Origin of the sequence: Thalassoglobus sp. JC818 (assembly GCF_040717535.1) — a bacterium.
GTDB lineage: Bacteria > Planctomycetota > Planctomycetia > Planctomycetales > Planctomycetaceae > Thalassoglobus.
The window spans coordinates 1-115,343 of sequence record NZ_JBFEFI010000006.1 but is presented as its reverse complement, the minus strand read 5'-3'; the positions used below and the strand labels follow the sequence as shown (position 1 = coordinate 115,343).

Below are 115,343 nucleotides of genomic sequence, written 5' to 3'. Positions count from 1 at the left end.
CGAGCTTCGATTTCAGGTGCAGGGGGAACGTCATCTTCCGGTGGCGGCTGCGTCGATCGTCGCGAAGTACTTTCGCGAACTGGCAATGATGCAGTTCAACGAATACTGGAAGAGACACGTTCCGGAGATTCGTCCCACCAAAGGATACCCGATGGATGCCCGTCGATTTTTGAAGGACATCCAACCGGTTCTGGCGGGACTGAATGTGAATCTCGATGACTTGTGGCGTCGCCGCTAGAGCAAGTTGATCTTACCTGTGCACTCGCTTGCGCTCTTTCACACGATAAAAGGCTGTGCTTACTCGAGCGCACCAAATGAAGACATGCTCTAATACTGCAGACTACCTCCGCTTCTGGCTCTCGTACTCAGCGATTGGCTTGGTTCCTTCTTCTGTCAGAAGCGGATCATTCGTTTCTTTCCGCCAGTTCATGAGCGCATCCTGCATCCGAGTGAGTTGCGATTGATATTCAGGCAACTCGGCGAGGTTTCGGAATTCCCAGGGGTCAGCCTCCAAGTCGTAGAGTTCAAACTCGGTGGGGGCGGCGTAGGTTTCGAAACCTTGCTTCACTTCAGAAGGGACCGATTCTTGCTTGCTGAATCGAGCAGCTTTGTCACCATCGATTCCTTGCGAAGGACTTCTGGAGTCCCAGAGAAGATTGTGAATCAACTTGAACCGCTGGTCGCGGATGGCTCTTCGCGGGAAAAATGGAGTTGATCCGTGATAGTGGAATTCGGCAGCGAGGAATGAACGCCACGATGGATCGTTTCCAGTCAGAACAGGTCGAAGCGATTTGCCTTGGATATTCTCGGGCTGATCGACGGAAGTTGCATCGAGGATCGTCGGCAGAATATCAACAGTGCTGACGAACGAAGACGATCGCGGAATTTGCTGCATTTGTGGCCAAGAAACGAGGAACGGAACGCGTAAGCCAGCTTCGTAGCAAGTCGTTTTGCCTCGATCGAACGGAGGGCCGTGGTCTCCGACAAAGATGACGAGTGTTTCACCGCTCTTTCCGGAGTCTTCGAGCTTTTGCATCAGTAGTCCGATGCCGTCATCGAGCCGGAGGACTGTGTTGTAATAACCGGTGACCCGTTTCATCTGTTCGGGAGTGTCGATCTGTTGAAACGGAAAAGGTGGAACTTCTCCAACTTTCTTAGGAGTCTTGGGATGTCCGTTCAACTGGTCCGGAAAATACCGCTCATTGCTTTGCCGACTTGAACGTGCAACATGAGGGTCGGTGTAATTCACCATCAGAAAAAACGGTCCATCTTCATTCATGAACGGTGCCACGGTATCAGCGATCTTTTCAACGTCGCGGCCATCGACTCGGTATCGCTCATCAAATGGGAATGATGATTCAGGACCGACGTGCAGTTTCCCGATAATCCCGGTGCGATAGCCGGCATTCTTCAGTAGAACGGGAATCGTCTGTTTCTGAACGTAATCGTGAAGTTGAAAACCAACATCTGCATTGAGGAGGCCATATTGCCCATTCGTATGCGGATACATTCCCGAGAACATGCTGCTGCGCGACGGGCTGCAGGATGCTTGGGTGACGTAAGCTGTCTCGAACAGAGTTCCAGATTCAGCGAGTCGATCGAGGTGGGGCGTTTGAATTGCAGTCTCGCCGTAGCAGCCGAGTTGCAGGCCGAGATCGTCAGCTGTGATCAGCAGCACGTTTGGACGTTCTTCGGCATTTGCATTTTGTAACTGCGATGAACACGCGAGGACAAATCCCGCGATAAGCAGCAGGATCGACTGTGACGACAGCTTCCCGCTTTGTAAGGAAATCAAAGACAACAGCATGTGATGCGCTCTCTGTGTTGATGAGAATTGGCGGAGGGATGTTGTTCGCGTTTCAGCGGTCGGACTGAGTGAGCGATGAAGACACGTTAATCACTCAGTCGACGAACGAAGCGAACGAATTCCATTCTGCGCAGACGCTGACGGATTCACAAGGACTGATGAGTGTTGAAAGTCGCCACGAGAGGACAATGGTCAAAAGCGTCCGATGCTAAGGCAGCGGAATTCCACCGGGAAGAGCCATGTCGTCCGGCTCGTCTTCCCAGAAATCATCTTCGTCGTCGTACTCATCTTCGTCCATTTCGATGCCAAGAACGGAGTCGACGCGACGTACCAGCATGGGGGTAAAGAATTCGATTTCTGAGGCGAAGTCACGTGTGATTCCGCTGTTGATCGAGAAGTCCCCGTAGAACTGGCTTCCACTGCTGCTCAAGCTGATGGAGTCCAGCACATCTTCCATTTTATAAACGAAAGAGCGAGCCTGAACGGTTAGCACAAAGGCCATATTCTCAAGGTCTTGTTTGTGTGCTTCAAGTGCTTCTTTCGCGAGTCTGATCCCCTCTTCACCTTCTTCGACAGCCTCCTGCGCACTCGCAGCGTCTCCGAAATCGACGGTGAATTTCGCGGTGATATCACTTCTAAAGTTAAACACAAGCAGCGTGTTGAGGACGGATTCGGAATCAATCGAGATGTCCTCGGAGAGAAACTGGCTTGGATCGGCTCCAAAGTTGGCATCTGGTGAGATCGATCCCATGATGAGATGACCATACGAGGGCAGGAATGCGAACTGTCCAGCCACAGCACAGACACCATTGGCATCGATTGATTTTTCAATCATTTGTCGTTGACCGACCACCAGAGTCTGCTCATCAGCAACCATTCGGGAGAAGCCATCTGCATGATCGAAGATGGTCTTGCCGGCGTAAGTTGACGGAGTCACTTCGCCTTTCATTGTTGAGGGATCGATCGGTGCTTTGGTGCGGACCAGCACAATCGGAGTCGTCTCCGTTGCTGACGTTCCCACGACGATCGAATCGATTTGATCGATCTCAACTCCTGAAAGCGTTCGCAAACGCGTTTCGAGCGTCCGCCAGAATTCACTGCTTCGTACCGGTCGCAGAACAGCCGACTTCCAGACGTCGTCGACCTGCAACTCAACATAGCTTTCCATGTCGCTCGGAAGCCAGGCGAACCGTGCTTCGTCGACGGCTCCCAGCGACGTGGCTGCCAGATACAAAGCCCCTCCGATCAGGCTGATCATCAGCAACCCACCCGCAAAGATGGCGACGATGACGCCGACGGGGAGTTTGTCGGAGTCTCTCTTTTTCCCTTTTCCCTTTTTGGATTTCTTGCCAGATGACTTCTTGCTGGCAGATTTCGATTTACTCGATTTCACTGAGTGAATCGGTGTTCCGTAGTCTTCCCACTCATCATCGAAGCCTTCATCGGAACTGTCATCGAAGAATCCACCGTCGTCCCATTCTTCATCGTCAGCCGTCGAAGAACTGAGCTTCGCAACGAAGACTTCCCGACACTTGGGGCACCGCACCTTTGATCCGAGTCTCGACTCGTCCTTAAGGTTGAGCGATGCTCCACACTGTGAGCATGTGACAGTGAATGACTTTGCCATAGTAGCGGGACCCTGTGGGTAGGGAGTCTTTTCAACCGTTGTCGGAAGTTTTGGCGAGAAGTCCCATCTGCGTGAGTTTGTGACGACACTCATCTCGCTCACGCGAACGGCTCAACTCTTTCCACGTTGGATGCTGACACTCCAGAAAGACCGCGAGGTCATAGGGAGCGGTCAATTCGTTGGCTGCAGCGTATTCGTTGAGTCGTTGAATGACTTCGACATCCAACCCGGTCAGGAACATCGCGTTCTGGCGGTAGTCCTGGAATGCTTCCCAAGCGATGGGGAACAATGGTTGGACAATCTCTTCGCCGATGGTTGTTGCGTACTGTCGGATCTCCAGTTGAGCGTGGGAATCCATTCGCAGAGCGAGAAAATGCAACAGGTTGTGAAGGTCGACCTTCCAGTAGGCTTCCGTATAAGTCGACAGGGGAAGGTCCTTGCGGGCCTGTTCCCGAGCGATGCCAGCGTCGATGCGCTCTTGATAGAGCTTGCGGGCGGCTTCCTGAAATTCTGCTTCGGAGGCAGTCAGTTCGGCTCCGGGCTTTTCGTCGAGAAAGCCTGCGCTGCCTTGCCGGTTAACAGTCGCTTGGGTTCTCCATTCGTCGGGGGCAGTTGTTTGAGCCGAGTCGATGGCGACGGAGTATCGCGTGCTGTACTCGTTGACATTGGCTGTGCGGTGACGGATCCATTGTCGCCAGCAATCCATTGGCGAGCGGACAAGCAGTTTGACTTCCGCCATCTCAAATGGAGTGGTGTGTCGGTGACGCAGCAGGTAGCGGATCAATGTTCGATCGTCGGAGACTTTCCGTGTGCCGGCGCCGTAGCTGACGCGGGCCGCCTGGACGATGGAACCGTCGTCGCCCATGCAGTCGACGAGGCAGACGAAGCCATCATTGAGAACTGGAAACTTTTCCCATCGAAGACGATCAATTTCAGAAGCGTTTGCAGACATGGAATTCCTTGTGGCTGCATCACGCAGCAGGTCGATTCTTGTTCAAAACCGGATTATGAGTTGCACGAAGTCTGCTTTCAATCTCTGCTTCTTCGCGATTCTGATGCTTTGGGAATCTTCATCGATCGATCACACTTGAACTCTGCCAGTGCAGTAGTCATTGTCTGAGGTCCAAAATCCCGTCCCTCCAGCAGAATTTACGCCGTGTCTGATTCCGAATGGACCCCGACAACAGTCGCCGAATTGAGTCGATTCATTGGCGAAAACGCACGTGCTGAGAAGTCGCCCATCATTCCTGTGGGAGGAAGAACCGCACTCGGCATTGGAGGACGTGTTCCGACGGAATCTCAATACCTGTCGACGGTTGAGTTGAATCAGATTCTGGACTACCCCGCCCGAGACATGACGATCACCGTCGAGGCGGGAATCCGGATGGAAGCTCTGCAGGAGGTGCTGCGGGAGCAAAATCAAACTCTGCCGATCGAAACCGCCCATGCTTCGCGAGCTACGCTCGGAGGTGCCATCGCCTCAAATGCATCCGGTCCCTCTCGGTTTGGAAACGGAACCTTTCGGGACTATGTAATTGGAATTTCGGCCGTCGACGGTCAGGGACGTCTGTTTTCGGCAGGTGGAAGAGTCGTCAAGAATGTGGCTGGGTATGACCTGTGCAAGCTTCTGGTCGGATCACTCGGAACGCTCGCTGTCATCACCAGCGTGACACTCAAGCTTCGCCCACTTCCGGAGCAGAAGCGAGTTGTCATTGGAGCATTTGCGCCAGGCACCATCGAGCCTGTTCTCGCGCAGCTCAACAAGTCAGCGACCCGTCCGACAGTTTTAGACGTCCTGAATTCAAAGTGTGCCTGGCAGGTTCAGAGAGAGTTTCCTCGTGAATTACCCGATGGAGCTTCTCTCGTCTGGCTGGGCTACGAAGGAGCTGAGTCCGAAATCAATTGGCAAATCGAAACGGTTCGAGACGAATTAGGCAACTTCTCACCACTGGAATTGATTGTTCCGGAGGAAAGCGAGGTCGACAAAATGTGGACCGCGCTCGTGGAATTCCAGACGACATCGGATGACCCCGCGACGTTTCAGGCTCGATTACTTCCGAGTCGGTGTGAAGCATTTCTGGATCTCTGCACGAAGCACGATGTGGCAGCTCAAGTGCATGCTGGAGATGGTGTCGTGATCGGTCATTTGTCCGATGAACATTCAAATCTCGAAGCGGCCAGTAAAGTGGTGTCGACTCTGCGGCGTTTTGCCGAAGACTCAAGTGGCGCGTTGACAATTTTGTCATGCGATCCAGACTGGAAGCAAGAACTGTCGATTTTCGGTCGCCTTCCAGCGAGTTGGAAATTGATGGAAGAAATCAAGAAGAAACTCGATCCCGATTCGGTCTTCAGTCCGGGACGGCTGTTCGATCACGCATAAAGAACCGAGTAAGTGCCAAGTGCTTTCATGTTGGCGGTTGGCGGAAGGTCCATCATTTCCAGGTCCGATAAACTCCAAATCATTTGAAGAGTGCGAAAGCAGATAAGAGAAGAACGATGACGACTCCCCCAAAAACAATGCGATGGAACGGTGGACCTGATGGCTGGTTGACAATGATCGACCAAACGCTGTTGCCGACCGAATTCAAGGAAATCAACTGCAAGACCGTCGAAGAAGTGTGGGAAGCAATCAAAATGCTTCGCGTGCGTGGCGCTCCTGCGATTGGATGCGCCGCTGCTTATGGTGTCGTTATCGGTCTGCAACAGAACATCGATGCATCGGCTAGCCGCGACGAATTCGATCGTCGGCTGAAAGAAGTCACTGCTTATCTCGCCACGAGTCGACCGACGGCTGTCAACTTGTTCTGGGCACTCGATCGGATGCAGGATGTCGGCCTCGCAAACTCTTCACTCTCCTCGCAGGAACTTCATCAGAGATTGCTCGCAGAGGCGAAGGCGATCGAAGAGGAAGATCGGGCGATGTGTGCTGCGATTGGTCAGCATGGGGCGAAGTTGATTGAGAAGGGAACGAGCATTCTGACTCACTGCAATGCTGGTGGACTGGCGACTGCAGGTGATGGGACCGCTTTGGCTGTGATGTTCGCAGCAGCTGCGCAAGGCAAAGAGATTCAGGTTTACGCCGACGAAACGCGACCGCTGCTACAAGGGGCGCGACTGACAACCTGGGAACTTCAGCAACGAGATATTCCGGTGACGCTCATCTGCGATTCCATGGCTGGCCAGGTCATGAAAGAGAAGCGAGTTCAAGCGGTCATTACCGGAGCAGACCGCATCGCGGCCAACGGCGACGCCTGCAACAAAATCGGAACGTATTCCGTGGCACTTCTAGCGAAGGCCCACAACATTCCATTCTATGTTGCTGCTCCTTCAAGCACTTTCGATTTGTCTCTGGCGACCGGGGATGAGATTCCAATCGAAGAGCGACAACCTGAAGAAATCACAAACGGAATGGGGAAGCAGACAGCTCCCGAATCAACCCGTGTTTACAATCCAGCGTTCGATGTGACGCCTGCAGAACTGATCTCCGCAATCATTACCGAACACGGAATCATCCAACCGGTCACTACGGAGCAGGTGCGATCGCAAATCGGAAAGACGAATCGCTGAATTGACTCGCCCGGCATTGACGTGAACAATTGATCGGAGCGCTCTTCGTCTTTCTCCGCTCGAATGTTGAAGAACTGTTCGAGGATTCTGGGTTTGGTGTGCAGGATCTCGCACGACCAAGCACAGCCTCTTATCTTGTGAAACAACGCAAGCGAGTGCACAGGAAAGAGCAACTTGCTCTAGTGTGATAGTTTGAGGAGAATCTCTTGATCGACTGGCAAAGCATCATCTCAATCGCGATTGTTTCACTCGCAGTGTTGATCCTGTGCCGGGAGGTGTATCAGTTCTTCACGAGCCATTCAGGCGGCGGGTGTTTTGGGTGCTCGAAATGTCCCAGTTCCACCGCCGCTGAAAGTCCCAACGATCTTGTGCAACTCGATCTCGATCCCGGCAGGGGACGGAGCCATTCCGAAGAGACGAAAAAAGTTTCTTTGTGATTGCGGGCTTTTGTCGTGTATCACATCCTTGAAGAGCGGAATTCAGCGTAGAGCATCTTCAGATTTGGACTGCTCTGTCTCGCACGAGCAAACGCAGCCTTTTTACTGAATCTAACAGCACAGGTGAGTGCACGGAAAAGAGCAACTTTTTCTAGTCGACGATGTGAGCTTCCAGCAGAAGATATGTAAATCGCTGATGGTCGCCATCCGAAAGTTGTTCGCTCGCTGAGATGAGTTTGACCTGGCCCGATCTGATGCTGCAGCTCGTCGAAAGTGTCAGAGAGACCGTGCGTGGGCTCTGCAATTCTTCAACATCTTCGTTTCGTTCGAGCCGGGTCTGCTCGAATTCGAGTTGGAAGTTGATTTGATCTTCAAAAACTCTGGGAATGAAGGAGACGATCGTCCCGACATCTTCGATGGTGTAGACCTTTTGAGCCCCTCCGGGTGTCATCGTCATTCCACTGCCGACGCGTTCTTTGGCTCCAATCTGGACCACTGATCGAAGTCCTTCGACGGACGTCGTCCGCACTCGGGTCAAGTGTTTCAGTTCATTCGAATTGGTCGCGTTTTGAATGACTGCGAGAAGGCCGTTCCGATCGAGTTTTTCATCGGTCAGTAGGGAATTCTGATCTGTCGTTTCGAAGAGTGTAAATTCGGCCGTGATCAGTCGCCGGGGCTCCTCCCCCCAACCAGGAGCGGAACAGAGCAAGAGAAAAAACAAGCAGTAGCAAGCACGAAGGGGCTGTTTGTATTCCCGCATCAATTCATTCCTCGTACGCGATCAAGGTTTTGTTCGATGTTGTTTCCGTCGTCAAACGATCAACTGAGTGATCCACCGAATGCATTCAGCATGCCGAATGAGAGGCATCTTGCAAGTCTCTGCATCTCTGCCAGGACGTTATGAATCCAACTGACCGAGAAGCCAGTTAGAGCGTTTTCTGGTTTTGTATGCGCGATCTCGCACGAGCAAGCACAGCCTTTTAACTTATGAAAGTGTGCAAGCGAGTGCATAGGAAAGAGCAACTTGCTTTAGTCGATTTGAGTTTTCTCACCCGCTCCGAACTCCATTCGCGAGAGACCCGCTGGCGTGTACCACGAGGTTGTGATCATGGAGAGTCCCGCAGAGACATCTTCCAGATAGCGAGTGGTCGGTGTCAATTGGGAAAGGGTTCGTAGTAACTGGCTGGTCTCCACTTGTCTCGTGCTGTCGCGAGTCACTCGATAGACACCCAGATGCGGATCAGTCTCGTCACGGTCTTCGTTCTGAGTGACATTCGATTCGACATCGAGGAAAAGGAGATGCGCCCCCTTGAGTTGTCCCATCCAGTCGACAAACAATTCGCTCGAGATGAGACTGTCGAGTTCGCTGCGAATCTGTTCGGGGTCTCCTTTTCCAATCAGCTGGCTGCGGCCTCCTGTCGCGAGAACAAAGCGATTTTCGTCGAGAAAACGGTATTCCTGACCTGCATAGAAAATGAGAACCACGTCATTCGTCACGGACTGGTCCATTCCAATTCGTCCACGCCCCTGGTCGATTTCTGCACTGATCAGCGAGAATAATCCGTTGAGAGTGGAGACTTGCAGTGCTCTTCCCGTCAACGGGTATTCACGGACAACAGAAAACGAAGGGGAGGAACACTCACCATCCAGACAAGTGATCGACAGCGATTCCCGCATCCGCGAGATCAGTCGTTCGCTGTCTTCCAGAGTTGGTGTTTCCTCTTCGGTTGTCAGCATCACGACATGGAGCGACTGCTCAGTGATGGGATTGGCACAGTCAATCGTCAACTCGCGCGTCGAGTTCTGATCAGAAGGGCCGCCCAGAAGTTCGAGTCGCAACGCATTCGAGTTTCTGTTGAGTGTGATCGGAGCGCTGAACGTCCAGAGTGATTCGTTATCTTCCGACTGCACCAATGGAGCGATTTCCTGAAGGAAGTCATTCAACCAGACGCGGACGAGCATCGGGCTGTCCATCGGAGAATCCAACTCGACGTGACCATGGATCTGAGTCGTTGGTTTGTCGAGGGAAACAGACTCCTTGACGGGAGCCGAAACTGCCAGATCACCAACGGAGTCGATGCGGATCAATGTCGGACGCGGAATGCGGGTGACAACGAGTCGGATCGGTTCAGATTGCTGTCCGTCCTGATCAATGGCTGCGAGACGAATTTCATTCACACTATCGAGCAGCGGAATCGTCGCCTGATATTCTTTCTTCTCGGCATCGTAGCTCACCGTTCCGTCGATTTGATAAATGTCGTTGACGGCAATGACATCGTTGACTTCGGATTCAGTTTGAACTCGAAATCGAACGACGACCTCAGATTCCGAAGTTTGCGTTTCCGTTTCCGGAGAAAGAACTGTGACAACTGGTGGCGGGACTTGTTCCGGTGGAGTGACGACGATTTCTTTCCATGGAGTTCGCGATCGACCATCTTCATTCAGCAGACTGAGTTCGATTGAGTTGGACGAATCCGGAATCAGTGAGACTCCGCGGACTTCCGCTGCCCAGGTGTCTCGGTCGATGTTCATCAAGGAGACATCCATTCCGCGAATCAAAACGCCATTCACCAGGACCTGAACTCCACTTTCCCGAACAGGGAGTTCTTCGGGAGTCTGGAACATCGCTTTCAATGACCGCAGAAACGGTTCGGTTTCGTTCTCGGTCAGGATCACTTCTGAAATCTTGGGTGGACGTCGATAGTCGATGACAACTGGATCCGATTCCTGACTTCCCCCCCATTCGTTTTCAATCACAAGCGACAAGCGTTGCGATCCTGGGTTGAGTGGGATCGTCAAGCGCGTTCGATCTCCGTCGATAGCGACGTTGGTCGGTTGTACGGTTTCTCCGTTGAGTGTGACTCGATACGTTTCCGCATGCGTTTTCTCGGTAGTTGAAGCTTCGGGGCGAAACGTAACGGAGACTGCTTGAGAGTGGTCATCGGAATTCAAAACGAGACGTCCAGTTGGGGCGTCCTGTTCTTCCGAGATGTCGAATTGTCCATCCAGTGGGACGCCTTGAACAGCTTCAATGACGGGAACACTTGGGATGGGAGTGTAGTTGACCACCAGAATTGAGCGACCGGTGAGTCCGGTCGTGGTTGTTCCTTCGATGACGATTTCATTCTCGCCGGGAGTGAGTTGAACCTTTTGTTCAAACTTGGCGGAGCGCGAAACACCCGCTTCGAACTCACCCGTCTTCGTTTCCGATTTTGGCGTTCGCAGGATGACAGAGTTGAGTTCGGTGTCAGCGTTCACTTCTCCAGAGAGGGTGATTTCCGAGGACTGGACTGAAATGGATCCAACTCGTGGACCAAGATCAATGACGCTTTGATCGGTCAACAGTTCCTTGAGTGTGACTGAAGGAGGGATTGTCGAAACAGGCTTCTTGAACTCGATGATGGTGGCGACAGTTGCTCGATCGGCTGATGGCTGGCTGTCTTGGGGATCTTCGTTAGTGGCCACGATTTCAATTCGGTTCAATCCTTCCTCAAGAGTGATGGGGATTGTGTGCAGGCCCTGGTCGAACGGCTTATTGACGACGGTTTGTTGTGAGCCGAGCCCATCAATTCGAGTGATTGTGACCTGAGATTGCCCTGCCTGATTCGTTTGAAGATTGAACATCAGATCGACTTCAGGTTGGTCGGTCGTTTCTGGAGTCGGGGCGAGAACGAGAACCGGAGCAGGGACCTGATAGCGGACAGGGATCGAGTCTTTGAAGACTCGTGGTGAATACTCTCGTGAGATCACATTCGCGTTGAGATTCGCGATGCCACTCATCCAGCCTTCGGTTGGAAACTGAATTGTCCATTCGCGAACACCTGATTGCACGATGGTCCCCGGAAGCTTTGTTCCACTTGAGAACTCAAGCTGAGCATTCACGGAGCCGATGGCTTCAACTGGAAACGGACTGCGAACTCTAAGAATCGCTGTGACATTTTTGTCGCGAATCAGCCAGATCCCCTTTTCATTGGGGGGAACCGTGTTTCCCTCGGACGTTCGGAGTTCGAGAGAAAGCTGGGCTGGGGGAGGCGGTTGACGCTGAGGAATTTGTTCATTCTCAAAGAGGGCGCGAATCAATCCCGGACGATGAAAGCGTTCTCGGTATTCGGAGATTTCCGCGAACCGGGCGACGCTGTCCGCGTCGCTGGTGTTGAAGTGCCAACCGAGGAACGTTTCTGCTTCTCTTCGACTACTTTCGAAAACTCCCACAGGATGCCAACCGATCCAGTCGAGTTTGTTCGGATTCGTCTGGCTGGGAACAATCAACAGCGAGAAGAGCGGTTTCTTTTCTTTGATCGCATCCCCGACTTCGACGGGGCTTTGCTGTCGATCGGTAATGAGTTCGAAGCTCATGCCCGGCGGAAACAGATGCACGAGTTCGTAGAATTCATCTACTGAGTCGAGGCTGACACGTTCTCCGGAGACTTCAACGGCTTCGACTCGCTCTCCGACTTCGAAGTTGGCGAATGGCTTCTGAAAGACGATATCACCGTCTTGCGAATGGACCGACAGAATTTGATTTCCGTTTCGAATCAGTCCATGGTCGCTGGGCGAGACTTCGCCGAGTTGGAAGACGTGAATCGCCCCTGAGTCCGTTCCGACCGCAAGCAATCGCTGATCGCCGAGAACGTCAATCGAGACGATGCGTCCCTCAACGCCTCGCATGCGGCGGCGTAGTTCTCCAGTCTCCAGGTCGTACAAGTCGAATCTCGGTTCTGCACCTTCCAGCCACGCGACGAGCGCCACTTGATCGGTAGTCGCGGTAGTCAGAATACGAACTGGTCGATCATTGAATCGGCAGAGTGAGAGGTCTTTCGTCTGGCCGCCGGTGCGTAACGTCAATTTGTCGCTTGTCAGTGATTCAGGAGTCAGTTCGGTGCGAGATTGGGCAGAAGCTGAGTATCGCTGCCAGTTGTTCTGGTCGTTTGTGATTTTCCCGGTTGTCAGCTCAAAGACGATCGGCCCACGGCTTGTGTCTGAAATTCGCAAACCGACATCGTCTCCGCGACGAACAAATTCAGCGGACTGAAATCGCACCTGCGAAGCTGCAAGAAGTTGGAAGGGCTGCGAGAGTTCGCCTTGCGAACTCATCTGCATGACTGAAATCCGTTGACCGGTTGAGTCGACGACTGCGACGTCACCATCCGACGAAGCTGTCAGAATGGGATTCTTCGGATGGCCTCTCCAGACTGGAACATTTTGCAGAGACGGGGATCGACTGGTTTTAGCGACGACGCTGTATTGAGGATTGTCAGTTCCGAATTGCCCGGCGAGTGCGACTGTCGCTTGCAATGATCCCGGAATGTGATCGATGGCATAGGCCAAAGTGCGATTGGGAAGATTGACTTGCGGCTGAAACTGAATGGAGGCCACGGCGTTACCAGCTGTCGGGACTGTGATTGATCCAATGCTGCACTGACCAGTGCGACGATTGACTGCGGAGATTTCCAGCTTGCCTGTCAGAGATCTTCCTCCAGCGAGGGCAATCCAGTCCTGATTGTTAGTCAGTCGAGCCCAGCGGTTGGTCGCGGGTGTCCAGACAAACAGGCCCGCTTCGTTGTCGAAGGGGAAACAGATGCCGATTTGCAGCGGTTGCGATACGTTACTCTCTTGTGAGACAAACAACTGAGGGACAGCGTTCTGTGATGGAGGTTGGATTCCTAACTGTTGACGAATGCTCGGGATTTGCAGTGTTTCGAAAATGGACTGTTGGCTGGCAACATCCCAAACGCGAATCTCCGGTCCAAACTCCTCACCAAAGTTTGTTCCCAACTCAACATCTGCCAGCGAAACGAGAGTCGGTGCGGAGCTTGTTCCATTCGAAGCATTTCCAGAAGGAACAAACTCCAGGGCGGTGACAGTGCCAGCGTGACCTTCGAGTCGAACGGCATCGCGAGTTTGAGTGTTGAAAACGTAGATCACTCCTTCGGCGAGACGTTGGGATGACGAGAGAGCACTTCCCGGCCAGATAAACCCTTCGTCTTTCACACCGGATGTGTCCAACCGTGCTCCGCGCCCGCCCATCGCGATCCACAATCCGTCATCAGAAATCGCGACAGCACTTAATGCTCCGTCGAGTCCGCCGTGAATCGGGACGCGATAACTCTCTGACGGGGAGTACTCAAACTTTTGGTTGACCTTCTTCCAGACGTGAACTTGCTTGTCCCAACTGGCAGCGTAAAGCCGCTCTCCATCTGGGGAGAACGCGATGTCCGAGACTTGATCGATCGGCCCGTTGAGAGTGGTCCGCAGAATGGGTTTGTCGTCTCCAACGGCCACATCCGCGATTGGAAAAACGTTCCCAATGCTGATGAAACAGAGCCAGAGACAGGCTGGAACGAGACGATTGGCGGGAAAATGGAGAGACGATGACATAGCGACTCCAGCGGCTGGATGATGAACGTCGGAGTTGGCAAGCCCTTACTGATCGCATTGCCACTAATTCGGCTCGAACACAACACGGAAGCTCAGATTCCGGTTGGCTTCGCGGGCCGGGTAGGAAGTGAAAATTCGGGAAGAGCCAATCGCCGTTCCTTCATAACTCCGATAGGTCAGCGGGCCGACTTCAGGATCGGCTCCGGCTGCCTTCAATGGTTGGCTCGAACGATCTTTGGCTGGGTCGAACTCTTTTCCGAGAATGCTCAGAGAAGATGTCCACTCGAAGCCGAGGGGAGCGATCGTTTGCATTTGAAATGGATTCTCTTTGGCGACGAGGTCGTCAGCCTGGACGGAGGTGAAGTATCCCATGGATGCCCACCACTCATCCCAGTTGGCCATGCGAAATCGTCCCCGATCCTTCAGGGCATACTTCTCGTTCAGCCAGTTCACAAACGCGAGGCAATCGAGATAGCTGACCGAGTGTTGCGGATCGCTTCCCGTGTGCGGAACTTCTCCTTGCTCGCCGCTGGATTCTGAATTCGCGTCGGAGGTCTCAGCGAGAAACATCGCATAGAGATCTCCGGTAACACATTTCGTCGCCATGTAATACGGGTATCGAGGCCCCTTGCGATGCAGGTCTTCCGGGTTGATCAACTTCAATGAAATGGACCCATCCGGAGTGGAGATCATCGCGGGATAAACATTCTTGCTCGCTCCGCCCGTGCTGGAGTAGACACGCTTCAATCCGCCCGAGCTGACAAGTGGAGACGAATCCCACAAGCTTTGAGGTGGTGTGATCGTCACCGGGATTTGAACTCGATGGTCTTCTTCATCGATCAATGCAACGAGCGAAATGGAATCGGTCGTCTGTTCAGTTCCGTACGCTTCGAGGCTTGTCCGAACGAGCATTCGCAGATCGCCCGGGGAGTTGCCATCGACTGGTTTCAGTTCCATGCCCTCAGGCAGAGATTCAATCGCCAGCGTCATTTCTGAACTCGCCGGACGTGAGAATAACTTGCTTCGCGCGATGAGATGAATTTCCGATTCGCCGCCAGCCTCGACTTCGATCGTTTGCGGAACGGCGTGGACTTCAATTTGTTGCGACAGCCACCACATCCCTCCAGCCACGAAGCCCATGACGACAGCGAGGTTCATGAGCCACAGCCCCCAGCGGCGACGTGCCGGCGGCGGATCGTAGTCGACCGGAAGTCCGGTAATGGAGTTGTCGAGGTTTAAGGCACTTCGAAACTTGTGCCGGACTTCGCGAATTGTAGTCGGACGTTTCGCTGGATCTTTCTCAAGGCACGAGTGAACAAGTTGATCGAGTGCAGCTGGAACTTTTCGCTTGTCTCCAACTGCTTCGGTCAGACGAGGAGGATCGACCTGAACAATCGCATTCAGCAGATCGAAGAGTTGAGGATAGTCTCGATTTGAAAACGGGACATGACCTGTCATCAATTGATAAATCAGGACCCCGAAGGTGAACACGTCTGAAGTCTGTGCAGGTTCAGCGCCTCGGATTTGTTCCGGTGACATATATTCCGGCGTTCCACCGCCGTTCATCGTCACGTTCTTCACGGAGTCCGACGCGTCGATTTTTGAAGCGATTCCAAAATCAAGGATTTTGAATCGCGACACCGGTTCCCCTTGATCATCGCGGTCGCCGCAATCGACGAGCATGATGTTCTTGGGTTTCAGATCGCGGTGGACCAGATTGAGGGTGTGTGCTGTTTCGAGTGCTCGACCGACCTGGTCGACACACTTGGCGACCATCTCGTCGGGCAGGTGATAGCGGTGTTCGATCAGAAGTTCGTCGAGAGTCTTTCCGTCGAGGAACTCCATCACGATGTAGGGAATACCGCGATCGAATCCGTAGTCGTAAACGTCAACGATGAAGTCGCTCTTCAGCTGCCCCATCATCTTGGCTTCACGCACGAAATATTTTTGTGTGGCAGGGTCGAGCGCGAGTTTGATCGCGACAGCCTTTCCGGGAAACTGCTTGTCAGTTCCCTTAAAGACAGCTCCAAATCCGCCTTCGGCAATGTGTTCTCTGAGGGTGTATCGCTCTTTGATCACTCGACCGCGAAGCAACGTCACGTCAGACAGGGCTGCAAAATCGACTTCTGCCGATCGTGAGTTGTCGAGATCTTGGGTGAGATCCGGACGATGCGTCGAGTCACCTTTTGCGGGTGGTTCGGCGGTCCGATATTCGTTCGGATCGAAGTCATCCGGATTGAATGTTTGATTCACCATCGTGTGATCTTTATCACGTGACCCATTTTCGCACCGATGCGAAGAGTCGACTCGTCAATTCTGGAGCATCGTTTTATTGGCCTTCGCGGACAAATCCGATGAACTACAGCGAAACGAATCATCAAATGGTTCAAGCAAATGCACAAAATCGAGCAACTTGCTCCTGTTCGATGTTTCGCTCGGAACGTCATCCGCGGAGCCATTGGCGCATAACTCCTTTACAGTATAGCGCGATTTGGTGTCAGAATGTATCCGGTCTTCTTCTCAGTTTTTGAATCCGTCCATATGTTCACCAGTTTCAAGGGCAATTTCAGGTCAATTCACTGTATGAAGCCAATTGGGCTGCGCGTCGTGATGGTTCTGTAAAAGAGGAAAAATAGGCGAAGCCTGATCGTTCTCCGAAATGGACTGATGCTAGCAGTGCAAAACCGGATTTCCAGAACGAACCGGTCTAAAGAGATCGTTCGATTTGCCGCATCATTCCGATTCGATGAGTGGAACACTCTGATCGGAGTGGGTCGCATCGACGAATCAGATTAGGGCACAGGATACCGCCCACCTTTCAGCCAGGAGCTCAACCGTCATGGAATTTGCACAAGCCAAAAACCTATTTAAAGTGATGGCAGTCACTCTCTGCATGCCATCGCTGGTGCTTGCAGGAGGAGACCAATGCATCGATTGTGCTCCAATGAATCCGTACGCCTCTCCGTACTCACCTTCTGATCCGGTGGCCAGCGCGCCTCAGTCGCTCGACTTTTCGTCGCCATTTTCCGGTGGACTCGGTGCCAGCAGCGACGTTGCTGTGCTTCCTGGTTACATCGAGTCACCAATCCCAATGAATCACTTCCGATTCCGATTCGATGGGCTCTTCGACAACGAAACTCCTGACCGCGCTGAGTTCTTCTACGCTCAGTACCGAGGACTCAACGCCGACGCACCCGGCCCTCTCAGCTTCGGTGACATCGATGCTCAAGATTACTCGCTCTATCTTGAATTGGCTCCAAGCGACGTCTTCTCTGTCTTCTTCGAATTGCCATATCGTTCTGTTCAGCCACAGGGCGGAGTCGGCAACATTCAAGGTGGACCAATCGGCGACATCGATAACAGCGACTCATCCGGACTTGGCGACATCAACTTCGGTTTCAAATATGCTCTGATTCGTAACTGCGAATCAGTCTTCACCTTCCAGATGCGTGTCTACACTCCAACTGGAGACGCTGGCGAAGGACTCGGAACAGACCACGTGACACTCGAGCCAGGTCTGCTCTATCAGCGATCGCTGACTGATCGTCTGACTCTGTTCGCCGAAGTCAAAGACTGGATTCCAATTGATGGATCAAGCTTCCAGGGACGAGACTTCTCCGGCAACGTCCTTCGATATGGTGTCGGTACCGGTTACACCTGCTACGACTGCGATGGAATTACAATCACTCCACTTGTCGAATTCGTAGGATGGACCGTGTTCGATGGTCTCGTCTCCGAAGCACGAGGAAACGACATCGCTGTCAACAATGCTGATACCACCATCGTCAACGCCAAAGCTGGTATTCGGCTCAACATCGAACGCGGCAACGGATCAGCTCACTCGATCTACGCCGGTTTCGGTCAGGCACTGACGAATGAAGCCTGGTACGACAGCATCGTCCGCGTCGACTGGGGAATCATCTTCTAGAGCAAGTTGCTCTTTCCTGTGCACTCGCATGTGCTGTTTCATCAAGTCGAAGGCTGTGATTGCTCGTGCGAGAGAGTGCAAACCAAATCAGAAGATGCTCTAACAATGCCCGAAGTCTGACTTTCAGAGGATCAAATCGCTGAGACGAAATTCGGATGTTGCTCGTCGATCAGAATGTAGCGACCAATCTCGAGCCCGGGGAAATTCTCCGGGCTCTTTTCTTTTGATCCGGGAGAAATGTCAATCTGGGTACGAGGTGATGATGGACTCACCTGCTTCTTCGCAGCGATGCAAACTCTCACTAGGAAATAAAGACGCGCTGGTTCGTTCAAGGCATCGCGTCGCTGAGGGCAAGTGGTCCTAAACTGACGACTCCGTTTCACTGACCGGGTGAACTCCGGGATCAGCGACGTAGTAGGAGAAGTGGTAAATCGGAATCGCGAGGAACACGAGTCGACTCAGGCTGATGCTGATGAATGAGCATCCGATGGCAATCAAGCTGAACACCGGCGGGACGAGAAGCCGCTTCGTCATTCGGTTAACGGTTTCCTGAGGGATCTTGGGTTGAATGAGCTGTCGATTCTTGGAGGCGTAGAGCCAGATCCATAAAAGCGAGAGGCTGCACAACATATTTGCGAACCCATAAAATGCCATCGCCAGTTCGTCGTTTCGATACGCTGCCTGCAGCCCAGTCGGAAACGGAAGGAAGGACAGGCACAGCAAAAACACGCCGTTCAGCGCAATGAACATTCGCGTCGTGTGCGTGAGAAAGTGAAAGATCATGAACTGCTCGAGCCAGTATGTTCCGATCAGAACAAAGCTCACCACAAACCCGATCATGGGATCGATCGAGTTGTAGAGATAATCGGTCAGCTTGCTTTCGGGGACCTTGTGCGGAGAGGGGACCTGAATTCCCAAGACCAGAATCGTAATTGCGATCGCGATCACTCCGTCACTCAATGCCCCAAGGCGGTCGAGCTTAAAGTTCGCAGAATTCTTGGGCTGCTGAGTGGACATAGGTGGCCTGACTGCATGACGGATTCGGCACTGTGAAAGCCTGCTCTTCAGTTATGAGTTGAACGTGTTCCCACGCTGAGACTCACAGAGAAACTGAAGCGAGCAGTTTAAATCAGCGCGCCGACAAGTCCACTCTGCCCATGAGTCTCATCATCCGAGATTGATGAAGAGACTCTCTAGCATTCTCCAATTTGAATTGCACTGCCTCGCGCGAGCAAACTCAGCTTGAAATGAGTGAGACCGCGCAGGCGAGTGCACTGGAAAGATCAACTTGCTCTAGTTGGCCCCGCAGCACTTCTTGTATTTCTTGCCGCTGCCGCATGGGCACGGGTCGTTACGGCCGACTTTCTCATCGAAGTTACGGATCGTTTCAACAGCTTTGGTCTGTTGCCCCGGTTCCGTTTGGGCGCCTTCTTCAGCAGGGGCCTGCGAATACTCGGTGGCTGCCGACTGAGCTTGTGCATGATGAGCAGAAGCGTTCGCCCACAGCGAGTCGAGGAACTGAGCGGAACTCTCTGACTCGAGACGGAAGATCGCCGAAGTCACTTGCTCAGCGATTCGTTCCCACATTTGCTCAAACGCTTTCATTCCCTCGCGTTTGTATTCGACCTTCGGGTCCTTTTGAGCATATCCCACGAGGCCAATTCCGCTGCGGAGATGGTCCATGTAGTAGAGGTGCTCTTTCCAGGCGTGGTCGAGCATTTCGAGAATCAGAACACGTTCTGCTTGACCCAATTCCGGTCGGAAGCGTTGGTCGACTTTTTGCAGACAAAGGTTGCGTCCTTTGACCGGTTCCAACTCAACGACTTCGTTTTCAGCAATCCGGATCTCCATCCGTTCGCGAAGGTAGTCGAGCAACCGTGTGAGATCCCGAGCTTCCTCTTCTTCACCTTCTGGCCGCAGCGTGAAAACGTCGTCCAGCAGAACGTACAACTCTTCGCGCTCTTTGGCTGTCGGGAAGAAGTCCCGGCTGCGATCGATCAGGATTTCTGCGACCTGTTGACGTTCCTTTTCCTTGAGATCGTCTTCGCTGAGATTGGTCTCGAAGCGGCTGTTGGCCCATTGGATCAGTCCTTCGCGATCGCTGTTCTGCCCTGCGATGTAGCGGTTCATTCCCACCAGCACGGGGAACCGAATCTCTTTTTCCCGGTATCTGTCGAGAACGCGATCCTGCACCAGATCGACAACGGTTTGAGGATCTTCGTGTTTCGTGAATTCATCGGCAGGCATTTCGACACCAAAGTGATGCCGCAGCCATCCTGACAATTGTTTCGCTCCGAAGTCGTCTGCGAGGATCGTCTCCAGCGGGCTGAAGTCCCAACGCTCGATCGCTTCGGTCGCTCGTTGATTCAAGTAGCGGAAGACCTGATCTCGATTGAGTTCGTCGTCGGGCATTCCGTCTTTGGCGAGCTTGCGGAGTTCGCGATCGTTGGTGTTCAAGCCGAAGTGACGATTGACCCACGTCGCGAGTGTTCGCCAGTTCCAGTCGCGATGATCTCCATCTTCGGGAAGATTCTCCGCGAGTTGGTCCTCGATGAGCACTTCTGCCTGTCGGGCTCCTTCGTCTTTCATGAAGTCGACCATCTGGTCGAAATCCATGCCGCTCAAGTCTTCAGGATCGACAGCCAGACCCAGATTCTGTGTCGCGAATGCAGATGCGGTTTCCCAACGGTATTCTCGTGAGAGGAACTGCATCGCCCATTTTTCGATCTGCTTGTTGAGCATCTCGACGATGAGACCCCGGCAGTTCACGCCATCGAGAATGTCCTGGCGGTATCCGTAAACTTCCTTACGCTGGTGGTCCATGACTTCGTCATATTCCAGCAGACTTTTACGGGCTTCGAAGTGCCGTTCTTCGACACGCTTCTGAGCTTTCTGAATCTGATTCGAGACCATGGGGTGCTCGATGGCTTCGCCTTCTTCCATTCCGAGCCATGTCAGCATCCCTTTGACTTTGTCCCCAGCGAAAATTCGCATCAGGTCGTCTTCGAGAGACAGGAAGAAGCGGCTGGAACCGGGATCTCCCTGACGTCCTGCTCGACCGCGAAGCTGCAAGTCGATTCGTCGTGAGTCGTGCCGTTCAGTTCCGATCACGTGCAATCCGCCGACTTCAGCCACCTTTCGGCCGTCGACTTTCATGCCTTCTTCTTCAGCGATCTTGTCAGAGAGGGCATCCCATTCTTCTTTCGGGATATCCAGTCGCGAAGCGTATTTGTTCTTGAGAGTTTCCCAAGCCATGTGCTCTGGGTTTCCGCCGAGGATGATGTCTGTTCCTCGACCAGCCATATTCGTTGCGATGGTGACACCGCCGAGACGTCCCGCCTGAGCCACGATTTCAGCTTCGCGTTCGTGATTCTTCGCGTTCAGGACATCGTGTTTGACGCCGCGCTTGCCGAGCATCGAGCTTAGGCGTTCACTCTTCTCGATCGAAACCGTACCCACGAGAACCGGACGACCGGACTTGTGGATTTCGACCACTTCGTCAACGACAGCGTTCCATTTTTCTCGCTCGGTGCGATACACCTGATCGTTGTAGTTGATGCGTTGCATCGGTCGGTTCGTCGGAACAGCAACCACGTCCAGACCGTAGATCTTGTAGAATTCGTTCGCTTCCGTCATCGCTGTACCGGTCATTCCGCACAGCTTCGAGTACAGCTTGAAGTAGTTCTGAAGCGTAATCGTGGCGAGCGTCTGGCTGACTTCCTTAATTCGAACGCCTTCTTTCGCCTCGACAGCTTGATGCAGTCCATCACTCCACTGCCGACCGGGCATTTTTCGTCCGGTGTGTTCGTCGACGATGACAACTTCGCCATTTTCAACGACGTAGTTCACATCACGCTTGTAGAGGTAATGAGCTTTGAGCGAGTTGTCGATCAGATGCGGCCATTCCATATTGCCGGCGGAATAGAAGCTTTCGACGCCAGCAAGTTCTTCCGCTTTGCGAACACCCTCATCAGTGAGATGGCAGGTGTGTTCCTTTTCTTTGACTTCGAAGTGAACGTCGCGGGTCAACTGACGAGAGATACGATCCGCTTTCGGATACTTCGTGATATCGTCGTAAGCCGGTCCAGAGATAATGAGCGGAGTTCGTGCTTCGTCGATGAGAATATTGTCGATTTCGTCGACGACGGCGTAGTCGAGCGGGCCTTGCACCTGAAGCTCGCGCGTAGGCTTCATATTGTCACGGAGGTAGTCGAAGCCGAATTCGTTGTTCGTTCCGTAGCAGATGTCCGCTGCGTACTGCTTTTGGCGTTCGTTGGGCCGCATCTGAGACTGAATCGCTCCGAGATTCAGACCGAGAGCCATATGCAACGGCCCCATCCACTCCATATCGCGTTTCGCCAGATAATCGTTAACCGTCACGATGTGAACATGGCCAGAGAGTGCATTCAGAAAAGCGGGAAGTGAGGAGACGAGGGTTTTTCCTTCCCCCGTGGTCATCTCGGCGATTTTACCCTGATGGAGAATGTAACCCCCGACCATCTGCACGTCGTAATGACGCATCTGCATGTTCCGGCGACCGGACTCACGAACGGAGGCGAAAGCTTCCGGAAGGATGTCATCGAGAGTTTTGCCGTCGGCGAGTTTCGCACGTAGCTGGGACGCGGTCTCTTTGAGTTCGCTGTCCGACTTGGCTTTCATTTCTGGTTCGAGAGAGTTGATGCGATCCAGGACGGTTCCGGGAATGACGGTTGATGTTCCGTCTTTCTCGCGAGCAAACCCGATTCGGCGGATTTCACGCTCGTTCGAAGAACCAAAGAATCTGCGAATAATGCTCTCAACGAAGGCGGTAACTGTGTTAAAGAAATCGCCCAGACGATCAAAGAAGTCCATGTCTTCTTTCCGTGGTGTACATCTCAAGCAGAATGATCAGGCGTCCGCAGAACGAACATCTGCATTCTGGATTATTGTTTGCAATGAGGAGCAAGAGTCCTGAGGTGAATACTCCAGATGCGAAGTGCGAAAACCATTTGTTGTCGCTCCCTCGAACTGGCAGTCGCCGCAATTGTGGCCACGAAGTTCACCAAAACCATTGTTTTGAGATTGATGATTCGAAGCAAATGCAGATTTCTTACGCCGAATTTAGGCTTCTGTGGCCACCTCGCCACAACTTGCCGACAGATCACAGTTTATTTGGGCTGTCTAATGCGGTCAATACGCCCCTAAAGCCGGAATTTAGGGAAATCAAGCCGAGTTCGCCGGGATTCAGGCGAATGCTTTCCATTTCCTCGACGGTTCTTTGCAATTAGGGCGGCGATGCTGTGTCCAGAATGGACAGAAATCGAGATAATTGCTCACGGAGTGGGCTGAGTGATCGCTGTCATCCAGACTTTTTGATCTGGAGATGGAGGAAAGTCCGGACTCCGCAGGACATGGTGGTGGGTAACGCCCACCGTCCGTGAGGATAGGGAAAGTGCAACAGAGAGCAGACCGCCGATGGCTGTCGCCGAAACTTTCTTCGCTGAGGGAAACACTCCCTTCGCTGGAGGAGATTCACGACAGCACAGGTAAGGGTGAAACGGTGCGGTAAGAGCGCACCGCGGGATCGGTGACGATTCTGGCACGGTAAACCCCACCAGGAGCAAGACCAAGCAGGGCGAAGTTCAGCGAGGAAACTCGTTGAACCCGAGGTTGTCCGCCTCGGTTTACGTCCGGGTCGGTTGCGCCGAGGTGATGAGCAATCATCATCCCAGAGAAATGATCACTCACGACAGAATCCGGCTTACAGGCCCACTCCACTTTTTCTTTCACCAGTTGCCCAACGGCTTCGCCCGAGTTGCGAAAGCCGTCGAAATCACCTTTGAACGCGCGAAGAGCGAATCGTCTTTCTTCAGTCAACGAGCGAGATCCGTCCCTACTCATCTGTTGCGATGCTCTCCGGTTCACTCGTCACAGGCTGCGAAGGGTGACTTTTCCCTGCCACAATCGCGCCGAAGATTGCTGCCGGGAGATACAGGATGAGGTCGGCAATCGCGAACCAGACTGGGTGAGAGATCATCATTAGGTTGGTCACGCCCCCGAGTAGTGTGAGGGTTCCGATACAAATCGGTCCGGCGAGCCAGTTCTGTCCAACGATCATTTCGCAGATGTATCCACCCACGAACGCTCCCCCAGCATGGGCAACGAGCACGATCAGGAATGCGGTCATCGGGAGAGTTTCGACGTAGGCTGCGAATGCTTCTGCGTCGTTCAAATCAACTCCAGCAGGAGGGGGAAATAGATACGAAGAGAGGATGACCAGGGCCATGTTCCAGGCGAAGCCCACGATCAGTCCACCGAGAACCCCGACGATCTTTCTTCCCATGCGAACTCTCCTCGGAACAGCAAAACGGATTCTCGAACAGGGCGAGTGTAATTCATCGACGATGGTTAATCCCAGCTAAAGAGAGACTCTTTTCGCTTCAGGTCGTCCTCGCTGCACAATACAGTACGAGACAGCATTCAGCACGAGCCGCTCGCATCGCAACTCTCAAAGCACTTCGGCGAACTGGTTTTCATGAACTCATTCGAGCATTCACGACTTTCTCTGAGGCTGACCTTTCAGGCAATCTCGGATCGACTGAGCTTCACGGACGTTTCTTCGCTCTCCTGCTTTTGGATCTGAAATTAGAAATGGCAGAAGCATCATGACGCAGTATTTGGAACCGGTGCTGACGAAGACGAAGATCGTGGCGACTGTTGGCCCCGCCAGCCAGGATCGCGATCGACTCCACAAGTTGATTCTGTCAGGAGTCGACATCTTCCGCCTGAACTTTGCCCATGGACGCTACGACGTGATGGCTGACGTTGTGAAGTCGATTCGCGAGCTCTCGGCAGAACTCAAACGATCGATCGGGATACTTGGCGACCTCGCAGGCCCGAAACTCCGATTGGGAGAACTTCCGGATGAGGGGCTCGCTCTGCAGGCTGGTGAATTGTGTTATTTCGCACGCGAAATCCCATCCAGCGATCCCAACATCCTCACGACGACTTACCCCGGCATGATCGATGATCTGCAGGTCGGCAATCAAATTCTGATGGCCGACGGAATCGTTTCGGTTCGAGTGGTTGAGAAAGAGCCCGATCGGATTGTTTGCGAGGTCGAACAACCGGGGCGAATTTTCAGTCGACAGGGTGTCAATCTCCCGGGAAGTCAGCTTCAGCTGTCGAGTCTCACTCCGAAAGACCTCGATGATTTGCAGTGGGGGCTGGAAAATCGCCTCGACTTCATCAGCCTCAGCTTTGTTCGTCGAGCAGCTGACGTCGCTGGCTTGCGTGAACGAATCGAAAAATTCAGCCCCGATTTTCGACCATTGATCGTGGCGAAGATTGAGAAACCGGAAGCTGTCGATGACTTGGAAAACATCCTCAGCGAAACCGACGTCGTGATGGTGGCTCGCGGTGATCTCGGAGTGGAAGTCGATATCGTGCGCGTTCCAGCACTTCAAAAGCGGATCATCAAAGAGTGCAATCGACGACGTGTTCCCGTGATCACAGCCACACAAATGCTGGAAAGCATGCAGCAGAATGAATTGCCAACCCGAGCTGAGGCGACCGATGTCGCCAACGCCGTGCTGGATGGAACAGACGCCGTCATGCTTTCAGCCGAGACCGCTGTCGGGAGACATCCCTCCCGAGTTGTGAGCATGATGAGTCGGATCACTCGTGAGATTGAACCGCTTGTTCCGTCGAACAAAGATCTGCCCATGGGACGGTCTTCGCGAAACCCCGCGACGGAATTGACCAAAGCGGTCACGCTCGGGGCGATTCATGCTGCGGAAGAGATTCGTGCGAACCTGATCTTTGTCCTCACTCGCTCGGGGAAGACAGCCTTCGCCATCTCCGAGATTCGCAGCCCCGTTCCAATTGTTGCACTGACAGACGATCCGCAAACAGCCCGCTGGCTTTCAGTCGCTTGGGGTGTGCATACCGTGGTCACTGATATTGGCCATGAGACACCGACCCAAATGCGCGACTTCGCGATCGGATGGGGGATGTCCGAAGGACTTCTACATTCAGGTGACCGAATTGCCATCGTCGGGACGACCGACTGGTCCGATGTCGGGAAAAACCTGATGATGGTTCACGCGGTTCCGTGACGGGCTCGCAAGACCGGTTTTCGCTCGGCGATCTTGTAAGGTTGAGTTGAATTCTTGAAACATTTGCGGTAGTTCAACGTTCAGAATTCTGAAGGTGTGGCATCATCGAGGGTTTGAAGAAGTCGCTGTGCGAACATCGGGAACGTCGTAAGGTGCTATGAAACAAGGTGTTGTGCAGTGCAGGCGAGTTTGCACTCAGCGAGAGGCTGATTGATGTGAAAATGGCACATGATGTGCCGCCATGCAAGATTGGAGTGGTCAACTTACGTGCTGAGATACCACTTCGACCATGTCATCATCCCTTCGGGTTGCCGGATTGCGACCCTCGTTGTATTGCCCCTTGAAAGTGTGTTCATGTCGTCCAGACCCCCGATTGTTACGGAGATTGTGGAGAGATCGGTAAAGGCCATCCAACTCATCGATGAAGACGTTCCAATTGGATGTCATTACTTCTTCGACGAACCGGATCATGAAATCACGCTGTTCATCTCTCCGACCGAAATTGTGGGCGGACCTCGCGACGGCGAGCGGATTGAATCACGATTCTACGTTGACATTCTCGGCTTGCTGGATGTGCTCGACGAAGTCGAATCGTACTCGTGGCAGGCGCATCCGATGGCTGATGACGATCAGCTTTCCGCTCATGTCTCTCTGACCGGAATCTATCGCGGAGAGTCGATTTGGCTGCGGATTCTGGCCCGCACTCCTGAAGACTTTCAGCCAGGATGCGTAGCGAATTCTGACGGTGAAGAGAGCGTCAATATCTGGGAAGCAGAATCGAACTCCGACTAGGGTTCGAATTCGTCTCGATGCGATTTGATCTATTGCGAGACCATTCAAACCAGATTGTTACTTTTTAAAGCGTTGAATAAAAACAAAAAGACTTCGGTGGGCCAGATCAGGCGCTCACCGAAGTCTTGTTTGTTTTCGAGTCGCTCCAATCAGGTCTCGTTGAGAGAATTCTCTGATTGATCGCTCGAGTGGTTCGTGAGTTGAAATTACTCAGTCACACTCTCTTTGTTTTCCGTAGCAGCTGTCGCCGATTCAGTTTTCGTTTCGGTTTGTGGTGCTGCAGCAGCTTGCTTTTGTGGAGCTGGTTTCAGTGGCTTCGCAGAAGCTGGGAATTCAGCACTCATCAGTTTCACAACGTCGTCGGTGATATCAACCGAGTTGTCGTATGAGAAAACGACTGTGTCGTTACGAGTCACGACTGTGTCGAAGCCTTTTTCTTTAGCGATCTTGGCTGCGACGGGTTGAGTCTGCTGGCGAAACTCGCTGATCAGCTGCTGGCGCGATTGTCCGATTCGGACGCGAGCCTGCTGCTGCAATTCGTTGAGTGTCAGCTGTGCTTTGTTGCGAAGGCGAACGAATTGCTGTGCTTCTTCGTTGGTGACTTCCTGTCCGAGGCTCGCACGAACTTTTTCGAGTTGCTGAGTCGCGTTTGCCTGAATCTTTGAGAGAGCTTCCTGCAGTTCGCCCGTTTGAGCTTGCAGGGAATCGGTCATTTCTTTGTCACGTCCGAGTCGCTTGGCGACTTCGTCGAGGTCAACGACAGCAACACCACCGGTTCGGCTGTTCGTGAAGTAGGACCATGTCAGGCCAACGGAGAAAGCTGCGACGATGGCGACAGCAGTGGTGATTGCAGAGCGATTCATGAGGGACTCCTTCCACAAGGTCGAGGGTATTCTCTGTTCCGACCCTTCCGTGATCGGCAGATCTGTTTCGTCTGCTGACTGAAGAGAAGTGAACCATCACTACCTCGATTTCGGGCCAGCGGCGCGGAGACTATGTCATAAGTCAAATTTGAGTAAAGACCACTTTCGGTCGATTTTGCCAGTTCGATTGCAGTCCAGAAAACGCAATCGCACAAGGAATTTCACTTGTCCGCGGCGACTCCGGTTCTCCGTTTCAAAGTACTCTTGAAAAATCATTCCCTCCTGAAATTCGACCATTCGATGGAGTTGAGGCACGACGCGATTCGCTCGTTAGACGCACACTGGAATCGTTAAAAACTCATATTGAGCCCAATGATAAAAATCATCTAAGGTTGCCGTTTCCATTCTTAAAAAGCACTTTCCTCGATCGCAACACCCCATCTATTCCCGCCCCGATGGACTATCGTTTTAAGCCAATCAGTAAGACCTGCGCTGGAACCGGAGAACCGCTGGTTCCGGGAGAAATCTGTTACTCCGCGCTGATCGAAAAAGATGGCAGCTACGATCGTGAAGACTACAGCCAGGCAGGCTGGAACGGACTTCCTGAAGGCGGAATCGGGTTTTGGAAATGCATTGTTCCAGAACCGGAGCAGAAATCCGTTTCCGCGATCGATCCTGAATCACTGCTGCAATACTTCGAACAAATCGTCGATCAAACCAACCCGCAGCAGCAGAAGCTGACATACGTCTTAGCGCTGTCGCTGCTACAACGGCGCCGCTTAAAACTCGACGGCTCCACGGTTCGCGACGACATTGAGTATCTGCAACTTTCCGGAGTGCGTGGAGAAGGTCCTTACGAAGTTCGGGATCAACAGATTCCTGAAGCGGAGCTTACCCAACTCCAGTCGGCTCTGAATGAGCAACTCTCTTCACAATGGAATGCCGCATGATGAGGGAATGCCACATGACGAGTCACAAAGCAGACAACAACAGCTTCTTCGCAATTCGAAGTGCGATCGCGACCTGTTGCATCGTTGTTGTTGCAGTCGGTTGTCATTCCTCCCCTCTCTCGCGATTTTTCCCGCAGGAGTGTGTGCTGGAACAGACCATTTCCAAAGATGAACTCGTCGCACACTTGAATCGAAACATTCAGGGTTCGGATACATCTCCCGGTGTGTCGGGCTGGAAGTCCAGCAATGCTTCGGTCCGCGTCTCCGGAATTCCACTTCCACTGCCAGCTTCAATCGCCGTCAGCGCTCCGCGAAATCTGCGTGTGATTGTCTCGAATCCAGCTGGGGGACAAGAGGTCGACTTCGGATCGAACTCCGATCGATTCTGGGTCTGGACAAAACAGCAAGCGGGCGTCGTGACATGTCGACACGAGGATACTTCCCTGGCTCTGCGACATCTTCAGCTTCCCATCAATGTCGAACCAGAATGGTTGATGGAAGTGCTGGGAGTCATCCCGATCAACGGTGACAACTTCGAGTTGGAACAGCCGAGCGAACGGGAATTGCTCCTCGATCTTGTCTCAGTCTCAACTTCGCCGACCGGACAGCATGTCGAAAGAGTCATCCGTGTGAATACCTGCACCGGAAATATTGAGTCACACATTCTTCGAAAACTCGACGGCACCGTTCTCGCCAAGGCACTCTTGGATGATTATCAGGAGATGTCGAACGGCTCGAAGCTACCGAATCAGGTTCGAATCTCCATTCCCGAAGCGAACATGCAAGTTCGCCTTTCGCTCGGCTCTCCGGAAGTGAACCCAGCGAGTTTTGCGTCGACGACTGCACTCTGGCAGATGCCCAACTTCCAGGGCGGCAAAGTCGCAGACATTGGACAAATGAGTCGACAGGCGATGGGACTGAATGCCGAGCCGGTCATCGACCACGCACAGACCAGTCCCGTTCAATCAGCTCAGGCATTGGGAAGAGCTGGATTCGAAGAGCCCGGCAACATTCCTTACGACTCAAAACGCCGACTGAACGCACCAACTCCGGACATGCAGCAGTTTCAAACTGGCCATCAGGGAGTGTCGCCTGCGGGCGCTGTGGCTGTTCCACAGTCGGACTCAGACGTGCCAGCTTGGGCTCAAGAGCACTCTACTCAGAAAGTGCCTGCGTCTGGAGGATGGCAGCCGTCAGCGTATTCTGAAGGAGCATGGCAATCGTCATCGGTCCGACACCGCCAGGGACAGGAGTGATTGCTCCAGCCACGGAAACTGCTTCGTCAAAGTTGACATCCCCGACGAGCTGATCGCCGACCCGATTGATTCCGACATCGATCACACAAGCTCCCGGCTTGATCATCTCGCCAGTGATAAAATTCGGCCGACCGATCGCTGCGATAAGGATATCTGCCTGCCGGGTGATCTCGGTCAGATCGCGTGTTCGGCTGTGCGTGATTGTGACCGTGGCGTTGGCCAGGTCTCCCTTCTGAACGAGCATCATTCCCATCGGTTTGCCGACAATTTCGCTGCGGCCCACCACGACAGCATGTGCTCCCGAAGTTTGCGTGCCTGACTCTCCAATCAAAACCTGACATCCTGCAGGAGTGCAGGGGAGAAATCGAGGTCGTCCCTGCACCATCAGCCCGACGTTTTCCGGATGAAAGCAGTCGACATCTTTGAGAGGCGTGACCGCGTCCAGCACAGTCGTCTCGTCAATTTGATCAGGCAGCGGCAATTGAACCAAAATGCCGTGAACGTCGCTTTGTTCGTTGAGGGAGTGAACAAGTTCGAGAAGTTCCGATTGCGAAGTCTCCGCTGGCAGGCGGTGCAGAGTGCTTCGAATGCCCGCTTTTTCGCAGGCTCGCTGTTTATTTCGAACGTAAACCGCACTGGCGGGGTCGTCGCCCACGAGGACAGCTGCGAGATGAGGCTGCACCTGTTTCGACTGCTGAAACTCCGCCACTTTTTGGGCCAGTTCCTCTCGCAATCGACTTGCGACTCCTTTTCCGTCAATGATCTGAGCAGACGACATTTTCTCTCGGCAATCTGAGGTGAGTGTTCAACAATCACAGAGTAGCTGTCTGAGAAACCGCTGACAACAATCTCGCTGCGCGTGAAACTCGGTCAATTCGCACCCGGAACGCGACAGCGAATCAGCGATTTGTTACGATTTTTCGAACCGTGACTGCGGTTAAAGACTCGCCAAACCAACTGAAGGTCTCCAACTTTGATCAGTTGTTTGTGCGAAACCCCAATGCTCCTCGAGGTGGGGAGCGGTATCGAAATGCGAACCGCCGAATAGTATTTTCGCTGACTCATTCGAGTGACATGCAGTTTTCGGAAATGTTTCAACTGAATTTGACTTTCGAGGTGAATCGATGCGTCTGCTTTGTCTTTTGACCCTTTTGACACTGACGGTTGGCTGGACAGGAACAGCGACAGCTCAAAATGCTGGGCCGATGCCGACGGTGCTTCAAGGAGAGATTACGGAGATCAAAGAAGAGCGAAAGTCGAAAGTTCTCGTTGTAACGGATCAAAACGGGGAAGCTCATGAGATTCGCGTCACGCCCAAAATTCAGTTCGAAGTACGGGCTCCCGGAGACCACGGCTTCATCCGGGAAGGAGCCTACGTTGGTGCAGATGCTGTACTTTCAAACGGTTCGCTTTACGTGAAGAACGTCAGTGTCCTGCTTCCCCGCAAAGGGCTTCGTCCTCCCCGGGGAATGGTTGTGAAAGCTCCCGCCGAAGCTGGCCAAAGCCAGAATGCATTCAAAATCCTCGGACAGATCAAAGCGACCCAGCCCAATCCCGAATATCCAGAATACACGATGATCGCGTTAAGCGTTCCGGGAAATTACCCAGCGATCAACTTGGAGAGCGACTACCAAGTGACCGTCGTCCAAACAGATCCTGAGTTTGCCGAAGTTGGGATGAAAGGTGAGTTGACGGGGAGAATGAATCGCGGAAAATTCCTCGTGAACGGTCTGACATTCCAAAGAGAGGAACCGTTCAAATCCGAGGAAATCCATGGATCAGATGAGGCTGATGAATAAGCCTTACTACTTCCGTGGATGCCTTCCGGATTCTTCTATTTCGCCGATCGAGAGGTCCATCGGGCAGGCAAGCGAACTCGTCCTGCTGAGGGAATCGTTCAACTTCTGAAATTCGATTAATTCATTTTCAGGATCTTCAAGCGTTTACAAAACAGACTGGGAAGACGCTCCAGCGGCACGTTCGACTCGTCGAAAGAAGTCGTTCTACGCAGTGTACAGGAGAGGGCAAATCGCTCTCAATTTTCAATGACTATGATTCCATCGCAGTACAATTATGACGTTATTGTTATCGGGGCAGGGCATGCTGGGACCGAAGCTGCGCTTGCGAGCGCACGTCTGGGAGCGAAGACAGCACTGCTGACGATGAACTGCGACACGGTCGGACAAATGAGTTGCAACCCCGCCATTGGCGGAGTTGCGAAAGGGCAGATCGTCCGCGAGATCGATGCACTCGGCGGCGAAATGGGCAAGGTCATCGATGCGACCGGAATTCAGTTTCGCATGCTGAATCGCGGAAAAGGAGCGGCCATGTGGTCGCCGCGCGCTCAGGCCGACAAAAAAGCTTATCAGTTCTTGATGAAGCTCCGCGTCGAAGAACAACCCAACCTCTCTCTCCGTCAGGAAATGGTGGAAGGGCTGGAAGTCGACTCCACAAACGGGCCGCGCATTACGGGTGTCCGAGTACGTGGCGGAGCAGTCTATCACGCACCTGCGGTGATCATCACGACCGGGACGTTTTTGCAAGCGATCATGCATACTGGCGAGGCGAAAACTCAAGGCGGTCGTGCTGGTGAAGGGACGACGAAAACAATGTCCGACAGCCTTGTCGGTCTTGGATTCGAACTCGAACGCTTCAAAACCGGTACGCCGGCCCGGCTCAATGGCCGCACGATCGACTTTTCGAAACTCGAAATTCAGGACGGCGATGCCGAGCCGCAACCGTTCTCGTATCTCACAGATCGAATTGAGCAGGAGCAGATTCCCTGCTGGCTGACAGCTACGAATCCGAAAGTCCATGATGCGATTCGTGCCAACCTCGACCGTGCTCCGATGTACAGCGGACAGATCAATTCGACCGGCCCAAGATACTGTCCATCAATCGAAGACAAAGTCGTCCGATTCGCGGACAAGTCTTCGCATCAGATCTTTCTTGAACCGGAAGGTCGACAGACGCTCGAGTATTACTGCAACGGAATCTCGACCAGTCTACCGCGAGATGTTCAGGACCTTATGATCCGGTCGATCGATGGCCTCGAAAACGCAGAAATCATGCGATACGGCTATGCGGTCGAATACGACTTCGCTCCGCCGACACAGCTCACTCGAACTCTCGAAACCAAACGAGTGGCCGGCTTGTACTTTGCCGGACAAATCAATGGGACGACTGGCTACGAAGAGGCAGCCGGGCAAGGTCTGATCGCCGGAGTCAATGCAGCTCTAAAACTGGCAGAGAAGCCCCCGTTCATTCTCGACCGGGCACAAGCTTATCTCGGTGTCTTGATCGACGACTTGGTCACCAAAGGCGTTGACGAACCCTACCGAATGTTCACCTCGCGAGCGGAATATCGGCTGCTGCTGCGTCAGGACAATGCTGATCGCCGTTTGACTCCAATCGGAGAGAAAATCGGTCTCGTCACGAAAGAGCGTTCAGATCAACTGGAGCAGTACGAACGCGAAATCGCCGAAGCTGAGAAAGTCCTGCGATCGGTTCGGCACCAAGGCAATACCCTCGAAGAATGGTTGCGCCGACCAGAAATTGAATGGCAGCAACTCTGCGAGATGTCCTCCGAACTCGCGGAACTTCCAACGAGTCATCGCGCTCGAGAGCAGGTCCAAATCGAAACTAAATACAGCGGTTACATCAAGCGTCAGCAGGAAGAGATTGCGAGACAGAACAAGTCCCAACATATGACGATTCCAACGACGTTCGACTTCGCCGCGATTCCACAGCTTCGCAAAGAGGCTCGCGAGAAATTCGCTCGAATTCAACCGCGTGACGTCGCGCAAGCCGGTCGAATCAGCGGCATTACCCCCGCAGATCTGGCCGTCTTAACTCTGTATCTCAGCGATCCAGGCCGCATGCCCTCGAAGTCCACGAACGCATAACTCTTCGTGCGCTTGTTTGAATCTCAGGAGAATCGAAAGTGAAATCGATCGAAAGTTCTTATCAGATCGTGGACTTTTCAACGCTTCCCGGAACCCCATGCCCCTGCGGAACAGCCCGCAGAGCCTTTGCGGATGTGGAAGACTATCCCGCGACCGTGCACGTGACCGAAATCGCTGATGATGCGCGGGTTCACTACCACAAGCATCACACCGAAACGTACTACATTCTTGAGTGCGGGCCGGATGCGAAGATGCAGCTCAATGACGAGCAGGTTCCGATCCGTCCCGGAATGTGCATTCTCATTCCGCCAGGGACGAGGCATCGCGCGATCGGTCAGATGAAAATCATCAACATGGTGATGCCAAAATTCGATCCCGCAGACGAATTCTTCGACTAACCCGTTAGCACGGGGGCGGTGCACTCGCTTGTACTCTGCTCATTTGATGGACGCTGCGCTTGCTCTTGCGGACGGTTTGAGCAAAATTGCCTCGCGCTGATTCGCTTCACTCGGGGTCGTCTATGCAACCGGTCAGCCACAGGATGAGTGATTCCATTTGAAGTGGAGCTGCGAGCATGCTGCCGCCCTTTAATCCGTAGTCGGTTTCTGTGAGTTTCTGAAGAATCCGCTCAGCGCGCGGACGGCGAATTCGGCGCAGATAGCGCTCGGCCGATTCGATATCTCGAAAGAAAACGCCCGCTTCCTTGAGGGCACTTGAAAGCGTTGCTCCTTGCCGTGACCGTTCGGTCGCTTCGGCGAACTTTCGAAAGACGAAGTTGATTCCGCCCAGAATCTTCTGAGGGGCTTCTCCAGCGTGGAGCAGCTTCGCCAGGCAATTCAGAGCAGTGTCGATCTGGTCATCTCGAATGGCGTTGATCATCGTCCACGTCGTTTCAGCCTTCCAGCCGCCGACAAGTTTTCTGACGTCATCCACGCCGATTTGTGTTCGATCGCCCACGTAAGAGCTGAGCTTTTGCAACTCCTGATCAAGCAATCCTAGCCCGGTCCCCGCCAGTTCTCCCATCAACTGGGCTGCGTCACGACTTAACTGCTTCTCGTATTCCGACTTCGCTCTCCCGACCAGCCAGGAATTGAGACGTCCGCCGGTTAGTTCAGCACACTCGACGACGAGTCCGGACTTCGCGGTTTTTTTCGCCAGCTTTGTGTTTCCCGGCCATTTCGCCACATCAAGAATGAGCTTCGATTTTCCGGGAGCTTTCTCGGCCAGCTTCTCGAGGGCAGGGCGATTCGCTGAGACGAAATCGTCGGCGTCCTCCACGAGGACAACCTTCGAAGTTGAAAACATCGAGACAGTCTGCATTTCATCTCGAACCGTTCGAAATTCCGTCTCTTTTCCTGAAAACCGCGTCAGCCCCAGCGAGTCCTCCGGGGCAGTTCCGAGGATATCTTTGCAGATAATCGCCAGCGACTCTGACTTCAGGTGCAACTCACCGCCAAACAAAACGATCAGCGAAGCCGATTTGATATCGTCGATGTTCTGGGCGAGTTCAGTGGCGTGCATGATCCAGATTGACCTGCTTCGAAGAATGGAAGTACGATCTGGTTCGTTGTATTGAATACGGACAGGACTGCAACCCAGCGACTGAAGAAGGTGCCAGGGAATGGCGGAGGCGAAACGGAATTTCGTAGAGATTGCCGCTGCCTCACCGGGAGAATTCTGCTGTCCGGGAGAGAGCCAACCGATCTCGAAATCCCTGCATCTGGCCCGTCTCGCTGCCGGTTATGATCGGTGTGCAAAGTGCATCCATCGGGTTCAGACGGGCTCACTTCCAAAGTCTGTGGTCCGCAGATTGCAGCAGCACTCGCCGTCCACAGAGCCGACCGGTTCACTGATTTCTTCGAATGGTATCCGAGGGATCTATCTCAACAATCTGACCCGCAGCGCGCTCGCCGATGTGGTCGAACACCTTCTTCAGGTCGTTGAAGAGGACATGAATAATCGCCCGGAGGCAACTTTCAAGCGGGTTCTCGTCGGGCATGACTGGAGGACTTCATCGGGTGATCTGGTCATTGGAGTCGTGGAGGTTCTGCGCCGATGGGGATGGGAGATCGCCGATCTGGGACAGGTCAGCCAACCTTGTTTCGAATTCGCCAACTACAAGTTCCATGCTTCACTCGGGCTGTTCGTGACGGGTGGAATTCATCCCGAAAGAGTCAACGGGCTCGAAGTCTACGAAGGATCGGGAGCAAGCTGGTCAGAGACAGGCGGCTATGAACGGCTCGAGTCGGTTTTGAACACTCCGGCGAGTCGGACATCTCGGCAGTCGGGGCACTATCAGACTGTTGAAATGGAATCGATCTATGCAGCCCAGTGCAAAGCATGGTTTGCTGAAGTTCTCCCTTTGCGGATCGCCCTCGCATGCGGAGAGCCGCGGACGCTGAAGCTTCTGAAAAGAGAATTCCAACTGGCTGACTGCGAAGTTGATCTGATCGCCAGCAACTTTTCAGAAGCGAATTTCAGTCGGCAACTCACGCAGTTTCGGTATCAGGTCCGCGAACGACACGTCGACTTTGGCGTGCTGATTCGTTCGGACGGTCAGTCATTTCACCTTTTCGACGAACGTGGACAGGAACTGACTTCGGCAGTTGTGCGGAGACTCCTCGAATGTGCACGATCGCCGGAAATCCTGTCACGGATTCTGGAAGAATTCGCCTGTGCGAGTAACGGGCATGCCGGTGGAATTCAAAAGACAGACACGCGACTGAAACTTCAATCGCAAAACTCTGTCCGCACATACGATCAGGGAAAGTACTGGATTGACGATGCTTCTCCGGCGTGCGATTCCATTCTTGTCTCCGCTTCGATTGCATCACTGCTCAGCCGTTTTGAGTGGCCACTTTCCATCCTCGGGGCAGCGATCGAAGAAGGGTAATGCTTCGCCTGCAACGTTAGAAATGCAGGCGAGTGCGTCGCAACTTCATCACAGTTTATGGAACGGTTCGATCGGTTCCTTCGAGTTGATTGAGAGCGCGATTGATCACGCGGACGACGTATTTCCCGTCGGCGTACAGGTCCGGGCGGGGCTTCAGAGCTGCGTGCATCGAGTCGATTGCCGGTCGGGCGAGTTCATCCATTTCGTCCAGAACAATCGCTGCATGCAGGCGTTCCCACTGTTCTCCATCCGCGAGTTGCTTCGTGAGGACTGGCAGCGCTTCCTCCGGTGAATTCATTCGGCTGAGCGCCCGGGCGACTGCGATTTGAACGACAGGTGATTCATCATCAAGATGTGCTTCCAGTGCGCCTTTCGAATCGGAGGCGGGCAGGCCGATGTTGCCGAGCCCGGTCGCTGCCCAGTATCGGACAGCAGAGTCTTCGTGATCCAGAGCGGCTGTCAACTCGCCAATTGCCTTCGGTCCCGACGAAGCCAGGTTCGCAGTTTCGGCAATTTGATCGGCAGCCTGATTGGCTCCATCTCCTCGGAGAACTCCGTATCGATGCCCGAGTTCTTTTTCGCGTTCGACCAGAATCGGCTCGGCGACGAGTCCCAAATCGCGAGTCTCCTTCACCCACGCGAGGTGGACCTCTCTCAGCTTCTTGAGTGTGTCGGCGTACGTGGGATCGTTAGCCAGATTGTTCAATTCGAACGGGTCTGCCTCGCAATCGTAAAGTTCTTCGACGGGTTTCGTGGAAGCGAAATATGCCTCAGCTTCGGGAGAAAGAGTCCCCGCGATGTGGCCATCTCGAAGCGACATCATCGTCGCTCCTTTCTCCGGAGTGTTCATGTACTGGTAGTACGTTTTCAGCGGTTCGTAGTTGCGGATGTATTTGAACCGATGATCACGCACCATGCGGATGATGTCGTAACGTTCATCCATCCGATCACGGGCTCCGAAAACATAGTCACGTGCGGGCGGAAGGTTGCGGCCCAGAAACGGGATTCCCTGCATTACGTCGGGAATTGAAACATCCGACAGGTTCAAGACCGTCGGACCGAAGTCGATCGAACTGACCAGTTGATCGGAAACACTTCCAGGAACCGCTTGACCATCGACTCGGAACTGCTCAGGCACTCGAACGATCAACGGAATGTGTGTGCCGGAGTCATACAGCCAGCGTTTGGCCCGCGGAAGGCCGACTCCATGATCGGACCAGAAGAAGATGATTGTCTTCTCGTAGAGGCCGTCTTCCTTCAATTGAGCAATGAGGTCGGCAGCAAAGTGATCGAGAGCAGTGATGAGTTCGTAGTTTCTCTTCCAGTCCTCGCGAGCTTCTTTTGTCTCAGGATAATACGGAGGAAACGTCGTCAGTTCGTCGGCGTCTTGTCGTTCTGAGTCGCTCAGGTCTTTCGTGACGGTCTCGTACTTGTCTGTCGAGGCAATTCCGCTTTCGTGACATCCAGTGAAGTTGAAGACAGAGAAGAAAGGCTGATTTGAGTTTTTTCGGTTCCGCCAGTGTGCTTTTCCGCTCGACTCATCCCAAGTCTCCTTGGGAGTTTTGAACTGGTAGTCCTGCTTGGAATTGTTCGTGCAGAAATAGCCAGCTTCTCGCAGCAAGATCGGGAAGGGACGCACTTGCGGAGGCAGATTTGTGTTGCCACGCATGTGCTGTGTGCCGAGAGTCGTCTGGTACATCCCGGTGATGATTCCACTGCGACAGGGAGCACAAACTCCCGCTGTAGTGAACGCATGAGAGTATCGCACTCCCTCTTCAGCAAGCTTGTCGAGCGACGGGGTGATCGCGTGCGGGTCTCCATAACACCCGAGATGAGCACTGATATCTTCAGCGGAAATCCACAGAATGTTCGGTTGCTCAGCAGCGCTGGATGTGATTTGAATGCAGAGAGAAAACAACAGCGTGTAGCATGTGCGTATCAAGCTGCCTTGAAGAATGTTGAAGTTGTCGCGGGAAGAGTGAGGCTGGTATTCCATGGCGAGGCATTCTTTGGTCAACGATGAAAGTGGAGGATTTTGACTTCGCTCAGCGCTCCAAAGTTCTTTTCGAATCGATCGAGTGAGCTGAGATGAAGTGCTGTTTTTTGTTCGGTCTCACGTCATCGAGTTGTCGATGTGAGCTGCGTTCTCATTCGTCATCAGGTTTGTTTTGAAGTATCCAGGTCTGGAACTCTTCGTTTTCGGAGAGGATTTTCTGGAGTTTCTTGAGGCTGCGACTAAGCAGGATGCGGACGGACGCATCCGACTTTCCGAGTCGCGCAGCGATCTCTTTGCTCGGGAGTCCATCGAGATAGCGAAGACGCAGAGCCACTTGAGCATCCTCTGAGAGTTGCTCCATGGCGGTGTCGAGTTGCAATTCCTTTTGGCCCTTAGAGAAAGCATGGCTCGGGGAGGTGAGGCTGGCGACGAGAAAGTCTTCCAGCCCTTTTTCCGACCAGCTCCCACGTGGAGAATTCAGAGGAACTTCTCGATGAGCAGAGCGTTTTTTCGCTCCGAAGTGCCGCCGGTGTTCGTCGATGATCCGACGCTCAGCTTGCTGACACAACCACCGAAACGGATCTCGGTCGGTCAGGTCGATTGTCTTCAGTGCACCCAAACAACTCACGGAGACTTCTTGCAGGACATCGACAGGGTCGACTTTCTTGCGAAGTGCTTCCCGCATTCGTCGATCGATGAATGCGAGAAGCTGTGATCTGTGCAGATCGACATATTCGGCAAGGGCAGCCTCGTCGTGATCTCGAATCCGACTGATGAGAGCATCAAGATCACTGGCCATTCTTCAGTCTCCGAAGCGGCAGATTAACTCTCGGCAGCCTTCTTCTTGTCAGCATCACTGCTTCCGAAGAACAGTCGCGAGACGAAGCCGTCAATTCCAAACCATTGGCCAGTTGGAAGTGCAGCAATTGCCAACAGCGCGATCACTTCGATCAGGTTCTTGTTCACGATGAAGCTGTGTTCCGGACCGGGAGCTGGTGGAACGCCTGGCCATGGCGGAACGACAAGATAGAACGAGAAGACCATGACGGCCGCCGCGAACGCTGATAGGCGGGTGAACAGTCCGACGATGATCAGTGAGCCCAGAATGAGCAATCCCCACATCGCCATCATGTCGGCACGGTACAGCGGGGTGTCTTCTGGAGGGAGTGCCCCGTGAGAAAGCTGCTCAGGAGTGAGGAGTTTCAGCGCGAGGGTTTGCATTTCTTTTTCGAGGCTGCGGATCGGACCGACAAGCTCATTGCGAGTCATCGCCACTTTGCGGCTCAACATGGCAGCATGGTCAGTCTGATACTGCATCGATGCGTTTGTCAGAGTGTCTTCGTATTCATCGAGCAGCTTTTTGTACTCTTCAATTTTTCCGAAACGAACATTGTGACGTGCTTCGTCTTCTTCCTGTCTTGTCACTGTCCCCATGACGTAGTCAAAGGACCCGCGTTCGTTCAAGCGACCGATCACACCTGTGTTGTCCGGGTCGCCAAGCAGGCTCGCTGCGAGACGATGTCGAAACGGGAGTTCTCGTTTGACTGCACTGTTCAACTTGCTGGAAGCAGCTGTGAGGTTTTCAGCGTCGACATTGGAATCTTTCCGACGAGATTCTCGGCTGAGTTCGTTGAGCTGTGCTTCAATCGGTCGACGAGAGTATGTCGAGAGCTGTTCAACAGCTTTGTAGAACGCCATTTCGGAAGCGAGCTTGGGATCGACTGCGTCACCCTCTTCAGCGTCTCCTTCTCCCGGTACGTACGAGACTAGGTTTTTGAGCTTGCTTTCTTCGCTCGGAAGAATTGGGGCCAGTGCTACGAGACGCCCGTTGTCAAACTCAACGACACTCGCGAAAGATTTGAGGTTTACAGACTCTGGAAGTGCAGCGAGGGGAACTGAGATCGGCGGAAACGGAGGTTCTTCGGACGGAGCAGAATCGGCGTTTGCGTCTGCATCGATCAGAATATCGAGGACGGCTTTCTGTTCCGGATTCAGTTTGTAGTGCTCTGCGAAACGGTCGCGCCACGAATACCACTTGGAACTCATGCGATCGTAGTCGAGCCAGTTCAGGTCGTCCGGATCGCCTGTCATTTCGCGGAAATGGTCACGGAACGGACCCTGAGCATTCTTGAGGTATCCCTCTGCGGTCCACGGATCAGGGCCGCTCATTGTGCCGTATTTCCACATTCCTTCGTAAAGGAGTTGCCAGCCAATCGCCACGCGCAGCACAACGAGCAGGAGAATCGCAAACCACGAGATTCGCCGAAGGTCTTTCACTCTCAGTATCCTCGACAAGGTTGAGTTCAGTCATGGGAGTCAACTGGCCGGTAACGTCTGACTGCCGGACTCAATCGCTCCGTGGAAGATTCGATCTTGAACGATGCACAGGATCGAATCGAGATGAGTTGTGTAGGTCTTTAATTGGATGCAGGTTCGGGATGCCTGAAAGATCCACCTCAGCTCCCGATTCTCACCTGCTGAAACCCGAGTTTGACCGCAGTCAAAAACAGTGTTCCCCGTAGCGAAGCATCAGGAGATGTTGCTGCTGAAGTGAATCAGTTCGGGATCAATGTTGCGGATGTGTGGTTCCAGGTGGCGTCCCTGGGAGGGAGGTGGGACCAAAATTGCCCCGACCTGAGGGTGATCATCGCAATACTTTAATGCGTTGTCGAGTCCCATGACATAGAAAGCTGTCGATAGTGCATCAGCTTCTGTGGCTGTAGGGGCGAGAACGCTTACGGAGAGCAATCCGCTCGCTGGCCAGCCGGTTCGAGGGTCGAGTAAGTGTCCGTATCGACGTCCTTCGTGGCGAAAGTATTGGATGTTTGAACCACTGGTCGCCATCGCAACGTTTTTGAGGAGAATGGTGGCGTAAGATTGATCGGTGAACAGCGGGTTTTTCAGGCCGACAGGCCATCCATCGTGCCCGCCATGTGTTCCCCATGCAATCAGGCTGCTTTGACCACCATGGACGAGAAACGCTTCAATCTCTTCATACCTCAAATGCTCGGCAGCTTCATCGATGCCATAGCCCTTACCGATCGAGGCGAAGTCGAGTAGCAAGTCACGTTCGAAGGTGATCTCTGAGCCGTCGCCGAGATTTACATGCTGAAATCCGGATTGCTCCAAAGCGGTTTCCACTTCCTGATCCGTGGGAATTCGATTCTCATCCCGTGCTGCTTTCCAGAGTTGAATCCATCGACCTGTGGCGGGATCGAAGCATCCGTGGGTCTCTCGATAAAGTGTCGAGCATTTTGAGAGGAACTCTGCGAGCGATTCCGAAATCGAGACGGGTCTCTCGGCGGCGTTTTTGTTCACTCCGGCGATTTCGCTGTCGTCGCGATAGATTGTTAGCATCTGTTCCGCGTCGCGGACGCGATCGAAAGCGTCGGAAGCGACCATCACCTGACGCGGGGCTCCGGGGTTCAGAATGACCGACCAGCCACATCCCATGGCTCGCGTTTCGAGACGAACGGTGTCACCCGCAATTGGAGCAGTCGCTTCTTGTGGTTCGTCCAGAATTGCATCAGCGATTTCATCTCCCGCATGACGAATCTCACGTTTGGCGGCTCGGCCAGTGAGAAAATCGCGTCGGTTGGAATCGGGAGGGACAGTCATATCTGCAGACGAATCTGTGCGTTTGGATGCGTTGAGTCACTGGCGGTATCAGCGACTGGCATTTTCAGTCTGGCAGGTAGAGGTGGGGAATTCCACTCCTTGAAGTCAAGTTTCGGGTGGCTATACTCCACAGAGTGATTGGGAAGTGCTCAGTCCGTGATTTCTCGGATCAACCGTCATTGGTCCAAGACGCCGAACGCTGCAATCGAAGTCGATGTAGAATCTCTTTCCGGAAGGGATGGCAACCCCGCGGAAGTGTGTTGACTCTGTGTTGTGATGACTCTGCGATGATGGCTGCCAACGGTGCAGGCTGACACGTTTTTCATCCCTTTCCCGCCAATTTGATATCGATATCCCTGCCGGGCAGGGCAAAGCTGATTCTCAATTTCTCAAGCAAACTCTTCAGGAGATAGCAAAGATGAGTGCACAAGTCGGTCAACCCGCTCCAGATTTCAAAGTCCAGGCTTACGATCGCACCAAAGATGGTTCGGACGCGCAGTTCGGAGATCTTTCACTGGCAGACTTCAAAGGCAAGTGGGTTTGTCTCTTCTTCTATCCACTCGATTTCACCTTTGTCTGTCCAACGGAACTCGTTTCGTTCAACGACAACCTCGGCGAGTTTGAAGATCGCGAATGTGCCGTTCTGACTGCCAGCACCGACAGCGTTTACTCGCACAAAGGCTGGTGTGACAGCCACGACGACCTGGCGAAGCTGAAGTACCCAATGCTCGCTGATACAACTCATCAGCTTTCACGTGATTACGGCGTTCTCAAAGAAGATGCCGGAATCGCTTATCGCGGAATCTTCCTGATCGATCCAAACGGAGTCGTTCGCTGGTCAGCGATTCACGACTTGAGCGTTGGTCGAAACGTGGACGAAGTCTTGCGAGTTCTGGATGCATTGCAGACAGACAAACTCTGTCCATGTAACTGGAAGAAAGGCGAAGAGACTCTCAGCTAGGCCTCTTCAAGTTTCATTGGATTCGCGGCGATGCGTTCCGTTGAATCGATTGGATCGAAATCGTCGGACACTGATCAACGGGGGAGCAAATGGGCTCCCCCGCTTTTCAGACCTGTCAATCTTGCTCAGCCTGAAGAATCAGGAGTCTCTTTCATGTCGGCTTTTCTTTCACCGATTAATCCTGAGAATGCGTCTGAAGACGCAGCAAAACTTCTGGACCGAGTCCGAGATATGCTCGACGGAGAAGAACTTCCCGAGCCATTTCTCGTCTACGCGCACGTCGAGCCGTTCCTGAAAGACTTCTACATGAACTTCAAGAAGTTCGTGTACTCGGACGGAGCGATTGATGCCAAGACGCGATCGGCAATCGCATTGGCTGTTGCTGCTCACGCCAAATCGAAGGCTTGGGGAGACTACTTTCGGTCACGCTGTTCGAAGCTTGGATTCAGCGATCAGCAGATCGCAGAGATTCTGGCTGTTGCGTCGACCAACTACATGTACAACACCTTCTTCAAGTTTCGCGACATCAGCGGAACCGATCTGTTCGACGGAATGGGAGTCGGTCTTCGAGCCCATACCTTCTCCAACACTTCGCTGGGTGATGACCTTGTCGAATTGATCAATGTTGCGATCAGCGACTTGAACGCCTGCCAGCCATGCACAGCTGGGCATGTTGAAAAAGCCAAGAAGCTCGGCCTGAGCGGCGATCAGATTCTGGGGTCCATTCAGTGCGCCGCAACTGTTTACGCGGGCGCACAATTCTTGAACTCTGTGCAGTAGCAAGTACGTCAATCTAAGGAGCGGCTGCGAGACTGAGCAGCTTGGCGATTCAAAGACCGTCTTGCTGATCATTCGACGAGTTACTGCTGTTGAATTGGCTCGACGCCAGTAACCTGTGCTCGTGGCTGCGATGTGTCACGAACGAACGCTTCACTGGTTCGCACATAACCTGTGTTGTTGGCCGAATCTCGAGCTTCGATTCGAATGAAGAATTCGGAGTTCAGATGGTTCGGTAAGCTCCAGACATATCGTTCAACGTCTTCCATAGGTTTGGCAATAGGAGTCCATGGACCTGTCGGAAATGTTGCGTACGACAAAACGACCGGAGCTTTGGACAGCTCCACTTCTTCGATCTTCCAGCTGATGACCAGCTGATCGAGATTCTCTGGGCTGAGGTACTGAACGGGATTCAGAGTGATTCGTGGAGGAGTCCGGTCAACGAAGACGGTAATTTCCGGTGCTTCTCCCGGTTGCGGAGGTGTGCTCAAGACGCCAGCTCCGTTTCGAACGCGAAACGAGAATCCGTATTCTCCATCACGCGGAACGGTCACGTTAATGGGGGAAATCCGATCGACATCACTTCCATAGTGATACCACTTCTGACCTCGATCTTCGGTGATATACAGTTCAATGCTGTTCACTCCAGTCGGACCAACTCCATCGACCTGATAGCCAATTTCGAAGGTAGCGGAGTTCACAACATGTCCGCGTTCAGAACGCGGTGGCAGAACAGGTTGGTTTCGCTCTTCGACGATTTTTGTTTGCGGCTTCGATTCAGGTTGTGTAGTCGCTTCCGGGACGACGAGTTTCTGCTCGTCAGTTTCAGGCAATGTCTCCTGAGGTTTCACCGGACGAACTGCTGACACTGGAGCCTTTTGATTCGCCCCTTTGATCATCGGTTCAATCGAAGTCGACGATGTTGCAGGACTCACGGCTTCAGTCGCTGGCAATGCTTCCGATTCAGCCGGGAATGGATTGGAAGTGTCAGCCTGAACTTCAGGGTTGGCTGGTTCGGACGCGGTTGAATCCGTCGCCCAGACAGGAGCAGATGATTGACGAGATGTCTCCGGTTTGACTGGAGATTCGTTGGCTTCCGACGCAGGTCGAATGACAGACTTCTCGACTTTCTCTTTCGGATCAGAAGCGAGGTTCACCGGAGTCTTCGGCTGTGAAGTCTCGGGGCGAGGCTGATTCAGGTGCTCGAATGGGTTCCCGGAGGGCTGATTCGCTGCGACGGGAGCGGCGGAAGTTCGCCCCGGAGAATTTGGAAGGGCCAGCCCAGCAACGATTGTTTGAGCGGAGGATTCCGCATGATTTCCGGCGAGATCTTCAACCGAGGCGCGTACTTCGACGACTCCGGCTGAGTCGACAGTCCACGAAACGCGTCCACTGGGATCTCGATTGATCGCCACCGGTTCCCAGGATTTCGACTGGGCATTGAAGACATCGATTTTCAAGGAATCGGAAACGAGAAAATCGTCTTGCGCATCCCACTTCATTTCGATTCGCCCGGATGCCGTTTCTTCCACTTCCACACTCAATCGAGGCGATGCGGAATCAACGATGACTTTCAATCCAGCGACGTGAGGACCGGCAGGATAGGTCAATCCTCCGGCAGCCAGTGTTCTGACTGAGAACCAGTATTCTCCGTCTGACTGAGCTTTAAAGACGAATGAATTTGCAGCTGGGTCGACAGATTCGTGCCGCTTCCAACTGGCTCCACGATTGTCGGAAACGAAGAGTTGAATTTCGTTCGCGCCGAGTCTTTTCAATTCGGCCGGATCGAAATCAAACGGAATGCGGAACTTGTTTGACTTCGAAAAGATCGGGGCCGATTCGGGAGTCTGTGCGGTCCCTTCATTAAGAAGGCCAGCGACTCCGGCCAGACAGAGAATACTCCGGCCAAAGAGTTTGCGAATCGACTTCAGGCGGTGTGATGGCTGAGGCGTCATGGCTCTGAGTTCATGCAATTGGTGTATGCGACGGGAGCCGAAAATGATCAACCGGTGCTGCCGGTGAGTATGACGAGAACAAGCCACTTGCCTGCAGGCACTTACAGGCACGGGTTGTGTCAGTGATCTATCGAGGTTGCTCGTTCGAGATACGTGAAACCCGATTCAAAGTTGTTCTCACGCGGATTCCTTCCGCCACTTACAAATCATTTCTTCGCGCAAATGCGGAAGATCCCCCGAATCGTTATCGTCCACATAGCAATGAGGACTCCATTCGAAATGGGACCTCTCATGCAAGTTACAGCTTCCCGTGTTTGTCGTTCTGCAACGATTTCTGAAGATTCCGTCATTGGATCTGGCGAGATTTGAATCCCAATTTGAGCAGAGAGGCGTGTGAGATGGAGAAAATCAGAGTCGGCATCATTGGGGCTGGTGGCATTGCGGCGAAGCTGCATCTCCCCGAACTGGCAGAAATTGCCGAAGTGGAAATTGCGGTTCTGGGAGGCCGGAAAGAGAGCCGTCTCAAAAGACTGAGTGAGCTTTTCAAAGTTCCGCGCACGACCAACTCCTACGATGAGATTTTGGCTGACAAGAGTATTGATGCAGTCGTCATCGCGCTCCCGCATCCGCTCCATGTGAGCTATGGATTGACTGCTCTCGCGGAAGGCAAGCACGTCTTCATGCAGAAGCCGCTGAGTACTTCTTTTGAAGAAGCCGATCAGTTCGTAGAAGCGGTGGATTCGTCGGACCGGATCGTCTTTGCGCTTCCTTACGTCTCAAAGCCGCATGTTTTAGCTGCTCGAAAAATGGTCGAGGAGGGGAATCTGGGAGTCGTTTCATCAGCGACGGCTCGATTCAGTCACGGTGGACCTGAAGTCTACTACGCAACAATTCAGCAGATCCTCCAGGAAGAACCGGAAAACGAGTTGTGGTTCTTCGATGCTGAACATGCTGAGGTCGGAGCACTCTTTGACATGGGCGTATATGCGATTGCCCATCTGGTTGCGATTTTGGGGTCTGTGAAATCGGTGACTTGCCGGATGGCGACGCTTCACAAGCCGACTCAACTGGAAGATACAGCGACGGCTATTCTGGAGTTTGAAAACGGCGCTCTCGGGACAGCAGAAACCGGCTGGTGCGATGGAGCGAGGACTTGCGGTTTCTCAATCCATGGATCGGAAGCGAAAGTGGTGAATCCAAGTCTCACGGGTGATTTGCTTCACTTGCGTCCAAGTTCAATGGTTGATGAAGACGCCCCGTTGATCGAATCGAAGTTGGATTTGTCTTCGTTTCCCGACATCAGCGGTCATCAACACTGGATCAATTGCATCCAAGAAGGATGTCAGCCTCCGATTAGCAACGTCCACTTTGCCCGCCACGTTACGGAGATTCTGTTGAAGTGTCTGGAGTCTGCCCACCGCCGATGCGTCGTCGATGTTCAATCACGGCTGAAATGAAAAAGCCCGGTCACATATGCAACCGGGCTCGTCAGTCATTGAATCGAAGTGACGGGCTCACCTTTCAATTCGCTTTTACTTTCGCAACTCATCAGGAATGTCCGGGTACAGAACCTTTTCCTGAATCTCTTCGTCAGTCGGAGGAGTCAACGGTCGGACCACACGGAATCCAACGAAATCGGCGTCGGTGTGATACCACATACTTTGAGGAAGCTGTGGGTCTTGGATCTTCCAGTCTTCGCTCGACGGAATTCGTTTCGCGCTTCGCAACCATTCCGGGTCATCGAACCATGACCCACCGCGTGTGACGCGAGGGTACAGGCTGCTTGGTGGAAGGTAAGGATTCGCTGCGACAGAGTTCGGGTTGAACTGGGAATAGAAATCCTCTTGATACTGATCGAGGCACCATTCAGCGACGTTGCCGTGCATGTCGTACAGGCCCCATGCATTCGGCTTTTTCTGTCCGACCTTGTGATAGGCTTCGTCGGAGTTGTCGTAGTACCAGCCGTATTCATCGAGGTCTGCGGGATCGTCTCCGAAGGAGTAGGCCGTCGTTGAACCGGCTCGGCAAGCGTATTCCCACTCAGCTTCGGTGGGGAGCCGATAGTATTGACCGGTTCTTTCTGTCAGCCATGCACAGTACATTTTGGCTGCGAGTTGGGTCATGCAGATGGCTGGGAAGCCGTCGTGACCCATTCCGAAAGTCATGTCGGTGTACTCTTTGGTCGGACGAGTCACTCCGTCGGCTTTTTTGTCGACATCGTCTGCTTCACGCCCGAAGAGTTCACGTCGCTGGATGTCGAGATTGAGCCGCCAGGTGTCGTACTCATCCCAAGTGACTTCGTGTTTGCCCATCCAGAATGGAGCGACCTTGACCTTGTGTTGCGGGCCTTCATCCGACTCGCGATTCTCTTCGCCTTCCGGACTTCCCATCAGGAATTCGCCACCGGGGATGGGAACCATCTCGAACGAGATTTCCGTATCACGCAGCTTTTGGACGTACGGCTTCATCTCCTCTTCTGCGGAAGCGACGCTGTTGGGATCGCGGAGATAAGGATCGTTCGGATCGGGGTCGGCAGCCATGGTTGGCATGACAATCGACATCACGATCACGCCAACTGCGGCTTGCCAGATGCACTGGTCAAGGCGTACTGTCAACATGAAAGGCCTTTCAATTCAAAGTCGTCCAGCAAGAAGAGGTTGCGATGGATGAACATCAAAGTTGCTGGATCAGGTGGGTTGGACTGGCAACAGTTTTGCTCTTTGGCTCCCCCTGTGTCGACATTCAAGACGCCTTGGGGCAGGAGCAAGCGACGACAACTGCAGAGCAGCTGGATCGGTACGAGTTCCTCCAAATTCGGATGGGGATACCCGTCACCCTTACATTGTATGCCCCAACACAAGCTGCCGCAAACGTCGCTTCGACCGCTGCTTTCGACCGTTTTCGCGAAATTGATCGGATCATGAGCGACTACGATCCGGACAGCGAGTTGATGCAGCTTTGCCAAAGTGCCCAACTTGGAGAACCAGTTTCCGTAAGTAACGATCTCTTCAAAGTTTTGAGCGCTGCCCAGCGACTTTCAGGGGAAACACAAGGGGCCTTTGATGTGACAATTGGACCGGTCGGGCGATTGTGGCGTCTGGCGAGGCGGAAAGAAGAACTTCCGGATTTCGGTCGACTGGAAGAGGCTCGCCAAAGAGTTGGGTATCGATCTCTCGACTTAGATCCAGAACGACGAACAGTCACGCTTCTCAAAGAGAGGATGCAACTGGACCTCGGCGGGATTGCGAAGGGGTACGCAGCTGATGTTGCTCTCGAAGCGATGAAGCAACACGGGGTCACTCGTGTTCTGATTGATGCGGGTGGCGATCTCGTCGCTGGTGACCCTCCTCCCGGGCGTCAGTTCTGGAGAGTTGAAGTCGAACAGCGAGATGCCAGCGACGGGGAACAGGCGACGCGTCGAATTTTGAAGGTCAACAACTGCGGAGTGGCGACTTCCGGTGACACTTATCAGTATCTTGAGATCGACGGGAAACGATATTCGCATCTCGTCAATCCGCAGACCGGACTGGGAGTTACTGTCCCCGCTTCGGTGACAGTGATTGCCTCAACCGGGATGGAGGCGGACAGTCTTGCTTCTGCTCTCAGCGTGATGAGAGATCGAGAGTCGATCGAGAAGTTATCCCGAGGCTACGATGCAGAGTTCTTGAAAGTCGAACTTGATGAAGGTGGCCGAAAGCGGGAAATTGTCTCCCCCGGTTTTCTCCATCGGGTACTCGAATCCAACGGCGAGTGTGAGGCACAGTAAACATGTACGAGACAGGCGACGCGACCGGTGAGTTTGATTGAAGCACGCGTTGATCGCTGGTCGTGATTTGCTTTCGTCCGCGATCTTGAGTTTGTGAAGATCAACTTGATGATGCACACAACAGATATGTCAATTCAAAGCACACGAGCACAATGGCCGCGTCTGATGGCTTACTTCGGGCTGGCGAGTCTGTGGGGGCTCGCTGTGTACTTTGCACTCTCGATCAGCGATAAAAAAACGAACTGGGATACAACGTTTTGCGGGGTGTGGGGATGCTCTGCCCCGATCGCGGCGGTTATTTCCTGTCACCTGGTGTGGGGGCTTTTTCTTCTCCCCTTCGCAGTCATTGTTTGTGCCAAATGTTCGAAACGGGTCACCCGAATCACCGGGATGACAACTGTTTGCGTCGCTGTCAGTGCGATTCTTGTACTTGTCGTTTACGAGTACTTTCACTGGTACAGGTTTGTCCAACCGGCGTACCGAATCTACTTCGGTCGGCGAATTGCTCTCTCACTCTTCTCGCAGATTGACTTTCCCATTCTCCCACTACTTCTGACCGGCTTGGGGGTTTGGTGGGTCTCTCTACTTCGACCGGACAAGGTTCTTTCCCGGGCTGAGCAAGAAGATGGTCAGGTCTCTGAAGAAGTCGTCTCTTCGTGAGTTCAGATTCAGTCACAGACGATTTATCTGACGACTGCTGAGGGACGGTCAGTTGGCACTGAATTCGTAGATTTCCAAGCCTCGCTGATCAGCGAATTTCTTCGTGGTGAGAATGATTTTGTTCTGAGACTCATCGACGGAAATCGCCATCGTTCGCCCCGGCTCCTGATACGTATTCACGATCTCTGCCATCGCTCGTTCCGCAGGCACGATTCCGAGATTGAAAGTTTGCGGCATGTTTCGTGTGAACCCCGCGTTTTCCAGAGCGATGCCGTCGACCTCGAGAACGACTCCGATTTCTTCACACAAGTAGGTGAACGCTTTCTCGAGCGGCATTCGGTTGAATTCCGCATCGACTGGATTCTTCAAACGTTCTCGCACGGACTTTTGTGGCTCATCCGTTTGCGGTTGTGTGTCGACTGTTTGAGTGAAATCGGTACGGGAAGCTTCGTCGAGTGTGAATAAAGTCGCGAGTGCGAGATTCGGGGCTGCCTTCTGGGGGAGAACCGTCGTCATCGTCAGATAGCGAGTGGCAGTATTCGTGACGGTCGATTGTCGAACCGCTTCGACCATCGCTGGCAGTCGTCCGATGAACTGCCGGAACCTCATTTCCGAGGGAGCCATTTTGAGGCATACATCTTTCCACAGCCTCTCAGGCAAGGCGGCGAATTGTTGCTGGAGGCGCTCCTTCACTTTTGTGGGTGAAGACGTATTCGTCACGCGCAGCATGAGTTCAGAGTGCAGGTACGGAGAGGGATTGACTTCCCAACTCACCATTTCGACATCATCTCCCAGCCAATCGAGTGACTGTTGAATGATCTGCTGGCTGGCGGGCGGGAACAGGACATCAGTGTGCCGACGAAGGTCAGCCACGTTCCCGACAACGGTGAACAATTTGTCGCGATCAGTTTCCCGCAGCAGGTGATCCATACCTTCGCTGATATCGCGGTTCGGAGTGTCGATCGAGTATTCGAGTTCGCCAGCGAGATGAGCTGGGAGGATGGCAATAGTCTGCTCGTCTTTGATCAGCGAGCCCTGAGTCTCGTTGACTTTGATTCGCAAGTCGGGACGCTCGGTAATGTCGTAGAGGTATTCACCTTTAAATTCGTCGATAAGAGTCGACATCTTCTCCGGCGACTTCAGGTGAATCACTGCACACAAGTCGGGAGTCGTTCCACGCGCGCCGATGATGTATCCCAGAACGACTTCTTCGATTTCTGACGGAGAGCGGTGACACAGCTCCTGCAGAGTGGTTTCCAGCCAGTTGGTTACGTTTTCTGTCAGACTTGCACGCAATATTTGAGCATCGCGTGAGTCAGACCAGAGGTCCGCAGGTCGAAAGTGAACCACAAAGTTGACACCACTGGGCATCAAATAGAGTTCGATTGGTTCACCACTGGTCGGGCTGAACTCTTCGACGATTTGAGGTCGATTCTCCAGCATCGCTCGACTGTAGGGCTCATCGGCGGAGACGGATTCTGTACCAGGAGAGTTCTGAGGCGCCCCTGAATTTGCAATGGGCGCCGGTTTTTTCTGAGCGATTGTGGCCAGGTAACCGACGACACCAACTGCAGCCAGAAGAAAAACAGCAGTAACAATCAACCCACCTCGCCCCTTTTTGCGACGACGTTTGAGTCGCTCAAGCGAACTCGTGGCTGAGTCTTCTGTCGGAACAATCAGCGACGGGGAACTCGCGGGCTTTGGAGTTTCTGGTGGTGCAGAAAAATCAGGGAACGAACTCGGAGCACTCGATGCTGCCGAGGATTCATTGTCAGGAATCCACTGAGGAGAGGTTCCGACGGGTGGATCGTCATCGACGAGTTCAAGCTCGACGACTTCCTCCACAGGTGGCGGAAGCTTGAGGACGAAGGGAGTCTGGCACTTCGGACATTTGACTTTTTTTCCGAGGAGTTCCGGTTTCTCGACTTTCAGTTTCCGGGCGCAGTTGGGACAGGCAATGGAAACCGGGAATGACGGAAGGTCTGATGGCATGACTCGAAAAAGCTCCCTTTCAGGAAGGCTTTTGTATTCAAGATTGGAAGGTACGCTGAGAGCGTCATGGAAGTGCGGAAATCATAGTGTTTTCGCAGGCATCCATCGACTCAAAATGACAGCCTGATGATCTTCAGACAATATGGATCCGATCAGAGTGTCTGGCTCATTTTTTCTGCGAGTCGCTCCAGGGCAGGGCTGATATCGTTCGGCTCAAGATGCACATTCAGCAAACTGAACGCATCTTTGTGAGCGAGGGCAGCTGCCATCGACTGCTTCAATTCTCCGAGCGTTCTCACTTCGAATCCCCAACCAGCCCCGAAGAGATCGGGAATACGATGATAATTCCAGTTAAGTATGTCGTTGAATGGACCTTCCTGCAGGAAACGTTCGGTTGTGTAACCCTTATTGTTGAGCACGACAACAATCGGGTTGAAGTGATTTCGCACGATCGAACTCAATTCCATGCACGTCATCTGGAAGGCACCATCGCCGACCAGAACAATTGGCCGCAAGTTTTTGTCAGCGGTTTGCACTCCCAAAGCAGCCGGGACCGCAAATCCCATCGACGTATAGTACGCTGGGCTCAAGTATTCTGTGTGCTTGTGAATTGTTAGATCAGATGACGCGAACAGAGAGTCTCCCACGTCTGCGATGACGACCATGTTGTCATCCAGAATCTGATCGATATGCCCGAACAGACTTTGAATCGTGACAGCGTCGGCATCCGTCGATTTACTCTTCTTGAGAACCTGCCGTTTCGGAATTTCAATTGCTTCTGCGTCCGGCCGGATCGGGGCCTCTTGAAGAGTGTTCACGAAGTCTTCAAACAGGACATCGTGAAAGTGGTGATGACCGATTCGAAGCTGTTCGGTCGTGGCAGAAATGCAGTTTTGGGCATCGAGCTTGGCAGTATAAATTCCGAGATTGATGTCCGTCATGAAGGCGCCGAGCATGATGAGACAGTCGCTGTTCTCAACATATTCCGTCACCTCGCGGCGCCCCATCGCTCCTTCGTAAACGCCGAGATACAGCGGGTGTCGCTCGCTGATGACTGACTTGCCGAGCAATGTTGCGCACATGGGAATTTGATTCTGCTCAGCAAGCTCCAGAATCTGCTCGCGCAGACCGAAGCGATGAACCTCAATCCCCGCGAGAATGACGGGCTGTTTGGCTTTTGCGATGCGCTCACGTGCTTCGCCAATCGCAGCCTTCAGAGCATCAGGGTGGCTGGTGCGATCAAACGTGGGGGGCGCATGCGGCGCGATGGCTGGGGAATGAACTCGATCTCTTGGAAGTTCAAGATAGACAGGACGTTTGTATCGAACAGCTGCGTCCAAACATCGGTCAATTTCACGGAAGGCTGTGAGCGGATCGTGAAGGTCAGCGCTCGCGATCGTGATTTTTTCGAAGACTTCACGTTGAGTTCCGAAGTCTCGAACCCGGTGGTGAAGCAACGGATCGTTTCGCCGCTCTTGCACACCGGGAGCGCCGCTGATCACGACGACCGGAGACTTCTCAGCGAAGGCTCCTGCGATGGAATTGCACGTGCTCAGCCCACCAACACAATAAGTCACGCAGACTGCTCCGAGTCCATGAATTCGAGCATAGGCGTCCGCCGCGTAACCCGCACAATCCTCGCGAGTACAGCCGATCATGCGGATCGGCGATTCTTCGAGCAGCCCGTAAAATCCCAGAACGAAATCTCCCGGAATCCCGAACATGTCTTTCAGGCCGTAGTCCTGAAGTCGCTGAATCAAATAGCCGCCAATCGTTGGCGGAGAAGAGGTGTTGTTGGTCTTCGACAACGTGGTCTTCTTCGAATTCCTCGCGGCAATCTTCTTCGCGGTCGTCATCGTCAAACCTTTCCGAAAAACTGTTCGAGAAGTGTTTCCGTGGTCCGGGTCAATCCATTTGGGACGCTGCAAATATTGTATACGTCAGAAGCTCAGGAGTGGGAGAATCCTTCTGCTTCGCGATGAAATCCGCTGCGTGATTGCGTAAGTCTATGAAGGATTGAATGTTGCGAACGTAGCTGTGAACTGCAGCGCCGAGTCAGTTAGAAATCTGGTCAGCCACTTAAGTCCAGCAGTCGATCTCTTGTTCGGAGCTTCTGGAAAGACGACGATGACGCGTGCCAGTTTTTAAGACGATCTTCATCCAACCTCTTTCATCCAAGAGAGCCATTTCATGACCAAGCTTCGACGAATGATTTTTGGGCTTCTCGGACTTCTTCTCTTTTTGCCATCGGTTGTGTGTGCTGAGCGGCCGAACATCGTGTTCATCTACACCGACGATCAAGCACCGACGGCCACGGGCTTCAGCGGAAACCCGGACTTGAAGACTCCAAACATTGATCGCCTGGCTGCCAGCGGAATTGTCATTCCCAACGCATTTACCGTGACTCCTGTTTGCAGCCCTTCGCGTGCTGGTCTGGTCACAGGTCGGTATTCGACCGAATTCGGAATTCTCGACTGGATTCATCCCACTGCTGAAGCAGAACTTGGCCTCGATCCGGAAGCTGTCACGTGGATGGAACTCTTGCAACAAGCTGGCTACGCGACTTGTCTCTCCGGGAAGTGGCACCTCGGAACGGAAGATCGGTTTCATCCAACCGTGTTTGGATACGATGAGTTCATGGGCATCCGAGATGGTGGATGTCCTCCCAAAGATCCGGTCCTTGAAGTCAACGGAGAAGACGTGAAGCAAGAAGGCTTCACTGTCGATCTGGTCACCGATTACGCGTTGGACTTTATGACCAGAAACCAGAGTGAGCCGTTTCTGGTTTCCATTCATTATCGCGAGCCGCATGCAGCTTGGCTGCCAACTCGGGACGAAGACTGGGAACCGTATCGAGACCTCGATCCGCAACTTCCGGAGCCGAGTCATCCAGATCTCGATGTGGAACGTGTCAAGAAAATGACTCGCGAATATTACGCGAGCGTGGCCAGCGTCGATCGGAATGTCGGACGCATCCTCGATCTGCTCGATGAACTCAATCTCTCAGAGAATACGATCGTTGTTTACACCAGCGATCACGGCTATCACAACGGCCATCACGGTTTGTGGTTCAAAGGGAACGCGCACTGGATGCTCAATGATTTGCCGGAACAGCAATGGGACAACATTGATCGTAAGCGGCGACCGAATCTTTACGATCAGGCGTTACGAGTTCCGACCGTCATTCGCTGGCCAGATGCTCTGCCGCAGGGGCAGACCGTGCTTCAGACAATGACCAATCTCGACTGGTTTCCGACACTGCTCGGAATGGCCGACATCGAGATTCCGAATGGATTGAATCTGCGTGGACGTGACTTCACGCCGATGCTGAAAGGGCTGCGAATCGCTTGGCCGAATGACCTTTATGCCGAGTACAGCATGCGACACGGCGCGTTTGTGGACATGCGATGCTGGCGGACTCACCAATGGAAACTTGTCGTTGATTTCGCAAATCCAGGGCGTGACGAACTCTATGACCTGCAAAACGATTCGGGCGAGTTACAGAACCTGATTGACTCGGACGACCCAGCCATACAAGCTGTCGCTGCCGAACTTCGCAGCAAGATTCTTCACAGGCTCGAAGAATTGAACGATCCGCTTCTGGAACGAATTCAAAACGAGAGCAAATCGGAATGACGAGTCATCCAACTCGGGGCTCGATCATCGTCATGAAAATCGGTGGAAGTCTGTTCACACTTCCAGATCTTTCGCGACGCCTCAGAGAGTTGGTCGAACAATTCGAACAACATCGAGTCGTTCTGGTCCCTGGCGGCGGGGTGTTCGCTGACGCAGTCCGTTCACTCGACCGAATTCACGAACTCAGTCCACAAACCTCACACGAGCTCGCGATTAGGGCGATGTCGATGTCGTGCCAGCTTCTCGAACAACTCATCGAAAATTCCACGATCGTTCATGCTCTCTCCGATTTCGATTCGGCTTGGAAGCAGGGACATACTGTGATTTATGATCCTGCCAGCGATTACGGCCAGCATGCGGATTTGCCAGCCAGTTGGGATGTGACAAGTGACTCGATCGCTGCTTCGCTGGCGATTCAACTGGGTGATTCATCGCTGATTCTCGTGAAGTCGATCGACCTCCCGGAAGTTTGCCCTTCGATCGAGCAGATTTCAGCAGACGGACTGGTCGATGTTTATTTTTATGAGCTGGCCAAATCGCTAACGAACATCGGGTGGTGCAATCTGCGTAATCAGGAAATCCGCGTTGTCGATGGATCAGGCAAGACGGGCGATTCTTGGAATCCCGATTCGTAGAATCTGATGAAATGGGGCATTGAGGCCTTCTTTCTCACCCGTTCATGAGTTCTGTTATTGGGCAAGACGGCGAAGTACTGGCGTTCGAGATTGCGAAAAGCTAACATACTTCGCTTAATTTTCAGCAATCCGACATCTCCGATTGTCTCTGGAGACTGTCCGAAACTGTTGCCGAGACAATTCCCGTCGCAGATCAACACTCTGAATCTGCTCAGTGGGCATTCAAGTTCGCGAGTTGCAGAACGACGCTGGGATTGTTGATCTGGTGGTGACTTCACTTTCTGAGGAACACAATGTCGAAGAACTTTATTTTTACAAGCGAAGCGGTCAGCATGGGGCATCCGGACAAGGTTTCGGATCAGATCTCCGACGGTGTTCTTGATGCGCTTCTCGCGCAAGATCCAAATTCTCGTTGTGCCTGCGAGACGTTGTGCACAACTGACTATCTCTGCCTCGCTGGAGAGATCCGCACTTCTCCAGACATCTCGAAAGACGAAGTCGAAAAGATCGCTCGGAACGTGGTCCGTGAAATCGGTTACACCAGCGACGACATCGGATTCAATGCTGATACCTGTAAAGTTGATGTTCTGCTTCATCAGCAGAGTGCCGACATCGCCATGGGTGTCGATGCTGATGGTGCAGGCGATCAGGGCTTGATGTTCGGTTACGCTTGCGATCAGACCGAAGAGCTCATGCCGCTTCCGATTGCGTTGTCTCACCGCATTCTGAACCACCTCAACGAAAAGCGATTCAGCAAAGACGTTGACTGGTTGCTCCCGGACAGCAAGAGTCAGGTTTCTGTCCGATATGGAAACGGAAAGCCTGCCGAAATCACAGCGATCGTGCTTTCGACACAGCACCGTGACTCTGTGAAACGCGATGAAATCGAAGCTTACATTCGAGAAACCATCATCCCTGCAACAGTTCCTTCGGAGTTGCTCAACGCTTCAACGAAGTATCACGTCAACCCGACTGGCCAGTTCCTGATTGGTGGACCACACGGTGATTGTGGACTGACCGGACGAAAGATCATCGTCGACACATACGGCGGTTGGGGACGACACGGCGGTGGAGCGTTCAGCGGAAAAGATTCGACCAAAGTCGACCGCTCAGCTGCCTACATGGCTCGCTACGTTGCGAAGAACATCGTCGCTGCTGGACTGGCGACCGAGTGCGAAGTTCAACTTGCATACGCGATTGGCGTTGTCGATCCAGTGAGTATTCGCGTCGACTCCAACGGAACTTCAACTGTCGATGAAAGTCGTCTTGAAGCGGCCGTTCGAAAAGTCTTCCCACTGAATCCACAGGGAATCATTGATCATCTCCAGTTGCGTCGCCCTGTCTTCCGACAGACTGCCGAAGGTGGTCACTTCGGACGAAAAGGTGAAGCGTTCACTTGGGAAAACACTGACAAAGTCGAAGACCTTAAAGCTGCTGTCGCTGGTTAGTGACAGTCGTTTCCGCAGTGCATTCGACCGAGTGATTGAAATGTCACTTTATGGTCACCGAATGCACGATTGCGAACCGTTCGTGAGGACAGACTCGCAATGAGGTTCTTGAGATGACATCGAAAGCTGGCAAAGCACTTATCGTGTGCTTTGCCAGCTTTCTTGCATTGACACGGACTCTCGATCCGTGGGGGATGGAGCATTGAACTGGTGGGATGGTTTGGGGCGGAAGAATCGGTATGCTGGTTGTCGTATCGATCCCTTTAAATCGAGGTGAAGATGAACATGTTACGACGTTGCTCGATTGCGTGTGTCTGTGTGGTGCTTTGCTTGGCAACCACTGTTCGTGCCGAAGACCGGGTCTTTCTAGCAGGGGCAGCGACGAGCAACATTACTCCTCCGCTCGGGGAATTGATCGTTGGGGGGTGGGCACCGATTCCTTGCACACATATTCACGATGAACTCCATGCACGATGTTTGATTCTCAACGATGGAGAGACAACGTTGGGGTTTGTGATTTGTGACAACGTCGGGATTCCTCGCGAAGTCTTCGATGCTGCCCGCGAACAGATCGCGGAACAAACAGATCTGAATGTCGACAACATTCTGATGGCTTCGACACACACTCATTCCGCTACGACAGCTCGAGGACGCAGCAAAACTGAAGCAGTTTCCAACCTCGCCAGCTATCAGGAGTTTCTTGCCCAGCGAATTACAGATTGCGTCAGACGCGCGCTCAATCAGATGGTTCCTGCCCGCATTGGATGGGGAAGCGTCGAGGAAGCCTCGGAGTTGTTCAATCGCCGCTGGTATGTAACTGATCCGGACTTGCTGACGAATCCATTCGGAGGCGTCGACAAGGTCCGCATGAATCCGCCGCGAGGCAGTGCGACTCTCGTTCGCCCGGCCGGCCCGGTTGATCCCGAAGTCTCTTTCATCGCTGTCGAGTCCAAAGAAGGAAAGCCGCTGGCGCTCCTGGCAAATTACTCGCTGCACTATGTTGGAGGAGTCCAGTCGGGAGAAGTCTCTGCCGATTATTTCGGGATTTTTGCTGACTTGCTTCAGCGACACTTCGATCCCGAAGCGCAGTATCCTCGGTTCGTCGGGATGATGACCAACGGAACCAGCGGCGATGTCAACAACATCAACTTCACCGGGAAACGTCCTTCTCGTGAGCCCTACGAACAAATGCAGATCGTCGCAGAGAAGTTGGCCAAACGTGTGATTGCAGCTTATACAGAGATCACCTGGAACGACTACGTCGAGCTGGGATCTGCAAAGTCCACCTTGCAACTTCAGGTGCGCCAACCGACTCCGGAGATGAAAGAGTACTTCACCTCAGTCATGGATCTGCCTGAGAAAGAACGACACCGGCATGTGCTGACCTACATTGATCGGATCAAGCGGATTGAAAGCGGTCCGCAGTCGATCGAAGTACCACTTCAGGTGATTCGCATCGGCGATCTTGCAGTGCATGCGATTCCGTTCGAAGTCTTTACCGAGATCGGACTGGAACTCAAAGACCGCTCTCCATTCGACGATGCATTTACGATCGAACTCGCCAATGGATCTTACGGGTATCTTCCGACTCCCGCTCAGCATGAATTGGGAGGCTACGAAACGTGGCTCGGGACTAACAATGTTCAGTTGGATGCTTCGGAGAAGATTGTCGATCAGCTTCTGGATTTGTCGCAGAGTCTCACTCCTAGCGAATAGTCGATTCAATCGGGCGTTGCATCAGAGTGAAATCGACCTTTCCGGTTGCACTCTGTACGCGAATTGCTCATGGTGATTGAACAAGTCTTGACGTTGATTTCATTCTTCTGATCTAGGAGTTTCCCGTGGTTACACCGCTCGAATCGTTGGTCCAGTCCGGAACGAAGCTCTGGCTCGACAGCGTCGACCCGGACCTTGTGAAAGAGAATCTTTCCTTCGGAGCCACCGGTGCCACATCAAACCCTGCGATTGTTTCCGATCTCATTAAGTCGGGGCGTTTTGATGAAGAGATTTCCGATCTGGTCGAACAGGGCTTAGACAACGAAGCGATCGCCTGGGAGTTGACCGATCGGCTCGTTCGGCGTGCGCAAAAAGAGTTCGAAGAGATTCACAAGAAGACCAACGGCAACGATGGGTATGTAAGCTTCGAGCTTGATCCACTCCTCGAAGATGAAGACTGTTCGCTCTCCGTGGAAGAGAGGGCAGATCGTTACGTGGAGCTCGGAAAGAAGTGGTCAGCAGGGCATACGAACCGCATGATCAAAGTTCCCGCCACTCCAGGGGGACTTGCGGCTCTGGAACGCCTTTCGGCAGCCGGGGTCACGTTGAACGTCACGCTCATTTTCTCATCGCGTCAGTATGAGATTGCCCGCGACAACATCTGGAAAGGGGCGCAACAGCGACAAGACCCGAAAACGCTCAAGTCGGTTTACAGTATTTTCGTCAGTCGCATCGATGCCTACACCGACAAGAAGTACTCCAATTTGTCCGATGCGGCTCAGGGTCAGGTTGGAATTCTGAATGCCAAGAGAATTTGGAAAGAGAACAAAGAGTTCTGGGCAGACAAAGGGCTTCCGCTGCAACAAGAGATGATCTTTGCCAGCATGGGAACCAAGATGCCCGAAGATCCCAAGGACAAATACGTCGCTGCACTTGCCGGTTCTGATATTCAGACGAACCCGCCCGGAACGAATACCGCAGTGCAGGAGATGTCTGGAAAAACCTTTGAGTCACGCGTCGGTGATTTTCCTTCTGACGAGGTCTGCAGCGAAATCGACGAGAAGGTCGACTTCGCACTCATGGAAGATGATCTGATGAAAGAAGGGCTCGCGAAATTTGCGACCCCACAAAAAGACCTTCTCGATCTCATCGAAAAGAAACGCGGAGTCGTGTCAAAATCCTGACGTGACATAGCGATTCGCGCTGATTGCCATTCCTCAACTTAAAACGAGAGACCGGTTCACCCGGTGCTCTCGTTTTTTGTTGTGGGTATCGACTTCGATTACTTCGTAATCGAAGTCCGTTGAACGACCTGATGCTTCTGCTTGGCCTCTGCGAGTTTTTGGTAGAAGGGGCCAGGTGTGTAGTAGCCGTCGATGCGTCCCAGCAGATCCGCTTTTGGGCTGAGAACGATTGTGCAGGGAAGTCCCGTCACGTTGAGAATCTCAGCGGCCTTTTTGTCTGTGTCTGCATCGAGATGGACTGCGACGAAGCTGTCATTGACGTATTTGCTGACCTCAGGAGAGGTCAAAGTCTCCTTTTCCAGCTTCTTGCAGAAGTGACACCAGTCGGCCCCAAACACAACCAGCATCGGCTTGTTCTCGGTAGTGGCGATCTTGTGAGCGCTGTGCAGATTTGTTTGCCATTGAACGGCATCGCCTTGATTCGCCCCGGCAGACTTTGTCGGCAGAAACGGTGGCGCTCCCTGACTTGTGTGGGAGAATGCTGTCGCGAAAAGGACAAGAGCGATGGAATATAGTGCAGTCCGTTTCATTCGGGTGAAATCCTTTTCATGCTGGGGCAGAGATCAGTCCGAGCACCAATGACGCTGTAGCTTCGGTGAAAAAGAGCCGTGAAGTTGCGCCGTCTTCGGTGTGAATTGCGCTTCACAACTGTTTCGCTGGCTTGTTCGACTGAGTCTCGTTCGGGAATCGCTTTCACAACGAATCCACAAATCAAATGATGAGCTGTTCCACAGTTGAATATCGGCATGCTCGAACGGCGAATTTGTGATTTGCCGCACTGAAAAGAAGAATCGCACCGGACTGTTGTCTAGATTGGGCCGATTCGGAGCTGTATTGAAGCAGCTGACGGCTTGAGAACAGGCCACGAAGAAAGCCTCACCAATCAATGTGATTGATGAGGCTTTGATGAGAGGCGCAGCCCGGATTCGAACCGGGGAATAACGGATTTGCAATCCGTCGCCTTAGGCCACTTGGCTACTGCGCCAAAGTCATTTGCTGACTGCTATTTGATCGGATCGTCACAACGCGGACTTTCCTGAAATCAGGTATTTTTTGGACCCTTGTTCCAGGTTTGTCGTTGAGCAGCGTTGGATCAATTTCTGTGATCCGCAAATCTTGTGTATGCGGCGTAAACTACCGAGCAGAGACGAAGGCGTCAAACCATGTTTTGATGAGATTTTCACGGAACAGTTTGTTTCTCTGAAATTCTGCTTTCGCTCGTTGGCTCTCCAAGTTTTATCAGCGAACATCAACTGGAGTTGATTGCAGGCTCCGGTGATCTGGTTCGATATTCGGAATCGATCAATGCTCAAGGCTTCTCATTCAGATGATGAACCATATGATGGTTTATTGGCTGACAAGGAGACTCGTCAGCGTGACACTCGGGGAGAGAAAAGTGTTCCCCAGCTTTTGTGCTTTCAAGAAAAAACGAGGAACAGCGGACAATGCCCAGTCCACACGAGATCTACGACGAAGCCATTGAACTGAAGAATCAGGGGGATCTTCCTGCGGCTGTGGCAAAGCTGAAAGAAGTCTTGGAAATCGATCCGAATCATTCGGACACCCATTCCGCATTGGCTGTCTATCTGCAGCGAATGGGAGATTTTCCGGGGGCGGTCGAGCACGCCAAGAAAGTTTGCGAAATCAATCCGAACGACGCGTTCTCGTATACGCAGTTGTCGGTGATCTACGTCAAATGCGGAATGATTCAAGAAGCAGAAGACGCTCGCGCGAAAGCTCATGCAGTCCAGGCTGGGGGATAGACCACTCGCATGGTTTCACAACTTGCTTGAGAACAAATCGCGTTCAGCATTCTTTAATGCCGACGGAACGCTCTCAGCTTCTCTGCAGAGCTTTGAGAGCGAATAGCTCGTCTTTCAATCAAACGAAAGAATTTCGTCTGAGAGCAGGTGCCGACCCAATCATCGATTTGAGAAAGCGGTCGAATTGTTCGCGTTCCACTTCATGCGTGGATCGATGTGACTGATTCGGCGGGCGGAAGAAATGGGTCGTCGTGACGAGTTTAAAGCGATTCTTCCACTGAAAATCGAGTTGAGTCGGACTCGCTCAAAGATGAAAGCTGCGAATCAGTCACCTGCTGGATGTTGGTCAGCGACTCACGCTCCGGGGCGGAGTCGACGGTATTCCGTCAGAACGTCGTAGAGATCTTCGGGGATCTGGACATCATCGTTGTGAAAGTCTTCGATCCACGTTCGCCCCGACCGGGATGCATCCTTGATCACTTCCAGTAACTCGCCGAAAGTCATCGTGATGGTTGGTGGTTCCGGGGCAAAAGTCTCGTCTTCTCCAGTGAACAGACGTAAACGCGGCTTCATGATGGTCCTCCGTGAAACTCCACCAATCGCTTGAAAGCGAGTTCCGTGACATTGTGTCCGGCATTCAGTGCCCCTGAGTTATCGGCACGATGTTCACAATCCTTGAATCTGTCAAATTGAACAGTCACAGACGACGAGAGGTTGCTGAATCGTGACGACTTCGGGAGTTTCGACTCAAGTCGCCGCACTCAATGAACGCCCGTGAGAATCGATGCCGACTGAATTTGATGGTGATTCTGGTCTTATTCAACAGTGAAGACTGATGGCATGAAGCAGGGGAAACCACACAGTTTGCCCGCGATCTTTCTCTTTGGCCCGCCCGGAATTCTTTACCAAATAGCTTGCTCAAGAAGTCAACTCTTGACTTTAGTATTTCCGCCCGTAAGATCGACAAAATCCTATCTGATGCTGCGAGTCATCTCGCAAATCCCGAGGAATCGGCGTCATCGATTCCAAGGCAACATTCGTTGAAAACATCGACAATTCGATCCTACACAGAAACGTGTCTCCCATGCGGATTCATCGTCAGGGTACGTGTTTGAACGTACTTGCCCCTGCAAAGCTCAACCTGTCATTACAGGTTTTGGGAGAGCGTCCCGACGGGTTCCATGACCTGCACACAGTAATGATTTCTGTGGGCATTTTTGATTCTCTTTCATTCAGGCTGCTTCCTGAATCAGACATTCATCTTTCCGTTTCTGACGGAGATCTTGGGCACCGGCATTCGCAAAATTCTTTTGAGTGCCCGAACGATGAACGAAATCTGATCACCAAAGCAGCTCGCTTGATTCAATCGGAAACCAATTGCTCCAAAGGGGTTTCCATTCATTTACAGAAGCGGATTCCCAGCGAAGCAGGCATGGGCGGCGGCTCCAGCGATGCGGCCGCGACACTCGTCGCACTGAATCAATTGTGGGAACTGAACTTAACCCGCGATCGCCTGCATTCTCTCGCAGCACAGCTCGGAAGTGATCTGAACTTTTTCCTCGACTCATTCCCCATCGCGATTTGCACAGGGCGAGGAGAGAAGATTGAGCCAGCTCGATTAGGCCGACTCGTTCACTTCGTCATCGTGAAGCCACGTTCGGGATTGGCCACTGGAGAAGTTTTCCGACTTTGGAAACGTCTCGCTGAAAACACTCGAGGGAATGGAAATACTCAAGAGGCGGCCGATTCGGAAGGTCGCTGGACGGAATCAAATTCGCAAGTTGTCTGGAGTTCTGTGATTGAAAACTCCTTACAGCCTGCTGCGGAAACATTGAATGCAGACGTGAAGTCGGTTTTGCTGAATCTGTCTCACGAAAGTGGGGTGGCCAGCGGAATGACCGGGAGTGGCTCAGCGTGTTTCGGGATTTGCCGAAACGCACGTCATGCCCGGCGGGTCGCTGCGAGGCTGCAAAGCCGAGGGATTGGAAGAGTTTGGGTAACGACATCGGGAGTATGACACCAGTTCAATTCAATGTCAGTCCAGAGGCCAGGACCGGAGTTTTTCTTTGGGGTGGGCGAGTTTTGTCCAATTTCAGAGAGCGAGGAGCGACCAATGAACATTACAGAAGTGCGTATTAAACTCATGGAATGCGAGTACGAAGACAGACTCCTTGGATTCTGTTCGATTACTTTTGATTCTGCGTTTGTGATTCGCGATCTCAAGATTATTCGAGGCACGAAAGGTCCGTTCGTTGCGATGCCGAGCAGAAAACTGACTGATCGGTGTCCGAAGTGTGGAGGCAAGAACCAGCTGCGCGCAGCTTATTGCAATCACTGCGGTGTCGCTTTGAATGATGATCGCTCGCACAAGCACTCTGATGGGAAAGCCAAACTCTACGCCGACATCGCGCACCCAATTCATTCAGAATGCCGTGACATGATTCAAGAGTGTGTCATCACGGCTTACGAGCAGGAAGTTGTTCTCGCTCAAACTGCAGAATACGTGTGTCGTTACGACGATTACGGCGAATTCGATGCGGTCGCGATCAGCATGGGAGAGAGCGAACCTGAACTGCCGCAGCGGGATCGAAACCGTCAACCGGTTCGCAGAAACGGTGAAGCAACGAAGGATGTCAAAGGGCGTCCGAGTCGGGCTGGCGGTGGAATGAAAGTCCGCATGGATGAACGCCAGCAGCGTCAGAGCCCTCGGCCGAGTCGATCCACACGCTCTCGAAAAACGGCCAATTCAGAAACCGCACGCTCCGATGAATTCGGTGAAGGTCTGTTTTAGGCCACTTTGATCGTGTCGCGTCAGACGGTTGCACGCGTTCATTTCGCTCGGAAACAGCATTTCCACGTGCGAGTTACTGCGAATCAGAAGTGAAGGTGCCGTCCCCGAACAGGCCGGGAAGAATCTCGCGTCTAGTCGAAGTTCACCGGTTGTCAAAGTCCAGTTCGTTGGTTTGACCTGACCGGGAATTTCCATACACTTCGGCTCCCATGGCGTGATGGATTCCCGAAAATATTTCGAAGGCGTCATCGAGAGTGTCGCACTCAAATTGAGACTTTGATGGGCATCTTCAGTCTCTTCGAATTTGAATTCGTGCGGATTCCACAACCATGACCTCGCCAGAAGTCACCCTGCTGATATGGAAATTGCATGCCCAGAACCGAGCTTCCAGCATCGCTTGTGCGACTGCTTAAGGCCGCCCGGAAACTGGCTGTGGACGCGGAATGTCGCGCTGCAATTTTGCTCGCAGAAATCGCTTACGACTTCGAAGAAGTGAAAAAACTTCTGAGGGGAATTCCTCTCATTGTCGCTTCGCATCTCCCCGAAGTTCAGCAGGCAGTACTGGACGACGGACTGACTCTCGTCCCGCTCAATGAAGAGCCACAAACCCGGCAAATTCAATTGAGCCAATCACTGCTCGAAGCGATCGCAGACGATCTGGTCCAAACGGGCGATCGAATCATCGCGGTTTATGCTGGTTTTGAAAGAGAAAATCTCGACACAGTCAGCCTGATCAACCTGAGCGAACATCTTGCTCGCTTGACGACACGAGATCTGCAGCGACTGGAAACTCAGGTTCCGTTGCAGACGCTTCGGAAAGTTGTCGACTTGGCTGTGGAAGTCGGGCGTGAGGGTCGCGAAGGGAAAAAGGTGGGCACGTTGTTCGTGGTCGGAAACCACCGCAAAGTGCTTGAAATGTCTCATGAAGGGATTCACGACCCGTTTCGAGGATACCCTAAAAAAGAGAAAATGATCACAAGCCCGCGTGTTCGGGAAAGCATGAAGGAAATCGCCCAGATCGACGGTGCCTTCGTGATCTCCTCAGACGGATGTGTGATGGGGGCTGGTCGAATGCTGGACGCACCTGCCGAAGAATTGACGCTTTCCAAGGGACTGGGATCTCGCCACTGGGCTGCTGCTGCGATCTCCAAAGCGACGAATGCGATTGCAATTGCCGTTTCGGAGTCGACGGGCACGGTCAGGTTATTTCAAGGCGGAATTGTGGTTCTTCGAATTGAGCCGATGCTTCAAGCCATGAAATGGCACGATGTCGACACTGAACCGCCCGGCGAGTAATCAAGAAACTGAAGGAAATGTCCCGATCTGCTCGATCGGCCAATTTCCTGATCCAATGAGTTTGTTCGAAGTGGCGAAAGTTCCGCCGAGCCAGGCTCGCTCTTGGATCAAAATGGCAATTCCTACGACTGGGAGTTTGCTGATCGCCGGTTCGTTTTGGTGAACCTGGCGAGCGATTTCTGCATCTGAGACAGTAATTCAAAGGTCTCGACATCAAGTTCGGAGACCTGTTAATCTGTCGTTCGGGCAGTTGATTTGAAAACTTAGGTGAGCAATTTTACTTGCATGAAGATGGATTGAGGAGAGGTCAATGGCGGATGAGAAACTCAGTAAGCTGGAAGGAGTGAAGGAAACCAGCGGTTTCTTGCGAGGAACAATTGCCGAAGACCTTCTCGATTCTGAACCAACAGTCCAGGGTGACAATGCTCAACTGTTGAAGTTTCATGGAACCTATCAGCAAGACAACAGGGACGAGCGAAGCGGCGGCAACAAAGCCTACTCGTTCATGGTCCGTAGCCGAATTCCGGGCGGAAAAGTAAGTGCCGAGCAGTTTCTCGCGGAACTCGACCTCGCTGATGAGTATGGCAATCAGACCCTGCGTGTCACCGATCGTCAGGGATTCCAGCTTCATGGCGTTATCAAAGGGAATTTGAAGTCAACGATCCGGGCGATCAATGACATCAAGCTTTCGACCCTCTCTGCTTGTGGGGATGTTTGCCGAAACTTCATGTGCTGCCCGGCCCCTGTTGCAAACAGTCCGGTTCATGACGAGATGCAATCTCTCGCTGGCAAACTGGCGATGCACTTCGCTCCAAGAAGTTCTGCCTATTCCGAAATCTGGCTGACTGACGGAGATGAAAAAGTCAAAGTTGCTCAGGTTGACTTCAACGAGCCAATCTACGGTCGCACGTATCTGCCTCGAAAATTCAAAATGGGGATCGCGCTGCCAGAGGACAATTGCGTCGACATCTACACCCAGGACTTGGGACTCATGGCGATTGTCGAATCGGGAAAGATCATCGGCTACAACGTTCTCGTTGGAGGTGGGCAGGGGATGACTCCTGCCAAGAAGGACACTTTCCCGGCCGTTGGTTTCAAGATGACCTTCGCAACAACAGAGCAAGTTGTCGCAGTCTGCGAAGCCGTTGTGAAAGTTCAACGAGATTTCGGGAATCGGGCAGATCGAAAATATGCTCGAATGAAGTATCTCATCGCAGACTGGGGACTGCCGAAATTCAAGGAGAAGGTCGAAGAGTACTTCGGAGGCGCGTTGCCTGAACCGCATCCAACGGATGTCACCGGTGTCGATGACCATCTGGGGTGGCGCGAACAAGGTGACGGAAAGCTGTACCTCGGGATCAACGTCGACAACGGACGGATCAAAGATGAGGGTGACTTCCGGCTCAAGACCGCTCTGCGTGTCATTCTCCGCAAGTACGGCATGGAAACCCGCCTGACTGCACTTCAGGGAATTCTTCTATGTGATGTCGATCCCAATGATCGAGCGGACATCGAAGAGATTCTGAAGTCTCACGGAGTTGCGCTGGCAGAGGATCTGTCTCTGATTCGACGATACGCGATTGCCTGCCCCGCGCTTCCAACGTGTGGGCTCGCAGTCACAGAATCTGAACGCATCATGCCTAACGTCATTGAGGCACTGGAACAGACGATGGCCGATAATGGTCTCGCTGGGGAACGCATCACTGTTCACATGACTGGATGCCCGAACGGATGTGCTCGACCGTATACTCCGGACATCGGATTGGTCGGTAAGGCGCGTGGCAAGTACACCGTCTATCTTGGCGGAAATCCTGAAGGAACACGTCTTGGATTTCTGTTTCAGGATTTAGTCCCGGAAGCGGAGATCAGCCAGGTCGTCTCACCAATTCTGGCGCGTTACCGAGAGGAACGACAAGAGCAGGAATCCTTCGGGGATTACTGCTTCCGCATCGGAAAAGAAGGCCTCCAGGCAAGCTAAAGCGGTTCGCTGTTCCACCTCATTCGCTCTCGTGTTTGAGCAGACGCTGATTCGTCGTAGAATGAATCGCGATGAGGAGAGCAGTGCGTCTTGCTCATTGCGCGATTGTGCAAACGATTCCATCTCCGCGCCGACGGTTCTATACTGGAGTCGGAATCTATCGTTGCGCAATCGTGTAGGAAGTCATGGAATCCGCGAATCATTATCTGGTGATTGTACAGTCGCTGCCCAAAGATCGACTTCCGCTGCATGAGATTCTCGTTGAGAATCTGAAGATGCACCCGACGGATGCACTCAAGAAAATTCATGATCTTCCAGGGATCGTGGCTGTCGATCTTGAGCAGGGAACGGCTCTGAAAGTTGCGAGGGACTTTCTCTCGGCGGGGTGCCGTGTCACCGTTGCGAGTGACGAAACGCTTCCGGACCTCGAACACTCTCCCAAGCTGCATCATGTGCGGTGTCACCCCGACGGATTTGAACTCGTCGGACTCGATGGAAGCAAATTTGCCGTTCTACCGTGGACGAGTTTTGCCTTCCTCTCCGTCGGCATGATCCCATTCTCTTACAACGAAAATCCGGCCGATCGCTTCACGACTGCGTCCAGTCCCGGCCCGTCTTCGACGACAAAACGAGCGAGTTCGCTTCCAAAAGCGAGAGAGTTGTGGATCACGACTCACCATCCTGATCGTTGTTTTCGAATCGAAGAACAGGAGATGAACTACGAGTATCTCGGAGAGAGAAAATCGAGTTCGGCGACCACGAATTTCGAATTGCTAGTCCGTGACATCGTGAAGTTTGCACCTCACATCGCGTTGTCATCGTCAGCAAGAGCCTATTTGAATCACAATTCGATCCTTGAGTACTCGTTTGATTCCGCTGAAGAGTATCGACGCTGGGTTCGGGCACAAATTGCGATCGTCCGTGACCTCATGGAACATCGAAAGCCGAATAACGAGACCACAGACTCGGACGGCGATCGCTAGAGCAAGTTGCTCTTTTCTGTGCACTCGCTTGCACTGTTTCAGAAGTTAAAAGGCTGTGCTTGCTCGTGCGAGATCGTGCACACAAAATTAGCAAATGCTTTGAAGTCCGTCAGAGAGCACGTTTCTTCACCTGCTGCTGGTCCGGCTTTCCAGAAGTCGTCATCAGCTCGAGTGATCGCTATGACAGCGAATCTGTGAAAATGGTCCAAATGAAGAGCATCGGTCTCCGTTTGGATTGCTGAACAAATCAAAAACTCTCAAGATGTCCTAAGCGACCAGTTCTCACTCGACATCTTTGCGCCAAGAGGTTTTGTATGGCTCGTTTTCTTCCGTTGCGACATGTCGCGCACACGGTGTTTGCAGTTTTGATCACTCTGGTTTCAGGGATTGATGCGAACGCAGCCGAAGCGAATGCAACAGATTCGTTGAAGCGACCGAACATTGTTTGGCTGATTTCAGAAGACAACTCCAAGCACTTCCTTAAACTTTTCGACGAGCACGGTGCTGAGACTCCTCACATCGCAGCCTTGGCCGAACACGGGATCATCTATGATCACGCGTTCTCCAACAGCCCGGTCTGCAGCGTCGCGCGAACGACTTTGATTACGTCGTGTTACGGACCTCGCATTGGAACACAGTATCACCGTCGGTCGAAACTGGTTCCGATGCCTGAGGGGTTGCGGATGTTTCCGAACTACTTGAGAGAGGCGGGTTACTACACAGCGAACAACAGCAAGAAAGACTACAACGCAATCGAAGGAGAAGGCGTTTGGGATGAATCCTCCGGAAAGGCTTCATGGAGAAAACGAGCTCCGGGGCAGCCATTCTTTTACAAACAGAGCTTCAAGACGACACACGAAAGCTCGTTGCATTTTCCCCGGAAGACATTGCTGAATGAGAAGACCAGCACCGACCCCGAGAGTGTATTCGTTGCTCCTTACCATCCCGATACGGAAACCTTTCGATACACCTATGCTCGCTACCACGATCGAATTCAAATGGTCGATCGTGAAATCGGCGACGTTGTGAAAGCACTCGAAGAGGATGGACTTCTGGAAGAGACGTTCATCTTCTACTTCGGAGACCACGGTGGCGTCCTGCCTCGCGGAAAGGGATATGCTTACGAAAGCGGGCTGCACATTCCGCTGGTAGTGCGGGTCCCTGAGAACTGGAAGCATCTCGTCGATGAATCAATCGGAAGCAGACAAAACGGATTTGTGAGCTTCGTCGATTTCGGACCAACCGCCCTCAATCTCGCAGGTGTGGAGGTTCCAACGGGTATCGATGGAAAGGCATTCCTCGGAAAGGGGATCAAGTCGCAGGAAGTTGCGTCTCGCGATTTCGCATTCGGCTACGCTGACCGATTTGATGAGAAGTACGACGTCGTCAGAACGATTCGAAAAGGAAAATACGAGTACGTTCGCAACTATCAGCCGTTCAACGTTGATGGGCTTCAGAACAACTACCGCTACATCATGCTGGCTTATCAGGAGTGGCGTGAACGCTTCGAGCAAGGTGAACTGAATGAAGTTCAATCGCAGTTCTTCCGACCTCGCCCGGCAGAGATGCTGTTCGACATCGAAGCTGATCCGCATGAGGTGGCCAACCTTGCCGGAGATCCGGCGCATGCAGACAAACTGAAGGAGATGAGGACCCTCATGTCATCGTTTGTCTCAGACTTGCCGGATTTGAGTTTTTACCCGGAGAGCGAACTCGCCAAGCAAGCGTTCGACAATCCGAAGAAGTTTGGCCAAGAGCGCCAGAAGGAAATTGTAAAGCTGGTCGAGATTGCCGATCTCAGCCTTGTTTCATTCGATGAAGCTAAGCCCGGACTTCGCAAAGCATTGAATTCTGAAAACCCCTGGGAACGATATTGGGGACTGATTTCATGCACCGTGCAGGGAGACGCAGCCAAGCAGTTCACCAGACGAGCAAAGAAGCTCGCTGAGAGCGATGACGAACCGTTGGTCCGAGTCCGAGCGGCCGAGTTCTTGGCCCTCACTGCGGGTGTGCCGCCGCAAGAAGTCATTCTGGGAGCTCTCAAAGAGACACAAGACGGTATTGAAGCAGGGTTGATTCTTAACAGCCTGACGCTTCTTCGAGATGGACAGCCTGGGTATGAATTCGAGTTAACACAAGAAATGCTGAGCCCTTCAGTTCTCAAGAACGACACCGTTCAGCGAAGGCTGCAGTATCTTGTTGAAGAGAATTAGCAGTCTTGTTTACATCGTCGAATTGAAAACATTGCGGTGCTTTCGACATGCGCTGTGATTGCTTGAGTTTGCCGCGTCAGCGCATGTCGTCAGTCGATGTAGATAAACTCGTTGAGATTCATCAAGGCGTGGCACAAGTCGATAAGAGCGACTTCATCGTCAGGATGATCGTTCAAAAAGGCGAGACAGTTCGTAAGCTCTTGCACGTTCGGTTTTCGACTGAAGCACAAATCGTACGCGAGGTTGATGCGTTCGGGCTGCGAGTCGGCTCCTGAATCGACTTCCTGAGTCAACCTCGCTGCAAAGGCTGTTGCGCGTTCTCTTGCAAAATCTGAGTTGAGCAAGTGCAGTGCTTGAGGAGCGATGGTTGTCTTGCTTCGGACTGGACAGCTCAAATTGGCGTCGGGTTTGTCGAAGGCTTCGAGGAACGGCAATCGCAAGTTTCTTCGCATGAACAGATAAATCGTGCGCCGATCATGTTCAGCAGGATCTTCAGTGACCTTCCAATGGTTTTTCAGGAGCGTCGACGTCACTGCTTTGGGAAGTTCGGTGCGAACTCCCGGTCCGCCGGTTTGACGGTTCAATTCTCCCGACACGGAGAGCATGCTGTCACGAATCGCTTCTGATTCGAGTCGTCGCCGGTTGCGTCGACCGAGCAGGCGGTTGTTCCGATCCTGTTCAATGAGTTCTTCCCAAATGGCCTTGTCTTCTGCTGACAGGTTTTCGGTGGGAAGACTCGCACGCTGGTACGTCGCGGAATTCACAATGAGTGAGTGGAGTGCCTTCAGGTTCCAGCCCGAGTCGATGAGTTCCGCAGCGAGCCAATCGAGCAGTTTGGGATGTGTGGCGGAATCCCCCATCCAACCGAAGTCGCTCGTGGTTCCAATCAGACCTTCCCCGAAATGGTGATGCCAGATGCGATTCACAATGACTCGTGCGGTCAATGGATGATCGGGAGCCGTCAACCACTGCGCGAATGCAATTCGTCGACCGTGCGCCGATTCATCCAGTTCCTGCAGCTCAGCATTCGTTTGAATGACTCGAGGAAACTGTGGAGAGATCTCTGGTCCCGGGCGGCGGAAGTCTCCCTTCATGTAGACCTTACTCACAGGGACATTCTTCGCGAGGTTCTTGGCGACGCGGGCTTTTGAAGGTTCTGCGCCTGCTTCGGGTAGTGAATGGTCTTTGAACAGATCGAGTGGTTCGAAGAAAGAACGGATACGATAGAAGTCCTGCTGCGAGATTGGATCAGTCCGGTGATGGTGGCATTGGGCACATCCGAAACGAAGACCCAGAATGACTTCACCAATGTTGGCTGCGATGCCGTTCAGGAAGTTGTGGCGTCGTTCTTCCTGAAGGTTGATATCGGGCATATCTGGACCCGCGAGAAGAAATCCCGTCGCGATGAGAGCATCTGATGAGTCGGGAGCGATTTCATCACCGGCGATTTGAAGTCGCAGAAACTCGTCGTAAGGTAGACCATCGTTGAACGCTTTGATGACCCAGTCTCGATATCTCCAAGCTTCGGGACGCACATGATCATGTTCGAACCCGTCGGTTTCTGCGAAGCGAACGAGGTCCAACCAGTGCTGCGCCCATCTTTCGCCATAGCCGGGGCGATTCAGGAGCGCCGTGACAAGTCTCTCGTACGCATCCGGAGAGTTGTCTTCCAGAAATTCTGCGATCTCACTTTGCGTGGGAGGCAGTCCGATTAAGTCGAATGTGACTCGCCGGATCAACTGTTGTTTGGTCGCCAGCGGAACGGGTTTCAGACCTTTGTCTTCCAATCGAGCGATAATGAATTGGTCGATCGGATTGTTGCAGAGGTCAATGTTGGCCACTTCCGGTACAGGAGGGCGCTCCACCGGTTGGTAAGCCCAATAGTCGCGATCTGCTTCCGTTATCTCCGGTTCGTCGAGGCTGACATGTTCCGTTTCAGATTCGTTACTCGCTGACGGTTTGGAAGCGTGTGCGAGTTCCAAACCTGTCCAACTCAGGACGGAAATGCAGAAGACGGAGCAACAGAGTTTTGACAGCAGTTTCGAAAGATCGTTCACGCCAGAATCTCATGGACAACTCGGCCAGCGACGTCAGTTAACCTTTCGTCGCGACCATTGTGAAAGTATGTCAGCAGTTCGTGATCAAATCCGAGCAGGTGGAGAATCGTGGCATGTAAATCGTGGATATGCACGGTCTGCTCGACTGCCCGCAATCCGACGTCGTCAGTCGCTCCATAAGTGAAGCCCGGTTTCACGCCTCCTCCAGCCATCCAAACGGTGTAGCCCCACGGATTGTGATCTCGACCTTTTCCCTGCTCGCTCATCGGCATTCGCCCGAATTCTCCGCCCCAGATGACGAGTGTTTCATCCAGCAAACCACGTTGCCGCAAATCCGTCAGCAGACCGGCAATTGGCAGATCCGTGGCCTGGCAGTAATGCGAATGGTTCTGGAGGACGTCGGCGTGAGCGTCCCAGCCGTTGGTGTCTCCAGAGTACAATTGAACAAACCGAACTCCACGCTCGATCAGTCTTCGTGCGAGCAGGCAACGAGTTCCGAATTCGTTCGTTTCCGGTTGGTCGATTCCATAAAGCTGTTGGATGTGAGAAGGTTCCTCACGAAAGTTCATTGCTTCTGGTGCGGCAGCCTGCATTCGAAATGCGAGTTCGTAAGACTCGATGCGTGCTTCAAGTTCTCCATCCAATCCTCGTGCCCGAAGATGTTCGCGATTCTGGGAGTTGATGAAGTCCAGCATGTTTCGCTGTTGGTGTTCGTTGATGCCTTTTGGGCGATCCAGATGCAGGATCGGCGTCTCTCCGGTTCGAACAGTCGTCCCCTGGTAGGTCGCTGGCAGAAATCCACTTCCCCAAGCTGGCGGACCACCTTTGATTCCGGTTCCGCGATCGGGCATGACGACAAATCCCGGCAGGTTTTGGTTCTCCGTTCCTAAACCATAAGAGACCCAACTGCCCAGACTTGGCTTGCCCATCAAAATGCTTCCAGTGTTCATTTGATACACTGACTGCGGATGGTTCACGCTGTCTCCGTGAACCCCTCGGAGGACGCAGAGTTCGTCGACTTGGCCAGCCAGATGAGGAAGAAACTCACTGACCTCAATTCCTGACTCGCCATGCTTTCGGAATTTCTTAACGCTTGGCAGAAGTGGGTTTTGACCGACTTTCCGCCGAGTCATCACATTTCCGAAACTCTCAGGCAGAGGTTTCCCTGCATACTTTTCGAGGACCGGTTTCGGATCGAACAAGTCGACATGGCTGGGACCGCCATGCATGAACAGGTAGATGACTTGCTTGACGCGGGGTGCGAAGTGTGGGGCTCGGGCGGTCTGGTTTGCTTGGGCTTGCTGTTCTGTGGCGAGCAGGCTGGCACATGCGAGTGCTCCCAAACCTCCTCCGGATCTCGAGAGAAACTCGCGGCGACTCCAGCTTCTGTGAGTGTTGAGATTGCTGTTGTTGGTGTGTGTCATCTCACTTCACTCCGCTCCCGCGTGAGAGCGACTCTTACTGGTAGGATGGAACGATTCGAGCTGACCTTCAATCGGAGTCGGAAACCGCTCAAGTGGCGGGGAAAAGTTCACACAGATTGAGGCGATGTGAACAGATGCAGTCGGTGGCCGCGTCGCAGTCGCAAATGGCTGGTGGAGTTTCGGTAGGTGACCAATGCCTGTCGCATTAGTCTCGGTTGATGTTACTTCATGAACGGTGGTCGAACAACTCCCATTTTGTTCTGACTTGCCGTGTTGACCATCTTGCAGGCTCTCTTGAATCGGCCAAAATGTGAGCCAAACTCGCGACCGTCGGACTTGGCGTTCGTGAAGTCGATGTGACGAATTGTTGCATTGGACGACTTGTTCCGGCGACCATTTGAGAAACGGGGAAGAGCTTCATTGAAGGATAAATCAGGTCACATTCTCGGCCTCGGTCTTGTGGTGGTCGATCACATCATGACAGTCGAGAGATATCCGAACGTCGACTCCAAGAACGAAGCGGTCGCGTCACTGACTCAAATTGGAGGTCCGGTGCCCATTGCGCTTTCGCAACTGGTGAAGTTTGGACACCGGTGTCGCTTCATTGGAAGCTGGGGAAGTGACCCGTGGGGACAGCTGGTTGAGAACTCGCTCAGCCAGCGCGGGATTGAATTCGAACACTCGATCGACACTTCGCAAGCAACGTCTGTCTCCCAAGTCTGGCTGGAACAACCTTCGGGGAGACGGACTTCCTGTACGGTTCGAAACTGTAGAACAGGGATCGAGACGCGGTTAAGGAAAGAAGACCTTTCACAGTGCCAGCTTCTGCATCTAGATGGCTGGCCGGGTGAGATAGCGATTGAAACAGCGAGAGTAGTCAAATCTCATGGAGGTTTGGTGGCGATCGATACCGGTTCACCGAAGCCGGGAGTCGACGAAATTCTGAAACTCGCCGACATCGTGAATGCTCCGCGGAAGTTCGCCGAGCAATTTATGGGAGAGTCGGACATTCAGAGAGCATCTCGAGCGATTGCGGAGTATGGGCCGAAAGTCGTCTGCGTGACGGATGGAGAGAATGGCGCTGCGATGTTTGCAGATGGCGAAACTCGATTCGAACCTGCGACGAGACCGCCGCAAGTGGTCGATACGAACGGGGCAGGGGATTGCTTTTCGGGTGCGCTGATCCACGGCGTTTTGCAGCAATGGTCCCCTGAGCGAATCCTCAGGTTCTGCACAGTCAGTGCCGGAATCAAATGTACCCGACTCGGCAACGACGAAGCGCTTCCCACTTTAGAGCAGGTTGAGCAAACGATCTCAGACCGAAGCTGAGACTATCGGTGCAGAATGGCGGGCGAAACAGAAGTGACTCGTGAGTCACGCTGAGCGTTCGCTTGCTCGCAAGCTTTACGACGTTCGCGGATCTTCTCGAGTCCAGCCGTGTAGCAATCTTTATGCTCGGCTTTGATCGCGTCGAGAGCATACGTTTCAGCTGTGAAGTAATCCTGCCGTCGCGTGGCAGCGATTGAGAGATTGAAGAGTGCCGCGTCGTTCTGCGGATTCTCTTTGACAGCTTGCTGCCAACTCGCTTCGGCTTTCTTCCAGTCATCGGCGAGGGCCCATTTCACTCCGGAGCGAACATCCCGATAGCCTTTGACCCAAAAGTCACAGGTCGCCAGCGACATCTCGCATGGTCGTTCGTGAGGGGCCATCATGTTGACGAACTCTTGCAAGCATGACTCCGTCAGTTCGTGAAGGAGTTCTCCACGCGATGGAAGTTGTGCTGAGCCAGAATCAAGTCGCCCGCTGAAATTTCGATTTACAGACTTGGCTGCGAGGACCTCTCCTGTCTCCACTTCAACCAGTCGAAATGCCAGTGTGACGGAACCTTCTCTCAACAAACTCTCGTTCGTGCGTGCGTCGAATTCAGTGCTGTCGAAAAGGTTGTCGTCGAGTGCGTCCTGGGTGAGAACATTCAACTCTGAGGTTCGAAGCACCTGATCGTTGCAGTCGTATTCAATGACTTCACCGAAGATGATTCCATCCACTCCGGCGGACCGGGCTGAGGAAATCAGATCGTCCATTGATGGGCGGTCCTGATACCCGACAGAAACAATCGTCGATTGCAGCTCAGAAGAATCGACAATCGTGTAGAATTCATTGTCGTGCAGCAGTGCCGAAAGAGATCCGGCGATTCCCTGGCCCTTGTCTCCAACGAAGTCGGTCACCACAATCCGGTGCATCCCTTTGACTTCGATTTCGGCTGGCTCCCAGCAGTGAACCACTGCGGTGTGACTACAGCCCGTAGAGATCGCCAGAATAAGGAAGAGGATTGCGGACTTCATCCGTGAATTGGTGTCCCAAAGAACCTGACAAACACGTACCGGGTGCGTTCCTCGCTCGCGTGCTTCAAGGCTTATATCGGACGAACTTCAGTGGCGACAATCTCTTTTATCGGGAATTCAACTCAGGATGTGAGCAACTTTTGCAAGGAGCGAACCATTGACTGAGTCGAATCGTCCACAGGTGAATCGCGTCCTTGTGGCAGTTATTGCCGTTGCGTGCCTGTTGACCGGGATCGCGATCGCAGTACTCGACTCACCGAACAACTTCTGGTGTGGAAGTTTTGTGCGGGTCGGTCTGCTCATGTCTGCGTTCTGGATCGGATTGCCCTCCAAAGGCCGCGCAGCTGCCTGGGCGAATTTGAATCCGTGGTGGATCGTCGGAATCGCAGCTTTGCTCCTGGTGATTGTCCGCCGACCAAGGATTTTGCTGCCGTTCCTGGTCGTGATCCTCGTGCTGGGAGTCCTCGTTCCGAAACTGACTCGATCGCTTAAGTGAAGACGAGGCAATTGGTTGCGGAATTTGAAGGGGCCGAGAAGGATTCCGGAGAGCAACCTTCCATGCTCAGAAGATGGCGTTTCATGTCGAGTCCTTGCGGAGCCGAAAAACCGCCGAGTTTTCCGCCTGAGCCGATGACTCGATGGCAGGGAATGATGAGCGGAAGACAGTTCTTCGCCATCTGATTTCCAACTGCTCGAGCAGCTCCCGGTGACCCGGAACGAGCGGCCAAATCACGATAAGTCACGACTTCGCCGTACGGAACTTTTTGTAACTGATACACGACACTTTGCTGAAACGCGGTTTTCTCACCCATCTCGATCGGAATCTGCGTCAAGTCGACGGGCTCTCCCGAAGCGTATTCGACCAGCAGATTCTGCGCGTCTTTCCACCATCCCGGCGGAGGGCCAGCTGCTTCGTCTTGGGAAATATTCAAGCTTTCCCAGGCAGATTGCTCAGTCGTATGACCGAATGTGAGCGATTTGATGCCCAAACGTCCGAGGTGGGCACCCATCCAGCCAAGATCTGTGCGGAAGACAGCGAATGATTGGGGAGAAGTCGTATCAATCATGATCAGTTCTCTTTGACCAGCCTTGAGTCCACTTCTAGAATAGCCAGTGCCGAAGAATGTAGCCACCGAGTGACCCCGCTCGGCGCTCCCGGAGACTTTGATCGAGACGAAGGACCGGGATCAGACAGGAGAGAGAATGAATATTTACGATTCAGTGGCAGACGACTATTTCGTCAACATGAATCTTTACACGGAAATGCCCCTGCCGTCGCAACGTGAGACGGTTCTGGAATTCTTTGGACGATTCCAGAAAACCTATCCGTCGATGCGGAATTTCTACAATCGTGACAACGGAGCATTTGTTCTCGAAGAAGACAAAGACCAGACAAGCTACAGCTGGCTGAGCATTGAAGATCGTCGAATCTGCAGCAGTGTCGTGAACCCCACGACGATCGACGATGCCTTCCCACAGCATGCGCTCGCTTTGGAGTTGGCGCCTTATATGTTGTCCGTGAGTCCGCTCGACTGCGAAGCTTTGGACTTTCTCGTCGGGTTTGATTTCACGTATCGAGGCAATCACGACGAGCTCGTTGCTGAGGCGCTCGGACTGTCTCCCGCGTTCGAAAGCGTTCTCTCAATGGAAGGGACGCGCCCGCTCAACTTCGAACCCTCAATCACAATGGCCCTCACAGAGGACTGCCGCAGGCAGTGTCGATTGATGGTAGAAACGCGAACCAACGCCTATCAGGTTCGTCGGGACGATTTCCCCGAAGAGACGATCAGCGTCTACTTCACCATCCGGCAATACGGCAGCTTGCCCCACGACGGACACTTCGTGCAAACCCTCACCGAGCTGCGCAACGATTGCGAAAGACTTCTCGAGGAACACGTCATCGAACAAATCCTCCGCCCACTGCAGCAAGCTATCTCACGCAAGTGAGTTGCAGGGTTACGTTCGCACACAGCTGACGACAGCAGTAAACACTGTCTACTGCGGCCTCCCCACCTTCAAAATTGCTCGGTGTGGGAATATCTGGAATGCTAAATAAATTGGGGCGAAGAGTAGCCAATGCACATGCAACTGTAATAGCAGGAAACGTTCTTGGCTGGGAGTTCTGATCCTGCTTTCGTTCAACTCTTGAGGATAAGGTGTTTTCAAGAATCGAACCGACTCATAGGCTTCTCTGAGATCGCCGAAGGAAGCGAAGGGGTGAATCGCTGCGGTGTAAGCATCGAGTATGCCTGTCTCGTTGCGATCAAGTCGCGAAAGAAGGATGGAGACGAAGCCGAATGGAATTGATAAGACGAAGAGTTGTGCACCCCAGCCAACCTTGAGGGAGATCACGACAAACGTGATGACACTTGCCGCTGCGACGAGTTGCGTCCATGACCAGATTCGCGTTTTTGCTGTAACGATTTCGCAGTTCGATTTCAGGAGCAAGAGGAGTCGCTGAACGTATCCCCACTCTTGCTTGGTCATCGCTACATAGTGGTCATCGAGATCGTCGTAGAAGTACCACATCTCTTCTGCAACGATTCGTACGATCGGATCTGAGGATCTCCGAAACGGGTCGAGGGCTTCATCAAAATCAAATGCTGATGTATTGCCTGTCAGGAAGAGTTCTATTGCTTCAACGAGTTTCCCGCGTTCTTCGCTGAACGCTTTCGTTGGTTTCTCTTTCTCGTTTCGTGAATTCCACTGATGAGGATCAATAAGCATTGCGTTGCCCCATTGCTTATTCGCAAGACGTTGCCAATCACGAACGAAGTTTCCCTATCGAGGATTCTCCACATTGGTGGTCGCGATGTCTATGTTGAAGAAAAGGCGACCTCAAAAGCGAGTCGTCTCTTGCGTCCTGTGAAAACGCACATCAGAACGGGCAATCAATTTTAAAGCACCATGTGCAAATTGAGACTTTTGATCGATTGGGAGAGTGAGCGTCGAAAGCGGTGCGTGTCCGCAGTCAGATTCGGATGACTCTTAAACACCAACGGCAAGTTCGGGGAGTTCGAAGGCGGGGCCGAAGTTGGCGAAGTTGAAGTTGAACTGTACCTCGTTCTGTTTTCCGCAGTATCGCATGGAGAGTAGCAGGCGTTGGGGTCCGGAGAGTTGGGACTTGTTTTTGATAGCCTCGAACGTTGTCCCGTTCCAGAGCTTGAGAGTCATCAGGTCGCCAATCTCGTTGGGATTGCCGTTGGTTCCGCGCAGGAACAAGTCGGCTCCGGACCACTCGACGTGTTCATCGGAAGGTGAGATTGTGGCGTCGATCGCGTAGAGAATTGCGGTTTCGTCCTGAACTTTTAGCGTTCGGACAGCTTCCACGGAATGAATCTCGACTGTTCCGCGAGCGAAGTCGGATTGCGTCTCGGCGAGGATGTCTTGCACGGCGGAGTCGAACTTCCGCTCTGCCCAGAAGCGGACTCCGTAGTAACTGAACACTGCGAGGATCGGGAGCACGGCCCACCAGTAAGAAAAGAGCATTTCGAGCATCGAATCTCTCCGCCTCATTGAACTCGATCAACTGAGACAAGTTTCCCGGTCTCTCCGCTCTCGCTTCAACCCATTCGTTCCGATGAGTGTTCATGGAGCGAGCGGATGGCTGCGATGCACGCTTGAAATGCTCTAGCTCACCAGTCTTCGCTGGGCGGTGAAATCGACGAGATTCTCGAGATTCAAAAAAAGTAGATCGGGTTCATGAGGGTCGTAGCAGTCGTTGGCTACATATTGGTCTTTGCATCCATAGCGTCGCCGAGGACGGAATTGAGGGCCGCGTTGAGGGCTGGGTCGTTCTCGTGTGACTGGCAATAAATCCGGAAGATCAGGAAGCTGATCGGAATCGACCGAAACAGGTCGTCATCGTTCAATTCCTGTGATGTTCCGGTGCCGGGATCGTAAAGAAAATTCTGTCCGCCAGCTGGGAGGCGACCGCTCGGGCGATGGTAATGTCGGGCGACATCGATATTCAGCGGAAGGTCTTTGAGGTTCGCTGGGAGGCGTTCACGGACGCGTCGCAAGACGAGGTCCGGCTCAGAGAAGATCGTCATTCGCTCACCCTGAGTGCTGTGAAAGTTCAGGGTACGTTCGACAGCCATCTTCCACCCCATTCGGCGGGAAAGAATGTTCTGCCATTGTTTCCCGAGTTCTTGCTGTTCCGGATCGTCGGAGTGCACCCATCGACGGATATCGACGAGGAAACTCGACTCGGTGAAATCGAGATACTGATCGAGATAATCGATCGGATTTCCCTGGAACAAGTACTTCATCGTCTGCGGGAAGATTTCTTCAATCGCGATATCGAGCGCTCGGACGGTGCGATGGAAGTAGACCATGCGAAACAGATTGGCGCGGGTCTCGATGAAGTGGATCAGCGACGGCAAACCTCGCAAGTGAATGGTCAACCCGTCAGGAGTAAAGAAGCTGTAATGGATCAGTCTCGAGAGGTCGAAAGCCTTCGTGTTGAAGCCGGTCATGTAAGCGTCCCGGAGGACGAAATCCATGTTGTCGACGGTGTAAATCCCCGAGAATAACGCTCGAAGCTTAATCAGCCAGTCGGGATGACCGTCATCGTCGACACCTTTCGGGCGGCGAATCAGCCACGCGATTTGTTTGGGATCGAATTCCTCGAGCGGCTGCATTTTGCCGTTCGGGCTGCGTCGGATTCCTCGGAGCAGGTCACCCAGTTCGCGTTCAATGATGTATGCGCCAATGTCTTCATGAGTCACACCGAACTGGTCAAGGTAATGATCGTCGAAGAAGTGGCCGAAAGGACCGTGACCGACATCATGCAGAAGGGCCGCCATGCGGACGAGGCTATCGACGTAAGCACGCGAAGGGACATTGTGACAAGCTTCGACGAGAGAGTCGTACCATTCGTCAATCACGCGAGAAGCGAGGTGCATCGCTCCAAGAATATGCTGAAAACGCATGTGCTCGGCGGACGGAAAGACCCACCAGGCTGTCTGCAGTTGATGGATGTGGCGCATCCGCTGGACCCACGGATGGTCAATGATTTCCTGTTCAGAAACTTCATCTCGCGGAAGCCCCGACCGCGCAACAAACGGGATGTACCCATGGATGGGGTCGTGTGCCAGACTCTCCGTTACAAAATCACGTACCATCAAATCGTTCCTTGGCTTCTGTCTCTTTGCGGATGGTAGTCTTTTTGCAGAACCCATCCTACTCGTTCCGGGCCTTTCTTCTGTCATGGAGCGATCCCGATTGATCGAAGATTCTCTCAGCAAATGATCGAGGGTCGTCGATCTGTTGCTGTTGCACCAAACGTGAGAGGGACCTGAGAGAACTAAGAAGAGGTTCGAGCAGAGATATCGTTCTGTCAGAGGAATTCCTATACTGATTGAGACCCAAGAGACAAGTTGAGAGATCTGTGAGCGACGTACGTTACTTCATCGGTGTGGATATTGGCGGAACCAGCATCAAGACAGGAGTTGTCTCTGAGCATGGTGAGACTGTGAGTCATTTGACGTCCGGTTCGATTCAAAAGGGGGGACGTCAGGCAGGGCTTGAGAATCTCTACAATACCATCGAGAGTGCGGTTGAACTGAGCGGAATTGCTTGGGAGCAAATCTGCGGAATCGGAGTCGCTTCCCCCGGGACCCTTGATATTCCACGCGGAATCGTTTTGCATCCGTTCAATCTGCCGGGATGGGAAAATCTTCCGCTGCGGGATTTGATCAGCGAACACTTCGGCAAACCTGCCATTCTCCAGAACGACGCAAACGCTGCCGCCTACGGGGAGTATTGGCTGGGAGGAGCCAAAGACTCGAACAGTTTGTTGTTCTGGACGCTTGGAACCGGGATCGGGGCAGGAATTGTCATCAACGGTGAACTAGTGACAGGAGCTCATTCTCACGCGGGAGAGTGCGGTCACCTGATCATTCAGGCCGACGGCGGTCCCTACTCGGAACACGGAATTCACGGTTCGCTGGAGCTCTATGCTGGAGCGAAAGCGCTCGTTCGAAGATGCGAAGAAGCCCTGGCTTCCGGTGCTCGTTCTGTCATTCGAGTGCAGCTTGCTCAGGGGCAAAAACTGACACCGCTATTGATTGGAGCGTGTGCCTCGGATGGGGACCCGCTTGCGGATCGGCTGATCATGGAGACGGGACGTTACTTGGCGATTGGGACGGTCAATATTATTCATACCCTGAATCCAGCGACGGTTCTCATCGGGGGAGCCATGACGTTCGGTCGAGAGAGAACAGAACTTGGTCGCCGTTTTCTGGAGAAAGTGCGGGACGAGGTTCGTAAGCACACATTCCCGATCCCGGCAGAGAAAACTCGAATCGCGTATGCAACACTCGGGAAGCATGCAGGCTTTCTGGGTGCGGCGGGCTGTATTCGATCATCAGTTCTTCGTGAAGAGTCCAGTCGGAAATGAGCAGAGATCGTGACATCATGAAGCGCGTGCAGGCTGGAGAGACCAGTCTGTTTACGCTTCTGGTGAATAAGTATCACGAACGCCTCATGCGGTTTGCACTGAGTAAGCTGCAAGTTGAAACGGACGCGGAGGATGTCGTTCAGGAAGCGTTTCTGGCTGCCTATCACTCTCGTCAGTCGTACTCTCCGGAGTTTGAATTCAGCACTTGGATCTGGACGATCACTCTCAATCTAACCCGCAATTTCCGAAAGAAAGAGTCTCAAGAGCGGACTCGTCAGGTCGAATACGTTGTGCGGACGAATTCGACAATTGAGAGTGACACAAGACCGGAGCAGTTCCTTCTCGACCGGGAACAGTCGGCTCAAATTACCGTTTGGCTCGACCAGTTGCCTGAGCCACAAAGCGATGCAGTTCGTCTCCGGTTTTTCGGCGAGCTGTCGTATGAAGAAATCGCCCTCGCAATGGACTGTTCGCTGAGTGGAGCGAAGAGAAGAGTGAAGCTGGGACTCATCAAACTCAGCGAGATCGCAGCTTCCCAATGATTGTCGACGTGGAAAGTCTTCGTTTGATTTGCGCCGCTGGCGGGGCTCTCTAAGAAGCGGTCAGAATCTTGAGAAGTCCGGGGATGAGGTGATTGAAGGCTCGCGCGCGATGGCTGAGTTGCCGTTTCACGATTGGCGGCAATTGGCCAAACGTTTGATGGTACTCTCGGATCTGAAAATAAGGATCGTAACCGAATCCGTTGCTGCCGAATGCTTGCTCGGTGATTCGACCACGACAGATGGCTTCGATATTCAGTTGAATGTCTCCCGAAGGATCGGCAACGGCCACGTGGCAAACGTATTCCGCTCCGCGCTGATTATCAGGGACGCCATTCAGTTCGATCATCAGCTTTGCGTTGTTCTTTTCATCTGTGGCATCCGGTCCGCTGTAACGGGCGGAATAAACTCCCGGAGCACCTTTGAGTGCATCGACTCTCAGTCCGCTATCTTCGCCGATTGCCCAATGAGAAGTTGCCTGTGCGACTTCTCTCGCTTTTTTCTCGGCGTTTGACTGGAAGGTGTCACCGTCTTCGACAACTTCTCCCACGTCTGAAAAGTCGGAAACGGAGATGAGCGGGATGCCGTAAGGTTCGAGAAGGTCACGCATCTCTCCGATCTTTTTCGCGTTTCGACTTGCCAGAACCACAGTTGGAAACTGCGTCATCGTCGTCCAATCTCTTCTCGTGTGATGTGTCTGGTCAAAGCTGTGTCATGGGTTTGGCCAGACGTGAGTCATTCAATTCAGTGATGCCGAGAGAACAAGTTCACAGCGGGGTGAGACACTTTCAGAGCGTCAACACAGCATCAGGAACGCTACAGTTCCGTTCTCTGAGAACTCAACTGCACCGTGCCCGCTGCGAGCAAGATTTACTCGTGTCCTTCAGGTTTGTAAGGAGTCTTGAGAGTCGAAAGGTATTCGACCAGATCACGGATCTCGGACTTGGTGAGTTGTTTCGCCATGTCGGCAGGCATTCCCGACTGGCCTTTTGTCTGTGCGTCGATGTCGTCTTTTTCGATGACGACGATTTCACCCATCGGTTGCATGAGACGAACTGTTTCATCGGTCTCACCCTTCACGATACCCGAGACGATCCGTCCATCGGCCAATGCGTAAACGACGGTCTCAAAACCTTTGGCGATCTTGGCATTCGGAAGAACAATGGATTCGAGCAGATATTCGCGAGGATTTTCTTTGGACACTGCCGACAGGTCAGGGCCGACGTCGCTGCCGTCGCCGTTGACTTTGTGACAACGTCGACAAGAAGCTGCCGCGTTTCCGAAGAAGATTTCAACTCCACGCGCGAGGTCTCCCCCTTCCAGGCATTCCCGATACGCGCTCAGGGGATCATTTGGATCACGCTGCTTCTCGATGGCGTTCAATCGGTTTTTGAACTTGATGGAGTCTCGTTTCTCGGCGACCTCAATCAGGTCCAGCTTGATGTCTGCGGGAACATTGTTGGCAATCAGTTGATCGAGTGTTTTGAGAAGGACCTCTTCCGCCTCTGGCACTTTTAACTCATCGAGGACATGAATCGCTGATTGGCGTTCGACTCGAGATCCCGTGTTGAGAGCCTCCGAAAGAACCGGAACAGCTTCGACGGGGTTACGGCGTGCCAGAATCTCTCGCGAAGTCGCTCGAATTTGATCGTTCTCGTCTGCCAATCCGGAGTCGAGCAACTCAAGCAATGACATGGAATTCACAGCGTCGAGGGCGATAAGAGCTTCTCGTCGCATCTGTGCGTCGTTGTCAGTTTGCTCAAAAGTCTCCTGAAGGTAGGACGCGACATCCTGAACTTCGTACTTGGCTGCGAGTTGAATAGCGAGCGTTTTCAGTTTCGAGTTGCCAGCCATCATTCCACCCAGGTTTGCTCGAACGGCAGGGGTTGAGAGTTCGAGGCTGCGGGTATCCAGCGAACGGTGTTGATTCGTGACCCGATCAAAAACGGGTGGCGCATCCCATTGAAGCAACTCTTGCATCGCTTCTTCACGGATGGAATTCGAGAAACGAGAGTCAGCAGCAATCCCTGCGACCCGGTCTGCATTCTTCTTGCGGCCTCGTCGGAAGTTGGCACTCATCACTCGACGAATGAGGGCGTCGGGGGAGTCGGGATTCAAGCTCAGATCAGCGAGTTCAGAAACAGCATCGACGATATCGAGATCGTGAATGGCCCGGGCTGCTTCGACAACCACAGCCGGTTCGGGATCATTCAGGAATTCTTTTAGATGGCCCGATTCCATGCGTCGGAGTGCGACGACAGCTCCGAGCCGCACTGATGGCGGGAATTGAGGTTGGGAAAACTCGAGCAGTTGCTCATCGGTTGCGCACATCGCGAGTGCGCGGATGCCGGCATGTCTGAGCACTGGATCGCTGTTGTCGTTCTGTTTCAGCAGGTCGACGATGACGAACAGATTTTCATCGCTTTGGAGGTTACCAAGACCAATGGCTGCGAAGTACTTTTGCCGAGGAGTTCCATCACCAATGGCTGCCACGAAGAGCGGGGCTGCGTCAGTGACTTTGTTGTCTGCCAGCACATTTAATGCTTGTGCACGAACTTCTGGGTCTGAATCGTTGGCCAACGTGATCAGATCTTTGGGAAGAATCTTGCCGACGCGGAGCAATTGACCAAGTCCCCAAATTGCGTGCAAGCGTGCTTTCTGATTGGCAGAACTGTTGGCGACTTCTTGAAGCACATTTTCAGCTTCTTTTTTCACGAGTTCGAATTGAGCTCGCTGTCGAATTCTCTTGTCGGGATGAGCGAGCAACTCGCCGAGTCGCACTTCGGAGAGCTTGGCGAGACCTTCGTTCATCAACTGTTCAGGTGGAGTTTCGAGCGATGGAATTCGGTATTGCGGATCGCTCAATGTGTAGATTCGACCCTTCCCGGGGCCATTCCAGCCATCGACCCAGTCGGAAAGGTAGACGCGACCATCGAACCCGAAATCGACATCAGTGACGAGAATCGACTTGATCAGCCAGTCATCATCGACCAGTTCGAATGTCGCACCTTTGGGCTCCATCCGGAAGTGACGGACTCCACTTTGACCCGCTGAACCGCGAAAGTCCGCAAGGAAAAAGTGTCCATCGTACTTCGGTGACAGGCCGACTCCCGGGTAATGGACAAGTCCTGATGGACCGTCGGAAATGTTGGCAATCGGAGGGACAACATAAGCTGGCTGCAGTTCGGTCGTCGCATCATCGCTTTGATACGGATACCAGATTCGCTCTCGATTCCAGGGACCGCGATCGGGCAAGTACTGGTAGTACATTCTCCAACCGGTGTCGCTTCCCTGAGTGACGTACACCCATCGCGCCTGATCTCCGGAGTCGGAATTGTTGTCTCCGGTGAAGAGGTTTCCGTAATCGTCGAAGGCAAGTTCCTGAGGGTTTCTCAATCCGTAGGCGAAGACCTCCAGGTCTGATCCATCGAGTTCGCATCGAAAGACGGCTCCTGTGTCGGGACGGAACAGACGCTTCCCTTCCATGGTCACAACGTTGTACCCGCGATCTCCAATGCTGAAGTAGAGTCGACCGTCAGGGCCGAGTGTGAGTCCGTGCATGTCATGGCCACGAAAGGCAACGCGGACACCGTATCCGTCGTGCAGCGCTTCAACTTCGTCGGCGACACCGTCTCCGTTCTCATCTCGCATGCGGTAGAGTTTCGGAATGCACGTGTAGTAGACATCTCCATCAATCGCGAGAACACCTGCTCCTGTTCCATCGACAATGCTGTTGAAGCCGTCCGCGAAGGTTGTAGCTGTGTCTGCTTTGCCGTCGCCATCTGTGTCGCGGAGCAATCGGATTCGGTCATGCTCGACGGCATATTTCTCGACATCAGCTCCGAGAAACTTGCGGAACATTTCTAATCGTTCGTCGACGGTTGTCAGCGAAAGGTCATCCGCCAGCCAGTTCATGTGGCTGCGATTATCTTCGACTCCTTTTTGCTGACGGAAGGTCTCGCAAATATACAGGCCGCCGGTTTCATCGATGCCGAAAGCAACCGGATTAGCGAGCATCGGCTCCGCTGCCCAGAGTTTGACTTCGAGTTCGGAGGGATAGACGAATCCTTCGAGCGCGAGTTCGCCTTCGGTCGAAGGGCCTTGAACTTCTGGGGAATAGGACGATTCCTGTGCGGAAATCTGAATCGAACAGATACCGACAACAGTGAAAAGAGCAGCCAGGATGACACGATGCTTCGACAAATTCGCACCTCTGAGACGAGATTTCCCTTGAGCAAGGGGAGAGATTTTGATGGATGTGAGTTCGAGGGCCCTATTTTATCAGCTTGCCCACCGTTGGCGAGGTTATCGCGACAGGAGAAGCGATTTTCAAGGAAAGTTGCTCTCGCGAATCGGTTCAAATTCTCAAGTCAGCTCGAACTCGAAACTCATTGCCAGAAAACAGCGTTAAAGCGACAACCTGACAGATGCCGCAGGTCACTCGACGATGAGCTCTCCGTTCATGACCAGCCAGTGGCCCGGAAACGTGCAGAGATACGGGTAGACTCCGGGCTCTTTCGGGGCATTAAAGAAGATCACCTGAAAGCTTCCCGGTGAAACGACATCGGTATGCACGAGGACGTCGTCCGTTTCGGGAATATAGTGGCTCAAGAAGGCATCCGGGTCAGCAATCAGCTTGTTCGACAGCGTTCCGACGGCATGCAGAGTTCCCGGTTTGACCAGTGCCCAATTGTGTGGGACGACATCGGGGTTTTGCAACGTGAACCGGATTGGTTCCCCAGCTTTGACACGGATTGTCCGGTCTTGAAAACTCAAATTGCTGCCGGTGGCCAGTTCAATGTCGCGAGCATCTTTAAGTCGACGTGTCCACGGATTGGGCTGAAGCTGTGTTGCGTACGCGAGATCTTTCAGGATCGGCGGCGGTGAGACTTCCTTTCGAGCCGGGGGATTCTCACCGGGGATGCTCCACGGTTCGTGTAATGCATGAATCGTCAGAAACATCTCACATCGATGTTCAGCATCAGGAGCGAGACTGAGATGCAGTTGATTGGCCGGTTGCAGCTCAGGAATCTCAAGGAATATTCCGTACCCGTCATCGGTGGTTCGGACGCGCGTGATGGTCAGCACATCGTGGCCTTGAGTTCCGTACTCTCTTGTCGAGAACTCGGGCGATCCGTAGCCAGGGCTGTATCGATAGTTCCAGGCTTGGGCGAATTGTTCGGCTCGATCTTCTGCCGTTGAGGGATCAATCGGAGACGAGAACCGCACATGAATTCCATTCTCGTGGGCGGAAACCTTGGTCGGTAGTTGAACAGAGTCACCTGTATATCTCACGCGTTGGAAGCATCCATCTTCGATGCTGTACGCTCCCCAGCCTGCCATCCCGGTCACGTAGAGTTGTCCATCAATCGGATGAAACCGACCTCGATGAGCGCCTGACAGAAACTCACCCGGCAAGGGAACAATGGTGCCTTGTTCGACTCCGCGAACTTCGTCGCGAAGGAGCAGGAAGTGGCTTCCGGTTCCAAATGAAAAGTGGATCATCTCTCCCTGCAGCGGCCCCCACGATTCGCTCGAGACCTCGATTTGTCCGCCGGAGGAGTTATCGATTCCGCGCGGAAGATAGACCAGAGGAAGTTCTGGAGCCTGTCCGTCTCGCGGTCCCTTGTAGCCATAAAACGGTGGATCCTGACCGCCGATTGAGGGGTGAAGCTGTGCAGGCTTTTCATGAATCGGCACAGAACAAATCATCGAAGCAGGTGTCCACGTTCCTTCCGAACACGGGACGGTGACTTTTCCATCGGACGTCACGCCGAGTCCGTCCGGATTGCGAAAGCCTGTGGCGATGACATCGACGTGTTGCCCGTCGGGAGAAATTCGCAGCACTCCCTGATTTCCGGAAGCTGTGTAGAAGTAGCCGTCGGCGTCGCGTTCAAGTCCGCAGATAAAGTCATGTCCTGCCGGAGAAGTTTCATAGGCAGCCGAGAATGCTTCGTAATAGTCCGCTTCTTGATCTCCGTTGAGATCGTGAAGTCGAGTGATCTGATCACGGCCAAGGACGAAAATTCCATCGTCATCGACCACAATTCCTTGCGGTTGATGCAGCCCCGATGCGAAACGCTTCCAGCGAGCTTGAGTGGAGGGAACGCTAATATCGGAGACATGCCAAACGTCGCCCTGCATCGTGCACAACAGGGCTGACCCATCGGGAAGAAATGCGTGTCCGCCGAAGAACATCAGACTGTTCCACGGATTGTCAAACGGTGGAGTGATGTTGTCGATGGCGTACGGAGTGGCCGTTCCGAGTAAGATCGGTGTGGTGATGACTTCGGGCCACTGAGGTTGACCTCCATCGAGAATTGAATTCAACGGATGATCTTCGACCGGCATGGCTTCAGGTTGAAATTTTCCGTCGACCATCTTCGGAACATCCAGATACTCCCGGTTGCCGATTCGGTAGCGGAACGCGACGAGATCACCGGATCGATACAGGCCCAGATAGCGGCGACTGTTCTGTTGAGGGAGTTTGGAAGAGTGAGCCGAAACATCTCTCGCGATGGGATTGCCATTCAGTTCGAGGCCACTCACGAACCCGTGACGAGTGTCGGAGAATTTGACGAATCCGTTTTCCCAGACCAGCGAGTAACTCAGCGTCTGAGGATCAAAGCAGGCAGAGTACTCCTGATTCTCACCGAAGCGAACGCAGATTCCGCGATCGGTTTGAACGCCTGCTCCGCGAAAAACACCGCTTTGGAGAGTTCCCAATTGTGTTTCGTTCCAGCGACCATCCCGCCAGGTTTCTTCGTCCTGATTCCCCCAGTGACCGAGGGTGCCCCCGTCGAGTCCCGGAAACTCGGGTAACATTCTCACGGAGTCGGAACGACCCCGAAAAGCAGCAGCCTGCTTCGCGTAGTAGTCGTAGACGCGTTCTCGATTGACGAAGTGGTTCGCGTTCGGCCAGTAATCCGGGGAAAGCGGTCCCAACTCATATTCAAATGCAACAGGACCGTGATTGTGAGTGGCTGCATGTTGCAGAACTGACTCAGCAAGTTTGCGGTCGATGTCTCCATCGTCTTTGAGATTCAATAGGAAGTGCACGACGTCGGCGAGTTCCTGCGGACTCATGGCTTGCGAGAGTCCCTCCGGCATTAACGTGCCGATTTCCTTGCGGGCTTCAATCGAGTCGACGGGGATGTGCTCGAGTTTCTTGGACGAGGGATCTCGGAGAACGAGTTCTTCACTCGATTCGGAAACGAGATAGCCTCGATACTGCTGGCCGTCATCAGTCTGAACAGCGTGGGCGATGTACTCCGGTTGCACGGTCTGCTTTGGATTCAGCAGAGACTGAACAATCTCTTCCGGCTTGCGCTGTTTCGCAATCAGCGAGAGCGCTGGACCAATTTTTCCGCCCGCTTCACCGATTGCATGACAAGAAACGCAAGCGAACTTTGCGGAAGCGAAAACGTGCAAGCCGCGCTCGGAGTTTCCCGTCTGCTGCGCCGACGCGAGTACTTCGTCGACGGTCGGTGTTTGTGCTTCGGAGCAATTGAGAAGCATGAAAATGAACGATGAGACCATGAAACAACTGATTGAAACTCTCATCATTTCACTCGCCATGCCAGAGCTTTCGTCGATCGCGGATTGTTCTGTTGGGGATGCTTCTCGTTTGTTCCGCTGAGTCATTCAAGTCACTTAAGAATGATCCGTGCCTTGAAATCAACTTTGAACGCTCGAATTCACTTCGTGGTTTTGAGCATTTTCTAATTTCGTGTGCACAGGAAAGAGCAACTTGCTCTAGCTGCTCAGCAGTTCGAGCAGTTTGTTGTCGTGAGGGTAAGGATGACCGACGTGTTGCCGAAATCCTTCTCCGTAGGCGACACCAATTTCTTCGCCCCGCTTGGCGGACCAGCGTCGGCAACTGTCGAGATACTCGTCCATCCCGTGCTGTTGGCGAAGCCAGTCACGCTGACTTGCATGACAGGCGAGCATGTCGATTTTTCGCTCCATCGTCGACGAGACATCGATCACAAAATCGCGAGGAACCGGATTACCAAACCAGTCGACTCCCTCGATTGGATCGACATAGTACAGGTAAGGAATTCGCGACGTCGGCGGGGCGGGGTCCCATTGTTCGGTGGAGTAGTTCGGAACCGAAGCTGCGAAGCACGCATCGCGGACGAGTTTGCTGGTCATCTCGTGATCGGTCATGTAATCGACCGGTGGAGCGGTGATCACCAGATCAGGACGGGTCAGTCGCAAACCTTCTGTGACACGCTTCCGGGCTGCGTCGTCGTTGTCGATGCAGAGATCAAAGAACTTGAGGCAATGGTAATCAGCTCCAAGCAGTTCTGCCGAGTTGGCTGCCTCGTTCAGTCTGACGTTCGAGATTTCTTCAGCACCGAGTTCAGCGCTCCCTTTGTCTCCGGCGGTCATCGTGATGATCGAAATGTGACAGCCACGATCTTTCAAAAGAGCGAGAGTGCCAGCACATAGGATTTCGACATCATCGGGATGTGCGTGAATCGCGAGGACGCGGAATGGTGAGGATTGAGTGGACATGCAAGTTCTCAATGAGGAGGACGACAACACTGCGAGGCGGGAAACGTTTTGAGTTCGCAGTATTGAAGCCCCAACCGCCTCTGTAAAGTGACAGCAGCAAACAACTCATCGAAGTGCCCCGCCTGTCAGCATTGAATCGTTATTTCGCAAGACGTGATCCAATCGAGTCCGTTGAAACGAATCGGAGCCTCCATTGCTCGGAGTCATTTCTCTGACTTGGGAAGCTTCTGGCGAATGCTCTTAGCGGCCTGTTTCGCTAGGGCAGCGTATCCCTCTTTCGTGAAGTGAACGTTCGCTTTCAGCATCAGTTCGTCCATCTGCGGTTTGACGAAGGCGTATTGATCGTCGGTTGGGATTCCGTGCTTCTCCATAATTTTGGCAGCGACGGTGTTGTAGATCACTTCGTCTCCCGGAGTACGGCCTTGCGAACCTTCAGGAACGGGAGTTGTATTTCTCCAAATGAGGGTTGCGCCGGTTTCTTTGAGGCGGTCGACCAGTTTTGACAGGTTCCGTTCGTACTCGTCGATGGGAACTTGTTGCTTTCCGGTGGATGGCGAAACGAGTTGCCCTTTGTCGTTGATGTATTTGAGATCGTGAAGACCCCAGTTGAAGTGAATCACATCCCATTCAGAATCACCGAGCCACTCGTCAATACTTTCGAGACCGCGAGTCGTCGGGCCGCCGTTGACTGGAATTCGATGAACGTTCGCTTCGCCTGCAAGATTCTCTCGAACACCTACGGTGTAGCCGATGGAAATGGAATCACCGATCAGCAAGACGCGCGGAAGATTGGGATCGTCGGTGACTTCTGCAAATGCTGGGTTGGGAGCCTTTTTCTTCTGCGCGAACCCAGGCGTGGTCAACAAGGTCATAGTGAGAGTCATGCAAACGAGTACGAGCGGGCGAGGACTTGAGAACATTCACGTCTCCCTGAAATTTCGAGATGACTGAGGAATCTGAGTTTCGTTAAGAACTCTGCGATGTTTTGATTTGATGTTAGTAAAGGATTGCGGTCCCGGGCCAGTTGATCACGGAATTGTGTTGCCTGGGCGTTGTCAGATGGATAAAATTCCCTGCTTTAACGGTGTTTGCCTCTGAACACCGGAAAGTGTGTAGTGCCCCTAACGGCCAAGGAGCGTGCATGGTATCCCAGGCACTCGATTCTCCCGCACAGTCTTCCCGAGTTCCTTCCACCTCCGGAGGGAACTCGTCGGTCGGCGTCCCGCCAGCGATGCAGGCGGCCGTTCTTGCTTTGAACCGAAACTTTGCTGCGATTCAAGTCATCTCCGTCAAACGAGCTTTCTGCCTGCTGTTCAAAGAACTGGCCGAAGTGATTCACGTCGAAGATGGTCAGTACCTGACCTACAACTTTGACGGATGGCGTGAGATGAGCGAATTGAAGTCCGCGCTTGGCGAAAAGAAAGAGCACGAAGACTGGATTCGTGCTGTCAATTTCGAAATTCAAGTGCCACGCGTGATTCGATTGACCACCTACGATCGAGTTCCACGCAATGCTGTGAAGTTCAATCGACGCAACATTTTTCTCCGCGACGGACACCGCTGCCAGTACTGTGGCAACCGCTACAGCTCTCCGCGGCTGAGTCTGGATCACGTCATTCCCAAAAGCCGAGGTGGCCCGGAAACCTGGGAGAATATCGTCTGTGCTTGTTTGAAGTGCAATGTCGATAAGGGTGGGCGGACTCCGCAGGAAGCTGGAATGCGATTGCTTCAGCAGCCGATCAAACCGAAGAGAAGTCCTCTCTTGAACCGGCAGTTGAATCAGCCGAAGTATGAAAGCTGGCGACACTTCATTCATCAGGTCGGTGAATAAAGAGAAGTCGTCTTCAGTCTGCAATTGAAGCGATTGTGATCGCCGGGATTCCGTACGTCGTGAGTTTCTGCGTCGCATCAATGCCATTCTCGTGAGGTTGCCGGGACAACGTTCTCCCGGCAGCCTTGACAGTGGCTGACGGTCCGTGGAACCTGAAGTGATCAGCCTCACTTTCAATCCACATTGGATCACGCCCCATGCGACTTCGCCTGCTCTTGATGCTTGCACTTCTAGTTTGCTCTCAACGTCTCCTCGGCCAGGAAACAGACTCCTCAGTCGCGGATGAATCTGATGACGCGAAAGTACTCGAAGGGCACTCCTTTCATGGAGAGGTCTTCGACGAAGGGCCCCGGCAAGCTGCCGTTTTGATTCCCGGAACAGGAAACGTCGACTTTCCTGCAACCTGCAAATCAGCCGAGGTGCAGGAATTTATCAATCAGGGAGTCGGCCAACTGCACGGGTTCTGGTACCTCGAATCGGAACGATCTTTCCGACAAGCTGCGGCAATTGATCCCGACTGCGCCATCGCTTATTGGGGGATGGCCATGTCGAACCGCGACAATCGAAAACGGGCGCTCGGTTTCATTGCGGAAGCTGTCGAACGCAAAGGAAATGCTTCTGACCGTGAAAAGATGTATATCGACGCACTCGCGAAGTTCTTCGAATACGACCCGAAAAAAGAGGAAGAGACTGAGGATGAAGAGTCGGAAGAAGACGCCGAAAAAGATGATGCTGCAAAAGAGGATGCCGACAAGGAAAAGCAGAAAGAAGAAGAGAAGAAGCGGCGGCAAACTCTCGTCAAAGACTACGAAGAGATTTTACATCGGTATCCCGACGATATCGAAGCCCGTGCTTTCCTCGGTCTGGCACTGTACGAGAATCGAACGAAGGGCATCCCAATCAGCAGCTACTATGCAGTCGACGCGCTGCTGAAGTCAGTTCTCGCTGCCAATCCGCTTCATCCCTGCCATCACTTCGTCATTCACTTGTGGGATTATGAAGAGCCAAAGCTGGCTCTGGATTCTGCTGCGAAGTGTGGCGAATCGGCGCCAGCGATTGCTCATATGTGGCACATGCCAGGGCACACTTATTCACGGCTGCATCGCTACCATGATGCTGTCTGGCAGCAGGAGGCATCTGCTCGTACTGATCATGCTCACATGATGCGAACTCAACTGCTTCCCGATCAGATTCACAACTTCGCTCACAACAATGAGTGGTTGATTCGAAATCTAATCTTCGTTGGTCGGTCGACGGATGCAGTCGCTTTGGCCATGAACATGATCGATCTCCCGCGACACCCGAAGTACAACACGCTGAAAAAATCGGGCAGTGCGAAGTACGGGCGAATGCGATTGATGCAGACGCTGCAATCGTTCCATCTCTGGAATCAGGTGCTCGAGTTGCAGGACAGCATCTACCTCGAGCCAACAGAGATTGAAGAAGAGCAGCAGAAACGCAACGTGCTGATCGGTATGGCCAAGTTTCAAACAGGCGATGTGCTTGGCGGATGTGACATCCTGACGGCGTTCAAGCAGCAACTCGCGGCAGTCGAAAATGAACAATCCGAAGCTGGGCGAAAGGCTCTTGAGAAAGCTCAGCAGGAAGAGAAATCTGAAAAAGATCAAACCAAGGCGGCGGATGCTGCGAAGAGAAAATTCGCCTCACAGATTCGAAGTCTGAACACGGCGATTCACACACTCGCTGGATGTTTGCACTTGAGTTGCGAAGCCTTTGAAGATGCTCACAAAGAGCTTGCAAAGGTTTCGGACTTCGATAAGGGCTGGCTGGCGTGGATTGAACTGAGAGCAGGTCGCACCGAGAAGGCGATCGAAGCGATCAACAAACATGTTTCTTCAAACCAAAGTGAGACAATTCCGCTGGCGTGGCAGGTGCGAATCTTGTGGGAGGCGGGAAAGCAAACTGAAGCGAAAGAGGCGTTCGAGAAGCTGAGAGAGGTTTCGTCTGACATCGAGATCAACGGCCCGATTTACAGCCCGCTTGCATTGATTGCCAAGGAGCTGGGCTACGACGAGGACTGGAGAGTGGAACGAGAAATCCCGGAAGACTTCGGATCTCGTCCGGAACTTGCCAGCCTGGGTCCGTTTCGATGGACGCCGACCAATGCCAAGCAATTCAAACTTCCCGATCACAAGGAGTCGCTGGTTTCGTTGAGTGACCATCAGGGAAAACCGGTTGTCGTGATCTTCTATCTGGGCTACGGATGCCTGCACTGCGCCGAACAGCTTCAAGCGTTCGCACCCATGACAGAGAAATTTTCAGAGGCGGGGATTTCGCTGCTCGCAATCAGTTCAGACAGCGTCGAAAACCTCTTGTTGTCGCACGAAAACTACGGGGATGAAGAGTTCCCGTTCCGACTGGTTTCGGATGAGGAACTGGAAGTTTTCAAAGCCTACCGCTGCTTCGATGACTTCGAACAGCAGACTCTGCACGGAACGTTTCTCATCGATGAACAGGGCCGAATCCGCTGGCACGACATCAGCTATGAACCGTTTATGGATGCGGAGTTCGTTCTCAACGAAAGCAAGCGATTGCTGAAGAACTCACCAGCCTCAAAGGAATCGGATGAGACTCCAGCGGTGACGCAGACTGCTGAGTAAAACACGCTTGAGGAATTGCACTGAGATCATCGTCCGATGGAAAGGAGTTCACTCCCTTTCCCATCGAACAGCACTCGATCGTGAATCGATTGCGTTGTTATAGGATCGACTTCGACGCTCACTCGTCAGTCGATTGGCCATCTCCGTTGGAGGATGGATTGCTGACAGCGTTGTCTTCGCGTTCGATTCGTGGACCGAGGATTTTTTCGATCTCGTTGCGTGAAACGATTTCCTGATCGAGAAGCTTTTCGGAAATTTCGTCGAGGGCTGCTCGGTTTTCCACGAGAGTTTTTGTGGCGAACTCCTGAGCTTCAATGAGAATTTCTCGCATTTCCTGATCGATGAGAAAAGCTGTCTGGTCACTGTACTTACGCTGCTCGTGCATTTCCTTACCGAGGAATGGATGCTCTTCTCCATCACGATAAGCGACCGGGCCGATCTTGTCGCTCATGCCCCATGCGCTCACCATACGACGAGCGACGTCCGAGGCTCGCTTCAGGTCGCTCTCCGCCCCAGCACCGTATTCGTCGAAGACGAGTTTTTCGGCAGCCCGACCGCCGAGGTAAACCGCCAGTTCTTGCCGGAGGCGAAGCTCGCCCATGTGCATGCGTTCTTCTTCTGGAATGAACTGCGTAACCCCCAATGCTCGACCTCGGGGAACGATGGTGACCTTGTGGACGGGATCGACTTCTGGCAAAAGCCATCCCAGAATCGCGTGGCCCGCTTCGTGATAAGCGGTCATGCGACGCTCTTTCTGGGTCATCTTTTCTTCCCGTGGGACACCCATCGTGATCTTATCGCGAGCAGCGTCGAAGTCTTCGGAATCGACGGCATTCTTGCCTTCCCGGACTGCGATCAGGGCAGCTTCGTTGACCAGGTTCTTCAGTTCGGCACCTGAGAATCCAATCGTCCCGTTGGCGACATCTTGGAGATCGACATCGTCTGCCAATTTGATCTTCGCAGCATGAACTTTCAGAATTCCGACGCGGCCATCGCGGCTGGGGCGATCGATCGTGACGTGTCGATCGAAACGTCCGGGACGGAGCAGGGCGCGATCGAGGACGTCGGGGCGGTTGGTTGCCGCAATGACAATCACAGCAGCAGACGATTCGAATCCGTCCATCTCGCTGAGAATCTGGTTGAGTGTCTGTTCTCGCTCGTCGTGACCGCCTCCGACACCGGCTCCGCGCATACGTCCGACAGCGTCAATCTCGTCGATGAAGAGAATACAGGGAGCGTTTTCTTGCGCGGTTCGGAACATGTCTCGAACGCGACTGGCTCCGACTCCGACAAACATCTGGATGAACTCGGAACCGTTGATGCTGTAGAACGGGACACCTGCTTCGCCGGCGACTGCTCGCGCGACGAGAGTTTTTCCGGTTCCGGGAGGTCCCATCAGCAGCACACCTTTGGGAATTTCGGCTCCCAGCCGTTGAAACTTGGCGGGCTCTTTGAGGAACTCGACGACCTCCTGGAGTTCCTGTTTGGCATGTTCCATTCCTGCCACATCATCGAATGTGGTTTGCTGTTCGCTGGGACGATAACGCTTGGCCTGACTCTTAGCGAAGTTGCCGAACATTCCTCCTGAGCCCATGGGGTCGCTCGACCGTCGCATGGCGAAGAAGAGGAATCCCATGAGCAGTGCGAATGGAAGAAGGTAAATCAGGGACTGCATCAACAGGATCGTGAAGTCTTCATTTTCCGATCCAAATTCGACGCCCGATTTCTCCATGCGACGGAGCAGTTCATCGTTTTCTTGCGGAGGTACATCTGTTGAGAATGCATCCGCAAGTTCAGGGGCTTTCAGCTGTTGCGACTTTTCAGAGACCCCTTCGTTGAGCTTTTCATAGGTGGACTTCAGCTCTTCCTGAGCATCTTTTAGGTTTTTCCAGCGGCCTTCGACCTTCAAGCCTCTGACCGAAGCTGACTTGACGTTTCCGGCATCGAGTTGGCTGAGGAAGAACGAGTAGCTGACTTCCGTCCGTTGAGAGGCACTAATGGCCTGCCAGCCCCATGCAATCAGCAGAAGGAACAGGAAAATGAGCATGTAATAGGGAAAACTGCTCCGGCCGCGTTGCGTGGCCTTCCCTGAACCACTGCCATCGCCACGAGGAGGTGTATTCTGTTCCGGAGAATCCGTCATAAGTGAACTCTAATGCGAATATTCTTGAGGACTGGATGTGCGTCGCGTCCGTTGCCAAAGCGTTCAAACCCTACACAAAGGGGGATTGTCTGGCAATTCTTCGTGACAATGATCCTCAGTGACAGTCTGGAGTCCGTGCATCTTAGACAGTGAATAGGCCGATTCCTCCTGATACAGAGAATTTGCGCAACCGGGTGGAGATGGATTGAAACACAATTCTTTCTCCAAACCGGAAGGTGTCATGAGGCTCACCACTCTCACAGAACAGTGCCCCGACTGGAATCAGGACCTTTCCGTCGATCTCGAACAACGCCTCGTGAAAAATGTGGCCCTGACGGGGAAAACCTCAAAAAACGGCTACGACTACGATGAAAATGCACTGATCGCCGCCGTCCAATTGTATCACGACAAACCAGTCTTTTTGGACCACGCCCGTGATCGACTGCGCCCGTTTGAGCGAAGCACTCGCGATCTCGTCGGGAGCATTTCCAACCCTCGCTATGTCGATGGGGGAATTCGCGGAGACATCCGCGTGCTGGATACGGAGTCGGGAAAGACTTTTCTGAAGTTGCTGGACATCGAAACTCCGGGAGTGGGGATGTCGCACGTCGTCTCGGCGCGGAAGTCATCGGACGGTTCTTCGGTGGAGGAAATCAACGACGTCCTCTCGGTCGACGTCGTAATCAATCCTGCGACAACATCGACTTTCCGGGAATCTGTGGAGCAGGTGGCGGGAACCGGTCTCTTCGCTGATGGGGGAGACCCTGACACGAGTTCGGAGAGTGTCGCCGATCTCACTCTGAAGAACGAGCTTCTGAAACAACGGAATCAGGAACTCGAAGAGCAACTTCAAACGTTGCAGCGGCAGACCGAAATTCACTCTCTTCTGGCGGAGTCGAACATTCCTCCGCAGGCCGTCAGCGACTTCTTTATTCGCCAACTCGAACAAGCTCCCGATGCTAAGACACGGTCGGCGATGGTTCACGATCGATTGTCTCTTGTTCGGCCTCATTCACATCGACCGGTGCATCCTCTGAGTGAGTCGCGTCCTTCAAGAGAGAGCGACTCGCTGAACACCGAAGAACAATTTCTGCGTGTGTTCAGAAAGTAGTTTCTGAGCTGGTTGTTCTTCTTCGAGTGCTCAACCGACCTGTCTGACTTCGTTTTCGCAGCTTCGACTCGCGCGAGCGCCCGTGTCGCTTGGTGCTCTTCGTTATCCACTTTACGACTCCGTTTCATTCTTCGCTGGAGAATTCGCATGAACAAACTTCGCTTTCGATCTGGACAGGTTCAATTGAGGAAACTTCGCGTCGATGCGAATTCTCAGGTGACGCCGGGAGATCTGCTGTGGCTTGACGGTAATGTGGCTCGACCTGCTTCGGAGTTTGCCTGGGATACCGATCTCGCAACAACTCAGGGCAGTTTTGCGTCCGAGTTTGTCGGAATTGCTCATCAGGCATCGGGAGTTGGCGAGACACTGCCTGTTTCCGTCGATGTGGGAACTCAAAGCGTTTACGAAATGGATGTCAGCCCGGCCGCTTATGAATTCGGGCAGCCTCTCGGTCCCGATGAAAACCTGTCGACATTGATGAACAAGCAACTCGAAACGTGTCTGGCTACCAACGCCATCGCGCGGTCGGCTGAATTCACAGCGGGGACCGTGGCCACCTTGCGAGTCACCTTCGCCTCGGCATTCTCAACATCAAGCTCCAACTCGCAAGCTGCGGTCGGCTAGAGCAAGAAAAAGCGTTCTCTCGCTGCACACTGACGTCAGTGAGCAGAGCGGAGCCGGGCAGCATTCTGATGCGCTTCTCGGTTTCCAATGGTGTGGGGCAAGCTCGGGCGGCTTTCCGTTAGTCATCCGCGATGAATTTCCATTCGCACGAACTTTCTGAGGTTTTATTAATATGTACGGAACGACCATTAAGTCACTGATCGAATCTCACGGAGCTTCGGGGTTCTATCACAAAGTCGTCGATCTTCTGAATGAGAAGAAGTTGACTCCGGATGACTTTTCCTACAGCGAACTTGCCGATGCATGTGGAGTCCTCTCGCGGCTTCGCACTCTTCCTGAGTCTCAGCCGATCTTCGACGACGCCATGGCTTCTCCGTCCGGAGTGTCGGCACTGCTGCAGGAATCGAGTCCTGGGGTGAACAGCCACTTGTTTCGTGTTGTCACAGGCGAGTTGATCGGTCGCAAAGTGATCGAAGGCTACGAAGACGACGCCGGTTTCATTGGGGACAAACTCGTCACCGTCGTGCAGAGCGGTGTTCGAAACTCGCGGATTGCGGGCTTTCGTGCACTCGCTGGACCGACGGAAGTCTCAGAAGGCCATCCGTACGAGGAATCGACCTTCGAAGAAAAGTTCGTCACATCTCAGGAGTCGAAACAGGGGCGAATCCTCAGCATCAACGAGGAACTGATCTCCTTCGACCAGACCGGTGAGATTCATCGGCGTGCGATGGCTCTTGGCTACTACCTGCGTCAGGAGCGGGAGAGAACCATCGTACGGGCCGTGACCGATGCGGATGCTGCGAGCGGGAAGTTTGTCTTCCGTCCCTCTGGAACTGGGCAAGCGTTGTATCAGGCGGATGGTTCGAATCGGAATCTGATCGGATCGGACAATACGACTTCGACCGACTTCGCCTACGCGATTCCACTTGTGGACTGGACGGATATCGAAGAAGTCCTGAACTATCGAGCGACTGAAGTTCGGGATGATCGAATTGATGGCGATCAGCGACCAATTCTGGCGCCGGCTCGTCAGATTCTCGTTCCGGAAGCTCTGCGTGGAACCGCGAGGAGCATCGTTCAGTCGACCGAGATTCAGATGGCGACCACTGATGGAGAAACGAAAGTTGCGAACCCTGTGCACAACATGCTCGAAGTGCTCAGCTCTCCGTTCATCGACGAACAGGGAGGAAGCGCGCGAAGCGACTGGTACCTCGGAGACTTCCGACGGCAGTTCGTCTGGACGGAAATCTGGCCAGTGCAGACGTTCCTCCAGCGAAGCGACAGTGCTGCGGCGTTCGATCGCGACGTCGTCTTGCGTGTCAAAGCCCGGTACTTCGGTGGACTGAGTGCAGTCGACACCGTCTTTGTGACCAAGGTCAGCGGCGAAGACTCCTGATTCCAGTGACGCATCTCGCGTCCTGACGACAACTCATCTCAGTCGAAACGATCGACTCGCGATTGAGTTGTGATGCGTTGAATGAACGTTCTCTTCCTCTACTTCCCGAGTACTGAGACTCATCGTTCACACATTCTTTCCGCCGTCGTGTGAACGCAAACTGTCAAGTATCTCCTCCTGATTGACAGCCGCGAAGGGATACCCCATTAGTCGCGGCAGTGCTCGGGAAGTTTCTTTGAAGAAGCTGTCCACTCCAGCCCGGTCGTTTTATCCCTCTGGGGAGGAAGCGATTCGGGCTGTGACTGTTTACGGAAGTCTCGGACGATTGAGCCCGGAAGAATTACGAGAGGATCTGTGCGTGATCTTCGTAAGTGATTTTGTACTTCTTCATCTTCTTATAAAGCGTGGTGCGGTTGATTCCGAGCAGTTTGGCGGTTTCCTGTCGGTTCCAACCATTCTGCTCGAGCGCTTCGATGATGATTTGGCGTTCAGGATTAGCCAGAGCAGACTTCAGATCGTTGCTGCCAGCGAGGCGATTGGCCCCCTGCTGGACTTCGAAATGTCCCTGACGAAGATGTTCAGGCAGGTCAGCGACTGTGATCGTGTCTGACTTGGCGAGAACGATTGCCCGCTCGACAACGTTGACGAGTTCACGCACATTTCCCGGCCACTGGTATCTTTGTAAAAGCTGAACGGCCGATTCCTCGATCCCCTTGATCGCTTTGTTGGTTTGCGTGTTGAACTCTTTGACGTAGTGATCGACCAGCAGCGGGATATCGCCGATTCGCTCGCGGAGCGGAGGCTGCGTTACGGAGATGACGTTGATTCGGTAGTAGAGATCCTGGCGGAACTCTCCCGTGCGGACACGTTCTTCGAGGTTTTCGTTGGTGGCCAGAATGAGACGAACGTCGACTTTATGTGTTTTCGTTCCGCCCACAGCTTCGAATTCCCGGTCCTGAAGAACTCGCAGTAATTTCACCTGTAAGCTGGGAGAAGCGGTTCCGATTTCGTCGAGGAAGAGCGTTCCGCCATCCGCCTGAAGGAACTTTCCTTCTTTGTCGTGGCTGGCACCGGTGAATGCGCCTTGAACGTGGCCGAAGAGTTCGCTTTCGAGGAGAGAATCGGGAAGCGCACCGCAGGCGACCTCGACGAATGGTTGATCACGACGGGCACTGAGCTGGTGGATCGCCCGGGCTGTCATTGTCTTCCCGGTTCCGTTCTCACCGAGAATCAAAACGGTTGTGCGTGTGTCAGCGACGCTTTCAATGAGATCGAACATCTTGGCCATCTTGTAGTCGTGACCAATGATGTTGGCTGGCCCGAATTTGACCTGCAGCTGTTCTTTCAGCTTTTTGTTTTCTTCGACGATTTCTCGTTGGCCGAGTGCTCTTTGAATTGAGAAGTTTAGCTCGTCGTCGATGACCGGTTTGGTGAGATAGTCGAAGGCGCCGATGCGGATGGCTTCCACTGCGCTTTCGATTGTCCCGTAGCCAGTGAGGAGAATCACCGACGTTTCCGGTTTATTCGCGACAACCCATTCGAGCAGATGGAATCCATCCTGGTCGGGGAGGTTGACGTCGCAAACAACGGCGTGAAAATTAAATTCCTTGATGCGATCGAGCGCGGAGCGGCAGGTCAGCGCAGTCTCTGTCCGGTGACCGAGACTCCGCAGGTAGTCAGCCATAGCTTCGCAAATTGATCGATCATCATCGACTACGAGTAACGAGCCTCTGCCACTCATCGGGAACTTTCTCTCTTTATTCCATTTGATTCAAAGCCGATGACCACGTTTCCACGCCGGCCGACTCATCGTTACGTCGACTCTGAGCGGAGTGACGAACGGTGAAACAGAGGTCTGTGAGGAGACCCTGTCATTCGGCGGAACGCTTCAGTTGGGAAGTTGGGATCGGCATCTCAACCGGACTTTGGGGATGGAGGCACTCATCTCGGAAGACAAAGTGTCTCTTACTTTTGACCTTCGGCAGCCGATGCAGGGGGGGAGCTACAGTACACCGAAATATGTACGCAGAGCTGCAAGGATGCGAAACGTCCGAAGCCGGGAGCTAATGTTGAATTGAGGGTGCGCAAACCTAGATCACAGGTTGCATCGAGGCAACAAAAAAAATGACATTCTGATGTGGAAACGCGACATGGACGCGACATCGTGCGCGCAGCATGAAAGTCGCCAAGAAGGCAGCATTGAGCCGTTGCTGAGATCGTTTTCGTCGACCGATCGCCGATTTCGACTCGGTTTTTACCACTGATTCAGAAGGTAAACGCCGGTTCGGCCCATTCCGGACGGGGTGCCACGAAAGAGACAGGGGCTTTCAACGTGGGATGCGTGAACGCAAGTTCAGAAGCATGTAAGCACATCTGGTCTCCAACCGGAATGGTCTGTGTTGAGCCCAGTTTAGAGTTGGGGAGATACAGAGGGTCTCCCATGATTGGACAACCGAGGTGCCACAGGTGAACACGAATCTGATTCGTTCGACCTGTTTCGGGAACGACCTCGAGGAGCGTTGTTCCATCTTCGAAGTCCGCGAGGCGGGTGAGGTGCGTGACAGCTCGAAGGCCGTTTTCTTCATCAATTTCACGACCGCCGCATTCCGTCGTTTCCCGACTGATCGCTGCTTCGCAGGTCAATTGTTGCCAGTCTTCAGCAGGGCGAAGGACTCTCGCAAGATACGTTTTTTTGACAGTGCCTTCTTCGAATTGTGGTTGAAGCTCCCGCGAGACAGATCGCGTCTTCCCAAAGACCACAACACCGGTTGTATTGGCGTCGAGTCGATGAGCTGGGCGAAGCTTCAATGGGTGGAATGCTTCATTCAGAATCCACTCGAGTGTGTTGCGATGGAATCGACCGGACGGATGAATGGGAAGCGGAGCAGGTTTGTGGACGACGACGATGTCTTCATCTTCATGAAGGATCTCAATGTCAGCGTTGACGTCAGGTTCGGTCATCGCTGGTTGAAAGTGGGCCAACTGGTATCCCGCACGGACGATGGTGTCCGTAGCCATGGGGCGACCACGATAGCGAATTCGCCCGGCGTTGCAGGTCTCAATCCAGGCTTCTTCACCGTAGTGTGGATGCTGCCCGGTCAAGAACTCAAGAAGAGTCTGGCCGTCGAACTGTTGAGGGACGTTCATCGGGCGGAAGTTGTCGTACGGCACACTTCCGGGAAGTGGGGAAACAACTTCCTTCAGCTTGAGAATACGTTCATCACGTTGTCGCTGGGCAATTGATTCCGGGGACTCAAAACAGTGCGGGCAGGTGTGCGGAGGATCATACTGCGGGGACTTTTGATCTTCCGGAGTCAGCGGTGCCAGACATGCGTAGCATTGCGTCGTGTCCGTTTCCTTTAGATTCGGATCGAGGGCGACTCGCTTATCGAAGACGAAGCACTCACCCTGATAGTGGTCCCCGCCACAGTCTTCGAAGTACTTCAGGATCCCGCCGTCAAGCTGGTAGATCTCGCGAAACCCAGCTTGTTCCATGAATGGACCCGCTTTCTCACACCGAATGCCGCCGGTGCAGAACATGACAATCGGGATGTCGCGAGTCTCTTCGGGCAGGTTTTCGACGGCGGTCGGGAAGTCGCGAAAATGGTTCACTCCGATGGGGACAGCCTTCTCGAATGTTCCGACACGAACTTCGTAGTCGTTTCGCGTATCGAGAAGTAGAACCTCTTTGCCTGCATCGAGCCATTCTTTGAGCTGCTTCGGTGGAAGCTTCGCGGATGTTCGTTTGCGAGGGTCGATTCCATCCACTCCGAAAGCGATGATCTCTTCTTTGATTTTCACGAGCATCCGCTCAAACGGCTGATCCTCGCTCAAACTTTCTTTCACCTCAAGGTCGGCGAACTCTGGTTGGCCCTTCAAAAAATTGAGCAGGTGATCAATCCCTGCGCGGCTTCCAGCGATGAAAAGATTGATTCCTTCAGGAGTCAACAGGATCGTTCCCTTGAGCGATTCCCGTTCACACAGTTGTTTCAATTCCGCGCGACGACGTTCCAGATCGTCGAGAGTAACAAAACGATAGGCAGCGATATTGACAACCGCCGCTTCGGAAGCGTGATCATCGATTGCGGAAGAGTTGTGAGAGGTGGAAATCGTCACGGTTTTTTCAAGTGTTGAGGTGGCAAAATGGCTGTGAAGTGTGGGCGAATCGGTTACGGGCGTCGATTGTCAGAGTACAAGCAGAGTCGTAGTATCGACAGTCGAAGAGGAATCTGTCTGAGAAACTGGAACAATTGATGCTCAGCAGGATTGTCATCAGTCTTCCATTGAAGATCAAGTATTTTCGAAAACCGGTCTCCGCAGTTTGAGAGAGCAGAATGTCCAAACTCCCGAATCCACTCGACGTTCGTCAATCCGATCATCCCATCGAAGAACTTTTTCTCAAACGCTGGTCTCCTCGAGCGATGAATGGAGAAGGAGTTGAGGCTTCGATCATGGATCAGCTGTTTGAAGCGGCCCGCTGGGCTCCTTCGACGTATAACGAGCAGGAATGGCGATTCCTCTATTCGCATCGGGAATCTCCCAGCTGGGAAACATTCTTCGGCCTTCTCGCGGAAGCGAATCAGTCGTGGTGCGACAAAGCGGGGGTGTTGGTTGTCGTCGCGAGTCGAACAACGTTCAGTCGCAACGGAAAACCGAATCCGGTGCATGAATTCGACGCTGGGCTGGCCACTCAGAATCTCCTGCTGCAAGCGGCCCAACTGGGCATCGTTGCACATCCAATGGCTGGCTACGATCGCGGCAAGGCTAAGATCGCGCTGGAGATTCCCGATGGGTTTGAGACGCACTGCATGATCGCAATCGGTCACCCCGGGAATCCGGAAGCTCTGCCGGAACAGATGCGACAGAACGAAACGCCAACTGGTCGAAAAACGATCGACAAGATTGCCAAACAGGGCGAGTTTGCGTTTGAAGACTGAGAATTCTCGCAGGAGGCTTCAGGAATCTTGATCGGGAAACGTGATCGATTCGTTGTCGATCCGGTTTCGCTGAGCCGAACGCAGACGGCGTTGATCCTTCAGTTGCGACCGGAAGACAACGATGCTGAGAATGCCGATCGCTGCGAGGACAGAGATTGCGATCATCGTCCCCCAACTTTCCGAGGCGGCGGAGGGAGTACGCTCGCGAACCGAAATTGTCTTCGCCAGGATGAGTGGAGCTTTGCGGGTATGATCGTCGTTGGAGTTGTACCAGTAGGTCTTCAGAAAGTATCCGCTGACAGCGACATCTTCGACGAGTTGGCTCCCTATTGGGAGGTTTTCAGGCTTCTCAAGAAAGACGACCGTCGTTGGGTGTGATAACGAATCATCCGTGAAGAGCGCAGCTTCGTAGAGACGTTCAATGCCGTAATCGTTCTCTTCTGCCGGGAAATCGATCACCTGCAGAATGTGTCCCTCAAGTGTGACGGGCTGACCGCGAAATGCGGCCGGGTTCCGAATCATGTCAATGAAAGTTGGCAGTTTGGACTCTGCCTGCCGTGCTTTGAGAAACTCATTCGCTTCGGTTCTGAGTTCTGAGGGCGACGTTTCGGCCACTTTTTGGAGGAGTGCGTAGTAGGGAATGTTGTCGTCGGAGTTGAGCCAGGTGTCATCCTCGACGTTATTCAATCCGGGGACTGTTTCGTCACTGATGGAAGGAGTTTCGCTTGAGGAATTCTCGTTTTTCTGAGACGCAGTGATCTCTTCAGCGAAGAGGCGATGACTCGTCGAAGCTAGCATGACAGCGATCAAGCAGCAGGCGAAGTGTAGAAGACGTGTGCGGTTGAGAAGCGACCGGAGCCGGGGCATCCCGCAACGGTTGAGCGAAAGTCGTTCGGTGATCATTGAACTTCTCTCTCGAGATCATCACAAAATCGTTGATCGCGAGACGCTGTTACTCCTCTCGCGATCAACGTTGTGTCTTCCTGACTACTGGGCAGAACCTTCTTCCAGTGCTTCAGCAGACAGATCGGAAGCATCTTCGTCTTCGACATATTCAGTTGCTTTGTACAAGTAAGCAACCGGCACGAAGACGACTGCAGTCGCGAACATCAAACCGGTCCAGAACCAATAGTACGCGGGACCTTCAAGGGTGACAGCCCCACCGACAGTGATGGTGGAGGAGATTTCGGTTTCCTTGATGTTTCCGCGTGCTGCTTCGACTTCCTTGCGACCTTCTTCACCTTTGAGTTCGATGAGTCGACGTTCAATCCAAGTGTACGATTCGTCTTGATCCGCCTTGGCTTCTGAATCTGCTTCGGGGTTGTTCGATGCCCGCGAGACCACCGCGTCGAGTGTCACATCCCATGGGGTTTGGAATTTCTGATCGTACCCGGCGGACGAAATTTGATATCGGTTTCGAGTCAGTTGTTTGTAGGCGAGTTGCTCACCGTGAATATCTGTCATTCCGGAGATGAGTTTCTGCCCAGCTTCGGTCACCGGGAGCGTTTCTCCATTCTCAGTGAATGACTGATCGATCACGTCCTTTGCCGCTTTGAGTGAAGCATCTTCGGACGTTTGAATTCCGAGAAAACTCTCGTACTCCCCGAAGAACAACAGGATGTCATCTTCGGTATCGAACTCCTGATCTTCTCCAGCGACGCGTAAAACTCGTTCGGTTCGTTTCGGAACTTCGACAGCATCCGTCGGAATGGGCTCGCTGCGGGTTTTCCAGATGTCATGGATGACTTTCTGGCTGCCCTCGTGTTCAAACTCTTTCGATTCTGCAATGACCATGTTGATGGAAGGAACTTGAATGAAGTGATTCAAGTACGCGGTGACGAAGTTTCCGAATGCAATAAAGAACAGCCAGACAGCCATCACGATCGACTTCATCGATTTCGGGGCTTGTGCGTAGGAGAACTCAAGTCCCGTGATGGAGACCATGATCTCACCCGAGGTAATCAGCACATAGGCGAGAACTTGCCAGAGGATCGACGGATAGCCTCCGCTGACGATCCACTGTTCGATCAATGCAGAGACAGCAAATGCACTCACGGTCACAAACAGGCCGATCGAGAACTTGCGCAGGTGTGACAGCGGAAAGACTTTGTCAATCGCCGGGTAAATGACAAATTGAAACAGCGGGATCAACATCATCACAAGAATCGGATTCACCACTTGAATTTGCGAAGTCAGAATCGTGTATCCGAGGATATTTCGGTTCATGTTCTCCGCCTGGAGGACCCATGACGAACTCGTCTGATCGAACAGTGCCCAGAAGATGCTGGCGAAGATAAAGACGGCAGAAATTTTAATCAAAGTTACCCAGCCACCTCGGCTGATCAGGTCTTCAAAGAGTTCAGCTTTGGCAGGTGGGATATGCACGAACTTGTGACGTCCCAGCCAGAACATCAGCGTCGCAATTCCCATGAGAACTCCGGGAACTCCAAACGCCACGTGTGGTCCGTACCATTGCAAGAGCCAGGGAGTCAGAATTGTCGACACGGTCGAGCCGAGATTGATCGAAAAGTAGAACCACTGATACACCTTCGACATCAGGTGCTGATTCTTCTTTCCGAACTGATCACCCACGTGTGCCGACACACACGGTTTGATCCCCCCCGAACCAATGGCGATCAGGGCTAAACCCAAATACAAATAGGCTGTGGGAGGCAGTCCGGGGCTGCCAATGAATGCCAGGGAAAGGTGCCCCAGGCAGTAGATGACCGAGACCCAGATGATGAGTGGATATTTGCCTGTCAGAAAGTCGGACAGCAATGCTCCAAAGATTGGGGCAAAGTAAACGGCGGTCGAGAAGGTGTGATATCGAGCCGTTGCTTCGGCGTTACTCATCGACGGGAGGATCTGATCCGACATGAGATGCAGATACTGCACGAGAAACACGACGAGAATGGCCCGCATTCCGTAATAGCTGAATCGCTCCGCTGCCTCATTGCCGACGATGTAGGGAATCCCGGGGGGCATCTTGTCGGTTTCTGGAGGAACCGTGATGTACTGTTCAGCCATTCGGACATCTTTCCTTTATCGCTTTTTTCGAAATGGTCATCGCGAGTTTGCACGAGCAACTGCGTCGAAAACCATGTCAAACAGTCCAGGCGAGTGCACCGGCAAGAGCAACCAGCTCTCGAAATCTGTTCTCATCGTGAGGGAGCGTTCACAGACTCTATCTATTCGCTGGAAATCCAACAAACCTCTTTTCGACTTGAAAGGCAACACATCGGCAGGCAGCGATTCCCTGATGTGAGCGTTGCTGATGCTTCCGGGCTGTTCTATTTCGATTCATCAATCCCAACTCATGAGTCGTCAATCGGAGTTCGGTCTCCTTGCTCAGCAACCTGAACACGATAGACTCCGCCCCGGGCTGTGAGATCATTCTTCGAGAATGTCTCGACAAAATTCGCACGAGCACACCGGACAAATGCGAAGAAGAAAAGTCCGGGCGAGTGCACAAACGAGAGCAACTTGCTCTCTACCCGGTCAATGAATCGCGGAGTCAATGATGTCGCTGTTGAGCCTGAGAAATCTGTCGTTCACCTGGTCGGGAGCACCGCTGCTCGATGAGATCAATCTGGAAATTGAACGAGGTGAGCGAATCGGTCTGCTCGGGCGGAACGGAGCAGGCAAGTCGACGCTGATGAAGATCATCGCTGGGGAAATCGCCCCCGATGACGGAATCAGAAACCTCGCCGACGGGGTTCGAATTGGCCGGCTGGTGCAGGACGTGCCTGCAGGCACCGATCAGACGGTGGCAGAAGTCATTCGCAAAGGCGCCAACGTCGAGAAAGAGAGCTGGGAGCTCGATCAGGATCTCAAACGAGTTCTCTCACAAGTTGATTTGAACGGCGACGACAGCTTCTCGGAACTCTCCTCTGGGAAAAAACGACGAACACTCCTCGGGCAGTCGCTGCTTCAGGAACCAGATATCCTATTGCTCGACGAACCGACCAACCATCTCGATATCAAGTCGATCACCTGGCTGGAAAACTTTCTGAAAGGGTATGCCGGCACGATTCTCTTCGTGACGCACGACCGCGTCTTTCTGCAGTCTCTGGCCAATCGAATTCTCGAAGTCGACCGGGGGCATCTGTTTGACTGGACCTGCGACTATCAGACATTTTTGAAACGCAAAGAGCAACAGCTTCACGCTGAGGAACAGCAGCAAGCTGCGTTCGATCGGAAGCTCGCTGAAGAAGAAGTCTGGATTCGACAGGGAATCAAAGCCCGTCGCACACGCAATGAAGGTCGTGTACGAGCTTTAGAGAAGATGCGTGAGGAACGCAAGCAGAGAAGAAACCGCGTCGGCAATGTTCGCATGGAAGCGAGTCAGGGAGACCGCTCCGGTCATCTGGTCATGAAAGCAGAAAACATTGAGTTTGCGTATCCTTCTTCTGAACCGATTGTCAAAGACTTCTCAACAACGATCTCGCGGGGAGACAAGATCGGAATCATCGGGCCGAACGGGGCAGGGAAGAGTACGTTGCTCAAGCTGATGCTCGGGCAACTGGAGCCGACCGGTGGAGACCTTCGCCTGGGGACCAATCTTCAGATCGTCTACTTTGATCAGCTACGAGAACAGATCGACGACGAAAAGACCGTGGCGGAAAACGTCGGCGAGGGGCAGGAACAACTCGTCATCAATGGAAAGCAGCGGCACATCTACGGCTATCTGCAGGACTTTCTCTTCACTCCGGAGCGTGCCCGGCGTCCAGCACGTTTCCTCTCCGGGGGAGAACGCAATCGCTTGTTGCTGGCACGCGTTTTCAAGCGGCCATCCAACTTGATGGTTCTCGACGAACCGACGAACGATCTCGACGAAGAAACGCTCGAACTTCTCGAAGAGTTGCTGATGAATTATCCCGGAACGATTCTCCTCGTGAGCCACGATCGTGCGTTCCTGAACAACGTGGTCACCAGCACAATCGTTCTCGAGGGCGATGGAACTGTCCGCGAATATGACGGCGGGTATGATGACTACCTGAGGCAGAAAAACGCTCAAGACGATGTCACTGCAATGACAGCTGTGAAGCCGAGCGAGAAGAGCAATCAACCCGCTCGCGGCACTGTCCAACGCAGCAAGCTTTCGTACAAAGAGAAACAGGAACTGGAATCGTTGCCTGTGAAGATCGAAGAAATGGAAACGCAGCAAGCCGAGCTTCAAGCTGCGATGAGTGATCCGTCCTTCTTCAAACAAGACCGCAACGTCATCGCCGAAGAGTCCGCCCGACTCGAAGAACTCGGCACTCAACTCGAAACTCTCTACGCCCGCTGGGAAGAACTCGCTTCGCGGGAATCGTGATGAACTCTGGTGACCACAACCTGAGTTTGGATTGATCGAGTAACTCTACATCGAGATCCGCTTGAGTCGTCGGTGTGACTTGGCAAGTCTTTGAATTCTCGATGATCACCGATCTGTCAGCTTGGACATTGATCAACCATGATCTTGTGCCAAACCTTAGGTTTTCGAGTCAGAAACGACGAAATTCGCATCTTTTGCGTTTCGGTATCAAATCTGCATTTGAGCTGTTGCAACCGTTATTTCTCAACTTTTAGTGAGGAGACACAATCATGGCAGTTGCAACTGCAGAACCTAGCGACATTCTGAAAATCATTCTGGCGATCCTGCTTCCACCTGTGGGAGTCTTTCTTGAAGTGGGCTTGGGGTTGCCATTTGTCATTAACGTTCTGTTGACCATTCTTGGGTACATCCCCGGAATCATCCACGCCCTTTACGTCATCCTGACACGATAGTCCATTGTTCCCAGCGCACTCCACAGGGCGGTTTCCGAACGTCTTAGCTGTCTCGGAAATCGAGGACTCTCCGCCGTAAACAGCTTGAAGAGAATCAGCTTGTTTGACGTGCGCCCTGTCATGGTGATGCGTTGAACAATAGCGAGGTTCTCATGGCCGCACCGTCATCGTCACAAGATCCGATCAAGAATCGTGAAGCCAGGCTTCAACGGATCTCTCAAATCGCCGATCTGTTGGACAACTCAATGACCGTTCCCGGAACTCGATTTCGAGTTGGGTGGGACAGCATCATCGGGCTCGTGCCTGGAATCGGCGACCTGACTTCAGCGGCCATCTCGGGATATCTCGTCGTCGAAGCAGCGAAGCTCGGAGCATCGAAATGGGTTCTCTTCAAGATGCTGAGCAATGTCGGCATCGATACTTTCGTCGGCGCCATTCCGATCTTTGGAGACCTCTTCGACGCTGCCTATCGCTGTAATCGTCGGAACGCACGACTTTTGAAAGAACACTTTGAATCACAATCCGGAACCGCTGACGCGGGGCCACAGCAAACTAATCCGTTCGGGAAATCCGGGCGTCCAAAGGAGTTGACCCATGGCTAACGAAAACTTGCATGTTGTCACGCACGAAGAAAATGGTTGGGCAGTGAAGCGGGAAGGCGTTTCAGAGCCAGTCTCGACACACCGAACGCAAAAGGAAGCAGTCACCGCAGCTGTCAATTCCTGTGACGACGATTCGGTTTCTGTCACCATTCATCGACGTGATGGAAGAATCCGTGAAGTGAAAACTGTGAATGGCGATTCCAGCAGTGAATCGCAAACATCCACACCTCGACGGACTCGCCGCGTCAATGAACTGACTAACTTGGGCAGCCGCATTCGATGGGGAGCCGTCGCTGCTGGTTTCTTCGTTGCGATGGCAATGAGCGTCGCATTGACAGCTCTCGGAGTCGCACTGGCAGTTTCGTTCTCGTCGATGCTTTCCGCTGAAAGCCTTGGAGTCTTTGTGGGAGTTTGGGTCACCGTCACATTGCTGGCTTCGCTCTTCGTCGGTGGGATTACCATCTCCCAACTGACCATCGGCGAATCGGATGTTTATGAGCCGAGCATCTACGGTGTTGTGTTATGGGCTTTGATGATCTTCGTGGCTCCACTGGTTCCCGCAGCTGGTGCGAACTTCGGATTCGGAAGTTTGGAAAGCTCACGATTGGCTATGCAGCAAACCAATCAGCAGGAGAGTGATGCCAACTCCGACGAAACAGTCACACGCGGTCAGTCACCTGACGAGAATGCCGATAGTGATGCTGCCAATAACTCTGACGAAGCCACCACTGCCGCTGAAGAAATGAAAGACACCATGCAACAGGCGCGACAGGAAATCGCGACGCCCGTCAACTGGGAAGGTCTGGAAGGTGTCGAGGTCGCGTGGATGACATTCGTCGCAGTGATTCTGTCACTGGGAGCATCCGTCTCCGGAGCAGTTCTCGGAAGCCAACTCGATCGCGATGAAGAACTCATCGCATCTGCGAAGCACTAAAAGTAGCTCAATGTAATACGACAGTCCAATGAGTGCGTTATGAACTCATTGGACTTTTTTTCGTATTATTAACTCAGTTTGTATGGTTATAGAGAGCAGAGTGCATGGTTCATATGAACCATGCACTCTGTTTTAGTTGCAGGCCGAACATTGTTCACTTGGA

General features: G+C 53.1%; 83 protein-coding genes, 1 tRNA gene and 1 other RNA gene (1 of these 85 running past the window's edge). 45 read left to right on the top strand and 40 right to left on the bottom strand.

What is annotated here, in order from left to right; all coding sequences use genetic code 11:
• Positions 1 to 238, top strand: partial view of a hypothetical protein gene (locus tag AB1L42_RS16530; RefSeq protein ID WP_367058240.1) — the 3' end only. It extends 743 nt beyond the left edge of the window; only the last 238 of its 981 coding nucleotides appear in the window; its start codon lies off the left edge, out of view; it ends in the stop codon at positions 236 to 238.
• A 102-nt stretch (positions 239 to 340) separates the two neighbouring features.
• On the opposite strand, the gene AB1L42_RS16525 is transcribed toward AB1L42_RS16530, so the two are convergent.
• The 3 genes from AB1L42_RS16525 to thyX form a co-directional block, all read right to left on the bottom strand.
• Entirely contained in the window at positions 341 to 1,807 is a 1,467-nt protein-coding gene (locus AB1L42_RS16525) for a sulfatase (protein WP_367058236.1), read from the bottom strand.
• A 208-nt stretch (positions 1,808 to 2,015) separates the two neighbouring features.
• On the bottom strand, positions 2,016 to 3,434 hold the full coding sequence (locus tag AB1L42_RS16520; protein WP_367058233.1) for a zinc-ribbon domain-containing protein: 1,419 nt from the start codon (positions 3,432 to 3,434) through the stop codon (positions 2,016 to 2,018).
• 31 nt (positions 3,435 to 3,465) lie between these two features.
• Positions 3,466 to 4,386, bottom strand: a complete 921-nt coding sequence (gene thyX / locus AB1L42_RS16515; RefSeq protein WP_367058230.1) for an FAD-dependent thymidylate synthase — start codon at positions 4,384 to 4,386, stop codon at positions 3,466 to 3,468.
• Between the two features lie 204 nt (positions 4,387 to 4,590).
• Between thyX and AB1L42_RS16510 the strand changes: the two genes are divergently transcribed.
• Together AB1L42_RS16510 and mtnA are read left to right on the top strand one after the other, a co-directional pair.
• Entirely contained in the window at positions 4,591 to 5,814 is a 1,224-nt protein-coding gene (locus AB1L42_RS16510) for an FAD-binding oxidoreductase (protein WP_367058227.1), read from the top strand.
• Positions 5,815 to 5,930: 116 nt separating this feature from the next.
• On the top strand, positions 5,931 to 7,001 hold the full coding sequence (gene mtnA, locus AB1L42_RS16505) for an S-methyl-5-thioribose-1-phosphate isomerase (RefSeq protein ID WP_367058224.1): 1,071 nt from the start codon (positions 5,931 to 5,933) through the stop codon (positions 6,999 to 7,001).
• Between the two features lie 588 nt (positions 7,002 to 7,589).
• Here the strand turns inward: mtnA and AB1L42_RS16500 are convergent.
• The 3 genes from AB1L42_RS16500 to AB1L42_RS16490 form a co-directional block, all read right to left on the bottom strand.
• Positions 7,590 to 8,198 carry a hypothetical protein gene (locus AB1L42_RS16500; protein ID WP_367058221.1) on the bottom strand — a complete coding sequence of 203 codons (609 nt, stop codon included), beginning with the start codon at positions 8,196 to 8,198 and terminating at the stop codon, positions 7,590 to 7,592.
• Between the two features lie 269 nt (positions 8,199 to 8,467).
• The gene (locus AB1L42_RS16495; protein WP_367058218.1) at positions 8,468 to 13,816 is read right to left on the bottom strand and encodes a hypothetical protein; all 5,349 of its coding nucleotides are present in this window, start codon (positions 13,814 to 13,816) and stop codon (positions 8,468 to 8,470) included.
• 63 nt (positions 13,817 to 13,879) lie between these two features.
• Complete coding sequence (locus AB1L42_RS16490; RefSeq protein WP_367058215.1) at positions 13,880 to 16,072, bottom strand: serine/threonine-protein kinase; 2,193 nt, start codon at positions 16,070 to 16,072, stop codon at positions 13,880 to 13,882.
• A gap of 583 nt (positions 16,073 to 16,655) precedes the next feature.
• On the opposite strand from AB1L42_RS16490, the gene AB1L42_RS16485 reads away from it, so the two are divergent.
• Complete coding sequence (locus AB1L42_RS16485; protein ID WP_367058212.1) at positions 16,656 to 17,744, top strand: transporter; 1,089 nt, start codon at positions 16,656 to 16,658, stop codon at positions 17,742 to 17,744.
• 360 nt (positions 17,745 to 18,104) lie between these two features.
• Here AB1L42_RS16485 and AB1L42_RS16480 read toward each other — a convergent pair whose 3' ends face one another.
• Positions 18,105 to 18,761, bottom strand: a complete 657-nt coding sequence (locus AB1L42_RS16480) for a TMEM175 family protein (RefSeq protein ID WP_367058209.1) — start codon at positions 18,759 to 18,761, stop codon at positions 18,105 to 18,107.
• Positions 18,762 to 19,037: 276 nt separating this feature from the next.
• Positions 19,038 to 22,595: a preprotein translocase subunit SecA gene (secA, locus tag AB1L42_RS16475; RefSeq protein WP_367058206.1), complete on the bottom strand. Its 3,558-nt coding sequence runs from the start codon at positions 22,593 to 22,595 to the stop codon at positions 19,038 to 19,040.
• Between the two features lie 465 nt (positions 22,596 to 23,060).
• Between secA and rnpB the strand changes: the two genes are divergently transcribed.
• An RNA gene (gene rnpB / locus AB1L42_RS16470) (RNase P RNA component class A) lies at positions 23,061 to 23,503 on the top strand.
• Between the two features lie 113 nt (positions 23,504 to 23,616).
• Here the strand turns inward: rnpB and AB1L42_RS16465 are convergent.
• Entirely contained in the window at positions 23,617 to 24,066 is a 450-nt protein-coding gene (locus AB1L42_RS16465) for a hypothetical protein (protein WP_367058203.1), read from the bottom strand.
• Positions 24,067 to 24,388: 322 nt separating this feature from the next.
• Here AB1L42_RS16465 and pyk point away from each other — a divergent pair, with 322 nt between their 5' ends.
• Together pyk and AB1L42_RS16455 are read left to right on the top strand one after the other, a co-directional pair.
• Positions 24,389 to 25,840 carry a pyruvate kinase gene (gene pyk / locus AB1L42_RS16460; RefSeq protein ID WP_367058199.1) on the top strand — a complete coding sequence of 484 codons (1,452 nt, stop codon included), beginning with the start codon at positions 24,389 to 24,391 and terminating at the stop codon, positions 25,838 to 25,840.
• Positions 25,841 to 26,194: 354 nt separating this feature from the next.
• Positions 26,195 to 26,632 (top strand): hypothetical protein, encoded by a 438-nt coding sequence (locus tag AB1L42_RS16455; protein ID WP_367058195.1) that lies wholly within the window; start codon positions 26,195 to 26,197, stop codon positions 26,630 to 26,632.
• A 206-nt stretch (positions 26,633 to 26,838) separates the two neighbouring features.
• Here the strand turns inward: AB1L42_RS16455 and AB1L42_RS16450 are convergent, their stop codons facing one another.
• Positions 26,839 to 27,495 (bottom strand): OmpH family outer membrane protein, encoded by a 657-nt coding sequence (locus AB1L42_RS16450; RefSeq protein ID WP_367058192.1) that lies wholly within the window; start codon positions 27,493 to 27,495, stop codon positions 26,839 to 26,841.
• 455 nt (positions 27,496 to 27,950) lie between these two features.
• On the opposite strand from AB1L42_RS16450, the gene AB1L42_RS16445 reads away from it, so the two are divergent.
• Positions 27,951 to 28,445 carry a hypothetical protein gene (locus AB1L42_RS16445; RefSeq protein WP_367058187.1) on the top strand — a complete coding sequence of 165 codons (495 nt, stop codon included), beginning with the start codon at positions 27,951 to 27,953 and terminating at the stop codon, positions 28,443 to 28,445.
• A 14-nt stretch (positions 28,446 to 28,459) separates the two neighbouring features.
• Positions 28,460 to 29,701 carry a hypothetical protein gene (locus AB1L42_RS16440; protein WP_367058182.1) on the top strand — a complete coding sequence of 414 codons (1,242 nt, stop codon included), beginning with the start codon at positions 28,460 to 28,462 and terminating at the stop codon, positions 29,699 to 29,701.
• Here the strand turns inward: AB1L42_RS16440 and folD are convergent.
• Positions 29,601 to 30,479 (bottom strand): bifunctional methylenetetrahydrofolate dehydrogenase/methenyltetrahydrofolate cyclohydrolase FolD, encoded by an 879-nt coding sequence (gene folD, locus AB1L42_RS16435; protein ID WP_367058177.1) that lies wholly within the window; start codon positions 30,477 to 30,479, stop codon positions 29,601 to 29,603. The two genes, AB1L42_RS16440 and folD, sit on opposite strands and share 101 nt — an antisense overlap.
• 346 nt (positions 30,480 to 30,825) lie before the next feature.
• Here folD and AB1L42_RS16430 point away from each other — a divergent pair, with 346 nt between their 5' ends.
• From AB1L42_RS16430 to AB1L42_RS16420, 3 genes are all read left to right on the top strand, one after another.
• Positions 30,826 to 31,500, top strand: a complete 675-nt coding sequence (locus tag AB1L42_RS16430) for a hypothetical protein (RefSeq protein ID WP_367058170.1) — start codon at positions 30,826 to 30,828, stop codon at positions 31,498 to 31,500.
• 252 nt (positions 31,501 to 31,752) lie between these two features.
• On the top strand, positions 31,753 to 33,606 hold the full coding sequence (mnmG, locus tag AB1L42_RS16425; protein WP_367059058.1) for a tRNA uridine-5-carboxymethylaminomethyl(34) synthesis enzyme MnmG: 1,854 nt from the start codon (positions 31,753 to 31,755) through the stop codon (positions 33,604 to 33,606).
• A 38-nt stretch (positions 33,607 to 33,644) separates the two neighbouring features.
• Entirely contained in the window at positions 33,645 to 34,004 is a 360-nt protein-coding gene (locus tag AB1L42_RS16420; RefSeq protein ID WP_367058167.1) for a cupin domain-containing protein, read from the top strand.
• A 106-nt stretch (positions 34,005 to 34,110) separates the two neighbouring features.
• Here the strand turns inward: AB1L42_RS16420 and holA are convergent, their stop codons facing one another.
• The gene (holA, locus tag AB1L42_RS16415) at positions 34,111 to 35,127 is read right to left on the bottom strand and encodes a DNA polymerase III subunit delta (protein ID WP_367058164.1); all 1,017 of its coding nucleotides are present in this window, start codon (positions 35,125 to 35,127) and stop codon (positions 34,111 to 34,113) included.
• 100 nt (positions 35,128 to 35,227) lie between these two features.
• Between holA and AB1L42_RS16410 the strand changes: the two genes are divergently transcribed.
• Positions 35,228 to 36,499, top strand: a complete 1,272-nt coding sequence (locus AB1L42_RS16410; RefSeq protein ID WP_367058159.1) for a hypothetical protein — start codon at positions 35,228 to 35,230, stop codon at positions 36,497 to 36,499.
• 55 nt (positions 36,500 to 36,554) lie between these two features.
• Here AB1L42_RS16410 and AB1L42_RS16405 read toward each other — a convergent pair whose 3' ends face one another.
• The 4 genes from AB1L42_RS16405 to AB1L42_RS16390 all read right to left on the bottom strand — a co-directional run bounded on the left by AB1L42_RS16405 (position 36,555) and on the right by AB1L42_RS16390 (position 42,113).
• Complete coding sequence (locus tag AB1L42_RS16405; protein WP_367058154.1) at positions 36,555 to 38,495, bottom strand: sulfatase-like hydrolase/transferase; 1,941 nt, start codon at positions 38,493 to 38,495, stop codon at positions 36,555 to 36,557.
• 151 nt (positions 38,496 to 38,646) lie between these two features.
• Positions 38,647 to 39,294, bottom strand: a complete 648-nt coding sequence (locus AB1L42_RS16400; RefSeq protein ID WP_367058149.1) for a sigma-70 family RNA polymerase sigma factor — start codon at positions 39,292 to 39,294, stop codon at positions 38,647 to 38,649.
• Between the two features lie 23 nt (positions 39,295 to 39,317).
• Complete coding sequence (locus AB1L42_RS16395) at positions 39,318 to 40,772, bottom strand: DoxX family protein (protein ID WP_367058145.1); 1,455 nt, start codon at positions 40,770 to 40,772, stop codon at positions 39,318 to 39,320.
• A 252-nt stretch (positions 40,773 to 41,024) separates the two neighbouring features.
• On the bottom strand, positions 41,025 to 42,113 hold the full coding sequence (locus tag AB1L42_RS16390) for an FAD:protein FMN transferase (RefSeq protein ID WP_367058142.1): 1,089 nt from the start codon (positions 42,111 to 42,113) through the stop codon (positions 41,025 to 41,027).
• Positions 42,114 to 42,531: 418 nt separating this feature from the next.
• Here AB1L42_RS16390 and AB1L42_RS16385 point away from each other — a divergent pair, with 418 nt between their 5' ends.
• Both AB1L42_RS16385 and AB1L42_RS16380 read left to right on the top strand, forming a co-directional pair.
• Positions 42,532 to 43,074, top strand: a complete 543-nt coding sequence (locus AB1L42_RS16385) for a peroxiredoxin (RefSeq protein ID WP_367058137.1) — start codon at positions 42,532 to 42,534, stop codon at positions 43,072 to 43,074.
• 153 nt (positions 43,075 to 43,227) lie between these two features.
• Positions 43,228 to 43,854: a carboxymuconolactone decarboxylase family protein gene (locus AB1L42_RS16380; RefSeq protein WP_367058132.1), complete on the top strand. Its 627-nt coding sequence runs from the start codon at positions 43,228 to 43,230 to the stop codon at positions 43,852 to 43,854.
• A gap of 80 nt (positions 43,855 to 43,934) precedes the next feature.
• Here AB1L42_RS16380 and AB1L42_RS16375 read toward each other — a convergent pair whose 3' ends face one another.
• Positions 43,935 to 45,806, bottom strand: coding sequence for a hypothetical protein (locus tag AB1L42_RS16375; RefSeq protein WP_367058128.1), 1,872 nt, complete (start codon positions 45,804 to 45,806; stop codon positions 43,935 to 43,937).
• A 398-nt stretch (positions 45,807 to 46,204) separates the two neighbouring features.
• Here AB1L42_RS16375 and AB1L42_RS16370 point away from each other — a divergent pair, with 398 nt between their 5' ends.
• On the top strand, positions 46,205 to 47,263 hold the full coding sequence (locus AB1L42_RS16370) for a Gfo/Idh/MocA family oxidoreductase (RefSeq protein WP_367058123.1): 1,059 nt from the start codon (positions 46,205 to 46,207) through the stop codon (positions 47,261 to 47,263).
• Between the two features lie 75 nt (positions 47,264 to 47,338).
• Here AB1L42_RS16370 and AB1L42_RS16365 read toward each other — a convergent pair whose 3' ends face one another.
• Complete coding sequence (locus tag AB1L42_RS16365; protein ID WP_367058120.1) at positions 47,339 to 48,424, bottom strand: formylglycine-generating enzyme family protein; 1,086 nt, start codon at positions 48,422 to 48,424, stop codon at positions 47,339 to 47,341.
• Positions 48,425 to 48,468: 44 nt separating this feature from the next.
• On the opposite strand from AB1L42_RS16365, the gene AB1L42_RS16360 reads away from it, so the two are divergent.
• Positions 48,469 to 49,572 carry an FAD:protein FMN transferase gene (locus tag AB1L42_RS16360; RefSeq protein ID WP_367058117.1) on the top strand — a complete coding sequence of 368 codons (1,104 nt, stop codon included), beginning with the start codon at positions 48,469 to 48,471 and terminating at the stop codon, positions 49,570 to 49,572.
• 108 nt (positions 49,573 to 49,680) lie between these two features.
• A complete protein-coding gene (locus tag AB1L42_RS16355; RefSeq protein ID WP_367058114.1) occupies positions 49,681 to 50,232 on the top strand; it encodes a hypothetical protein in 552 nt (183 codons plus the stop codon).
• 48 nt (positions 50,233 to 50,280) lie between these two features.
• Here AB1L42_RS16355 and AB1L42_RS16350 read toward each other — a convergent pair whose 3' ends face one another.
• Together AB1L42_RS16350 and AB1L42_RS16345 are read right to left on the bottom strand one after the other, a co-directional pair.
• Positions 50,281 to 52,224: a hypothetical protein gene (locus AB1L42_RS16350; RefSeq protein WP_367058111.1), complete on the bottom strand. Its 1,944-nt coding sequence runs from the start codon at positions 52,222 to 52,224 to the stop codon at positions 50,281 to 50,283.
• 152 nt (positions 52,225 to 52,376) lie between these two features.
• The gene (locus tag AB1L42_RS16345) at positions 52,377 to 54,080 is read right to left on the bottom strand and encodes a thiamine pyrophosphate-binding protein (RefSeq protein WP_367058108.1); all 1,704 of its coding nucleotides are present in this window, start codon (positions 54,078 to 54,080) and stop codon (positions 52,377 to 52,379) included.
• 334 nt (positions 54,081 to 54,414) lie between these two features.
• Here AB1L42_RS16345 and AB1L42_RS16340 point away from each other — a divergent pair, with 334 nt between their 5' ends.
• The 5 genes from AB1L42_RS16340 to AB1L42_RS16320 all read left to right on the top strand — a co-directional run bounded on the left by AB1L42_RS16340 (position 54,415) and on the right by AB1L42_RS16320 (position 60,843).
• Entirely contained in the window at positions 54,415 to 55,860 is a 1,446-nt protein-coding gene (locus AB1L42_RS16340; RefSeq protein ID WP_367058105.1) for a sulfatase-like hydrolase/transferase, read from the top strand.
• The gene (locus AB1L42_RS16335) at positions 55,857 to 56,495 is read left to right on the top strand and encodes a uridylate kinase (protein WP_367058102.1); all 639 of its coding nucleotides are present in this window, start codon (positions 55,857 to 55,859) and stop codon (positions 56,493 to 56,495) included. Before AB1L42_RS16340 ends, AB1L42_RS16335 begins: the two co-directional genes overlap by 4 nt.
• 293 nt (positions 56,496 to 56,788) lie before the next feature.
• Positions 56,789 to 57,943: a methionine adenosyltransferase gene (gene metK / locus AB1L42_RS16330; protein WP_367058099.1), complete on the top strand. Its 1,155-nt coding sequence runs from the start codon at positions 56,789 to 56,791 to the stop codon at positions 57,941 to 57,943.
• A gap of 285 nt (positions 57,944 to 58,228) precedes the next feature.
• Positions 58,229 to 59,659 (top strand): neutral/alkaline non-lysosomal ceramidase N-terminal domain-containing protein, encoded by a 1,431-nt coding sequence (locus AB1L42_RS16325; protein WP_367058096.1) that lies wholly within the window; start codon positions 58,229 to 58,231, stop codon positions 59,657 to 59,659.
• Positions 59,660 to 59,784: 125 nt separating this feature from the next.
• Positions 59,785 to 60,843, top strand: coding sequence for a transaldolase family protein (locus AB1L42_RS16320; RefSeq protein ID WP_367058093.1), 1,059 nt, complete (start codon positions 59,785 to 59,787; stop codon positions 60,841 to 60,843).
• Positions 60,844 to 60,941: 98 nt separating this feature from the next.
• Here the strand turns inward: AB1L42_RS16320 and AB1L42_RS16315 are convergent, their stop codons facing one another.
• On the bottom strand, positions 60,942 to 61,433 hold the full coding sequence (locus tag AB1L42_RS16315) for a thioredoxin family protein (RefSeq protein ID WP_367058090.1): 492 nt from the start codon (positions 61,431 to 61,433) through the stop codon (positions 60,942 to 60,944).
• A gap of 381 nt (positions 61,434 to 61,814) precedes the next feature.
• A tRNA-Cys gene (locus tag AB1L42_RS16310) sits at positions 61,815 to 61,888 on the bottom strand.
• A gap of 460 nt (positions 61,889 to 62,348) precedes the next feature.
• Between AB1L42_RS16310 and AB1L42_RS16305 the strand changes: the two genes are divergently transcribed.
• Positions 62,349 to 62,666: a tetratricopeptide repeat protein gene (locus AB1L42_RS16305; RefSeq protein WP_367058087.1), complete on the top strand. Its 318-nt coding sequence runs from the start codon at positions 62,349 to 62,351 to the stop codon at positions 62,664 to 62,666.
• A gap of 354 nt (positions 62,667 to 63,020) precedes the next feature.
• Here the strand turns inward: AB1L42_RS16305 and AB1L42_RS16300 are convergent, their stop codons facing one another.
• Entirely contained in the window at positions 63,021 to 63,239 is a 219-nt protein-coding gene (locus tag AB1L42_RS16300; RefSeq protein ID WP_367058084.1) for a hypothetical protein, read from the bottom strand.
• Positions 63,240 to 63,750: 511 nt separating this feature from the next.
• On the opposite strand from AB1L42_RS16300, the gene ispE reads away from it, so the two are divergent.
• From ispE to AB1L42_RS16270, 6 genes are all read left to right on the top strand, one after another.
• Positions 63,751 to 64,683: a 4-(cytidine 5'-diphospho)-2-C-methyl-D-erythritol kinase gene (gene ispE / locus AB1L42_RS16295; RefSeq protein WP_367058081.1), complete on the top strand. Its 933-nt coding sequence runs from the start codon at positions 63,751 to 63,753 to the stop codon at positions 64,681 to 64,683.
• 96 nt (positions 64,684 to 64,779) lie between these two features.
• Complete coding sequence (locus tag AB1L42_RS16290; RefSeq protein ID WP_367058078.1) at positions 64,780 to 65,457, top strand: SpoVG family protein; 678 nt, start codon at positions 64,780 to 64,782, stop codon at positions 65,455 to 65,457.
• A gap of 369 nt (positions 65,458 to 65,826) precedes the next feature.
• The gene (locus AB1L42_RS16285) at positions 65,827 to 66,753 is read left to right on the top strand and encodes a DNA integrity scanning protein DisA nucleotide-binding domain protein (protein WP_367058075.1); all 927 of its coding nucleotides are present in this window, start codon (positions 65,827 to 65,829) and stop codon (positions 66,751 to 66,753) included.
• 310 nt (positions 66,754 to 67,063) lie between these two features.
• Entirely contained in the window at positions 67,064 to 68,731 is a 1,668-nt protein-coding gene (locus tag AB1L42_RS16280) for an NADPH-dependent assimilatory sulfite reductase hemoprotein subunit (RefSeq protein WP_367058071.1), read from the top strand.
• Positions 68,732 to 68,916: 185 nt separating this feature from the next.
• Complete coding sequence (locus tag AB1L42_RS16275; protein ID WP_367058068.1) at positions 68,917 to 69,714, top strand: hypothetical protein; 798 nt, start codon at positions 68,917 to 68,919, stop codon at positions 69,712 to 69,714.
• Positions 69,715 to 70,028: 314 nt separating this feature from the next.
• Positions 70,029 to 71,927 (top strand): sulfatase, encoded by a 1,899-nt coding sequence (locus AB1L42_RS16270; protein WP_367058065.1) that lies wholly within the window; start codon positions 70,029 to 70,031, stop codon positions 71,925 to 71,927.
• 89 nt (positions 71,928 to 72,016) lie between these two features.
• On the opposite strand, the gene AB1L42_RS16265 is transcribed toward AB1L42_RS16270, so the two are convergent.
• Positions 72,017 to 73,984, bottom strand: a complete 1,968-nt coding sequence (locus tag AB1L42_RS16265) for a DUF1549 and DUF1553 domain-containing protein (RefSeq protein WP_367058062.1) — start codon at positions 73,982 to 73,984, stop codon at positions 72,017 to 72,019.
• A complete protein-coding gene (locus tag AB1L42_RS16260; protein WP_367058059.1) occupies positions 73,981 to 75,408 on the bottom strand; it encodes a DUF1501 domain-containing protein in 1,428 nt (475 codons plus the stop codon). The genes AB1L42_RS16265 and AB1L42_RS16260 overlap by 4 nt, the downstream gene beginning before the upstream one ends.
• A gap of 420 nt (positions 75,409 to 75,828) precedes the next feature.
• On the opposite strand from AB1L42_RS16260, the gene AB1L42_RS16255 reads away from it, so the two are divergent.
• Positions 75,829 to 76,737, top strand: coding sequence for a PfkB family carbohydrate kinase (locus tag AB1L42_RS16255; protein ID WP_367058056.1), 909 nt, complete (start codon positions 75,829 to 75,831; stop codon positions 76,735 to 76,737).
• Between the two features lie 2 nt (positions 76,738 to 76,739).
• Here the strand turns inward: AB1L42_RS16255 and AB1L42_RS16250 are convergent, their stop codons facing one another.
• Positions 76,740 to 77,750, bottom strand: coding sequence for a CsgG/HfaB family protein (locus AB1L42_RS16250; protein ID WP_367058053.1), 1,011 nt, complete (start codon positions 77,748 to 77,750; stop codon positions 76,740 to 76,742).
• 157 nt (positions 77,751 to 77,907) lie between these two features.
• Here AB1L42_RS16250 and AB1L42_RS16245 point away from each other — a divergent pair, with 157 nt between their 5' ends.
• Complete coding sequence (locus tag AB1L42_RS16245; protein ID WP_367058050.1) at positions 77,908 to 78,246, top strand: hypothetical protein; 339 nt, start codon at positions 77,908 to 77,910, stop codon at positions 78,244 to 78,246.
• On the opposite strand, the gene AB1L42_RS16240 is transcribed toward AB1L42_RS16245, so the two are convergent.
• Entirely contained in the window at positions 78,239 to 78,817 is a 579-nt protein-coding gene (locus AB1L42_RS16240) for a methylated-DNA--[protein]-cysteine S-methyltransferase (protein WP_367058047.1), read from the bottom strand. The genes AB1L42_RS16245 and AB1L42_RS16240 overlap by 8 nt on opposite strands.
• Positions 78,818 to 78,953: 136 nt before the next feature.
• Between AB1L42_RS16240 and AB1L42_RS16235 the strand changes: the two genes are divergently transcribed.
• A complete protein-coding gene (locus AB1L42_RS16235) occupies positions 78,954 to 79,697 on the top strand; it encodes a hypothetical protein (protein ID WP_367058043.1) in 744 nt (247 codons plus the stop codon).
• Between the two features lie 48 nt (positions 79,698 to 79,745).
• On the opposite strand, the gene AB1L42_RS16230 is transcribed toward AB1L42_RS16235, so the two are convergent.
• From AB1L42_RS16230 to AB1L42_RS16220, 3 genes are all read right to left on the bottom strand, one after another.
• The gene (locus tag AB1L42_RS16230) at positions 79,746 to 80,477 is read right to left on the bottom strand and encodes a hypothetical protein (RefSeq protein ID WP_367058039.1); all 732 of its coding nucleotides are present in this window, start codon (positions 80,475 to 80,477) and stop codon (positions 79,746 to 79,748) included.
• A 261-nt stretch (positions 80,478 to 80,738) separates the two neighbouring features.
• Positions 80,739 to 81,248, bottom strand: coding sequence for a hypothetical protein (locus AB1L42_RS16225; protein ID WP_367058034.1), 510 nt, complete (start codon positions 81,246 to 81,248; stop codon positions 80,739 to 80,741).
• 227 nt (positions 81,249 to 81,475) lie between these two features.
• Positions 81,476 to 82,876: an HD domain-containing protein gene (locus AB1L42_RS16220; protein ID WP_367058030.1), complete on the bottom strand. Its 1,401-nt coding sequence runs from the start codon at positions 82,874 to 82,876 to the stop codon at positions 81,476 to 81,478.
• 266 nt (positions 82,877 to 83,142) lie between these two features.
• Between AB1L42_RS16220 and AB1L42_RS16215 the strand changes: the two genes are divergently transcribed.
• Positions 83,143 to 84,153, top strand: a complete 1,011-nt coding sequence (locus AB1L42_RS16215) for an ROK family protein (protein WP_367058026.1) — start codon at positions 83,143 to 83,145, stop codon at positions 84,151 to 84,153.
• A gap of 17 nt (positions 84,154 to 84,170) precedes the next feature.
• Positions 84,171 to 84,695, top strand: a complete 525-nt coding sequence (locus AB1L42_RS16210) for an RNA polymerase sigma factor (protein ID WP_367058021.1) — start codon at positions 84,171 to 84,173, stop codon at positions 84,693 to 84,695.
• 49 nt (positions 84,696 to 84,744) lie between these two features.
• On the opposite strand, the gene rdgB is transcribed toward AB1L42_RS16210, so the two are convergent.
• The 5 genes from rdgB to AB1L42_RS16185 all read right to left on the bottom strand — a co-directional run bounded on the left by rdgB (position 84,745) and on the right by AB1L42_RS16185 (position 94,084).
• Positions 84,745 to 85,359: an RdgB/HAM1 family non-canonical purine NTP pyrophosphatase gene (gene rdgB, locus AB1L42_RS16205; RefSeq protein ID WP_367058015.1), complete on the bottom strand. Its 615-nt coding sequence runs from the start codon at positions 85,357 to 85,359 to the stop codon at positions 84,745 to 84,747.
• A gap of 203 nt (positions 85,360 to 85,562) precedes the next feature.
• Complete coding sequence (locus tag AB1L42_RS16200; RefSeq protein ID WP_367058010.1) at positions 85,563 to 88,895, bottom strand: PVC-type heme-binding CxxCH protein; 3,333 nt, start codon at positions 88,893 to 88,895, stop codon at positions 85,563 to 85,565.
• 234 nt (positions 88,896 to 89,129) lie between these two features.
• Positions 89,130 to 92,336, bottom strand: coding sequence for a DUF6797 domain-containing protein (locus AB1L42_RS16195; protein WP_367058003.1), 3,207 nt, complete (start codon positions 92,334 to 92,336; stop codon positions 89,130 to 89,132).
• A gap of 111 nt (positions 92,337 to 92,447) precedes the next feature.
• Complete coding sequence (locus tag AB1L42_RS16190; RefSeq protein WP_367057999.1) at positions 92,448 to 93,212, bottom strand: PIG-L family deacetylase; 765 nt, start codon at positions 93,210 to 93,212, stop codon at positions 92,448 to 92,450.
• A gap of 203 nt (positions 93,213 to 93,415) precedes the next feature.
• Positions 93,416 to 94,084 (bottom strand): SGNH/GDSL hydrolase family protein, encoded by a 669-nt coding sequence (locus AB1L42_RS16185; protein ID WP_367057994.1) that lies wholly within the window; start codon positions 94,082 to 94,084, stop codon positions 93,416 to 93,418.
• A 269-nt stretch (positions 94,085 to 94,353) separates the two neighbouring features.
• Between AB1L42_RS16185 and AB1L42_RS16180 the strand changes: the two genes are divergently transcribed.
• Together AB1L42_RS16180 and AB1L42_RS16175 are read left to right on the top strand one after the other, a co-directional pair.
• Positions 94,354 to 95,043 carry an HNH endonuclease gene (locus AB1L42_RS16180; protein ID WP_367057989.1) on the top strand — a complete coding sequence of 230 codons (690 nt, stop codon included), beginning with the start codon at positions 94,354 to 94,356 and terminating at the stop codon, positions 95,041 to 95,043.
• Between the two features lie 197 nt (positions 95,044 to 95,240).
• Positions 95,241 to 97,664 carry a peroxiredoxin family protein gene (locus AB1L42_RS16175; RefSeq protein ID WP_367057982.1) on the top strand — a complete coding sequence of 808 codons (2,424 nt, stop codon included), beginning with the start codon at positions 95,241 to 95,243 and terminating at the stop codon, positions 97,662 to 97,664.
• 118 nt (positions 97,665 to 97,782) lie between these two features.
• Here AB1L42_RS16175 and ftsH read toward each other — a convergent pair whose 3' ends face one another.
• Complete coding sequence (gene ftsH, locus AB1L42_RS16170) at positions 97,783 to 99,807, bottom strand: ATP-dependent zinc metalloprotease FtsH (protein ID WP_367057979.1); 2,025 nt, start codon at positions 99,805 to 99,807, stop codon at positions 97,783 to 97,785.
• Positions 99,808 to 100,012: 205 nt separating this feature from the next.
• On the opposite strand from ftsH, the gene AB1L42_RS16165 reads away from it, so the two are divergent.
• From AB1L42_RS16165 to AB1L42_RS16155, 3 genes are all read left to right on the top strand, one after another.
• A complete protein-coding gene (locus tag AB1L42_RS16165; protein ID WP_367057976.1) occupies positions 100,013 to 100,918 on the top strand; it encodes a hypothetical protein in 906 nt (301 codons plus the stop codon).
• Between the two features lie 147 nt (positions 100,919 to 101,065).
• Entirely contained in the window at positions 101,066 to 101,542 is a 477-nt protein-coding gene (locus tag AB1L42_RS16160; RefSeq protein ID WP_367057973.1) for a hypothetical protein, read from the top strand.
• A gap of 172 nt (positions 101,543 to 101,714) precedes the next feature.
• Positions 101,715 to 102,938: a hypothetical protein gene (locus tag AB1L42_RS16155; protein ID WP_367057970.1), complete on the top strand. Its 1,224-nt coding sequence runs from the start codon at positions 101,715 to 101,717 to the stop codon at positions 102,936 to 102,938.
• A gap of 340 nt (positions 102,939 to 103,278) precedes the next feature.
• Here AB1L42_RS16155 and AB1L42_RS16150 read toward each other — a convergent pair whose 3' ends face one another.
• Both AB1L42_RS16150 and AB1L42_RS16145 read right to left on the bottom strand, forming a co-directional pair.
• Positions 103,279 to 104,679, bottom strand: coding sequence for a sigma-54 dependent transcriptional regulator (locus AB1L42_RS16150; RefSeq protein WP_367057967.1), 1,401 nt, complete (start codon positions 104,677 to 104,679; stop codon positions 103,279 to 103,281).
• A gap of 524 nt (positions 104,680 to 105,203) precedes the next feature.
• Complete coding sequence (locus tag AB1L42_RS16145; RefSeq protein ID WP_367057964.1) at positions 105,204 to 107,054, bottom strand: sulfurtransferase; 1,851 nt, start codon at positions 107,052 to 107,054, stop codon at positions 105,204 to 105,206.
• Positions 107,055 to 107,272: 218 nt separating this feature from the next.
• Between AB1L42_RS16145 and AB1L42_RS16140 the strand changes: the two genes are divergently transcribed.
• The gene (locus AB1L42_RS16140) at positions 107,273 to 107,875 is read left to right on the top strand and encodes a nitroreductase family protein (protein ID WP_367057961.1); all 603 of its coding nucleotides are present in this window, start codon (positions 107,273 to 107,275) and stop codon (positions 107,873 to 107,875) included.
• A gap of 18 nt (positions 107,876 to 107,893) precedes the next feature.
• Here the strand turns inward: AB1L42_RS16140 and AB1L42_RS16135 are convergent, their stop codons facing one another.
• Positions 107,894 to 108,778, bottom strand: a complete 885-nt coding sequence (locus AB1L42_RS16135; protein ID WP_367057958.1) for a hypothetical protein — start codon at positions 108,776 to 108,778, stop codon at positions 107,894 to 107,896.
• An 84-nt stretch (positions 108,779 to 108,862) separates the two neighbouring features.
• A complete protein-coding gene (locus AB1L42_RS16130) occupies positions 108,863 to 110,902 on the bottom strand; it encodes a POT family MFS transporter (protein WP_367057955.1) in 2,040 nt (679 codons plus the stop codon).
• Positions 110,903 to 111,392: 490 nt separating this feature from the next.
• Here AB1L42_RS16130 and AB1L42_RS16125 point away from each other — a divergent pair, with 490 nt between their 5' ends.
• The 4 genes from AB1L42_RS16125 to AB1L42_RS16110 all read left to right on the top strand — a co-directional run bounded on the left by AB1L42_RS16125 (position 111,393) and on the right by AB1L42_RS16110 (position 115,180).
• Positions 111,393 to 113,192, top strand: a complete 1,800-nt coding sequence (locus AB1L42_RS16125; protein ID WP_367057952.1) for an ATP-binding cassette domain-containing protein — start codon at positions 111,393 to 111,395, stop codon at positions 113,190 to 113,192.
• A gap of 269 nt (positions 113,193 to 113,461) precedes the next feature.
• On the top strand, positions 113,462 to 113,644 hold the full coding sequence (locus tag AB1L42_RS16120; RefSeq protein ID WP_367057949.1) for a YqaE/Pmp3 family membrane protein: 183 nt from the start codon (positions 113,462 to 113,464) through the stop codon (positions 113,642 to 113,644).
• Between the two features lie 152 nt (positions 113,645 to 113,796).
• Positions 113,797 to 114,246, top strand: a complete 450-nt coding sequence (locus tag AB1L42_RS16115; RefSeq protein ID WP_367057946.1) for a DUF4112 domain-containing protein — start codon at positions 113,797 to 113,799, stop codon at positions 114,244 to 114,246.
• Complete coding sequence (locus tag AB1L42_RS16110; protein WP_367057942.1) at positions 114,239 to 115,180, top strand: DUF2188 domain-containing protein; 942 nt, start codon at positions 114,239 to 114,241, stop codon at positions 115,178 to 115,180. The genes AB1L42_RS16115 and AB1L42_RS16110 overlap by 8 nt, the downstream gene beginning before the upstream one ends.
• Positions 115,181 to 115,343: the final 163 nt, after the last annotated feature.

Coding starts and splice junctions, on each gene's coding strand:
- AB1L42_RS16390 (WP_367058142.1), bottom strand. CDS start 42,113: ATGACTGTCCCTCCCGATTCCAACCGACGCGATTTTCTCACTGGCCGA.
- AB1L42_RS16130 (WP_367057955.1), bottom strand. CDS start 110,902: ATGGCTGAACAGTACATCACGGTTCCTCCAGAAACCGACAAGATGCCC.
- AB1L42_RS16445 (WP_367058187.1), top strand. CDS start 27,951: ATGGACTATCGTTTTAAGCCAATCAGTAAGACCTGCGCTGGAACCGGA.
- AB1L42_RS16370 (WP_367058123.1), top strand. CDS start 46,205: ATGGAGAAAATCAGAGTCGGCATCATTGGGGCTGGTGGCATTGCGGCG.
- AB1L42_RS16500 (WP_367058221.1), bottom strand. CDS start 8,198: ATGCGGGAATACAAACAGCCCCTTCGTGCTTGCTACTGCTTGTTTTTT.
- AB1L42_RS16385 (WP_367058137.1), top strand. CDS start 42,532: ATGAGTGCACAAGTCGGTCAACCCGCTCCAGATTTCAAAGTCCAGGCT.
- AB1L42_RS16340 (WP_367058105.1), top strand. CDS start 54,415: ATGACCAAGCTTCGACGAATGATTTTTGGGCTTCTCGGACTTCTTCTC.
- AB1L42_RS16300 (WP_367058084.1), bottom strand. CDS start 63,239: ATGAAGCCGCGTTTACGTCTGTTCACTGGAGAAGACGAGACTTTTGCC.
- AB1L42_RS16355 (WP_367058114.1), top strand. CDS start 49,681: ATGATGCACACAACAGATATGTCAATTCAAAGCACACGAGCACAATGG.
- AB1L42_RS16360 (WP_367058117.1), top strand. CDS start 48,469: ATGGATGAACATCAAAGTTGCTGGATCAGGTGGGTTGGACTGGCAACA.
- AB1L42_RS16195 (WP_367058003.1), bottom strand. CDS start 92,336: ATGACTCAGCGGAACAAACGAGAAGCATCCCCAACAGAACAATCCGCG.
- AB1L42_RS16120 (WP_367057949.1), top strand. CDS start 113,462: ATGGCAGTTGCAACTGCAGAACCTAGCGACATTCTGAAAATCATTCTG.
- AB1L42_RS16335 (WP_367058102.1), top strand. CDS start 55,857: ATGACGAGTCATCCAACTCGGGGCTCGATCATCGTCATGAAAATCGGT.
- mnmG (WP_367059058.1), top strand. CDS start 31,753: ATGATTCCATCGCAGTACAATTATGACGTTATTGTTATCGGGGCAGGG.
- AB1L42_RS16190 (WP_367057999.1), bottom strand. CDS start 93,212: ATGTCCACTCAATCCTCACCATTCCGCGTCCTCGCGATTCACGCACAT.
- AB1L42_RS16365 (WP_367058120.1), bottom strand. CDS start 48,424: ATGTTGACAGTACGCCTTGACCAGTGCATCTGGCAAGCCGCAGTTGGC.
- AB1L42_RS16520 (WP_367058233.1), bottom strand. CDS start 3,434: ATGGCAAAGTCATTCACTGTCACATGCTCACAGTGTGGAGCATCGCTC.
- AB1L42_RS16230 (WP_367058039.1), bottom strand. CDS start 80,477: ATGCTTATTGATCCTCATCAGTGGAATTCACGAAACGAGAAAGAGAAA.
- AB1L42_RS16485 (WP_367058212.1), top strand. CDS start 16,656: ATGGAATTTGCACAAGCCAAAAACCTATTTAAAGTGATGGCAGTCACT.
- AB1L42_RS16525 (WP_367058236.1), bottom strand. CDS start 1,807: ATGCTGTTGTCTTTGATTTCCTTACAAAGCGGGAAGCTGTCGTCACAG.
- AB1L42_RS16375 (WP_367058128.1), bottom strand. CDS start 45,806: ATGACGCCTCAGCCATCACACCGCCTGAAGTCGATTCGCAAACTCTTT.
- AB1L42_RS16285 (WP_367058075.1), top strand. CDS start 65,827: ATGCCCAGAACCGAGCTTCCAGCATCGCTTGTGCGACTGCTTAAGGCC.
- mtnA (WP_367058224.1), top strand. CDS start 5,931: ATGACGACTCCCCCAAAAACAATGCGATGGAACGGTGGACCTGATGGC.
- AB1L42_RS16350 (WP_367058111.1), bottom strand. CDS start 52,224: ATGCCATCAGACCTTCCGTCATTCCCGGTTTCCATTGCCTGTCCCAAC.
- pyk (WP_367058199.1), top strand. CDS start 24,389: ATGACGCAGTATTTGGAACCGGTGCTGACGAAGACGAAGATCGTGGCG.
- AB1L42_RS16125 (WP_367057952.1), top strand. CDS start 111,393: ATGATGTCGCTGTTGAGCCTGAGAAATCTGTCGTTCACCTGGTCGGGA.
- AB1L42_RS16290 (WP_367058078.1), top strand. CDS start 64,780: ATGAACATTACAGAAGTGCGTATTAAACTCATGGAATGCGAGTACGAA.
- AB1L42_RS16275 (WP_367058068.1), top strand. CDS start 68,917: ATGGAATCCGCGAATCATTATCTGGTGATTGTACAGTCGCTGCCCAAA.
- AB1L42_RS16235 (WP_367058043.1), top strand. CDS start 78,954: ATGAATATTTACGATTCAGTGGCAGACGACTATTTCGTCAACATGAAT.
- AB1L42_RS16110 (WP_367057942.1), top strand. CDS start 114,239: ATGGCTAACGAAAACTTGCATGTTGTCACGCACGAAGAAAATGGTTGG.
- AB1L42_RS16155 (WP_367057970.1), top strand. CDS start 101,715: ATGTACGGAACGACCATTAAGTCACTGATCGAATCTCACGGAGCTTCG.
- AB1L42_RS16240 (WP_367058047.1), bottom strand. CDS start 78,817: ATGATTGATACGACTTCTCCCCAATCATTCGCTGTCTTCCGCACAGAT.
- AB1L42_RS16380 (WP_367058132.1), top strand. CDS start 43,228: ATGTCGGCTTTTCTTTCACCGATTAATCCTGAGAATGCGTCTGAAGAC.
- AB1L42_RS16490 (WP_367058215.1), bottom strand. CDS start 16,072: ATGGTGAATCAAACATTCAATCCGGATGACTTCGATCCGAACGAATAT.
- AB1L42_RS16140 (WP_367057961.1), top strand. CDS start 107,273: ATGTCCAAACTCCCGAATCCACTCGACGTTCGTCAATCCGATCATCCC.
- AB1L42_RS16465 (WP_367058203.1), bottom strand. CDS start 24,066: ATGGGAAGAAAGATCGTCGGGGTTCTCGGTGGACTGATCGTGGGCTTC.
- ftsH (WP_367057979.1), bottom strand. CDS start 99,807: ATGACGGATTCTCCGGAACAGAATACACCTCCTCGTGGCGATGGCAGT.
- metK (WP_367058099.1), top strand. CDS start 56,789: ATGTCGAAGAACTTTATTTTTACAAGCGAAGCGGTCAGCATGGGGCAT.
- AB1L42_RS16410 (WP_367058159.1), top strand. CDS start 35,228: ATGGCGGAGGCGAAACGGAATTTCGTAGAGATTGCCGCTGCCTCACCG.
- AB1L42_RS16115 (WP_367057946.1), top strand. CDS start 113,797: ATGGCCGCACCGTCATCGTCACAAGATCCGATCAAGAATCGTGAAGCC.
- AB1L42_RS16315 (WP_367058090.1), bottom strand. CDS start 61,433: ATGAAACGGACTGCACTATATTCCATCGCTCTTGTCCTTTTCGCGACA.
- AB1L42_RS16175 (WP_367057982.1), top strand. CDS start 95,241: ATGCGACTTCGCCTGCTCTTGATGCTTGCACTTCTAGTTTGCTCTCAA.
- AB1L42_RS16250 (WP_367058053.1), bottom strand. CDS start 77,750: ATGAAGTCCGCAATCCTCTTCCTTATTCTGGCGATCTCTACGGGCTGT.
- AB1L42_RS16135 (WP_367057958.1), bottom strand. CDS start 108,778: ATGATCACCGAACGACTTTCGCTCAACCGTTGCGGGATGCCCCGGCTC.
- thyX (WP_367058230.1), bottom strand. CDS start 4,386: ATGTCTGCAAACGCTTCTGAAATTGATCGTCTTCGATGGGAAAAGTTT.
- AB1L42_RS16185 (WP_367057994.1), bottom strand. CDS start 94,084: ATGACCTTGTTGACCACGCCTGGGTTCGCGCAGAAGAAAAAGGCTCCC.
- AB1L42_RS16180 (WP_367057989.1), top strand. CDS start 94,354: ATGGTATCCCAGGCACTCGATTCTCCCGCACAGTCTTCCCGAGTTCCT.
- AB1L42_RS16325 (WP_367058096.1), top strand. CDS start 58,229: ATGTTACGACGTTGCTCGATTGCGTGTGTCTGTGTGGTGCTTTGCTTG.
- AB1L42_RS16440 (WP_367058182.1), top strand. CDS start 28,460: ATGACGAGTCACAAAGCAGACAACAACAGCTTCTTCGCAATTCGAAGT.
- AB1L42_RS16220 (WP_367058030.1), bottom strand. CDS start 82,876: ATGGTACGTGATTTTGTAACGGAGAGTCTGGCACACGACCCCATCCAT.
- AB1L42_RS16495 (WP_367058218.1), bottom strand. CDS start 13,816: ATGTCATCGTCTCTCCATTTTCCCGCCAATCGTCTCGTTCCAGCCTGT.
- AB1L42_RS16225 (WP_367058034.1), bottom strand. CDS start 81,248: ATGCTCGAAATGCTCTTTTCTTACTGGTGGGCCGTGCTCCCGATCCTC.
- AB1L42_RS16270 (WP_367058065.1), top strand. CDS start 70,029: ATGGCTCGTTTTCTTCCGTTGCGACATGTCGCGCACACGGTGTTTGCA.
- AB1L42_RS16450 (WP_367058192.1), bottom strand. CDS start 27,495: ATGAATCGCTCTGCAATCACCACTGCTGTCGCCATCGTCGCAGCTTTC.
- AB1L42_RS16480 (WP_367058209.1), bottom strand. CDS start 18,761: ATGTCCACTCAGCAGCCCAAGAATTCTGCGAACTTTAAGCTCGACCGC.
- ispE (WP_367058081.1), top strand. CDS start 63,751: ATGCGGATTCATCGTCAGGGTACGTGTTTGAACGTACTTGCCCCTGCA.
- AB1L42_RS16210 (WP_367058021.1), top strand. CDS start 84,171: ATGAAGCGCGTGCAGGCTGGAGAGACCAGTCTGTTTACGCTTCTGGTG.
- AB1L42_RS16280 (WP_367058071.1), top strand. CDS start 67,064: ATGGCGGATGAGAAACTCAGTAAGCTGGAAGGAGTGAAGGAAACCAGC.
- AB1L42_RS16455 (WP_367058195.1), top strand. CDS start 26,195: ATGTCGTCCAGACCCCCGATTGTTACGGAGATTGTGGAGAGATCGGTA.
- rdgB (WP_367058015.1), bottom strand. CDS start 85,359: ATGACGCAGTTTCCAACTGTGGTTCTGGCAAGTCGAAACGCGAAAAAG.
- AB1L42_RS16305 (WP_367058087.1), top strand. CDS start 62,349: ATGCCCAGTCCACACGAGATCTACGACGAAGCCATTGAACTGAAGAAT.
- AB1L42_RS16430 (WP_367058170.1), top strand. CDS start 30,826: ATGCGTCTGCTTTGTCTTTTGACCCTTTTGACACTGACGGTTGGCTGG.
- folD (WP_367058177.1), bottom strand. CDS start 30,479: ATGTCGTCTGCTCAGATCATTGACGGAAAAGGAGTCGCAAGTCGATTG.
- AB1L42_RS16400 (WP_367058149.1), bottom strand. CDS start 39,294: ATGGCCAGTGATCTTGATGCTCTCATCAGTCGGATTCGAGATCACGAC.
- AB1L42_RS16160 (WP_367057973.1), top strand. CDS start 101,066: ATGAACAAACTTCGCTTTCGATCTGGACAGGTTCAATTGAGGAAACTT.
- AB1L42_RS16405 (WP_367058154.1), bottom strand. CDS start 38,495: ATGGAATACCAGCCTCACTCTTCCCGCGACAACTTCAACATTCTTCAA.
- AB1L42_RS16260 (WP_367058059.1), bottom strand. CDS start 75,408: ATGACACACACCAACAACAGCAATCTCAACACTCACAGAAGCTGGAGT.
- AB1L42_RS16345 (WP_367058108.1), bottom strand. CDS start 54,080: ATGACGACCGCGAAGAAGATTGCCGCGAGGAATTCGAAGAAGACCACG.
- AB1L42_RS16150 (WP_367057967.1), bottom strand. CDS start 104,679: ATGAGTGGCAGAGGCTCGTTACTCGTAGTCGATGATGATCGATCAATT.
- holA (WP_367058164.1), bottom strand. CDS start 35,127: ATGCACGCCACTGAACTCGCCCAGAACATCGACGATATCAAATCGGCT.
- secA (WP_367058206.1), bottom strand. CDS start 22,595: ATGGACTTCTTTGATCGTCTGGGCGATTTCTTTAACACAGTTACCGCC.